106 protein-coding genes and 1 pseudogene (1 of these 107 only partly in view) are annotated in these 115,343 nt (G+C 47.1%); 30 read left to right on the top strand and 77 right to left on the bottom strand.

What is annotated here, in order from left to right; all coding sequences use genetic code 11:
- The 36 genes from PTQ21_RS11455 to PTQ21_RS11285 all read right to left on the bottom strand — a co-directional run.
- A protein-coding gene (locus PTQ21_RS11455; RefSeq protein WP_274569939.1) for a deoxyguanosinetriphosphate triphosphohydrolase family protein crosses the window boundary here: on the bottom strand, positions 1-1,120 show its 5' portion. The gene continues 296 nt to the left of window position 1, outside the view; the window shows 1,120 of its 1,416 coding nt (coding positions 1-1,120); the start codon lies at positions 1,118-1,120; its stop codon lies off the left edge, out of view.
- Between the two features lie 636 nt (positions 1,121-1,756).
- On the bottom strand, positions 1,757-3,637 hold the full coding sequence (htpG, locus tag PTQ21_RS11450) for a molecular chaperone HtpG (protein WP_274569938.1): 1,881 nt from the start codon (positions 3,635-3,637) through the stop codon (positions 1,757-1,759).
- An 840-nt stretch (positions 3,638-4,477) separates the two neighbouring features.
- Positions 4,478-5,377 carry a nickel transporter permease gene (gene nikC, locus PTQ21_RS11445; RefSeq protein WP_090953105.1) on the bottom strand — a complete coding sequence of 300 codons (900 nt, stop codon included), beginning with the start codon at positions 5,375-5,377 and terminating at the stop codon, positions 4,478-4,480.
- A gap of 24 nt (positions 5,378-5,401) precedes the next feature.
- A complete protein-coding gene (locus PTQ21_RS11440) occupies positions 5,402-6,406 on the bottom strand; it encodes an ABC transporter permease (protein ID WP_024632912.1) in 1,005 nt (334 codons plus the stop codon).
- A 152-nt stretch (positions 6,407-6,558) separates the two neighbouring features.
- Positions 6,559-8,211 carry an ABC transporter substrate-binding protein gene (locus PTQ21_RS11435; protein ID WP_274569936.1) on the bottom strand — a complete coding sequence of 551 codons (1,653 nt, stop codon included), beginning with the start codon at positions 8,209-8,211 and terminating at the stop codon, positions 6,559-6,561.
- Positions 8,212-9,029: 818 nt separating this feature from the next.
- Positions 9,030-9,968 (bottom strand): glycoside hydrolase family 25 protein, encoded by a 939-nt coding sequence (locus PTQ21_RS11430; protein WP_274569935.1) that lies wholly within the window; start codon positions 9,966-9,968, stop codon positions 9,030-9,032.
- Between the two features lie 123 nt (positions 9,969-10,091).
- Complete coding sequence (locus PTQ21_RS11425) at positions 10,092-10,586, bottom strand: phage holin family protein (protein WP_274569934.1); 495 nt, start codon at positions 10,584-10,586, stop codon at positions 10,092-10,094.
- 134 nt (positions 10,587-10,720) lie between these two features.
- Complete coding sequence (locus PTQ21_RS31480; RefSeq protein WP_420800361.1) at positions 10,721-10,825, bottom strand: CD1375 family protein; 105 nt, start codon at positions 10,823-10,825, stop codon at positions 10,721-10,723.
- Positions 10,822-11,169: a hypothetical protein gene (locus tag PTQ21_RS11420; protein ID WP_274569933.1), complete on the bottom strand. Its 348-nt coding sequence runs from the start codon at positions 11,167-11,169 to the stop codon at positions 10,822-10,824. The genes PTQ21_RS31480 and PTQ21_RS11420 overlap by 4 nt, the downstream gene beginning before the upstream one ends.
- Positions 11,170-11,181: 12 nt before the next feature.
- Positions 11,182-12,903: a phage tail protein gene (locus PTQ21_RS11415; RefSeq protein ID WP_274569932.1), complete on the bottom strand. Its 1,722-nt coding sequence runs from the start codon at positions 12,901-12,903 to the stop codon at positions 11,182-11,184.
- Positions 12,904-13,449, bottom strand: coding sequence for a putative phage tail protein (locus tag PTQ21_RS11410; RefSeq protein ID WP_274569931.1), 546 nt, complete (start codon positions 13,447-13,449; stop codon positions 12,904-12,906).
- Positions 13,446-14,504, bottom strand: a complete 1,059-nt coding sequence (locus tag PTQ21_RS11405) for a baseplate J/gp47 family protein (protein WP_274569930.1) — start codon at positions 14,502-14,504, stop codon at positions 13,446-13,448. The genes PTQ21_RS11410 and PTQ21_RS11405 overlap by 4 nt, the downstream gene beginning before the upstream one ends.
- Positions 14,497-14,910 carry a DUF2634 domain-containing protein gene (locus PTQ21_RS11400; protein ID WP_274569929.1) on the bottom strand — a complete coding sequence of 138 codons (414 nt, stop codon included), beginning with the start codon at positions 14,908-14,910 and terminating at the stop codon, positions 14,497-14,499. Before PTQ21_RS11400 ends, PTQ21_RS11405 begins: the two co-directional genes overlap by 8 nt.
- Positions 14,907-15,164, bottom strand: a complete 258-nt coding sequence (locus PTQ21_RS11395; RefSeq protein ID WP_274569928.1) for a DUF2577 family protein — start codon at positions 15,162-15,164, stop codon at positions 14,907-14,909. The genes PTQ21_RS11400 and PTQ21_RS11395 overlap by 4 nt, the downstream gene beginning before the upstream one ends.
- Positions 15,165-15,170: 6 nt before the next feature.
- Positions 15,171-16,181: an XkdQ/YqbQ family protein gene (locus tag PTQ21_RS11390; RefSeq protein WP_274569927.1), complete on the bottom strand. Its 1,011-nt coding sequence runs from the start codon at positions 16,179-16,181 to the stop codon at positions 15,171-15,173.
- 13 nt (positions 16,182-16,194) lie between these two features.
- Positions 16,195-16,890, bottom strand: coding sequence for a LysM peptidoglycan-binding domain-containing protein (locus PTQ21_RS11385; RefSeq protein ID WP_274569926.1), 696 nt, complete (start codon positions 16,888-16,890; stop codon positions 16,195-16,197).
- The gene (locus PTQ21_RS11380; protein ID WP_274569925.1) at positions 16,891-18,870 is read right to left on the bottom strand and encodes a phage tail family protein; all 1,980 of its coding nucleotides are present in this window, start codon (positions 18,868-18,870) and stop codon (positions 16,891-16,893) included.
- 210 nt (positions 18,871-19,080) lie between these two features.
- A complete protein-coding gene (locus tag PTQ21_RS11375; RefSeq protein WP_036611390.1) occupies positions 19,081-19,503 on the bottom strand; it encodes a phage tail assembly chaperone in 423 nt (140 codons plus the stop codon).
- Between the two features lie 181 nt (positions 19,504-19,684).
- Entirely contained in the window at positions 19,685-20,143 is a 459-nt protein-coding gene (locus tag PTQ21_RS11370; RefSeq protein WP_017690162.1) for a phage tail tube protein, read from the bottom strand.
- A 1-nt stretch (position 20,144) separates the two neighbouring features.
- Positions 20,145-21,461, bottom strand: coding sequence for a phage tail sheath family protein (locus PTQ21_RS11365; protein ID WP_274569920.1), 1,317 nt, complete (start codon positions 21,459-21,461; stop codon positions 20,145-20,147).
- Positions 21,461-21,697, bottom strand: a complete 237-nt coding sequence (locus tag PTQ21_RS11360; protein WP_274569919.1) for a YqzN/YkzM domain-containing protein — start codon at positions 21,695-21,697, stop codon at positions 21,461-21,463. The genes PTQ21_RS11365 and PTQ21_RS11360 overlap by 1 nt, the downstream gene beginning before the upstream one ends.
- 21 nt (positions 21,698-21,718) lie before the next feature.
- Positions 21,719-22,150: a phage tail terminator family protein gene (locus PTQ21_RS31390; RefSeq protein WP_338020315.1), complete on the bottom strand. Its 432-nt coding sequence runs from the start codon at positions 22,148-22,150 to the stop codon at positions 21,719-21,721.
- Between the two features lie 47 nt (positions 22,151-22,197).
- Positions 22,198-23,343, bottom strand: a complete 1,146-nt coding sequence (locus PTQ21_RS11350) for a phage tail protein (RefSeq protein ID WP_274569917.1) — start codon at positions 23,341-23,343, stop codon at positions 22,198-22,200.
- Positions 23,343-23,933, bottom strand: a complete 591-nt coding sequence (locus PTQ21_RS11345) for a YmfQ family protein (protein WP_274569916.1) — start codon at positions 23,931-23,933, stop codon at positions 23,343-23,345. The genes PTQ21_RS11350 and PTQ21_RS11345 overlap by 1 nt, the downstream gene beginning before the upstream one ends.
- Before the next feature lie 134 nt (positions 23,934-24,067).
- The gene (locus PTQ21_RS11340; protein ID WP_274569915.1) at positions 24,068-25,207 is read right to left on the bottom strand and encodes a baseplate J/gp47 family protein; all 1,140 of its coding nucleotides are present in this window, start codon (positions 25,205-25,207) and stop codon (positions 24,068-24,070) included.
- Positions 25,208-25,211: 4 nt separating this feature from the next.
- Positions 25,212-25,667, bottom strand: coding sequence for a DUF2634 domain-containing protein (locus tag PTQ21_RS11335; protein WP_274569914.1), 456 nt, complete (start codon positions 25,665-25,667; stop codon positions 25,212-25,214).
- The gene (locus PTQ21_RS11330) at positions 25,660-26,070 is read right to left on the bottom strand and encodes a hypothetical protein (protein ID WP_274569913.1); all 411 of its coding nucleotides are present in this window, start codon (positions 26,068-26,070) and stop codon (positions 25,660-25,662) included. Before PTQ21_RS11330 ends, PTQ21_RS11335 begins: the two co-directional genes overlap by 8 nt.
- Complete coding sequence (locus tag PTQ21_RS11325) at positions 26,063-27,049, bottom strand: XkdQ/YqbQ family protein (protein ID WP_274569912.1); 987 nt, start codon at positions 27,047-27,049, stop codon at positions 26,063-26,065. The genes PTQ21_RS11330 and PTQ21_RS11325 overlap by 8 nt, the downstream gene beginning before the upstream one ends.
- Entirely contained in the window at positions 27,046-27,675 is a 630-nt protein-coding gene (locus tag PTQ21_RS11320; protein ID WP_274570481.1) for a LysM peptidoglycan-binding domain-containing protein, read from the bottom strand. The genes PTQ21_RS11325 and PTQ21_RS11320 overlap by 4 nt, the downstream gene beginning before the upstream one ends.
- A 54-nt stretch (positions 27,676-27,729) precedes the next feature.
- On the bottom strand, positions 27,730-29,541 hold the full coding sequence (locus PTQ21_RS11315; RefSeq protein ID WP_269053600.1) for a hypothetical protein: 1,812 nt from the start codon (positions 29,539-29,541) through the stop codon (positions 27,730-27,732).
- Positions 29,542-29,724: 183 nt separating this feature from the next.
- Positions 29,725-30,159, bottom strand: coding sequence for a phage tail assembly chaperone (locus PTQ21_RS11310; protein WP_053783415.1), 435 nt, complete (start codon positions 30,157-30,159; stop codon positions 29,725-29,727).
- A gap of 179 nt (positions 30,160-30,338) precedes the next feature.
- Positions 30,339-30,746, bottom strand: a complete 408-nt coding sequence (locus PTQ21_RS11305) for a phage tail tube protein (RefSeq protein WP_163756289.1) — start codon at positions 30,744-30,746, stop codon at positions 30,339-30,341.
- Between the two features lie 93 nt (positions 30,747-30,839).
- The gene (locus PTQ21_RS11300) at positions 30,840-32,303 is read right to left on the bottom strand and encodes a phage tail sheath family protein (protein ID WP_274569908.1); all 1,464 of its coding nucleotides are present in this window, start codon (positions 32,301-32,303) and stop codon (positions 30,840-30,842) included.
- Entirely contained in the window at positions 32,303-32,503 is a 201-nt protein-coding gene (locus tag PTQ21_RS11295) for a YqzN/YkzM domain-containing protein (protein WP_274569906.1), read from the bottom strand. The genes PTQ21_RS11300 and PTQ21_RS11295 overlap by 1 nt, the downstream gene beginning before the upstream one ends.
- Before the next feature lie 188 nt (positions 32,504-32,691).
- Positions 32,692-33,642 carry a hypothetical protein gene (locus tag PTQ21_RS11290; RefSeq protein WP_274569904.1) on the bottom strand — a complete coding sequence of 317 codons (951 nt, stop codon included), beginning with the start codon at positions 33,640-33,642 and terminating at the stop codon, positions 32,692-32,694.
- A gap of 290 nt (positions 33,643-33,932) precedes the next feature.
- The gene (locus PTQ21_RS11285) at positions 33,933-35,753 is read right to left on the bottom strand and encodes a DUF4127 family protein (RefSeq protein WP_274569903.1); all 1,821 of its coding nucleotides are present in this window, start codon (positions 35,751-35,753) and stop codon (positions 33,933-33,935) included.
- Positions 35,754-36,144: 391 nt separating this feature from the next.
- Between PTQ21_RS11285 and PTQ21_RS11280 the strand changes: the two genes are divergently transcribed.
- Together PTQ21_RS11280 and PTQ21_RS11275 are read left to right on the top strand one after the other, a co-directional pair.
- Positions 36,145-36,285: a hypothetical protein gene (locus PTQ21_RS11280; protein ID WP_274569900.1), complete on the top strand. Its 141-nt coding sequence runs from the start codon at positions 36,145-36,147 to the stop codon at positions 36,283-36,285.
- A 49-nt stretch (positions 36,286-36,334) separates the two neighbouring features.
- Positions 36,335-36,817: a hypothetical protein gene (locus PTQ21_RS11275; RefSeq protein WP_274569899.1), complete on the top strand. Its 483-nt coding sequence runs from the start codon at positions 36,335-36,337 to the stop codon at positions 36,815-36,817.
- 55 nt (positions 36,818-36,872) lie between these two features.
- On the opposite strand, the gene PTQ21_RS11270 is transcribed toward PTQ21_RS11275, so the two are convergent.
- The 7 genes from PTQ21_RS11270 to PTQ21_RS11240 form a co-directional block, all read right to left on the bottom strand.
- The gene (locus tag PTQ21_RS11270; protein WP_274569898.1) at positions 36,873-37,841 is read right to left on the bottom strand and encodes a hypothetical protein; all 969 of its coding nucleotides are present in this window, start codon (positions 37,839-37,841) and stop codon (positions 36,873-36,875) included.
- 129 nt (positions 37,842-37,970) lie between these two features.
- The gene (locus PTQ21_RS11265) at positions 37,971-38,606 is read right to left on the bottom strand and encodes a VOC family protein (RefSeq protein ID WP_090807994.1); all 636 of its coding nucleotides are present in this window, start codon (positions 38,604-38,606) and stop codon (positions 37,971-37,973) included.
- Positions 38,603-39,073, bottom strand: coding sequence for a VOC family protein (locus PTQ21_RS11260; RefSeq protein WP_090807991.1), 471 nt, complete (start codon positions 39,071-39,073; stop codon positions 38,603-38,605). Before PTQ21_RS11260 ends, PTQ21_RS11265 begins: the two co-directional genes overlap by 4 nt.
- A gap of 18 nt (positions 39,074-39,091) precedes the next feature.
- Positions 39,092-39,667, bottom strand: coding sequence for an NADPH-dependent FMN reductase (locus PTQ21_RS11255; RefSeq protein ID WP_274569897.1), 576 nt, complete (start codon positions 39,665-39,667; stop codon positions 39,092-39,094).
- Between the two features lie 182 nt (positions 39,668-39,849).
- Entirely contained in the window at positions 39,850-40,572 is a 723-nt protein-coding gene (locus PTQ21_RS11250) for a response regulator (RefSeq protein WP_274569895.1), read from the bottom strand.
- Positions 40,573-40,590: 18 nt separating this feature from the next.
- Complete coding sequence (locus tag PTQ21_RS11245; protein WP_269053591.1) at positions 40,591-42,261, bottom strand: GAF domain-containing sensor histidine kinase; 1,671 nt, start codon at positions 42,259-42,261, stop codon at positions 40,591-40,593.
- A 95-nt stretch (positions 42,262-42,356) separates the two neighbouring features.
- Complete coding sequence (locus PTQ21_RS11240; RefSeq protein WP_053783401.1) at positions 42,357-42,839, bottom strand: ArpU family phage packaging/lysis transcriptional regulator; 483 nt, start codon at positions 42,837-42,839, stop codon at positions 42,357-42,359.
- A 792-nt stretch (positions 42,840-43,631) separates the two neighbouring features.
- On the opposite strand from PTQ21_RS11240, the gene PTQ21_RS11235 reads away from it, so the two are divergent.
- The 3 genes from PTQ21_RS11235 (at position 43,632) to PTQ21_RS11225 (ending at position 46,519) form a co-directional block, all read left to right on the top strand.
- Complete coding sequence (locus tag PTQ21_RS11235) at positions 43,632-44,078, top strand: helix-turn-helix domain-containing protein (RefSeq protein ID WP_274569893.1); 447 nt, start codon at positions 43,632-43,634, stop codon at positions 44,076-44,078.
- A 42-nt stretch (positions 44,079-44,120) separates the two neighbouring features.
- Positions 44,121-44,528, top strand: a complete 408-nt coding sequence (locus PTQ21_RS11230) for an ImmA/IrrE family metallo-endopeptidase (protein WP_062323893.1) — start codon at positions 44,121-44,123, stop codon at positions 44,526-44,528.
- Between the two features lie 191 nt (positions 44,529-44,719).
- Positions 44,720-46,519 carry a 5'-nucleotidase C-terminal domain-containing protein gene (locus PTQ21_RS11225; RefSeq protein WP_274569892.1) on the top strand — a complete coding sequence of 600 codons (1,800 nt, stop codon included), beginning with the start codon at positions 44,720-44,722 and terminating at the stop codon, positions 46,517-46,519.
- Between the two features lie 584 nt (positions 46,520-47,103).
- Here the strand turns inward: PTQ21_RS11225 and PTQ21_RS11220 are convergent.
- Complete coding sequence (locus PTQ21_RS11220) at positions 47,104-48,873, bottom strand: proline--tRNA ligase (RefSeq protein ID WP_072734398.1); 1,770 nt, start codon at positions 48,871-48,873, stop codon at positions 47,104-47,106.
- A 530-nt stretch (positions 48,874-49,403) separates the two neighbouring features.
- On the opposite strand from PTQ21_RS11220, the gene PTQ21_RS11215 reads away from it, so the two are divergent.
- Entirely contained in the window at positions 49,404-50,075 is a 672-nt protein-coding gene (locus PTQ21_RS11215) for a 3'-5' exonuclease (RefSeq protein ID WP_063564564.1), read from the top strand.
- A 54-nt stretch (positions 50,076-50,129) separates the two neighbouring features.
- Here PTQ21_RS11215 and PTQ21_RS11210 read toward each other — a convergent pair whose 3' ends face one another.
- The 3 genes from PTQ21_RS11210 to PTQ21_RS11200 form a co-directional block, all read right to left on the bottom strand.
- Positions 50,130-51,095, bottom strand: coding sequence for a helix-turn-helix transcriptional regulator (locus PTQ21_RS11210; RefSeq protein ID WP_090807978.1), 966 nt, complete (start codon positions 51,093-51,095; stop codon positions 50,130-50,132).
- Positions 51,096-51,257: 162 nt separating this feature from the next.
- The gene (locus PTQ21_RS11205) at positions 51,258-51,962 is read right to left on the bottom strand and encodes a hypothetical protein (protein ID WP_139295681.1); all 705 of its coding nucleotides are present in this window, start codon (positions 51,960-51,962) and stop codon (positions 51,258-51,260) included.
- Between the two features lie 207 nt (positions 51,963-52,169).
- A complete protein-coding gene (locus tag PTQ21_RS11200; RefSeq protein ID WP_170867871.1) occupies positions 52,170-52,337 on the bottom strand; it encodes a hypothetical protein in 168 nt (55 codons plus the stop codon).
- A 340-nt stretch (positions 52,338-52,677) separates the two neighbouring features.
- On the opposite strand from PTQ21_RS11200, the gene PTQ21_RS11195 reads away from it, so the two are divergent.
- From PTQ21_RS11195 to queF, 6 genes are all read left to right on the top strand, one after another.
- Complete coding sequence (locus PTQ21_RS11195; RefSeq protein ID WP_024632428.1) at positions 52,678-53,133, top strand: hypothetical protein; 456 nt, start codon at positions 52,678-52,680, stop codon at positions 53,131-53,133.
- Between the two features lie 18 nt (positions 53,134-53,151).
- Positions 53,152-53,856, top strand: a complete 705-nt coding sequence (locus PTQ21_RS11190) for an AIM24 family protein (RefSeq protein ID WP_063564567.1) — start codon at positions 53,152-53,154, stop codon at positions 53,854-53,856.
- A 360-nt stretch (positions 53,857-54,216) separates the two neighbouring features.
- Positions 54,217-54,906, top strand: a complete 690-nt coding sequence (gene queC / locus PTQ21_RS11185) for a 7-cyano-7-deazaguanine synthase QueC (RefSeq protein WP_072734460.1) — start codon at positions 54,217-54,219, stop codon at positions 54,904-54,906.
- Positions 54,903-55,394, top strand: a complete 492-nt coding sequence (queD, locus tag PTQ21_RS11180; RefSeq protein ID WP_064640203.1) for a 6-carboxytetrahydropterin synthase QueD — start codon at positions 54,903-54,905, stop codon at positions 55,392-55,394. The genes queC and queD overlap by 4 nt, the downstream gene beginning before the upstream one ends.
- Positions 55,387-56,139, top strand: a complete 753-nt coding sequence (gene queE / locus PTQ21_RS11175; RefSeq protein ID WP_274569890.1) for a 7-carboxy-7-deazaguanine synthase QueE — start codon at positions 55,387-55,389, stop codon at positions 56,137-56,139. The genes queD and queE overlap by 8 nt, the downstream gene beginning before the upstream one ends.
- Positions 56,140-56,265: 126 nt before the next feature.
- Entirely contained in the window at positions 56,266-56,757 is a 492-nt protein-coding gene (queF, locus tag PTQ21_RS11170) for a preQ(1) synthase (RefSeq protein ID WP_063564570.1), read from the top strand.
- A gap of 151 nt (positions 56,758-56,908) precedes the next feature.
- Here the strand turns inward: queF and PTQ21_RS11165 are convergent, their stop codons facing one another.
- Complete coding sequence (locus PTQ21_RS11165) at positions 56,909-57,121, bottom strand: hypothetical protein (RefSeq protein WP_090807974.1); 213 nt, start codon at positions 57,119-57,121, stop codon at positions 56,909-56,911.
- Between the two features lie 217 nt (positions 57,122-57,338).
- Here PTQ21_RS11165 and PTQ21_RS11160 point away from each other — a divergent pair, with 217 nt between their 5' ends.
- Positions 57,339-58,607 carry an MFS transporter gene (locus PTQ21_RS11160; RefSeq protein WP_072734461.1) on the top strand — a complete coding sequence of 423 codons (1,269 nt, stop codon included), beginning with the start codon at positions 57,339-57,341 and terminating at the stop codon, positions 58,605-58,607.
- 322 nt (positions 58,608-58,929) lie between these two features.
- On the opposite strand, the gene PTQ21_RS11155 is transcribed toward PTQ21_RS11160, so the two are convergent.
- From PTQ21_RS11155 to PTQ21_RS11125, 7 genes are all read right to left on the bottom strand, one after another.
- Positions 58,930-59,775 (bottom strand): EcsC family protein, encoded by an 846-nt coding sequence (locus tag PTQ21_RS11155; RefSeq protein ID WP_269053583.1) that lies wholly within the window; start codon positions 59,773-59,775, stop codon positions 58,930-58,932.
- A 193-nt stretch (positions 59,776-59,968) separates the two neighbouring features.
- Positions 59,969-60,949, bottom strand: a complete 981-nt coding sequence (locus PTQ21_RS11150; RefSeq protein WP_274569888.1) for a glycoside hydrolase family 43 protein — start codon at positions 60,947-60,949, stop codon at positions 59,969-59,971.
- A 703-nt stretch (positions 60,950-61,652) separates the two neighbouring features.
- Positions 61,653-63,074, bottom strand: a complete 1,422-nt coding sequence (locus PTQ21_RS11145; RefSeq protein ID WP_274570480.1) for an arabinan endo-1,5-alpha-L-arabinosidase — start codon at positions 63,072-63,074, stop codon at positions 61,653-61,655.
- 56 nt (positions 63,075-63,130) lie between these two features.
- The gene (locus PTQ21_RS11140) at positions 63,131-63,973 is read right to left on the bottom strand and encodes a carbohydrate ABC transporter permease (RefSeq protein ID WP_063564576.1); all 843 of its coding nucleotides are present in this window, start codon (positions 63,971-63,973) and stop codon (positions 63,131-63,133) included.
- 26 nt (positions 63,974-63,999) lie between these two features.
- Positions 64,000-64,890 (bottom strand): carbohydrate ABC transporter permease, encoded by an 891-nt coding sequence (locus PTQ21_RS11135; protein WP_062324023.1) that lies wholly within the window; start codon positions 64,888-64,890, stop codon positions 64,000-64,002.
- Between the two features lie 243 nt (positions 64,891-65,133).
- Entirely contained in the window at positions 65,134-66,474 is a 1,341-nt protein-coding gene (locus tag PTQ21_RS11130) for an ABC transporter substrate-binding protein (protein WP_063564577.1), read from the bottom strand.
- Positions 66,475-66,606: 132 nt separating this feature from the next.
- Positions 66,607-67,566 carry an arabinan endo-1,5-alpha-L-arabinosidase AbnA gene (locus PTQ21_RS11125; protein ID WP_269053724.1) on the bottom strand — a complete coding sequence of 320 codons (960 nt, stop codon included), beginning with the start codon at positions 67,564-67,566 and terminating at the stop codon, positions 66,607-66,609.
- A 351-nt stretch (positions 67,567-67,917) separates the two neighbouring features.
- Between PTQ21_RS11125 and PTQ21_RS11120 the strand changes: the two genes are divergently transcribed.
- Together PTQ21_RS11120 and PTQ21_RS11115 are read left to right on the top strand one after the other, a co-directional pair.
- Complete coding sequence (locus PTQ21_RS11120; protein ID WP_063564578.1) at positions 67,918-68,835, top strand: ArsR/SmtB family transcription factor; 918 nt, start codon at positions 67,918-67,920, stop codon at positions 68,833-68,835.
- Between the two features lie 222 nt (positions 68,836-69,057).
- Positions 69,058-69,585, top strand: a complete 528-nt coding sequence (locus PTQ21_RS11115) for an NAD(P)H-dependent oxidoreductase (protein WP_274569885.1) — start codon at positions 69,058-69,060, stop codon at positions 69,583-69,585.
- Positions 69,586-69,672: 87 nt separating this feature from the next.
- On the opposite strand, the gene PTQ21_RS11110 is transcribed toward PTQ21_RS11115, so the two are convergent.
- Together PTQ21_RS11110 and PTQ21_RS11105 are read right to left on the bottom strand one after the other, a co-directional pair.
- Positions 69,673-70,032, bottom strand: a complete 360-nt coding sequence (locus PTQ21_RS11110) for a winged helix-turn-helix transcriptional regulator (RefSeq protein ID WP_063564580.1) — start codon at positions 70,030-70,032, stop codon at positions 69,673-69,675.
- 42 nt (positions 70,033-70,074) lie between these two features.
- Positions 70,075-70,179, bottom strand: a pseudogene (locus PTQ21_RS11105) (helix-turn-helix domain-containing protein); the annotation flags it as partial.
- A gap of 390 nt (positions 70,180-70,569) precedes the next feature.
- Here PTQ21_RS11105 and PTQ21_RS11100 point away from each other — a divergent pair.
- Complete coding sequence (locus PTQ21_RS11100) at positions 70,570-72,870, top strand: helix-turn-helix domain-containing protein (protein WP_274569884.1); 2,301 nt, start codon at positions 70,570-70,572, stop codon at positions 72,868-72,870.
- A 134-nt stretch (positions 72,871-73,004) separates the two neighbouring features.
- On the opposite strand, the gene PTQ21_RS11095 is transcribed toward PTQ21_RS11100, so the two are convergent.
- From PTQ21_RS11095 to PTQ21_RS11060, 8 genes are all read right to left on the bottom strand, one after another.
- Positions 73,005-74,030, bottom strand: a complete 1,026-nt coding sequence (locus PTQ21_RS11095) for a glycoside hydrolase family 18 protein (RefSeq protein WP_274569883.1) — start codon at positions 74,028-74,030, stop codon at positions 73,005-73,007.
- Between the two features lie 5 nt (positions 74,031-74,035).
- Positions 74,036-76,669, bottom strand: coding sequence for a transglutaminase domain-containing protein (locus PTQ21_RS11090; RefSeq protein WP_274569882.1), 2,634 nt, complete (start codon positions 76,667-76,669; stop codon positions 74,036-74,038).
- Positions 76,670-76,676: 7 nt separating this feature from the next.
- Positions 76,677-77,699, bottom strand: a complete 1,023-nt coding sequence (locus PTQ21_RS11085; protein WP_072735207.1) for a carbohydrate-binding family 9-like protein — start codon at positions 77,697-77,699, stop codon at positions 76,677-76,679.
- Between the two features lie 63 nt (positions 77,700-77,762).
- Complete coding sequence (locus tag PTQ21_RS11080; RefSeq protein ID WP_274569881.1) at positions 77,763-79,049, bottom strand: alpha-L-fucosidase; 1,287 nt, start codon at positions 79,047-79,049, stop codon at positions 77,763-77,765.
- A gap of 33 nt (positions 79,050-79,082) precedes the next feature.
- Positions 79,083-80,678, bottom strand: a complete 1,596-nt coding sequence (locus PTQ21_RS11075; protein ID WP_064640230.1) for an extracellular solute-binding protein — start codon at positions 80,676-80,678, stop codon at positions 79,083-79,085.
- Positions 80,679-80,720: 42 nt separating this feature from the next.
- Positions 80,721-81,629: a carbohydrate ABC transporter permease gene (locus PTQ21_RS11070; RefSeq protein ID WP_063564587.1), complete on the bottom strand. Its 909-nt coding sequence runs from the start codon at positions 81,627-81,629 to the stop codon at positions 80,721-80,723.
- 16 nt (positions 81,630-81,645) lie between these two features.
- Entirely contained in the window at positions 81,646-82,617 is a 972-nt protein-coding gene (locus tag PTQ21_RS11065) for an ABC transporter permease (protein WP_063564588.1), read from the bottom strand.
- Between the two features lie 1,195 nt (positions 82,618-83,812).
- Positions 83,813-84,736 carry an S-layer homology domain-containing protein gene (locus tag PTQ21_RS11060; RefSeq protein ID WP_063564589.1) on the bottom strand — a complete coding sequence of 308 codons (924 nt, stop codon included), beginning with the start codon at positions 84,734-84,736 and terminating at the stop codon, positions 83,813-83,815.
- Positions 84,737-85,095: 359 nt separating this feature from the next.
- Here PTQ21_RS11060 and PTQ21_RS11055 point away from each other — a divergent pair, with 359 nt between their 5' ends.
- The 3 genes from PTQ21_RS11055 to PTQ21_RS11045 all read left to right on the top strand — a co-directional run bounded on the left by PTQ21_RS11055 (position 85,096) and on the right by PTQ21_RS11045 (position 89,314).
- Positions 85,096-86,838: an ABC transporter ATP-binding protein gene (locus tag PTQ21_RS11055; protein ID WP_274569879.1), complete on the top strand. Its 1,743-nt coding sequence runs from the start codon at positions 85,096-85,098 to the stop codon at positions 86,836-86,838.
- Positions 86,831-88,693: an ABC transporter ATP-binding protein gene (locus PTQ21_RS11050; RefSeq protein ID WP_420800360.1), complete on the top strand. Its 1,863-nt coding sequence runs from the start codon at positions 86,831-86,833 to the stop codon at positions 88,691-88,693. Before PTQ21_RS11055 ends, PTQ21_RS11050 begins: the two co-directional genes overlap by 8 nt.
- Before the next feature lie 105 nt (positions 88,694-88,798).
- Positions 88,799-89,314 (top strand): DUF5381 family protein, encoded by a 516-nt coding sequence (locus tag PTQ21_RS11045; RefSeq protein ID WP_274569878.1) that lies wholly within the window; start codon positions 88,799-88,801, stop codon positions 89,312-89,314.
- Positions 89,315-89,326: 12 nt separating this feature from the next.
- Here the strand turns inward: PTQ21_RS11045 and PTQ21_RS11040 are convergent, their stop codons facing one another.
- Positions 89,327-89,497: an Lrp/AsnC ligand binding domain-containing protein gene (locus PTQ21_RS11040; RefSeq protein WP_083584843.1), complete on the bottom strand. Its 171-nt coding sequence runs from the start codon at positions 89,495-89,497 to the stop codon at positions 89,327-89,329.
- Positions 89,498-89,716: 219 nt separating this feature from the next.
- On the opposite strand from PTQ21_RS11040, the gene PTQ21_RS11035 reads away from it, so the two are divergent.
- Positions 89,717-90,490: an MBL fold metallo-hydrolase gene (locus tag PTQ21_RS11035; RefSeq protein ID WP_274569875.1), complete on the top strand. Its 774-nt coding sequence runs from the start codon at positions 89,717-89,719 to the stop codon at positions 90,488-90,490.
- Positions 90,491-90,703: 213 nt separating this feature from the next.
- Here the strand turns inward: PTQ21_RS11035 and arfA are convergent, their stop codons facing one another.
- Positions 90,704-92,209 (bottom strand): arabinosylfuranosidase ArfA, encoded by a 1,506-nt coding sequence (arfA, locus tag PTQ21_RS11030; RefSeq protein WP_090807959.1) that lies wholly within the window; start codon positions 92,207-92,209, stop codon positions 90,704-90,706.
- A gap of 179 nt (positions 92,210-92,388) precedes the next feature.
- Between arfA and PTQ21_RS11025 the strand changes: the two genes are divergently transcribed.
- The gene (locus PTQ21_RS11025; RefSeq protein WP_082935196.1) at positions 92,389-93,297 is read left to right on the top strand and encodes an ArsR/SmtB family transcription factor; all 909 of its coding nucleotides are present in this window, start codon (positions 92,389-92,391) and stop codon (positions 93,295-93,297) included.
- An 88-nt stretch (positions 93,298-93,385) separates the two neighbouring features.
- On the opposite strand, the gene PTQ21_RS11020 is transcribed toward PTQ21_RS11025, so the two are convergent.
- The 5 genes from PTQ21_RS11020 to PTQ21_RS11000 all read right to left on the bottom strand — a co-directional run bounded on the left by PTQ21_RS11020 (position 93,386) and on the right by PTQ21_RS11000 (position 103,777).
- Complete coding sequence (locus PTQ21_RS11020) at positions 93,386-94,186, bottom strand: C40 family peptidase (protein WP_063564594.1); 801 nt, start codon at positions 94,184-94,186, stop codon at positions 93,386-93,388.
- Between the two features lie 426 nt (positions 94,187-94,612).
- Positions 94,613-97,888 carry a glycoside hydrolase family 48 protein gene (locus PTQ21_RS11015; protein ID WP_274569873.1) on the bottom strand — a complete coding sequence of 1,092 codons (3,276 nt, stop codon included), beginning with the start codon at positions 97,886-97,888 and terminating at the stop codon, positions 94,613-94,615.
- 77 nt (positions 97,889-97,965) lie between these two features.
- Positions 97,966-100,959: a glycoside hydrolase family 9 protein gene (locus tag PTQ21_RS11010; protein ID WP_274570478.1), complete on the bottom strand. Its 2,994-nt coding sequence runs from the start codon at positions 100,957-100,959 to the stop codon at positions 97,966-97,968.
- Between the two features lie 329 nt (positions 100,960-101,288).
- A complete protein-coding gene (locus PTQ21_RS11005; protein ID WP_256336519.1) occupies positions 101,289-103,025 on the bottom strand; it encodes a methyl-accepting chemotaxis protein in 1,737 nt (578 codons plus the stop codon).
- Positions 103,026-103,225: 200 nt separating this feature from the next.
- The gene (locus PTQ21_RS11000; protein ID WP_269053570.1) at positions 103,226-103,777 is read right to left on the bottom strand and encodes an undecaprenyl-diphosphatase; all 552 of its coding nucleotides are present in this window, start codon (positions 103,775-103,777) and stop codon (positions 103,226-103,228) included.
- Positions 103,778-103,961: 184 nt separating this feature from the next.
- On the opposite strand from PTQ21_RS11000, the gene PTQ21_RS10995 reads away from it, so the two are divergent.
- A complete protein-coding gene (locus tag PTQ21_RS10995; protein ID WP_269053569.1) occupies positions 103,962-104,951 on the top strand; it encodes an LCP family protein in 990 nt (329 codons plus the stop codon).
- 163 nt (positions 104,952-105,114) lie between these two features.
- Positions 105,115-106,365: an acyltransferase gene (locus tag PTQ21_RS10990; RefSeq protein ID WP_274569871.1), complete on the top strand. Its 1,251-nt coding sequence runs from the start codon at positions 105,115-105,117 to the stop codon at positions 106,363-106,365.
- A gap of 50 nt (positions 106,366-106,415) precedes the next feature.
- On the opposite strand, the gene PTQ21_RS10985 is transcribed toward PTQ21_RS10990, so the two are convergent.
- Positions 106,416-107,150 (bottom strand): hypothetical protein, encoded by a 735-nt coding sequence (locus PTQ21_RS10985; protein WP_090807953.1) that lies wholly within the window; start codon positions 107,148-107,150, stop codon positions 106,416-106,418.
- A gap of 219 nt (positions 107,151-107,369) precedes the next feature.
- Between PTQ21_RS10985 and PTQ21_RS10980 the strand changes: the two genes are divergently transcribed.
- The gene (locus PTQ21_RS10980; protein ID WP_063564600.1) at positions 107,370-108,317 is read left to right on the top strand and encodes a hypothetical protein; all 948 of its coding nucleotides are present in this window, start codon (positions 107,370-107,372) and stop codon (positions 108,315-108,317) included.
- A 36-nt stretch (positions 108,318-108,353) separates the two neighbouring features.
- On the top strand, positions 108,354-108,614 hold the full coding sequence (locus PTQ21_RS10975) for an NHLP leader peptide family RiPP precursor (RefSeq protein WP_231952686.1): 261 nt from the start codon (positions 108,354-108,356) through the stop codon (positions 108,612-108,614).
- A 77-nt stretch (positions 108,615-108,691) separates the two neighbouring features.
- Here PTQ21_RS10975 and PTQ21_RS10970 read toward each other — a convergent pair whose 3' ends face one another.
- Together PTQ21_RS10970 and PTQ21_RS10965 are read right to left on the bottom strand one after the other, a co-directional pair.
- Positions 108,692-110,593, bottom strand: coding sequence for a sensor histidine kinase (locus tag PTQ21_RS10970; protein WP_274569868.1), 1,902 nt, complete (start codon positions 110,591-110,593; stop codon positions 108,692-108,694).
- Positions 110,594-110,756: 163 nt separating this feature from the next.
- Positions 110,757-111,038, bottom strand: a complete 282-nt coding sequence (locus tag PTQ21_RS10965; RefSeq protein WP_274569867.1) for a hypothetical protein — start codon at positions 111,036-111,038, stop codon at positions 110,757-110,759.
- A 144-nt stretch (positions 111,039-111,182) separates the two neighbouring features.
- Here PTQ21_RS10965 and PTQ21_RS10960 point away from each other — a divergent pair, with 144 nt between their 5' ends.
- The 3 genes from PTQ21_RS10960 to PTQ21_RS10950 all read left to right on the top strand — a co-directional run bounded on the left by PTQ21_RS10960 (position 111,183) and on the right by PTQ21_RS10950 (position 112,166).
- Complete coding sequence (locus tag PTQ21_RS10960) at positions 111,183-111,344, top strand: hypothetical protein (RefSeq protein ID WP_017690239.1); 162 nt, start codon at positions 111,183-111,185, stop codon at positions 111,342-111,344.
- Positions 111,345-111,549: 205 nt separating this feature from the next.
- Positions 111,550-111,918 carry a hypothetical protein gene (locus PTQ21_RS10955; RefSeq protein WP_063564603.1) on the top strand — a complete coding sequence of 123 codons (369 nt, stop codon included), beginning with the start codon at positions 111,550-111,552 and terminating at the stop codon, positions 111,916-111,918.
- A gap of 38 nt (positions 111,919-111,956) precedes the next feature.
- Positions 111,957-112,166 carry a hypothetical protein gene (locus PTQ21_RS10950; protein ID WP_274569862.1) on the top strand — a complete coding sequence of 70 codons (210 nt, stop codon included), beginning with the start codon at positions 111,957-111,959 and terminating at the stop codon, positions 112,164-112,166.
- 177 nt (positions 112,167-112,343) lie between these two features.
- On the opposite strand, the gene PTQ21_RS10945 is transcribed toward PTQ21_RS10950, so the two are convergent.
- The gene (locus PTQ21_RS10945) at positions 112,344-113,555 is read right to left on the bottom strand and encodes an MFS transporter (protein ID WP_063564605.1); all 1,212 of its coding nucleotides are present in this window, start codon (positions 113,553-113,555) and stop codon (positions 112,344-112,346) included.
- A gap of 257 nt (positions 113,556-113,812) precedes the next feature.
- Here PTQ21_RS10945 and PTQ21_RS10940 point away from each other — a divergent pair, with 257 nt between their 5' ends.
- Positions 113,813-114,460 carry a peptidylprolyl isomerase gene (locus PTQ21_RS10940; RefSeq protein WP_063564606.1) on the top strand — a complete coding sequence of 216 codons (648 nt, stop codon included), beginning with the start codon at positions 113,813-113,815 and terminating at the stop codon, positions 114,458-114,460.
- A 187-nt stretch (positions 114,461-114,647) separates the two neighbouring features.
- Here the strand turns inward: PTQ21_RS10940 and PTQ21_RS10935 are convergent, their stop codons facing one another.
- A complete protein-coding gene (locus tag PTQ21_RS10935; protein ID WP_024632483.1) occupies positions 114,648-114,830 on the bottom strand; it encodes a hypothetical protein in 183 nt (60 codons plus the stop codon).
- A gap of 128 nt (positions 114,831-114,958) precedes the next feature.
- Between PTQ21_RS10935 and PTQ21_RS10930 the strand changes: the two genes are divergently transcribed.
- Positions 114,959-115,216, top strand: a complete 258-nt coding sequence (locus PTQ21_RS10930; RefSeq protein WP_274569861.1) for a YqkE family protein — start codon at positions 114,959-114,961, stop codon at positions 115,214-115,216.
- The last annotated feature ends 127 nt before the right edge of the window (positions 115,217-115,343 follow it).

Genomic DNA, 115,343 nt, shown 5'->3' with positions numbered 1-115,343 from the left:
TAAGCACACTTACCGTACGCAGCATATCGAGATCCTCGGCGCCTTCACGGACAAACGTCACCTTTTTCCAGTCTCCGTTATCAATAACCCCCAGGCTAGCGACAAAAAGGCTGACCCAGTAAGCCTTGACCTCACGGCGGGTACGTGAGTAATCATGCTCGCAGAACGGCATCTTTTCATTCCAGATGCGCAGGAACGAAGCGAGGACTTCTTCAACTTTTTTGCCAATCGCTTCCTTTGTCCATCCGTTCCAGAACAGATCCTCCAGTGTCGTAATCTTATCCACAATCAGTCGATTGATATGCGGATCTTGCAGGAAATGCTCGTGTACTTCAATTTTACCTGCTTTGATGCCATCTTCCAGATCATGTGCGGAATACGCAATATCGTCGCAGAGGTCCATAAGCTGCGCTTCAAGCGTCTTTTTTCCAGCAGGAATGTTCCAACGATCGCGAATCTCGCGGATATACTGCCATTCATGATGATACATACCTTTCTTGCTCTCCGTGCCAGGATACGGGTACTTATTGATGCCCAGCAGCACCGCATCCGACAGGTTCAGCCCATCGATATCTTCCCGTTTTTCCAAATACATAATGAGACGGAAGTTATGCGCGTTGCCTTCAAAGTGCTCATACTTCCGCTTGAGCTCTGCACGAATTTCCGGTTCCGGTTGAGGTGATTTGGCCCCGCGATTTTTCTTCATGATTTTCTTGGCCTCTGTGTTAATGAGATCATCGAGGATGCCATCCAGCACTTCTTCCCCTTTATGCCCAAAAGGCGGGTGGCCGAAGTCATGCGCAATCGCAGCACACTCCACCACTTCCGAATCAATAATCAGTCCGGGGCTGTCTGCCTGATTCAACTCCACCTCCGGGTAGCGACGCAGTAAGCTTCTTGCCGCTTCTCGTGCAATCTGCGCCACCTCCAGGGAGTGGGTCAATCGTGTGCGATAATAATCGCCCGTTCCTGCGCCAAACACCTGCGATTTGCCTTGCAGCCGACGAAAGGTCGGTGAATGTATCAGTCTGGAATAGTCGCGCTCATAGGCTGCACGAGCCCCATCCAGTTTGGTTAGTTCAGGGTATTGTCTATGTTCTCTCAGATCGTTCCATTGCATGTTGATCACTCCTAGCCGACTGTCTCTATTTTGAGTGATTATACACATATTCTGCAGTTTCGAAAAGCAAAACCTGTCTGCGATTGTCATCTCTTCTCACATCAACTTGTGATGCACAGTCGTCTACTCTTATTATACCCTGCCAGGCTATCATCCGTGCACCTAAATGATAATGATATAAAATGAACTCTTTGATTCACATAAGCTCGCTTCGATGGCAGAAACAATAAGTACTCGCTGTGCCTTGTAGCCGTTCCGGTTACGGATCGTTCTTTCGATCGCTGTTGTCTCCAGGTTTTCTGAATTCCCTTTTCAAAGGGGAAAACCCGGGAATAGATTATGCTTCCGATGCAGCTCTCTTACAGAAAGCTTTCAGGCGAACGCTCCGCTTCTTCAGAATCGATTCCGTCCCCTTCACTACTTTCGCTGTTTGATTCACACCCAATCTAAAATGACATTACATCCCCTATAAAGGGGGACTTCAAACAAGACTTTGAGAGGCTAAAGAATACCATTAAATTGTTCATTCATTACTTCAATGATAGTCTGTCTCCCCCGTCCCCTCCGCTGTATGGGTGAGGAGGTAAAATTAAAAAAACCGACAGGGCAAATGCCCTGTCGGGTGAAGAAGGTAGTTTACACCATAACCTTGCAGATATCGTTGGTGAACTCTACCGGGTCTTGAATTGGTAGTCCTTCGATCAGCAATGCTTGATGATACAGCAAGCTTGTGTAAAGGCTTAGTTTTTCTTTATCCTGTGCGAATGCGTCTTTGAGGGATTTGAAGACATCGTGATTTACGTTGATCTCCAGCACTTTATCTGCCTGTACATTTTCGCTGTTCGGCATGGCTTTCAGGATTTTCTCCATCTCAATCGTCAGCTCACCTTCAGTGGACAAACATACCGGGTGGCTTCTCAGGCGTTTGGAAGCTTTAACAGCTTTTACTTTGCCGCCAAGCTGCGCCTGCATCGCTTCGAACAACTCTTTGTTGTCGTTGTCCTGTGCGTCTGTTTCTTCTTTGTCTGCACTGTCCTCGATGCCCAGGTCACCGCTGGAGATGGATTTGAATTCTTTCTCTTTATAATTCGTGATCATCTTGATTGCAAACTCATCAATGTCGTCGGTGAAGTACAATACTTCAAAACCTTTGTCGAGTACACCCTCGATCTGTGGCAGCTTCTCAATCCGTTCAATGGATTCACCGGATGCGTAGTAGATGTACTTCTGATCTTCCGGCATTCTGGAAACGTACTCGTCCAGACTAACCAATTTCTTCTCTTTGGAAGAAGAGAACAAAAGCAGATCCTGCAGGGTATCCTTATTCACGCCATAGTCGCTATATACGCCATACTTCAGCTGACGGCCAAACGCTTGATAGAATTTCTCGTAATTCTCACGCTCGTCCTTGAGCAAGCTTTGCAGTTGGCTCTTGATCTTGTTCTTGATGTTCTTCGCAATCAGGCTGAGTTGACGGTCATGTTGCAGCATTTCACGGGAGATGTTCAGAGACAGATCCTCGGAATCAACCATACCTTTTACAAATCCGAAGTAATCTGGCAGCAAATCACCGCATTTATCCATGATCAATACACCGTTAGAGTACAGTTCAAGCCCTTTTTCATACTCTTTTGTATAATAATCAAACGGTGTGTTCTCCGGAATAAACAGGATCGCATTATATACCACTGCGCCATCAGCGCTGATGTGCAAGTGTTTGAGCGGTTTGTCAAAACCGTAGCGTTTTTCCATATAGAAGTTGTTGTAGTCTTCTTCGGTCAGTTCGCTTTTATTTTTACGCCAGATCGGCACCATGCTGTTCACGGTTTGCTCTTCTTTGTACTCCTCGAACTCGTTCTCCGTACCCTCTTTTGGACGCTGACCTGTCACATCCATCTTGATCGGGTAGCGAATGAAATCGGAGTATTTCTTGACGATGGATCTCAGGCGGTACTCTTCCAAAAATTCGTCATACGAATCTTCTTCGGTATTTTGTTTGATCGTCAGGACGATTTCCGTACCCACGGAATCTTTCTCGGCTGGAGAGATCGTGTATCCGTCCGCACCTTCGGATTCCCATTTCCATGCTTCGTCGCTGCCCAGCGTTTTACTCGTTACCGTCAGCTTGTCCGCCACCATAAATGCGGAGTAGAAACCAACCCCGAATTGTCCGATGATGTTGTGGCCGTCTTTGGCTTCATTCTCTTTCTTGAACGCCAGCGAGCCACTCTTCGCGATAACCCCCAGATTGTTCTCCAGCTCTTCCTGGGTCATACCGATTCCTGTATCGGTCAGCGTAAGTGTGCGGTTCTCTTTGTCGATGGTGAGCTTGATGTAGTAGTCCTCTTTGTTGAAGACGAGTGTATCGTCAGTCAGTGCTTTGTAATATATTTTGTCAATGGCGTCACTGGAGTTGGAGATCAGTTCTCTCAAAAAGATTTCTCTTTGGGTGTAAATGGAGTTGATCATCATATCTAGCAAGCGTTTGGATTCAGCCTGGAATTCTTTTTTAGCCATGAATGGGTGTCTCCTTTCAAATTGGGGATAGAATGATTGGGTTGAATATAGAAAGTAAACCTTTGAATACTCCCATGCAGAATATTACGTTACTAGAAAAACCTTTAATCGCTTTGATCACTAGATTATTTTGATTCAATCAATCGTTCATTTAAAATAAGTGCATGATTTTCTGCGGTCTAGCCGTTCCGGTTACGAATCGTTCTTCCGATCGCTGTTACCCTCTAATTTCCTTGATTCCCTTCTAAAAAGGGTGAAATTAGGGGATAAAGGCGAACGCATCGCTTCTACAGAATCGATTTCGTTCCCTTCACTATTGCCGCACCATTCACCAACTGATTTTAAACATTGAGATTTTTAATCAATTGAAAATCTATTGATCAATCTTTCGCTGCCAGGCCTTTTCCAGCCCATTCCACTCGCATGTCCTATTCAGATTTAATATCCATATTCAATAACACAATCATTCCATATGTAGTCGTGTAGTAAAAATATCATTTATTAGCACTCTGATGATTGGAGTGCTAAACCCTTCCTTTTATATAACATATGGGAAAATTGGGTGTCAATACGATGGCGGTTATTTTAACAAAATCATCGAGTAACACTTTAAGTTTTGCACATCTCTAACCATTTTAGCGCAATACATCATGCAACACAAAAGCCGCCTCGAACCAAAGTTCGAACCGGCTTGGATACAAATTGTAATGAGTACGGGCAGCATTGGCAAGAAATCGCAGAATAAGGCATCCTAGGTTCGTTAGATTGGAACAGAGTTGTAGACTTAGTTAGAGATGCAACTAGAGCTGAAACTAGAAAAGCAACCAGAGATGCAATCTTCTACTTTTTGGCCATCCTTGGATCAAGGGTGTCGCGCAAGCCGTCCCCGAGCAAGTTGAAACCGAGCACGGTGAACATGATGGAAAGTCCGGGGAAAATCAGCGTCCACGGTGCTTTTTGCAGAAACTGGCGGGAATCCGACAGCATTTTTCCCCACTCCGGGTCAGGTGGTTGCGCCCCCATGCCGAGGAACCCAAGCGCAGCTGCTTCAATAATCGCTGTTCCAATTCCAAGTGTGCCTTGTACGATGAGCGGGGTGAGGCTATTGGGCAAGATGTGCCGGAACAGAATTCGCATATTGCTAGCCCCAAGCGTACGAGCAGACGTAATGAATTCCTCCTGCCTCAAGCTAAGTACCCTTGATCGCACCAGTCGTCCGTAGGTCGGGATGTTCACGATCGCTATCGCGAGCAGTGCATTTTGCAAAGACGGACCGAGAATCGCCACAATGGCAATTGCCAACAGGATAGCGGGGAAAGCAAGCAAGATATCGAACAAACGCGAGATGAGCATGTCTGCCCATTTTCCATAATATCCAGCAATCAGACCGAGCAATGCGCCCGCAATAATAGAGCCAATAACAGAAAAGAAACCAACCCACAATGAAATGCGCGCTCCATGCAGCACTCTGGAAAATACGTCACGTCCGAGATCATCGGTACCAAACCAATGCTCTGCCGAAGGGGCTTGCAGACGATCTGCGAGCACCTGCTCTTTGTAGTCATACGGGGCAATATACGGGGCAGCAAAGGCCAACAGGATGAAAAAAACGATAATGATCAAACCTGCCAGCGCAAGTCGATTTTTCCGAAACGTTCTCCAGGCTTCCCGCCATGGACCTGATGCAGGTGCCGACGCGGCGTCAATAGGTGCTCCGGTATTGGTCGATAATTTGGCCATGCGGCGTCTCCCTTCTGTTCATACTCACTTATAACTAATACGCGGATCGAATACGGCGTACAGCAAGTCCACAATCAAGTTGATCACTACGAAAAAGAATGCGACGATCAGAATGCCGCTCTGGATTACCGGATAGTCCCGCGAACTAATTGCTTCATATATATAGCGACCTACACCGGGCCAGGCAAAGATCGTTTCGGTCAGTACAGCTCCACCCAGCAAAGATCCGGTCTGTATGCCGATGACGGTGAGCACGGGTATAAACGCATTTTTCAACGCATGTCCATATACAACAAAAAACGGGCCGAGTCCCTTCGCCTTCGCAGTACGGATATAATCCGAACTCATTACTTCGAGCATGCTGGAACGCGTCATCCGAGCAATAACGGCCATCGGAATTGTACCGAGCGCGATACTTGGCAGCAGCAAATGTTTCGTTACCGTCCACAACTGATCCCAGCGTCCGGCAATCATCGTATCCAGCACATACAAGCCCGTAATGGCTTCAATGGGATCACGCGCATTCATTCTGCCGATGGATGGCAGCCAGTGCAGTTTGTTCGCAAATAACCACTGCTCCATCAACCCAAGCCAGAAGATCGGCATCGATACACCCACCAATGCAATGACCATGCAGCAGTAATCGAACCACGAGTTATGTTTCCACGCACTGACGATCCCTGCATTCACGCCAATAATGATCGCAAACAGCATACTCGCCATCGTTAATTCAAGGGTCGCTGTCAGATAGGGCACAATTTCCTGGGCAATGGGAACCTTGGTGCGGATGGATGTGCCCAGATCTCCCTTAAACAGGTCGCCCAGATAAGCGAAATATTGTTGAAACCATGGTTTGTCCAGTCCGAGCTGGTCACGCAAAGCTTGCTTGGATTGTTCGGTTGCCTTTTGCCCGAGTATGGTCTCGGCCGGATCACCCGGAATGGCGTGGATAATGGAAAAGACGATCAGGGTCATGCCCAGCAGCACGGGCAGTAACACGAGTACACGTTTGACGATGTAACTGTTCACTCCTCATTCACCTGCCTTTAACGTATAAAAAGCGCTGGCAGACATGCATGCTTTAGATCGTTACATCCTGATGTGGGTTCTGCCAAGCATTGCGTGTACGCCAGCGCTTTGAACTAATGAATCATGATAGTACTAACTCAGCTCGTATATAGTTATTCGAAGTAGGCATTAGCATAAGATTCCGTGCCCAATGGGGACGGTACGAAATCCTTCAGGTTCGCTTTACCTGCCAGAATAGGAGTGGTGTGCACAAGTGGAATCCATGGAGCATCTTCCTTAATAATCACTTGCGCTTGCTTGTACAGTTCCGCACGTTTGTCCTGATCCGTTTCTTTCTGCGCACTCGTCAGCAACGTATGCAATTCTTCGTTTACGTAGAAGCTGCGGTTGTTGCCCGGGATTGCATCCTTATCCAGCAGCGTGTACAGGAAGTTATCCGGGTCACCGTTATCACCAGTCCAGCCGAGCATGTAAATGTCGTCTTTCTCTCCAGCTTTGGCATCATCCAAGTACGTCGCCCACTCCGGTGATTCGATGTTGACGGTCACTCCGATTTTCTCAAAATCGGCCTGGATCGCTTCGGCAACCTTCTTGCCGTCAGGCATATACGGCCGGGATACTGGCATTGCATAGAATGTTACCGGGTCAGGCAATCCGTCAGGGTAGCCGGCTTCGGCAAGTAATGCTTTTGCTTTTTCCAGATCGTAAGCATAGTCCGCAATACTATCGTTATACCCCCACAGTGTTGGCGGCATCGGGTTCACCGCTGGCTGCGCTTGTCCCGCAAAGAAAGCATCAATAATGCCCTGTTTGTTTACCGCGTGGTTGAGCGCTTGTCTTACTTTCACGTTATCAAACGGTTTTTTCTTAAAGTTGAAACCAATGTATGAAACGTTAAATGGTGGACGCTCAATTTTTTGCAGCTCACTATTTCCCTCAAGGATGGACAGATCGTCCGGGTTCAGATCCTCCATGATATCAATCTCGCCGTTTTGCAGCGCATTGAAGCGAGCCGTGTTATCCGGAATGGAACGTACAATCACTTTGTTCAGCTTCGGCAATCCCTCTTTCCAATAAGTCGGATTCTTCTCCAGGGTGATGGAGTCGTTCCGCTTCCACTCTTTGAATACAAATGGGCCTGTGCCTACTGGCTCGCTCTTGAAATTTTCCTTTTTCTCCTGAATCGCGGTTGGACTTGCAATGCCAAATGGTGTCATCGCAATGTTTTGCAGGAAAGGCGCTTGTGGCTGGTTCAGGGTGAACTCAACCGTTGTCTCGTCAATCGCCTTTACCTCCTTGATCACGCGTCCGTCTTCTGGACCAAACATAGAGTCATAATAGTCGAAGGAATCTCCCTCAAATTTATATTCACTGGCCGGATCACTCCAACGGTTGAAGTTAAACACCACAGCCTCTGCGTTGAAGTCAGTACCATCGTGGAATTTCACACCGGACTTCAGCTTGAAGTCATACTTGAGTCCATCCGCCGAAATCTCCCAGCTCTCAGCCAGTCCCGGAACAACCTCGGTTCCACCTTCCTTGTAGTCCAGCAATGAGTCGAATACCTGATGTCCAATCTTCAGCGACTCCCCATCTGTTACGATTGCCGGGTCCAGCGCCACCGAATCTCCGCCGCGTCCCATTATCATCGTATCTTGTGCTGCCACTTCTGCCGGAGGCTCGCTACCTTCCGCCGGAGCGGGTGAATTGCCTGTACCCTCATTACTGGCGCTGGAGCAGCCCGATAGAATCAACACTGTACTCATGGCCATTGCCATGACCCCGGATAACCACTTTTTTCTCATTCGCATACGTACAACACCCTTCCCTGTCTCATAATGTGTGTGATACTGGCGTGAAAAAACTCCAATGTTTACAATCGATCGGTTTGGTGCTTTGTATCATATGAAAGGCTTTAGGTGCCTTTGATACCTGGGATGGATGTTTAGATAAGTTGAGGAGTATATATGAAATGTAAAAACGGATGTAACCGTACACATTTTGTAAGTTTTTTCGGATGATGTGACGAGTTGTAAATGCCTGTGGTTGTTGCGTAATAATTGAACTTAGGTCAATAAGCAACAGTAGAAGGGTACGGACTTGGTGGCGGCCAACAAGGCTGATTTAGAGAGAATGGTGGCGTTGTTTGGTATGGAGTTTGGCTTAATGTTTGACTTAGAGTTAAACGTCAAGGCTAAAATGTAATGGCTTAAAATCCAATGGTGGCAATTAGCTGTAACAGAAAGTTGGTAAACAGAACATTTTAGTGGTTTCTCAAGCAGGTTGGATTGGATTGTTTCAAAACGTTGTGAAATTGATCTAGAGATGTTGGATTTTACAACAGGGAGACATTACAATAACTTTTGATGTTAAAGTCTTGTCATGATGAGGAGGATTGTGTAAATAAACAGTGGTGAAAATCGATTTCGTGTAACTAACTTTACATCACATTCATCAAATAGACAAGAGATTTACGGACATAAGTCTTCAACTTTATTATATATGTTAATATCATTTACATAAAACACAAAAAAGGAACACTATTCGACAAAAAGCGTCGTGTGTCCCTTGTTGTGCTCCCTCTTTAAAACCAGGAACAACTTATATTTTAAGTTAGGTCGTCTTATTTTTTGAATAAACCTCTGCGGTACATGACCGTGATAAAACGGTAAAAATCATAACTCGCCCCACTATCGATGCTGAACAACGGATTTTTGGTGTCGTATGCCAGTGCTGCGTCAACGGCAGCTTTTGCCCAGACTGGAACTTCCATCTGTTGGCGCGCCTGCAGTTTATCGACCTGGGATTTGAGCGTATCAAACGCTGCTTTCTCTTCGGCTGTCATCGGTTCGCCCCCTTTCGGTGGTTCGGTTGGATTGGTGGGATTGGTCGGTTCGGATGGCTCTGGCGGCTTTGGTGTTGCTGTTGCATATCTTGCTTTCAATTCCACTGCAGATCCTTGGAACTCGTTCATATCCACATTGCCGCTGATTCCGTTCACCTTGCCCGAGTCCGTATACTGCCAGAACGTCCAACGTTTCCATGCCGGCTGGTCATCCGGTACACGTGTGTTGCTGTAACGCGCAATCCATAGATCGTATGAGCTCATTGAAGTATCAAAATTGTCGGCAAATGAATTTCCTGTGTATATGATCGGTTTCACACCAGTAAGACGTTGCAATTCGGTTAAAAAAGCCTTAGCTACCGTGTTGATCTGAGCTTTGCTCAGGTTACCTGGATTGTTCTCGTAGTCCATGACAGGAGGTAATTGCAGCGCCTTGGCGCCTCCTACTTTTTGCAGTGTCGTGGCATAATGCGCTGCTTCGGCCTTGGCTGCTTCAGTGGACGTCGCGCGGAAGAAATGATACGTCCCTACCAGCATACCCGCTGCCAGTGCGCCAGTTACGTTTTTTTGGAAATTTGGGTCGGTGTACGTCTGCCCTTCTGTAGCCTTAATGAACACAAAAGTCATGCCGCTTGCCTTCACTTTGGCCCAATCGATTGTTCCCTGATACCGGGAGACGTCAATGCCCTGCGTATTGCCCGAGCTTCTCGTTTGCATGTTTCTCACACCCTTTATGCGGCAAATTGCCGTTTGTATATAGTTAATGCGGTTGGATAAGGGGTTGCTTGTGTGCGTGTCCTGATTGTTGGTAAAAGGTAAGTTCGGATGGCTATGGTGGAGCTACTTAGTGCCATCTCTTGTTTGTGAATCTGTATCATCTGAATCTGCCTGTGAAAAAGAGTCTTTGGCACTTGGGGAGAAGTTACCGGGGAGTTCCCCGGTTCCTCCCTTGCCCTTGAGCACTTCAATAGCCTGCCGGATCACAGGCGGGATCGGCGCTCCCAATTTGCCCCCATTTTCAATTATAGACAATAACTCATTTGCGATATAAAAAAAGGCGACCGCATCCCTGAACAAATGTCCGTCTCCCAGAACACCGTCCACCAGATGAGCCACCGATACCATTGCAAATATAAATACCTTTCGTGCAATGCCGAACATGCCAACATTACTTTCTAACTTGCCACTCATACCCGCCGCTGCGATGCCCGTTAGGTAATCGAGTATGACGAACACGAGTAGTACGCCGAGTACGCCTGACCAACCTCCGAAGAAGTAGGTTACTGAGCTGGTTATTAGGGCGAGGAGCCATTTCCATAGGGTTTCCTGTTCCATGGTTTCACCTCCATGCATAAAAATAAATAATATTTTATTTCAATAATATATTTTGAAGCATATAACTATTTTCATTACTCCATATTGTAATGAAACGTGTCTCTCAAGTTATAGAACTCCTAAATGTACCTAAATTACAAATTTACGAGCTCTTCTTGCACATCTTTTCTCAATTCTTCTGGGACATCTTCAATGCTAATCAAACTCTTTTGAATCAATCTAATATAAAGAGATTTCATACGTTTCTCCCTCCTTTTAACTCTAAAATAATGCTGTGTAACTCTATAAGGGCAAGTTGATTAATCTCAATTTCGTTTCTAAGGGTATTGTTTTCTTGCTGCAAGGCCTTAATTTCTTTAACTGGATCAACGATAGCTGGAGTATTTTCATATTCATAGTAAATTTCTTTATCGTCCTTCTTTATAAACATAATCGGTTCTTTTCCAACAATCTCTTCAGGACTGGGCAATGTATCCAATTTAAAGTACTGCCTTTTATCCAATGGGTCAAATAGACTATCGTCAAAAAGGATCGTGGTAACCCTTCCAGTATCTTTACTAATATCTTCATAAAAAACGTACATATGCATATCCCCCTAGCCTAGTATTTCTGCATTAATATTGTACACATTTATCCGACTCGAAAAAATAAATAGTATTTTATCAGGTCTGCTTCCATCACCGCTTGCAAATATTCCTTTTACATTAATGAATGCATACAACGAATCAGAAAAGTCCAATGATCTCTTGTATTTTCCACCTTCAGAATATATACCAAGAGCCAACTTACAATAATTCGAACCTGAGCTTTCTTCTTCAGCACCATACAAAATACCCATACCATTATCATCAGCCAAGATGCTATCGCTATACATAATGATTGATCGAGGATTAAAACTACGTGGTAATACATTAGTGATTTGTAGATTTTTTTCCCCTGTTTTAGCATTAATTAGAGTGACATTTGATGAACCAGTTGTCCGAACATGTAACATAGTCACCCCGTTTTGCATCCCAATTGCAAATCCTCCAAAGAAAGTAACAGGACAATACCATAAATATGTTCCATTATTTGAAAATTTGTGAACACCCGTTTTACCGTTGAAATTAGCATGAAAATATATTTCACCATTCTTTCTATCCACACATACAGCTTCTTTTCCTGAATAATAATATGAAATAGTTGTGCGTATTCCACCAGAAGCGTCATAAACATTAACTCTATAGCTTTCCTTAACATAAACTAATCCATCATCATCAAGCTCCAAACTACTATAACCAAGAGGTTCAATCTGAAAACTCCTTAGCTGAACTCCATTCCTACAATCAAAAATGTAAACCTGAGATTCAGTAACATTATTTACGCTTCGACTAAATATAGTAGCTATTTCCAGTCTAATACTATTAACTGTTAGAGCGGATAAAGTCCATCCATTATTCATAGATGTGGTCCATCTTTCTACTCCAGCAGGATTAATGTTGGTTAGCTTATATAAATTTGTTCCTGATATGATACTACCAAAAGTTATGTTTCCTTCGATATCCACTCCGTATTTTATATCAGGTTGGGTATTCGAAAAAGTGGCAGCCAATGTTATTTGCATATCTTTCACTTTCTCAATTGGGACTTTCTTGTTCGGGCCATATATCTTCCCTACACGAAGTTTATGTTCTAGTTGTTCCCAATCATCACTCGTAGACGCTGATTCACCTAAGACGTTAAGCGAGTCTACGATACGTTGCTTAGCCTTAACGCCAGATTGCTTTAAATCAGCAATAGATGTAGTGCCCGTGCGATCACGAAATACTATATCACCGTCTAAAAATTCATTTGTCAAAGTAAGGCTACGACTGTATTTATCACCAAAACCAAACCATGCTTTCCTTCCAGCCTCTATACCTTCGGGATATAATTGAGCGTACAGTCCATCAAGTTCAGGGGTTTCATTTACAATTGATAGTATTCCACCACTCCCAGTGAGAGTACCTCCATTCCTTGAAAGACTAGCATTTTTGGCACTAGTTTCAGCAGCTTTACGTGCATCACTAACTGCCCTCTCAGTCGCCGCCATCGTCTCAGATATCCCATCCACCTTATTCGATAACTGGACCTTCCCCTTCTGCGTCAAAGACGCATCGGGAACATCTATCTCCCCTACTGCTTCACGAAGCTCCTCTAAATCCTGCTTAGTTGCTACACCCTCATCAACCTTCTCCCAGTTCTGATCCAAATACTTATCCAGATCAAAATAGGTTGTCGAGGGTGAGGAACGATCAATTTTATTCAATCCAAGATTCGGTGTCTTTGGTTCATTCATTTATGCTCCACCTCCTGCAAATTTATCCTGCCGGGTCTGTTCAATCTCTTCCAGCGTCATGCTCTCCACTTCGGCAATCGTCAAGTACCGCAGACGATATTCCACGGTCATATGTGCGGGTTTAATATCCTCAATCGCTGCCTTCAGATCGTCCAGATTGGGCGGCAGACCGTACGTGTCCACAAAACGGATCATAATCCGGTATTCGCTTGGCTCAACTGCTACCTCAATGCCGCCACTCTCATACGCCTGTGCCACATTTTTGAGCATCGAACCGGAAACCTTACCACTTCCACGCATTTTGGAGATAATCACGGATCTCCGCTGGTCGTCCGGCTTGGCTTGATTCGTAGTAATTTGCAGATCCCGCTCATACCGATCCAACGCCCAAGTCGCAGACTCCGGGTAGAATTGATCCAGCACACTTTCCAAACCCACCATAAGCCGGTCCAGCTCAACACCTTCGGTCTCCGTAAGAAGCTGCATCTCCAGCACATTCTCATACAACGGTGGCAAAAGAGTCATTAATACCTCTACTTTACTCATGTCACCTTCACCGTCCCAAGAACGGCTACTGCGCCGGGGGCGATCTCCAGATTGGACATCCCACCATTCACCAGCAGATCGCTATAATCGATCACAGGCGGGATATCCAGAATGACATTCGCAATCCGTGTCCAACGAACCAACGGATCGGCAAAAGCCAGTTCTTTCAGATATGCCGTAACTCCCGTTTCAATCAGTGTCTTCACGCCCTCGTACGTTGAGCCGGAAGCAAGCGTGACCTGTACCTCAACATCAATAGGAACCTCTTCCGCTCCCACTACTCTGACCACGGGTCCGATTGGTGCTGCACCTTCGCCCATTCCATCCTGGGTTGGATCGATATATTCTTGCACCGCCTTAATGACCGCCTCAGCAGGTGTTTGCATTTCGTTATTCAGCAACGCCACCTTGACTGTACCTGGCCCGTCCCATAGTGGAAAAGCCTTCGCTTTGCCAACCCCGGAGTTTTCCCGTGCCCATAATTCATACTGATATTTGTTGGCACTCGTGACCGGACGGGATACTTTGTCCTGATATCGGTCATACAAGGCCTGATCGGTTTCCTCGTCTTCGCCAGGAACCAGCAACTGTGTCAATTCAGCCGTCGTCAGGCCGGCAATATAATCGATGGGCAGCAGTGCCCCTGTATACTCATTACCTTCCGCTCCCGCGACTTCACATTCCAACGCATATTGCCCTGCCGCGATGCGCTCCACAACAACATACACCCGATCTCCCGTGGAAAAACGACTCTCCAAAGGAACCTCAACAGGCTTACCTTCGTTATCTCGGAAAGTTCCAATCCAACGCGCCTTCGTAGCCGCCTTCCGATGAATGCCCGACCAAGCCACCGCGCGATCCAGATACTCTCCAGAGGCTGTATCCGCAAACTTCAGGTTGGCGTTCACATCCAACTCAATATACATCTGAGCCATTTCCACAGCCGCTGGCGCAAGCGCATCATAGATAATGCTGCCTTCACGTTTATCCACCCCATCCGGCACTCTGTCCAGCATTCGGTTTAAAATGACTTCAAACGTCTGCTCTTTATACATCCATGTTCACCTCCGTCTCTTGCCTAAAGCTGCCAAAATCCGTTTCCGCGGTAAAAGAAACCTTTACACTGTCCGCCTCGTGGACAAAATCGAACTCCGTTACATCCGAAATACGATCATCCGGAAGCAACGCTTCGCGAATCCAGCGTTCCAGTTCCGATTCAACCATGGATCTCCCGGCCATTCCTTCCCAGGACCATTCCATGCCGTAATCCGAAGAATAGATTAGATGTTCGTAGCGGCGTGTGGACAACGCTTTATACACCGCCTGTTTTACCGCATCTTTTCCATTCAGTTGCAATCTTCCAATTCGCTGTCCTGAGGCTTGAAGTACATACGTCAGACTTGGAAACACGGCAGCTTCTTCCTGATCTTCTGCACTAATCTGCGCACCCTGTGGAATCATGGCTTCACCAGCCGATCCAGCACGACAAAGCTGTCTCCACCTTGAACACGTAACAACAGAACATGGTCACCCACGGTCCAAGTTTTTTGCATTACGGATTCCGGCAGTACCAGAAAAGGCTCAGCCAATGCCAGCCGTTGTTCAACGGTGATCTCCAGAGGCTGGGTGTTTGTCACGCTTCCGTACATTATCTGAACGGGAGACTTGGCATCTACAGCGGCCACTGCCGCCTTTTTAATCACGTCCAGCATCATTTATCGTTACACCACCTTCAAATCCAGCGACATCGTATGCACGCCGCTTTGTACCTTATGCGTACATTCGTCTACCAGAAAATATTGATTGATCTTCAGTTCATCGATCTGAATGTTGACAAAACTACCCGCCCTCACCTTGAAATCGCCAAGCGCATCCACTTTCAACGTTTGCATCTCGCGGTTACGGAGGGTCATCAGGGTCTTCAGCATGGCATCGATCTGACCTTCATTCAGGCCATCATCCGCTTTTTGGTACAAAAAAAGCAGCCCCCATTGACGGATGCTGCCTGAATCCTGATGTACAAACGTTTCTCTTTTTCCCGTATCCTTGTTATCCCGGTACAGCTTGATCTTGTTATACGTCTGGTCGTCAATAGACCTTGTATAGCTGTAATCCGTGAGCAGACTGTTATCCCCAATGACAAAGCCGTAAGGCATCTCTTCCACATCCCGAAGCACAAGCTTGCCGAAATCATCGTAGAAGATGTAGTTTTTGCCGCCATAGATCAACGTTCGGTCGAGCGCCTCACAGATCATATCGATCAGCTTTTTGTTATCAAATAACATACGCGGAATAACATATTTCGGCTGGATCAGCTCGCCTACCTTTAACTGAAAGTCGGTAGCAATTCGTTTGATCACATCCGTAGCCGTTGCGTTAACGAATTTGTACGTCTGATTCGCGGTCAGATAACGTGTCTGGTCATAGGCTTTGATTTTGACACTTTCGTCCTTGCCGCTATCCACCGAAAAGATATATCCGTAAAATATGCCTAACTCGTTGCTGATATATTTCACGACATAACCATTCTCATATGTGAATTTCTTATTTTGGTACAGACTGCCCTTGATCAACGTGAATTCCAGAGAGGAAGGCTTGCCGATGCGGGAGGTTTTGTACGTAATGTCGCCGGCAATCTCGCTAATGTCCCAGATGTTGCCCTGTTTGTCATCCAGTAATAACCGTTCCTTCATGTTTGCCAGCTTATCATCCAGCCTGATCTGCTCTTGCATATTCCCTCTCCTTTCACGGAAGCTTGATCACAAGTCCAATCGTCAGCTTCTTCAGTTGTGCATCTTTGATGCTATTCAGCTTCTGCAGCTCTTTCCAGCGAGATCCATCTCCCAGATGGGCTTTAGCTACAGACCACAAGGAGTCTCCGGCTATGAGCGTCACGGTCTTGGCCTGGATTTTTTCATTGGGCCGGGAGGCTTTGGTTTTTGTTTTTGAAGTAGCCGTATCCTTGCTGTCCTTGAGTGGCACTACTTTTTTGGCAGAATAAAAAATGAACTGCTTCAGCTTAATATCATACTGGATATCGCCCACCGTACCCGCTGTCTCCTTCCAGTCAAAGCTCTCAATGGAAACAGCCATATTAATGGTGTACCTTGCGCTGGAAAAGAACAGCCTGACGGGTCTGCCCGTCTGCATCCAACGAATAATCTTTTTCACATATTCATACGGATCACGGTAAAATTGCTTCTGAACTGCTGGATGGATTGCATCGTAATTCAGATGATACGGACTGTAGTCCGCCGGAAAAATCCCGCTGAAACTGACTTCACGCAGCTTGGGCGATTTGATCACGTTAATTTCACCCAAAGCGCTCACGTTAAACGTACTGCCGTCTCCCGAATCCGAAAACTCAATGCTCTCTGGTGTCACCGGGAAAAACATGTATTCGGAGCGGTTATTGAAGCTTAGTTGAATATAATATTCCACTTATCCATACACCCCCTGGGCACTGGAAACGATCTGACTGTTCAGTCCATCGGTGATTTTGCTGATGATGCTGTCCACATCATGTCCGCTGTTGATATCCCCGGTCGTGACCTGAACAGTTGGTGTCAGACTGACAAATCGCTGAATCGCCTGCATCTCAGCAAGCTCACGCATCAGTTTTAGATCTTCACTGGTGACATCCACTGTACCATCCACATCACCGATCTTGTCCACCTGTCCGATATTGTTGATTTTGTTGATGTTACTCATGTTGTTGTTGGGAACGACCGTGGGAGCAGGTGCAGTTGGTATGGAAGGCATAGGAGGTGTTTTGGGTATTTCGGGTGTGAAGTCTTTGCCAAAATTACCGCCTGGTAGACCTTTATCCTTGGAATCCGCATTCGAGGTTGAAGAGAAACCAGAAATTAAATCCTCCGCAACCTGCTGACCATCTTCAAAAGCTTTAGGATTGTATTCTCCGTCCATTTTGAAAAATGTCTTCACATCTTTGTCACTCGTAGGCTCCCAGGATTCCAGGCCTTTCTTCCACTCCTTTATTTGCTTGCCACCTAAATTAATATCTGACTCTTGAAACAAACCAATATTAAAGCCAAAAGTTTTGTTAACCAGTTTGATCAGACTGTTAAGCCCACCATTAATTCGTTCCATGGCATCTTCAATTACAGTTACGACATTATAGAATATATCAAGTATGAAAATCCCCATGTCTTTAAATAACTTCTGTATGGCATATACTGGGTCTATGAAAAAGTTAACAATAGCCTCCCCCAGCGAAGCAAACAGGTTCCACACTGTAGCCACAACTACGCGTACGATTTCTCCAAGCATCATAAATGAACCAATAATAACTCCCAGGATCTGTGTACCTGACATCCCCATCATGTTCAGGATTCCAATAACTGCCGCAATCGCAGCAATTGCCAAAAGAATCGGCCAATTCAACAATAACCACGCAGCAACTAGACTATAGACTTGTGCGATGACCAATGCCAGTACAACAATTGCCAATGCCATCAGGATAGGCTGAATGATATCCCAGTTCTGCTGAATCACGGCTGCAAGGTATAAAATACCGTTTACCAGCATCGTCAACGCGTTTGCCGCAACAGTAAATGCATTACTAATCCACTCAATAATGACCGTGAACTCCCCATTTGCAAAGGCTTCATTTAATCGATCAAGTAAAGGCGTCAACGCAACAAGAGCTGCCTGTCCAATCTGGCCGAGAACCCCATTAAACTGATTAACTAATGCATTCCACTTCTGCAACGGTGAATCCAACATGGTGTCGAAAGCCTGTTGAGTATAGCCTTGTTTTTGTAGAATGACATCAAGCTTTGTGATAAACCCATCCAGATTGGATGAATCAATGGTTTGTTGCAGACCCGCTCCGCTAAGAGCTTCTGCAGGAATGTTAAAAGAATTGGCAAGTTCACCGTTGTCTCCGTTCATGGCAGCGACCAAGGCACTGGATGCATCTGACATACTTTTTCCATCTGGAGAAAGCATACTCAACCGTTTAGTCATATCTCTCAGTTGGTCAACCTGATCCGTATTCTGTGCATATGGGATGAGCGATAGCGCACCTTTCAAAGCATCAGTAACATTCTGTCCGCTCTTGAACGCTTCCGAACGGTACCGATTAAAGATCGTCTCCCCTTGAGCATCATCACCCGTAGTAGCCATATAGCGATGCTTCAGATCCTCTTCCTGCGCCGCTGGTACAAGAACCGCTTGTCCTGCTGATTTCATCATGCTGATCCAGGATCGCACGCGCTGGGCTCCTTCTGCAAAAGCTGCGTTTACCTTAGCCTGTTCTTCTGACACACCTTGGAGTAAGTTGCCTGCCAACTGAATTCGGCTCAGATTTCCAGGGTTGAATACCGAATTGATTACGGTAGGCAGATTTTGAAATTGCTGAACCATATTGTTTGACATGATATACAGTCTTGCAAACATGGCATACATTCATTTCTCCCTCCTTTCCCTTTTATTTTTTCCGGGCGCGATTCTTGGACCGTTCTTTCTTCTCTTCCTCCACCCGGATGGATATCATTGCATAGATGGCCGCTCGTTCTCGCATGGAGAAGGCCATTAGCTCATGAGGCAAAATGTTCAATTCATGGAGAGCGTAATAAGCCAGGTTGGCTTCGGAATCGCCCTCTTTAATTAGTTTTTTACGTCATCCACCAGTTCGTTCATGTCCTGATTGAAGCCGTTCAGCTTCTGAACCTGTTCGCCGAGCGAAGCAAATTCCCCAGGCAACAGCATTTTCCGCAAAAGCGACTCTGCCCCCATTACGCCATATGAACGCTGGAGTTCTGCATTTTTCAAATCTGGATACACGACACTGGCACTCATCAGGCGAGCCATGTAATCATTCGCATCGATGTCGGGTGTGTAGACACCGTTCTTGCCCTTGATTTTGCGGGTAGCCGCCTTGCGGCATTCCTGGTTCTCGTCCTCGGTCATGCTTCGCAGTTTCCAGGCAACCGGCTCGCCTTTCTCATCTTTGAAACGGGGAGATACGATAAACTCCTCCGTTGTATCAGTTGCTGCATTTTGGGCAAAAAACATACTCAATCCACTCATGTATTGTTCCTCCTCTAAAGTTAGGTCCCCCGCCGCACGAAGCGGCGAAGAACAGTATTTTGACACGCCAAATAGCCCGTAACACAGGCAAGTTGAACAGGTTTCTTTTATTTTATTTTACAAACCCACTCTAAAGTCAAACTCGTTATTCATTTATGGTTCATATGTCGCAACTTCTATATTACTTCGGCAGATTAAACGATACAGGCATATCCACATCTTCAAAAGTAAAGCTCACTTCTTCCTCCAACGCCTCGGCCTCGGTATCCAGGGATGCCATGATCACACTGTCAAGATTGACGCCTTTGAGGGTCACGGTCTGTTTGCCAATGGTAGACGAAGGATCTTCGTTGGTCACTTCAATGTCGAAGTAAGTGTCGACACCATTTTGCATGTACTGAAGCATCAGCTCGCGGAAACGGGAAGTGGTATAAAAGATCGTCATAGAACCTGAGCCAGACCAACCAGTTGCTTTGTGCTGTACACCGCGTCGTCCGAGGGTTTTGACCTCTGCTTTTTGCTTTTCCACGGTTGCTTCAAGTGTCTTCACATAGAACATTTCTTCCGTCTGTCCGTTAATCGTTGCGTATGCGCGGCCTTCCTGGCCGGAGATTGTATCGCTTGCTTTCAAAAATGCCATCTTAAACCACCTTCACTTTCATGTATACTTTTTCAACGGAATCTACAGGTTGGACCTGAATCTCGATCAAAATGCTGTCGGTTTCATTGCCAGGAGCAACAGTGATATCAGTTTTCGAATCAAAATTCTGAATCGCCCCAATATCCTGAAGCTGCTTGAGGTAAGTAACACATTGGGAACGGAACAGGCTGCGCCCATCTTCGTTGTTGTTCACTTTGCCGATGTAATAGGACTCGAAAATCCGTTTCATATCGTTAGCGATACCATCGAGAACACGGACAACACGGTTTTTGGCAAAATGACGTGCCTTATCCGGTGTCACCGAACGGAATGTATTCACATCCTGCTCTACCACCGCACGGTTGCTACTCGCCGTAAACACAAACTCGCCATTACGCAATGCTGCTTCTGTCTCGGTATGTGTCAATCTGCCATTCACATCCACGGCATCGTCATAGGCGCGGAAGGTCAGAGATTCATTCAGGTTAGCTCCCGCTGTTGCACCGGCAGTCCATGCTACGGTTTGTTTTGACGTAAGAACGGTACCGTCTGCGAGCACAACACCATTTTTAACGCTAATCACGCCTTCATGATCCGCAGCGGGGTAATCCGACAGCACCAGTTGTACCTTTTTGCCTTCGGTGTTGCGCAAACGCTTGATGTAGGCCGTGTAGACTGACTTGAGTGTAGCATCATCTGAGATCAGACCAACCGTGTTAAAATCCAGCACCTCTAGCTTGGTCAGGAAATCGGCATGCTCCTGGTTGGTTGCAGTGCCATCCAATCCACCTGTTAGTGGAAGTGAAGCTGTAGCTGTGAGTGCACCTTCGCCAGTGAAAGCAATGTATGCGTTGGATTCAAGCGCTTGGATGGTGGACACGGTTTGTTTGTCCACTTCCTTACCCGCAAGCAGGGTGGAGACGTCCAATTGATCTGGATCATTGATATTCGCTGAGATTATAACTGCCAGATCATTGCCACGCACACCGTCGTGTTGGGCTGTCACTGTCAGTTTGTCTAAGGTTGCCTTGGCTTTGGTCCCTGCATTTAATCTGTAAAGAAGTAGTGTCTGTGCCCGTTTCAATGCCTCGCGGATGAGCAGCAATTGCGGTGCTGTCCAGTCATAGCCGAGTTTGGCTTGTACATCTTCCCCTGTTTGCACGGTCAGGATGGTGCCAGCTTGGCCCCATGACAATGGAAGAGCCAAAGCCACTGTTCCCCGCTCCCCTACCGTACCCGGCAATGAGCCCTCTGATGCAAAATTCATATATACTCCCGGGCGTACCTTGTTTTGAGTCGTCCATGTTCCTCCAGCCATTATTGTGCCTCCCCATTCATAAATTGTTGGATATGTCCCTGTGCTTCTTCCATTGTGTACGTTTCTTGTTCCAGCAGCACGGCTACCAAAATGTCTTTCTCTATCCGGCTGAGCTGCCAGGATTCAGAGAACTGTGCTTTGCTATATTTCTGGTTGTTTTTCTGTTGAGCTTCCTGCTTTTTAGGGTCCGGTTCCTTTTTCGTAAACATCGCGAGTACGCCTCCCATTCCTTTCATGGATATCCCCTCATTTGGTTGTTATTCGTTAACAGCTTTAAGTGCGGTGGGTCGCTGATCCAGATGTTGCATGGTCGTAGCCGACTCTGACACTTTGGTGGTTCGCATGGTATAGTACACCAGCATTCGAGGCGTATTGTTCTCCGTCTCCCAGCGCAGTTCCGTTGCTCGATAGGTTACGCCTTCTACGTCGATGGTTTCCAATGCTTCGAACAACTCGTCCGGTAGGGTGGCTGGGATATCGTTTGGATCGAGCCACCGGATTTCAAAGGCGTGAGATTGCACGAAGCGATCGCTTCGTTCCCGGGTGAGTTGGGCAGAAAGCAAGCTGTAGGTGATGCCTATAGTTTCCGGGACGGGGCTGGTGATGCTATTAGTAGGATGGATCGGGATGTTAGGGAAATGTTGCGTGAGTGTAGTTGCGATGGCTCTGGTTAGTTGGTTTGTGGTCATAATTCACCTCCCTCTTTTTAGAAAAAAAATCGTATTCAAACAAAATTTCACCCAAAATATAGACGTCCAATTAAGGAAACTGAGATACTACGATTGACATAATATGATCCTCCTGCAGCATTTCTAAAATAGAACGCGGCATATATAATTAGGGGTGATTTATTATTTAAACTGTTATCCATACGTGAAGTAGAAGTATACTGACTGTCATCCTCTGTTTGTATAGTAATTTCACGATTCACAAAATCAATATCAAGAAGTCTTAGAGGATATGAGCTGGATCCAGAAACTGAGTATAAAAAAGAATTTCCAGAAGTATAAGGATTTGCAGGAGCATCTATATTTCTTATAGCTATGATTCCTTGCAATAAAGTGTCAGAATCAGAAGAATAAGACACAGAAATTTTAGATGTGTTTTTTTGTCTACTTATAAAACTAACTCTCTCAACCCCTGATGGTATCGTAATAATATTATCTGTAACAAAAAAGCCATTAGTCCCCTGTACAGTTCCTGTTTGAGTTTTCCCGTATGATAAATTATTAAATATAACACCTGTCCTTATTTTAGAAATGTTATTAGACAATGTAGAAAATGTTTCACTGCCTGATGTTTCTACTCCCTTGCCAGTAATGGCGGCAGCAATACTTGCTTTTCCGTCACTGACAGATGACTTTAAATCTGAAAGGCTTGTAGCCCCACTCTTATCCCTAAAAATCAATTCTCCCCCATATTCGTTTGCGATTGTGAAGTCCTTCCCACCAGGAGTGCCAAATCCAAGGTAACCCTTTCTACCTTCGTTGGTCCCAGCAGGTAAAAAGCCTTGGTATACATGAGTTGACCCGACAAGGTGTAATACTCCAGCATCGCCTATTAGAGAGCCTCCTGTACGCGGCAAACTCACATTCTTCGCATTCGTCTCAGCCGCCACCCTCGCATCACTTACCGCCTTCTCCGTCGCCGCCACCGTCTCAGATGTGCCATCCGTCTTACTCGACAACTGCACCTTCCCTTTCTGCGTCAACGACGCATCGGGAATATCCATCTTGCTCACCGCTTCACGAAGCGTATCCAAATCCGCCTTTGTCGCAACACCAGCATCAATCTTTTCAAAAATCCCGTTAATACTCTCCCGGGTTACATTTTCGTTCCCCAAGGGAAGAGGTAACTTCAATCGATCGGTTTCTTGTGGCATTACGCCCACACCTCCAGTTCATTCCACGTCAAAGACGCAGCGTCCAGTTCGTCCCAAGTTTTTTGTTTCTTATCCAAATCGTCCCACACCAGATAGCGATACTCATATTCCACGGCCATATGGGCCGGTTTCAATTCTTCGATGGCACGTTTGAGATCATCGATATTGGGCGGGATGCCCATCGTATCCACAAACCTCACTGTAAAACTCCACGCTTCGGGCTGAAAAGTTACATCCACCTTGCCCCCGGCATACGCCTCAGCCACATTCGCAACCAGCCTGCCAGAGAACTTCCCGGCACCACGCAGCTTTGACTCCACCACGGCACGCCGCTGTTCCACGGGCTTGAGACGATCCGTCTCAATACCAAGCTCCTGCTCCCAAAAGTCCAGCCCCCACGTCGCCGTGCGGACAAAAAACTGCTCCAGCGTCTCATCCAACGCCTGATACAGCAGATCCATCTCGGTACCTTTGGTCTGCATATCCGCCTGCATGACGCGCGAAGTCTCGTAATACCGTGGCAAATACGAGAACAACTCCCGCCCTTTCTCACTCGTCAGTCCAACATCTACAATAGAAGGAGCACTCATGCCCTGTCCCCTCCCTTCCTTGCACATCATCATGGAGCGTCTCGCTCACCAACTTCAATCCGGATCGGCGTTCTCCCAATCTTCCTTGGTCTCCGCACTCCCCAATTACTTCCTCATCCACCATCTGCCCAACACTACTCATGCACATCCACCGTCCCCAGCACCGCCACCTGACTCACTTTCATCTCAATATTCTGGTCACTCACACCGTTCACGGTCAGCTCCGAATAGTCGATAATCGGCGGAATGTCCAGCAGGATCGCTGCAATACGGGTATAACGCACAAGCGGATCGTCAAAAGCCAACTGCTTCAAATACGCGGTCACCCCGCGTTCGATCAACGCCCGTACATCTGCCAACGTTGCATCACTTGCCAGCGTCAGCTTCACCTGAATGTTCAACGGTACTTCCTTGGCTGGTATCACGGACACCACTGGCCCAGCCGGTGCAACGCCTTCACCCTGACCATCCTGCGTCGGATCCACGTATTTCTGCACAGCCGCCACCAGATCGCTCCCCGCGGCACGTTTGTCCGTATCCAGCAAATACAATGCCACCGTGCCCGGCCCTTGCCATAACGGAATAACCCGCGTTGCACCAACACCTGGTACCTCACTGGCCCATTGCACATATTGCGACTTGTTGCCGCTAGTTCCTTGGTTGCGGACTTTGGCATAAAAGCGTTCCAACAACGCCGTGTCTGCCTCAATATCTGCACCGCCTTTGATCAACTCAACGTTGGTTACAGAGGTAACGCCACTTACAGGTGTAGACAGCACAGTTACCGTGCCCGCAGGCATATTGCTCTCTTTTCCGGCAATAAGCGCTCGCACGCCTACCACCCCGGAGCCCTCTGCATCCAGTTCCACACGACCAACGGTTTCATATTCGAGGGAAGCCTCGCCGGAGATTTCATCGGCCAACGTAGCCACAACCGTCCCCACAGGAATCACCTTGCCCGGCGTACCCACGAATCTAACCGTACCTTGTGCCGCCACCGCAGCCCGCCGCGTAAGGCCATGCTCTCCCGCCCGCAGATCCAGCTCTTCCGAACGAAAATTCGGATCACTGCTCGCCGCAGTACTCGCAAAGCCACGCCGCAGTAATTCCTGCGCCCACAATGCAGCCTCAGACAGCATAAACGCTACCGGAGCCTCCGCATCCCACAAAAATGAACCCTCCGACTTGTCCAGATCCGCGGGCAGACGATCCAGCATACGCTGCATAATCTGTTCCTCCGTCTGGTCCTCCAAATAACGCGGAATCTCAGCCATCCCGTCAGATCACCTCACTTTCCAAAATAAACATCTCTTCCTGCACACTCGCCACACGACACGAGAACATGCACTGCTCCCGATTCCAATCGAACGTAAACTGGTCCACCACATCCGTGCGAGGATCAGCCAGCAGCGTCTCCGTAACCATCCGGGTTATCTCACTTTCCATCACACCCCGGCTGTCCCCCTGACCAACCAACTCATCCAGCTCCGAGCCATAGTTTCGGGAGTAGATCACATGTCTGTACCGCGGCGTCTTCACTGCTTTGATACACCACTGTACCCAGGCTTCATGCGCACCCGCCGCAGCGACTTTGCCACTTGGGGTCAGCACAAAATCCCCCGCATCGTAATCGAATCGCCAGCTCCGTCCAAACCTCACCTCTTCCGAAGCCGCCCCCGACAGATCTTCCTCATCTCCCCATACCACACCCGTTTCCGGGAACAAACTAGGCATTCGCACTCACCACCTTACACAGCACCACAATGTCGTTACCGCCATTCACCCGCATCGCCAGCACACGGTCTCCAGCTTTCAATCCTTTACCAAGAGACCACACCGCTTCTTCCACTTCCCCTTTTTGCAAAAGAAACCGTCCCGTTCCCGTCGTTCCGCCGTTTGCCACGTCAGGTATACCGGAAATCGAGCCAGCAGCCTCGCGCTCCGGCAGTCCAAGCGTGCCCGGCAGCTCGGCCACGAGATAGTCCTGCACTTCGTGCTTGAAATCATCCAGCTTTACGCCGGATGAAGTCATCGTACCTAGCACCGCTCCCATGCCGCTCACAGCCTGACGGGTTTGTGTGCTCATCGCACCCCGCATGACCTCGGCAAAATGCCCGTACGGATCTTCTTTATTCAAGATAAACCCTCCTTTTCACCAGCTCGGCTGTCCCCAGTTCCAATGTCATTGTTCCAGGTCCGGCAGACAGATCACGGCTGACCGACATGACGATCAGCTTCAGCCCTTTGAGCAGCACCGCGTCTCCGGCACGAATTGTATTCACATCTGGTGCAGATACGGTAAAGGTCTCCTGAATACCCGTCAGACGGCTTTTCGCCAGCTTCTTGGCCGCAGTCGCTGTTTTGACCTGATCGTCTTCGATCAGCTTTTGCAGCGTGCCCAGCTCGGCTACACCAGCCTGCTCAATCGCTAGCACTTTGGAAGGAACCTCTTTGCCGCTGCTGGACTCTGAGGCCGCCATCACTTTAACTTTCGTAACCGCGCCTTCGAGCGTACGCATCTGAGTCAGATCGATCAGCCGATCCAGCTCGTGCACCTTCGCATTACTGCCTACCTTGAACAACTGCAACCCGCCGGGCGTCATTCGTGGATGAAACATATCCCCACCAGACTTCACCGTTTCCTTCAGATCGGCAAACATCATCGAAAAAATCGTCTGCGGCCGATAAACCGCTTTGCTCAGCTTTGTTTTGGTATCCGGCAGCGCGGCGTATGGAATTTTCCATTCCTTGGCGTACGTTTTGAGTCGCTGCGTGGCCGTCTGATCCTTTGGCAATAGGAACTCGTCCTCTGATTTTTCCAGATAAATCATCCGGTCGTAGACAGTCAGGGACAGTCGCTTGGTACCGCTGTTGGAGCTTTCCACTTCCCAGATGACCGCAGGATGCAGCAAGTGGACCATTGATTTTTCGCCAAAAGGAATCCCGCTGATCCTCACCGCCATACCCGGTGAAATCGCAGGCAGACCCGAAGAAGCAGACACCGTCAACCGGATGTTGGCCTGATACGCAATCTGGTCGAGCGAGTCCTTCAGCGTAATCGTCTCCACCAATTTGGTGATGTCATATTTGTCGTCCACAATGACCTTGTAGGTCATGGCATCACCAGCTTTTGTCCTGGCTTGATCCGGTTTGGATCACTGCCGATGGTCTTTACATTGTGCTTATAAATCTCGTTCCATTTGGAACTGCTGCCCAGCTCAAGCTTTGCAATTTTGGACAGAGAGTCGCCAGATTTGACGGTGTAGGTTTTGCTGCTCGTTTTCAGATCCGTACGGGAACCCGATTTGCTTGCGGATGGTGCGCCTCCAACCTTCTCCACTTTGGAATCCCGCCACGTTCGCAGCGTAATGTCAAAGTAAATATCCCCGCTCTCACCGCCTCGAAAGGTCGTATTGTGTGAGATCAGATACACGGGCACGTTCACCCCTGTGTTGGTAATGATGAAGCGCAGCGGTTTTTTCGATACCAGAAACGTATTCAGCATATTCATCGCTACACGCGGATCAGGCAAAGGCTCGTACATGCAATAGGACGCATCATATTCTTTTGGAAAAAAAGAAGAGAAGGTGATCTCCTTCACCTTCTCTCCCTGAGCAAAATCAAACTCGCCATATTCCAGCATATTAATCGTTTCGTATCCCTTGGATCGGGAGATCGTCAGTTCTTCCGGTTTCACCGGGAATTGAAACTTCGTTTTCCCATCGATCAGGGTAAATTCCATTTTGACACCTTCCACGTTATCTTTAAAAACAGTCATGACAGGCCTCCTTTCTGCTTAGGCCATAATGGTTTTGCGATTCTCCATCGCACGGCGCACTTCGCCTGCAAATCTCATTCCAACCTGATGTGAGATGGCATCGTAGTCGATAGCATTCTCCCGGACAGTCACCTGCACAGCTCCTTGTGGTACGTTTACGGAGATCTGGTTGGTCGTCTCAGTTTTGAAATCCTTCAGGTAACCGGACAGACTACTCATCTGGTCTTCGGATATTTGTACCGTCATCGTGGATGATTTGCCATTGGCATTTCCAGCAGTTTGCGCTCCGTTACCTAGACCCATGGCTTGGGACTGCATCACGCTTGTTCCCAAGAGAGCGGCTGTCGTAGATTGACCACCATTGCTGTTCGCATAAGCCATAGGACCAGTTGTTGTGAGCACAGATGGAATATAGGCAGGTGGCATTGACGGACCAGAGGGTACTGGTGTAGGATTAGCAACCGCCGTTGTTGCTGAGACGGTTTTTTCTTCTTTTTTGGAACCAAAGCTGAAGAAATTGGATATGCCACTTGCAATGTTCTTCGTTTTTTCAGAAACAAAATCGGCTGCAGTCGACAACGCTTTGCCTGCACCTTCCGTGGCATTGGACATGAAGTTTCCAATATCTTTCGCTTTGTCCCCAATCCAGCCTCCCGCCGAACTGCCAGCCCATCCACCTAAAGCTCCACCAATATACGTGCCGATTCCAGGTAAAATAAAACTGCCAATAGCACTACCAATCGCGGTACCAGCAGTCCCACCGATCATGGATCCAACAGCTCTCCCACGCTGCTCGGGAGAAGCAGTGGCAACATTCGCTACATCAGCAAGCATACTAATCGGTCCAAGCAGTTTACCCGCTCCCTTCGCAAGTCCCCCACTCAGTTTGCCGAACATACCATTACCCGAAAACATATTGGACATTGGCGAACCAGGCAAATTTGCGCTAAAGCCATGTCGATTCGGATTCAATTTTTGATCAAAGTCCATTTTCAGCTTTTTCTCTTCTGCATGAGGCATGTTGGTAATGATTTTTTTCGCACGATCGGAAGCAGACGTTTTTACAGTTCCAGGTGCACGTTCCTGGTAGGACCTAGAACCGCTCTTGTAAGGACCTTTTTTTCCGCCCTCTGTTGCGGCTACAGTTTTAGCATTGCCACCACCTGCATTTTTGGTTTTTCCACCTTTAGCCCGGCCTTTTGAAATCCTCCCTACAAGGCTTCCACCAGAGCAGCAGCAACATTGGGAAGTATTGCTTGAACTTGATTTCCCTTTGATTTTTTCATAGAAGAACTTAACACCACTCCCAAGCTTTCCGAGCAAGTCCGTTGCATTATTTAATGGATCAAGAAAATCATTACTTTTTTGTGCCATTTCCCGTATCCAACTTATTTCTTCTTCCTTTGGTGCGTTCTTTACCGTATTATTGTTGCTCCCAATGTTAAGTGACAGCGAAGGCCCGCTCGCAGGACTCATCTTCCCCATCGCCACTTCGACCTTCTGCTTCACCTCCACAGACACCGTCCCCGAAGCCTTCACCATCTGATTTCGGAAACTATTCAGTTTTACCAAAGCGCGATCCAATGCTGGACTGAGCTTATCAATCAACCCAATCGTCGGTGTAATTCGCAGCCTGCTGATTCGCACAGCCGTACTATAAATGCTCTCCAGCCTGCGCCCGGTTGTCCTCAGCTCATTGTTCACCTTGATTAGACTCTGATAGCGAACTCTGCCCAGTCGTTCCGTAGAACGCTGTATCTGATCCAGATATTGGATGGTCGTTCGCATTTCCGCGTTTGATTTGGACAAGCCCACAATCATTTCTGCCATTTCTTTCACCCCCTGTCCAATCTAGTTATCGATTCATTTGCTAGGTGATCGCTGCCATTTCCTCTTCGGAGAAAGCAATCAACAGCGAGCGCTCCCCGCGTGGCAAAGACCAGAATTCTCCGGGCCGTAGATGATGACGAACCCACATGTGGTACAGAAACGTGGTCATCCCGCCGGAGTGAATCAGTTTTTTAGGTCTTCAATCTCCACACCGAAGCCGGACAGCTCAAGTACCTTATCGCCTACGGCATCCAGTTCACCCGCGAGCAGCATGCGGCGAACCGCTTGTTCCCCACCGGACAGTTTCATGCGTCCAGTAATACGGTTATCTCCCCAACCGGACAATTCAAGGCCGCGAACATTCATTTTCACCGTTGCTTCAGAGATCAGCAGCGCGTTAAACGTTTCGGTATCCACCTTTTCCTCGGTGCGGCCTTTGACCGTTTTGCGAATCGTACAGCGTTCTCGGATCTGATCCACTTTGGAGGATGTCAATCCACGCAAGGTTAACAACAGATCCAAACGTTGAATGCGTACATTCTCTTCCGGCAAACGTTCTGCTGCTTCAAACAACTGATCCAAAATTTGTTCTTCGGACATATTTTCATTCATACTCATGGGGTGCGATCTCCTTCTCATTTCACAATTGGTTAAAATATCTCCATATTCAGGGACAACAAAGAGACCGAGAATTTCTCGGCCTGCCTGTGTATCCCACTTCTGTTAAGTCTCGTTGCCCGGCGCCTGATTAGACAAGTAGCTTACGAGGCCTTTCCGAAGTTTGAAGTCATTCCATTTTAATTCGCTACAATCGGGTTCAACAATTCAAATCCTTCAAATGTAAAACTTGTTTCCTCCGGCACTTCCTCGCCCGCTGTCCAATTGGCAAGCTGGATTTTGTCCACCATGCAACCCTTCAATAAGACACTTTCATGTCCGTAAGACTCTGGATCGTTCAGCTTGGAGATAATTTGGAACTTGGTAAAACCGCGCTGGATCATGTCCGAAGTGACTTTATAGCCTGTCATGGTACCTGTTCCTTTTTTCGCACCATTTTTGTGTACTTTCCAATCGTTGCCGACCAGATTCAGCTCACGCTTCTCAATTTCAACGCTGGCCTCCAGCTTATTAATATTCGTCTGCCACACACCATCGATATGCAGCTGACCATGGGTACCGAGAATGACTCTTGACGCATCCAACATGACAATTCCTCCTTGAAATTAGAAAATATCGTATATACCATCCGTTCAACGAACAGTAGTTTCTTTTAAAACCCATTCTCTTCTACACAAACCTTATTGCACGTAAAACGTTCCAAACAACTGCTCCATTACATCCGTCAGCTTCACATTCCATTGCAGGAATACCTGATCCGCCTCCGGCTTGAGAATGGGTGCAGCACCATAATACGCCGGGTCAAGAACGACATCGTATCCCTCAGCTTCAATGACATTGCTCTGTGCGAGCAGCGCCAGATAGGCTTTCATCGCACCGATCAGCGCCTGACGTCCTTCTTCCGTATTGTTTACTTTACCGATATACGTATCTTCAGCAGAGCGCTGCAAATCCGTATTAATTGCATCCATCACACGAATGGAACGGATTTTTTTCCAGGCATTATTCTGTCCTGCAGCAGGGGTCACGAGTGTATTCACTCCGCGAAGCGCCTTCACCTGACGTCCATCATGGAAGAAAATAAATACGCCATTCTGTACCGCCTGCTCCTGTTCTGCACGAGTCCAGCGACGCGTCACGTCATCGAACGGAGAAGGTGCGTATGTGGTGGATTCATTCAGACGTTGTCCTGCGATCAGACCCGCGACATAAGCAGACGTTTCCGCCGAGCTGTAGAATGCATCTCCCAAGCGCACACCCGTACCAACATTGATTACACCCTCATGATTCAATGTGAGTGAACGTGCCGCCGCCTTCTGTGCTGCAGTCGCAGAGGTATCGTCTGCCGTAGTACCACCGAATACAGCCATCACGGGTTTACCCTCATTGCGCACACGTTTCACCCAAGCTGCAAAGCTCGCCAGCAAAGGTGCATCCGCCGCATGATCCAGTGCCAAAACGTCAAATTGCTCACCTTCCAGCGCGCCCTGCACGGCGATATACTCCGCATTGGTCAGTCCATCGTTGCCACTTGCACCACCTTTGAACGCCGCTCCCGCAACGGTTGCAACAACACCTGTACCCTCGCCAATCGCCTGCGCGTTAATCCAAATGTTGCTTTCATCCGCGTTGATCTCTTTCGCCAGCGACGCTGCCGAAATATCCGCAGTCAGCAGTGCATACAGCATACGGTTGCCTTCAAACAAGCGCACTTCATGCTTCGTATTATCAATTACACCCGGTTGAATGGTGACATAGAACCCGTTACCTCGGTCACCCGGATACTTGGCGTCCAGTTGCAGAACGGCTGCATCACTGCTGTCTTTCAGCGTAAGCGTAGCTGCTTTCGCCGATTCTCCGGCTACCCGATAAGCGAGCAGCTTTTTCGGTCCTCCTAGCAGAGCGAGCTTCAAGGATGTATAGGCCGTCCCGTTATCCAGGGCATGCGCCGAGAAAACACGCTCAATTGCAGTTTCACTGCCGACTTCTACAAAAGTGCCCACCGGACCCCAGTTGGCCTTGATCGGCACAACAACCGTTCCGCGATTACCAGCCTGAATGGCCGAAGACGCCGCCGCCTGAAAATTCATATATAAGCCCGGAAGTACCGGACGATTCGTTTGCTCCCAAGTTCCGCCTGCCATTATCCCTTCACCTTCGCTTTCATAAATTGGTTGATGCGTTCCTTCGCTTCCTCAATGGAAAACGTCTCTTGCGCTGCTTCGTACAGCGCACCATACAGCACCTCTACCTTAACGGCAAAGAGGGCTTCGGCATGATTCATCAGCTCGGCCCGCGTGTATTGCGGGGCAGCCTGTTTATTTTTTTTCACTGAGCTTGCCATGACCATCTCACCTCATTGTTTGACTACTGAATTCGTTGAACCTGATTTTTGCACCATAATTTTGACCTATGAATTTTTGTCCCTATGAACCTACGAACATTGTCCCTATGATCCTATGAATTTGAAGCTAAAGTATGATATCGACTTTCTCATCTGGAACCCCATCAACAGTTCCTCTCGATTAACGCTTACTCTATCCCTTTGTTATGGTGAATCTCACGGATCAATGGCGCTTCTGTACCCGGACGGCGAATACGCTGCTGCAACGTTAGACGAATCTGTCCGTTCAAGTAAGCATCTGCCTGCAAGTCGGCTGAAACTTCGTCCACCGTCACATATCGCGTACCGTCTGTATCCGTCAAAGCAATCCGGGTCTGCACAGCCAGTTGTTCGACAAGATGTGTGACCGTTTGACGGACATCTGCTACATTTGCAGCCAGCACATGCCCGATCCATTGCTTACGAACCTCCAGCGCAGAAGTCCCTGCGGTGGTTGTACTGCATCCCGTCAATCGCCACAGTACGGACTTGGCCTTATAACCTCCAGGCCACACATCCCCATATACGGACCATTCCTGTCCGAGCTGAGTTCGTGTCCAACCACGAAGTGCATCCATCCACGAATCTGTGGTTTCAGCCTGAGCGTATTCCACCGTTTCCGGAACATACACCCCAAACCGTAGGCTGCGCGTAACCAGTCCAGAACTGGCGTCCACACGATCACCATCCGAAGAACCCAGATAAATACAGGTAAATGCCCCACCTTCTTTATCCTCCAGCCTGACCTGGTGTAGTCCTTCCATCAGCGCTGCTGACCAAGTCTCTACTTGTTCAGCACCTCCATCTTCGGGGGGGGCGTACGAAGAGATTTTGATAATCCTCCTATACCCCGCCCAAGCAGACTTCGGTACTTCTTCTGCAAAAGCAATCACGGCACAGGGTCCGGCTAACACCTCTCCCGGTGCAGGGATGTCCTTTACTCGGCCATTCCATGCCGGAACAAGAGCCTCCAGCTTCTGCTTCAGCGTATGCCTGATGACATTGCTCACTTGCCCTGTGTTGGCCGTGTTGTTTAACCCACTACTCATAGACACATTCATTTCGCCCCCTTCAGCTGCAAGTGTGCGATCTGCCCACATTGTGCAGCGACAATGCTGCAGCAGCGAATTCCCCCTTTAGTTCAACCTCTGCGTATCTACCGGCGCCAAAGCTGGACACCATTCACCGCAACAAAAAAGACCGGCCCCTTGTGGCCGATCTGTACATTAGCGTATGTGCTTTCGGTGTGTATCCTTGCTATTGATCCGATAATACAATCTTACACCCTTTCATCCCTAGCGCGGATGGTGATTCGTACGACTTAGGTGCGAATAAGGGTGCATCTGGGGTGGAAAAAAGACGACTCAGCGTGGCTCATGCCATTAACACCCTATTTCAGCGTAACTTTCGGATTCAACGTGATCTCAAACGCACGTCCCCAGATGAAATCGGGGTTCGCATAATCCAGCAGTGCACTGCAATACTCCGCATAAGCTGCTTCCCCATTACAGATTTGCTTTATCGCTACGTACCCTTGAGCAAATGCTGTTTTGTTCGCCAGTGCCGTGGTGTGGGTCTGCATCAGATCCCTGAGTAAAGTCTGCAAATGAGCATAATCTTCTTCTGAGTTAAACAACACCATATTCTGATCCGCTAGAGTTGCCACATTGGTATAGAGCGCATGTGCTCTGGAATACGTACGGATATCTGCAATTGCTACTGCTTTGTAGTAGTAATCTTTCAGGAAACGTTTGAACAACAATGACCCCTGTGCATTCATGGCATCTCGCAACGCATGGGTATGGGTTTCTGTTGTAATCAGAGCATAACGGGATTGTCCCATACCCACAGCCATACCGATTTTGTTCCCCGGCGTATTCCATGCACTGTAACCCAGAACCCGACCCGTATACGGACTGTTCAGGAGTGCTTCGGCTACATCGACGTTGGCTGGACCTTTTCCTACAAAATCAATCAGGACCGAAGGCAGCCCCTTCTCACTATTACTCGTCAATTGCGCCACAGCCGCCTGCACCTGATCCAGCGCCGTAATGGCAACAATCTCAATGTTCACCGGTTTTTTACCCGGTTTGCCTGGATGACGGTTCGTCATGCGATCCAACTCAGACGCCATATCAAACGAAGAAGCTTCATTCACAGATGTAGCATTCGTTAATTCATTTCCATTTTCCACATCGGGAGTTGTATCCGTTACAACCACACCACCAACAATATCCACATGACGCACCACATTCTCGTGCACATTCATATATTCATAGGCATTGATAATCGTGGAACCATGCGGGCCAAAATATTTCACTTCATAACGCGTCTTCTTCCCACCACGAAGCAGTTGGTTAGCCATACGTGCCACCAGCGCGTGACCCAGGCCATCCGCATCTGGAAGGATAATCGCCCGTTCGGGATTTTGTCCATCCGTCCCACCGAGCCATTCATTGATTCGTGCTTCCACATAATTGATCTCATTAATCTGAACGCCTTGCGTATTCGCATCGTCGACGCCTACGGCGAGGAAGTCGATATATCCTTTGCGAGCAAGCTTATCCAGAATGTACAGATTCGTTTTGAATTTATGTTGTCTGGCGTTGTAGTACTGTTCTTTATTAAAATACGTCGTTTCCCCATATTCCGTAGACTCTGGAGAAAGGTTGTACCCGTTCACAATATCCTCGAATGCCGTAAAGGACCGGCGTGGCTGCTGCATCAGTGCACGTGACTCGTTGTAGGCATCCAATGCGAGACCATCTGCAAATGAGGTGGTGGCGAGTCGCATAATGGTATCCATCACAAACACCGGTTTACATGGATATTTCTCTTTAATGGTTTTGATCACATCGAGCAAACGGGTGGTGTCCTGATCGTAATCAGGATATGTTCCGCCTCCATCTTCACGAAGCTGACGACTGCCGATCAGACCACCATAAGCCAGCATATCCGAAGAGATGATGAAGCCATCCACTTTAGCCGCATTTTTCAAAATGAAATTATGAATATTGGACGGTTTCCCATACGTAGGTGTAGACGTTCCAAGCAATGTGGTGCCTTCTACCGTTTTCTCGGAATCCAGACGATTTTGAATGTCACCCAGGTGCGGTGTAATGATATGGATACCGGCTGCTTTTCCTTGTACAACGACGTCATCCAGATTCGCTGGACGATCATCCAGTGGAACATACAATACTGTTTTCATATCCTAAAACCTCCTGTTAGATAAGTTGAACTAGAGATGTTACACCTTGTCACTGCGATTGCAGTACCATCTTCCGATCGCTCTTATCCCCAGATTTTCTTGATCCCTTAGTTCAAGGGTAAAATCCGGGGATAAAGGCCAGAGTATGCTTACGAAGTAGCTTTCTTGCAGAAAGCTTTTAACTTCGCTTCTTCAGATTGGTTCTGCACTCTCCGTTTTGGTGTAAAAATTAAATTCAACTTATAATGATATATTCAGTCTTTCTTTAGTACCCGATCAGAGCAAGTGTGCAATCACCGCATCAAAAAACCGGCCCCTGGCCGGCATGTACATTAGCGTATGTGCTTATCGGGATATGTCATTTGCTACTGATCCGATAATATAATCTTACATGTTTAAATCGGTCGCGCTGACGGTTGTCCGTATGGATTACGTCTATTTGTTGTCGCAATCATGGCGGTTAAACGTCGGTTTCTTGCAGAGACTTTTGCCGGATAACCCAACAAATCCATTCCTGATGCTGTTTATATGATAATAAGTAGCCTTTCAAACCTTATTTACGATAAAGGATGGATACGACCATGAAAAAAAAGCTCTGGTTCTATCTGTGGATCGCTATTACCAGTTATATGGCTGGCCCCGTTATGTACGCTTTGACAATGTACACCTTTTATCAGGAAACAGATGTTCTAACTACTTCACTCATTGGATGGACCGCTGCAACATTCTCATCCGTTGGTATCCTGTTTATCCTGGTCACAGTCATTCTGCTTCGAGTGCTGCACATCTATTATTTCTGGCTGCAAACCCTGCTATTTGAGTTACTTTTCCTTCTGCTCGTCTATATGACCATTGTTCTTCTTGGGGCTGGCAATACAGGTCTGCCCTCGCTGTCCTTTCCATTTACGCCTGAAGGCATTCCCTTATGGATGTTCTGGGTAAGTATTGCACTTATGAGTTCCTGGGGAATATGGACAGCGCGTCAGCCCATACGAAAATCACCATACATGCTGGCATCCAGAGTCATTTTGATCGTGTTTATCCTTGAAATATGGCTCCGTTAAAAAGATATAAAATAGCACAGCCATCTCAGGCTGTGCTCTCTTAAACGTATTTTGCTCACGCGATAATATAGCGGAAGTTTTCCCAGCTTTCCGGAACTGAATTTCCGTTTCTGGCATGATGGTAGAAGCTGAATGGAAATTTGAACAGATGACCTCCATGCCAATCGCGGGAACGTCTGTCGGTGAGCCAGTACTCCAGTTCATGTGGAAGTGCAACAGAGCGTTCTGCACGGATCAATGGCAGACGATCAACTGGAGATTGCAGTGTTGGCATCTCCTGGTCGGCATCCACATCCCGGCTCAATCGCAGCGCCTTGACCATCCTGAGAAAAGGTGGAACGCCTTTATGGAACAAAGCAGGGTAATCCAGTTCAAATAATATATTAAGCGCGTGCCCGTAGGTTAGCATGTGGCCGATCAGATCATGATGTGCTTCTGCCTGATAGATGGTACGAAATGCACCAAGCTCATCCAGAATCAGCCGGGACAATTGTTCCGGGCGTTCTATATCAGGGAATCCGTCTGCCTCACTTAACTTCAAGCTGCGAATTTCTTTCACCGTTGTGTTTACCCAGGATCTACCTGGAATGGTTCGTTCAAAAGAATCAATAAGTTCAACCATCTGATCCATGTCATGCTCCGTGCCCCAACCATCCAGTTCACGAATGGCTTTTAGACTTAGGGCACCATAGATGGCCTGATGACCCACCCAGTGTAGCTCTCCGATGGTTCGATCCAGCGCTGCTGTAATACGCGCTTCGGCCTCTTCCCTTGGCAAAACCTCTCCCTTCCGGGAGTTCAAGCCATCATTCAACCCGTGCTGGCGAAGCATGGCTTTCGCTTCAGCCGTAACACTGCCCGCCGCAAGGGCAGTGAGGCGATTTTCCCGCAACCAAAAATAAGCCGCAATAGCTCCCGCCCCATAATGGGCATGCCACAAATCTCCTGTACGCTCCCGACTGGACACAATAACAGCCAGCCCTTCTTCCAACAAACGTCGATCCAACATGCCACCACCCTTCATCGATGCGAATCCTGATATACACACGACCAGCAACAGTTTTTTAGCAAAACACTCTTTTTAAAGCGTTTACTTCTATAAGATGATTCAAATGGTGCACATATGACCGTTTTGCCTGCTGTTCCGCGCATTTTAGCCGATTCGAAGTCTCCCAACATCACGTATGGACACTTCCAGCGGATAGATGTTTGCTTTTTGCTCCGAAAAGAACCAGGTTCGCTCCTTCTTCACCACAATGAACAGACCGTTCACATCCCCTATAGGGGCAAAGGTATCACTTATCGCTCTCCATCGTTTCAATCCCATCTGCTCAAGTTCATCTACCGCAGAAAGCACATCTTCCGTGACAAGTCCCACCTCACACACCTGCAGTAGATCTTTCTCCGAAAAGGCGTGATCACTCTCGTTATGAACGGTATGATGAGCAATCAGCTCCAGAATGTTACCGACAGGATCTTCGAAATAGAGCGAATTCGAGTTCCAATTCGTTGAATAGGTCTCATCATCACCTTCATGCCTACTTAGACGGACACGTGCCGCTGCCCATGCCTTGGCCTCCTGAAAACGATTGGTTGGAATCATCCAGGCCAGGTGGTAAAACGGATTCTGGTCTGTTTCACTTCGCATGAATATCATTTTCGTTAAACCAATCTGTAGCGTGAAGGCATGCTCGGACTCTTCAGCCATGTTCAAACCCAGTGTGTTGATATAAAAGTGCTTAATGTCTTCCAATCGTGCTGTATATAATTTGACCTCTTCAAAAATCATGCTGTGTCCTCCTTCACCCGACCGTTCATCTTCTCCCACTCACTCCAAGGCACCATGCCAAGTTCCGGCTTCGCTTCATCCGGGAGCATCGATATGAATTCCAGAGAATGACCATCCGGATCGGTAAAATACACGGACACAGCCGGCATCCATCCAAATACATATAACTCGCCAATATCATCATCCTGAAAGTTATGCGTCTTGATCCCTTCATCCTCTAGGTAAGTGACAGCTTGCTTCATGTCCTCCAACGATACCTGAAAAGCAAAATGCTGTCGCTGCACCTCGGAAGGGTCCTTTTGCCACAGTCCGAGCATCGCGTTGCCTACACCGCCAATCCAGTAAAAGGAGTTTCCACGTTCCTTCTGCCCATAAGCATGCTGCAATCCAACAATCTGTTCATAAAAATGATGGGATCTCTCCAGATCCGTTACGTTCAGATGAGTCTCAAATATGCCTTTAATCATGATGAAAACCTCTTTCTCTTAACTCACGGACGGCTTCCGTACTGCAGTTAACGTCTCGGCAAGGTGTAAAAATGAACCAATCACGCGTTTGATCCGATCCTCAATGTCCTGACTGCCTTCAAATTCTTCGTATCCGTCAAACGTTGCTTCAAATCTTCTGCGCTGTGCACCACCAATGGAAATCCACTCCTGCGCGTTAATACCGTGCAAATTGCGAATAATCACCTGCAGCTGCAAAAGCGAGCTTACGCCTACCGCACCTCCTGCTGAGCTGATGGACAATACCGGTTTACCACTGAAATGAGCCTGACTCAGGTGATCCAATGCATTTTTGAGTACACCGCTGATGCTGCCATGATACTCTGGCGTAGACAGAATAATGGCATCTGCGGCGAGCATACGTGTGTTCAGGTCAGACAGATTCTGATCTTCATTCTGTTTTTCATCCGGTGCGTAGAATGGGAGCGGTGTCTGATATAAATCGAACAAGCTGGCTTCATGCCCCTGACCGCTGATTACCTCCACTGCATATTCCCCTAAACGTGTACTGGTTGCATTTTTCCGATTACTGCCTGCCAAAATGATAATATTCATCTATGTCACTCTCCTTCGATTTTATAAAAACATTCTTTCTCTTCGATTCAACTTTCTCTACTCTCATCTTACCTTGCTTCTACCTCGGAATCGTCGGCAGATAGACTTAACTTGCAGCACAAAAAAACTCAACCTTTGGGTTGAGTTTCTACAACTTTAGTCTGAGAATATGGGAAGATGGATCAGACGACCCAACCATTTCTTACGGCATGAAGCGCTGCTTGTGTCCGGTCTGCCAGTCCCAATTTGTCTAAAAGATGACTGACGTGGGTTTTCACTGTTTTCTCGGTAATGATTAACTTTATGGCGATCTCTTTATTACTCAATCCTTGTGCAATCAGCCCCAGAACCTCTCGTTCCCGGCGAGTAAGCATGTCCGGTCTATGAGAAGTTTCTTTTCCCAGCCCTATCCGCTCTTGCTCTGGAAGCCGAGTAGACGAATGGGGATTTGCACGCTCATGCGCTTCATTCATCGACAGTTCAGACGATGCCATCACATGCATTAATTGTCCTGCTGCTGCAGGATGAAGCTCTACCTGACCTGCATGCACATTACGAATGGCAACGGCAAGATCCTCTGGCTCAATATCTTTTAGCAGATATCCCTTCACTCCTGCGCGTACGGCCGGTACGACATGATCCTGATCGGAAAAGGACGTAAGTACGATGATACGGATTCCAGGCAAGATCGCACGAAGCCTTCTCGCCGTCTCGATCCCGTCAAGCACGGGCATATGCAGATCCATTAATACCACATCCGGATGCAGTTGTTCTGCTTGTTCCAGTGCTTCCTGTCCATTCGAGGCTTCTCCGACGACTTCCATATCTGGCTGAGTGGACAAAAAAACGTGTAACCCACGCCTCACCATTGCATGATCGTCCGCGAGTAAAATCGTAATCGGCATGTCTTCTTCCCCCTGATTTTATACAGATTCGGACGGAAGTGGAATGACGACCGTTACCGATGTTCCCTTACGGGATGAACTCACAAGTTCAAGTCTGCCGCCCAGTGACTGGGCCCGTTCCCTCATGATGGACAGACCAAGTGAACTGGCAGGCAAAGCCTCACGCTTTTTAGCCCCCCCTTTTCCTCGATCTGTAACGATTAATATCGCTTCCTGATCGCTTAGCTGGAGGGATATCTCAGCGGAAGGGACTCCCGCATGTTTACGCACATTATTGAGTGCTTCCTGTCCAATACGCCATAAGCCTTCCTCAATACTTTGAGGCAAGGAGCGCATACCCGTCCGATGTACAACGACCTGCAATCCCTGTCCTGTACCATATTCCTGCAATGCACTGAGCAGACCAGACTCCAAACCCGCCGGACGAAGCTGCATAATCAAGGCACGCATTTCCTTCAATGCTTCCTGCGACAAGGAACGTATATCCTTCATCGCATCCGCAGCCGGATGCAGCTGTAGTGATCCGGCTAACATGCTCTCTGCCCCTTTGGCTGTGAGAGACAGGGAGAACAAAATTTGGTTCACCGAATCATGCAAATCACGAGCCAAACGGTTTCGTTCCTCCAGTCGGGTCAATTCCCGCCGTTTGTATACCAGTCTCAGACTCTCCCACGAGGCTGTAATATGTTCAGCGAGTGCATCGAAAACCTCACGATCTGCCTGAAGGAAGCCATTGGCCGAGCCCAATCCAACCACCAGTACTGCCGTTTCGCCAGGAGAACTTAATGGGATGGGAGCAGCCAAGCCCGAAGCCAAAACAGACTTAGGGAGCCCGGTATTGCAGATGGCAGAAACATCTTGGATTTCCGTTGCCGACAATACCATAGCCCGATGAGAATCAATCACACGATGCATGCGAGTCTGCAACTCTGGAGAGAGTCCAGATATTGTCATCATTTCGGACCTGCCATGAGCATAAGCCGCCTGTACCATAAAACTTCCGTTTTTCTGGGATAACAGTGCGGCAAAAGGCCAATCGTAATGATGCCCAAGCAGCTTTACAACCATCTTGGCCATATCGTCTCCACTGCTGCAATCGTTGACCGTCACGCCCAGCGATCGGCTGAACTCCCCCAGCCTGACATACAGATCCGCTCGCCTTTGCTCTGCGCTATATAATCGCATCCGCTCCATTGCACTACCTATCTGATAAGCTACAGCCTGCAAAAGCGCCAGCTCACTATCACTGAAATGCTCTTTCCCGGGTGCAGCAACATTCAGCAGTCCCAGCATCTTTTCCCCCGAGCGGAGCGGAACCGTTGCATGATGGGTGATGTCATGGGTATCTCCCCATTGATGATCGACGGCATCCTCCAGGCGTTTGCAATTAATAATATTGACGGCATTATCCAATCTCCCGTCCCGGAAGCGATTCACGCACCAGCAAGACCCACAGCGCATCGGCTCCTTGTCATGATGCAGCAGAGCAGGAGGCAAACTGTAATCAGCAATACAGGAGTACTCTCCCTGATTATTGATCAGGAATACCCAGCCCGTAGTCAATCCCGTCAGTTCCAACAGTTTGCCGAGTACCGTATCCAGCATCAGATTCAGGTCGTTGGATGTGTTGAGCGTTTCCGCGATCGTCTTCAGTGTGTACATCTCCTGCATTCCGGCTTGTTCCGTCATGCGGATTCCTCTCCTTTGACTGATCCTTAATATTGTTTTCAATTATTGTATACAATCAGCGAAGGATATAAAAGGATGAACTTCTTGCTTCACCTCTAGCCCAGCTTCTGTCGCTCTTTGCGAGATGCAGATAAAGGCTCCATATTAATCAGACCCCGATCCGACAGAGCCAGCGCCATTTTATAGAAAGCACGTGTCCGAATCTTCGTATACGTATCCTTGCTGACAGGCGGGTCAAACACATGGTTATACACTTTATAGTCAAATACATCGTCATCCTTCAGATAACGTTCGCTGACAAGTACACGTTCCTTCTCGCTCAGTCGAGATACCACAAAATCAATCGTATCGCAGTACGCCTGACGTGCGCGCTGTACATCCACATTATAGATTGCCGTTCTGGCAGTGGAATCCCCGGTCACATTCGTTGCACCATGGAAACGCTCAGCGTAACTCGCCGTCACCATCACCTCTCGTTCTTCAAAAGCAATCGTTTTATAAATCCGGTATTTTTCCAGCGCGGCTTCAACAGCAGTCTGTGTTTTGCGTCGGTCCAATTCGGGCAGCATCAGTTCCATATTCATTCTCCTCCTTAAAGGGTCAGTTAAACTCGCATTCATCTCATCTTTGGTATTTTGTATTATTCGGTTCCAGTCGCTTACGGGTACAATAGTTAGACGAATAGAAGCTTTTCTATCTACCTATTGCTAATTTGAATCGCTTTTGGGATTAATACAAAATACTCCTTTTATTAGAGTTATCCAGTTCTCTCAAATAGTAACGGCATTTTTCTAAGTTTTTTCTGTTGCCTTTTGGAATCAGTTAAAGTCAGGTATGAAGCAGGAATAATTCATTTTCCTCATCATCCAACTTGTCTCAACTTTACATTTTGTTCGTATTTTGTTCGTATTTCTATTTGAGGATACCACTTTCTGGGGATCGGCGTAAACCTTCATTTTGGGTCGTTTTAACTATAAAATAAAACCCGCGCTCTCGTTTTCTTTACCTTTTGGCATAATTGTTTCATATCCCTTTACCTAATGGTATATATACGATATAGTACAGATAATTAAAGATCCTCGTATAAGTCATTTGACTTTTATAAAGAAGCTACTCCGTTTTGGACGATGGGCTAGAAGTATGGTCACGCGCATACGCAGTGAAGGAGACGGAATCGATTCTGAAGAAGCGAAGCGTTCGCCTTTATCCCCGGATTTCTCCCTTTAGAAAGTGAAATAGGAAATCCGGGGATAACAGCGATCAAAAGAACGATCCGAATCCGGAACGGGCATAGAACGCACATCTATCTCCCTCATCCAACTAGCTTCTTTATAATTCAAGCACTTGTACGAATCAAAGGAGTGGAATGAATGGTGGAGCACGCTTTTGGTCCTTATCTGAAACAACTGCGCGAGCAACAGGGATACAGTATCAATCAGCTCGCCGAAGCAGCAGGAATCAGCAACTCGCAAATTTCACGCATTGAGAATGGGGTTCGCGGAGTTCCCAAGCCTGCTACCATCCGCAAAATCTCGGACGCACTCTCGGTTCCCTACGCGGATATGATGAAACAGGCCGACTATCTGGAAACCGGAAATACAGCAAGTGAGCTCCATGACGCTCCAGAATGGGCAACTTATAAGGACCGTCGGGACTTTAAAAAGATGCTCGAGGACGAGGATGATCTGATGTTTGACGGCATCCCGCTGGATGATGAGGATAAGAAACGAATTAAGGATGTCCTGACAGGTCTGTTCTGGGAAGCCAAACAGATGAACAAACGAAAAAAAACGAACGATCCGGACAAGCGCCCATGAAGCATTTCAAGCTGAACAAACTAAAGCAGCAGGTGAGATGATATGGATGACATTGTAACAAAGCTGATTCGAAAACACCGGACAAACTGCCCTTTCAGCATTGCCAGAGCCATTGGAATACAGATCCGGTTCACCAATCTGGGCAAGTCCACCAAAGGACTGTATTTCCGAAAGCTCCGTCGCAGATTTATCGTCATTCACAATGATTTACCGCCGGAATGGCAGCGTTTTGTGTGTGCCCATGAACTTGGACATGACCGATTGCACAAAGGCATAAACCGGTTCTTTCTGGAGGAACACTCCTATTTTGCCCCAGGCAAGCTGGAAAGACAGGCCAATCGTTTTGCCATACAGCTTCTAACTTCAGGGGTGATGCCAGAGCCGGATGAATCACTGGAGAAATTTTGTTTGCGTACTGGACTGCCACGTGAAGTGCAGCATTTTTTTTAGCCTTTTTAAGAACATACGTTCCTCACAAGTGAAGTTCTCTCTTAATCTTCCACTATGAAAATCAGATGTCACTTTCAGGTTACCTATTTTTACACAAATCACGAGATTTCCTAATAGTAGTCTGGTAAAATACAACATGAGTTGTGCAAACGCTCAGGTAGATTATTATTTTGGGGAGGTTACTGATTCATATGAAAATCTGGAAGACTTATGTTTCACTTGTGCTAACGCTCTGTCTGCTGTTTGGCAGTGTGGGCATTGCCGCTGCTGCAACGGATACCACTCCGGGCACAGGTAAGCACATTACTATTCTACATACGAATGACACACACGCACGCGCAGTTGAGTCCTCACCTGCGATGGGTTTCGCCAAAGTTGCTGGAATTGCGGACAAATACCGTAGCGAAAACCCAAATACCCTTCTGCTGGATGCCGGAGATGCAGTGCATGGTACAACCTTTGCTACACTCGTTAACGGTGAGAGCATTGTCAAAGTAATGAATGAAATCGGTTATCAGGCGATTGTACCGGGTAACCACGAATTCAACTACGGTTCCGAGCGCCTCATCGAACTTGCGGATATGATGAACTTCCCCATGCTCAGTGCCAATGTGAAAAAGAAAGACGGAACTCGTCTCTTCGATCCTTACCTCATTAAAGAAGTAGACGGCGTGAAGATCGGTATCATTGCGCTGACTACACCGGAAACGATGTATAAAACGAATCCGATAAATGTGGAAGGTCTTGATATTACAGACCCAACTGCAGAAGCCAAAGTTCTCGTGAACGAAATTCGCAGCAAAGTAGATGTTGTTGTTGTATTGGGACACCTTGGACAAGACGCGTCCAGCACCGATACTAGCTTCAAAGTTGTAAAAGAAGTTCCTGGCATTGATGTATTCATCGACGGTCATAGCCATACGGTTCTGCAAGATGGACTTGTATCGGATAACGGAACACTGATCGCCAGCGCTGGAGAGTATACAAACTTTGTAGGCGTGATCGACCTGTGGGTTGACGGCGGCAAAGTAACGAAAAAACAAGCAACACTGATTGATGAAACGGAAGCAAAAGACATCAAACCGAATGAGAAAGTTGCCGCATTGGTGAACTCCATTCTGAAAGAACAAGAACCCATTTTGAAAGAAGAAGTAGCCAATACAGCGATTCTGCTGGACGGCAAACGTGAACAAGTACGCGCAGGTGAAACGAACCTGGGTGATCTGCTGGCAGATGCCATCCGTGACATCAGCAAAGCCGATATCGCACTCACAAACGGTGGCGGTATTCGTTCTTCCATTGAAAAAGGTATCGTAACTAAAGGGGATATCATTACTGTACTTCCTTTTGGTAATCAGGTTGTAACGCTTGAAGTAAAAGGCTCCGATGTACTCGCAGCCCTTGAAAACGGTGTAGGATCTTATCCAGAACCAAGTGGCGGATTCCCACAAGTATCCGGCATGACATTCAGCATTGATTCTTCCGCTGCAAAAGGCAGCCGTGTACACTCCGTCATGATCGGAGATAAAGCCCTTGATCCAAAAGCAACGTACACAATGGCTACGAATGATTTCACTGCTGTTGGTGGTGACGAGTACACGATGTTTGCGAAATACACAACGTCCGGCATGTACGGTGCTATGGATGAAGCGTTGATAGAATACATGCAAAAACTGGGCGCTGTAGAAATCAAAACAGACGGTCGAATCAAGGAAGCAAAGGCTCCTGCGGTTGAACCGGAAGCTCCAGTAACGGAAACACCAGCTCCAACTACACCGAAACCAGAGACACCAAAACCAGAAACACCGTCGAAACCGACGCCAAGTAAACCAGCTCCAGCCAAAGTGCATGTTGTAAAATCCGGAGATTCCCTGTATTCCATCTCCAAACAATACGGTACCACTTGGCAAGCTCTGCAAAAGCTGAATAAGATCAAAAATCCACACTGGATTTATCCAGGCCAACAATTGAAACTGCCTGCAGCCTCTTAAGTTCTGAGAAGAGCAGATAGTTGTACCAATTAAAATTCAAAGAAAGGGTGTCCCTCAAGCCATAACTGGCTGATGGACACCCTTTTTTATTTTACAAATTACATCACTCAGTAGTTAACCTACCGAGTTGCACACTCCATGTTTACATGAATATAGCTTTGCTGCAAAAATAAATCCCCAAAGCCACTTTAAGAAATCACTTCATCCCATGCCCTCTACCATGGACTATAGAAGATATCTCCAAAATTGCCACTCTCATGCGGTTATTTCACATTCAAACGATATATTTCTCGTTCCATGATTTGCGTATTTGCACATGCATAGATTCCTGACATGATTCGCCAGAAGCTCTTATGGACAAACCGACTGTATACAGAATACAATTTTTCAAATTCTAGTAATTTGGTATGACAATACGCAAATAGTGTTGCATACTTATATGACTATAGCCCTCTTTTTAACGCTTTAATCCGTTACATAACCACAAACATCTCTTACCGCATAATATCTGGACCTATTATACATCGCTCTATTATATAGAGACACGTAGCATGGTTTTCATAAGGATTTTTTTTAATTCTGGACTATAGTTGTTCCTTCACCTGACTTACAGCCTCTTGTGCCGTCATACTGATTCGTTTGGATTCGCCTTGTGCTGCAAGAACATGCGATCCAAATTCCACCTGTCCCTCTGCCGCACCTCGGCCAATAACAATCTGGACAGGCAATCCGATCAATTCCGAATCCTTGAACTTCACCCCTGGCCGTTCATCCCGATCATCGATCAGTACACTGTATCCGGCATCTACTAGTTGTTGTTCCAGTTCCAACGTGAGTTCGCGTTGCTGTTCGTCCTTCCAGCTCATTGGGATCAGATGTACATGATAAGGCGCAATGGCTGCTGGCCAACGGATACCATCTTCTCCGGCGTATTGTTCCGCAATAGCGGCCATCAGACGAGACACACCGATACCGTAACAACCCATTACAGGTGCGCACTGTCGTCCATTGCGATCCAGGAAGGATGCTCCCATGGCGTCACTGTACTTGGTTCCCAGTTTGAAGATATGCCCGACTTCTATTCCTTTTGTGAATACAAGCGATTCTCCACAGGTTGGGCAGCCGTCACCTTCAGCAGCAAAACGGATTCGATCTACTTTGTCCAAAGCAAAATCTTTACCCGGACGTACATTCGAATAGTGTACATCAACTTCATTCGCTCCTGTAATGGCATATTCCATTGCAGCTACATCCGCATCTACTACAATCGGCAGATCCAGTCCAATAGGACCCAGGAAACCTACAGTTAAATTCGGATGACTTGCAAGGGCAGTTTCATCAGCCAGAATTAGCTCTTCTGCACCCAATACCTGCTTCAGCGCGATATCATTCACTTCATGATCCCCACGAACAAGCGCAGCGACCAGTTGACCATCAGCCTGATAAAGCAATGTTTTGATCATATGCTGGGCATCCTTGCCCACAAAGGCGCTTAACTCATTGATCGTACGTACACCTGGCGTTTGGATACGAACCAACGTGTCACCCTCGGTATTCCCATCAGCTTTTTCAACCGTTTTCAGGTCAGCAGAAGCTTCCGCTTGTCCTGGATTCTTAGTAGAAGATTTAGAAGTCTGATACCCCGCCTTCTCCAGATTTGCGGCATATCCACAATGTTTGCAAGTTACGATCGTATCTTCTCCCACATCAGCAAGTGCCATGAATTCGTGGGTCTCCCCCTGACCACCAATAGTGCCTGCATCGGCTTCCACTCGAATATATTCCAGTCCACAACGCTCCAGAATACGCGAATACGCCGTATTCATGGCCTGATAGGTGCGATCCAGCTCTTCCCAATCGGAAGCAAAAGAGTACGCATCCTTCATGATGAACTCCCGTCCCCGCAGTAATCCAAACCTTGGGCGACGTTCATCTCTGAATTTGGTTCCAATCTGATAAAGTGTAAACGGCAGCTTCCGATAAGAATTAACCTCGTCACGAGCCAGTGCAGTCACAACCTCTTCATGGGTTGGACCCAAGGCGAATTCTCGTGCATGGCGATCCTTCAGACGCATCAGCTCAGGGCCATACTGAGTATATCTTCCGGATTCTTCCCATAACTCAGCAGGCTGCATGATTGGCAGCAATACTTCCTGACATCCTGCACGGTCCATTTCTTCCCGAACGATTCGTTCGACATTCAGCAAGATACGACGCCCCAAGGGCAGATAACTGTATATCCCTGCTGCGAGTTGGCGAATCATACCCGAGCGCAATAACCAGCGATGCCCTGCTGCATCTGCCTCTGCTGGTGCTTCACGTAATGTTGGAACAAGCATTTCACTTTGACGCATCTTGTCACACCCCTTATTCTTCTAATCGATATTGTAAATCTGGTTATAAACAGCAAAAAAACACATCCGTCAAGGGACGAATGTGTCGTGGTACCACCCTTATTTAACTGCACTTTGCCGGCTGACCTGACTTCAAATCATCAGGTCATTTGCCATAAACCGGTTCTACGTTTGCAACCGATGCAAAACGTGAACGCGCAGTCCTTCAAGGCATAACGGGCCCATCCGGCGAAGGTTACAGGCCGTTCGGGCCTTCTCCTCCGCAGCTCGCGAGGTAGGAATAACGAAACAGCAACAGAAACCTTGCACTAAGCGGTTTCCTCTCTGTAGAAGCTGGCTAACGTAATTATGTCCTCGTTGATCGCTGTTATCATTTTTGATCACCATAGTGTATTTACAAGAAGTTGTCAACCACACTGTTGCCAGCTTTACGTTAAAATGAATTGCTGGGCGATGGCTGACATGGCTGTGCGTTCCCTGTAATATAGAGAAATAGAAACCATGTATTAATTGATAAAGGAGTTTGTCCTATGCCATATATTATTTACGATCTTGAATTCACGGTAAGTCGCAATACACGTTACTCTTCTGAAATTATAGATATCGGTGCCGTCAAAGTAACGGAAGGTGAGAACGGCCTGTTCGTGTCGGATACGTTCCACACTTATGTTCGTCCATCCAATAAGTCGGTGCTATCCGCCGATACAATTCAGTTTACGGGTATTACGCAGAAAGACATCGACGCAGCCCCTCTTTTTCCCGAAGCACTGAATCAATTTATTGCATGGATGGGAAGTGAATCCTATTACATGTGCTCCTGGGGACCGGATGACCGCACCAAACTGATCTCTCATTGTCGCACTCATCAGCTCGATGTAGCCTGGATCACCAACCACAATGATCTTCAGCAGCAATGGTCGCGAACTGTGCGTAAGGAAGGAAAATTCCGTCAGCTTGGACTCGCTCAGGCTCTGGAACTTTGTGGTATTGAATTCGATGGCACTCAGCACCGCGCTTTGGATGATGCGATTAATACAGCCAAAGTATTCATGCATCAATTTGATCAATTCAAACTGGAAACCAATTGCGCCGCAGATGATGAGGGCATCACATCCAAAGTGGTCTATTCCAGCAGTGTAGAAGATGACGAGAAAGATTCCCCTTTTGGTAACCTTGCACACCTGTTCAAGACCAAAGAGTAATTGCATACAACGCATGTTGAACAAAGGCAGACCAGCCATGATCTGCACTGACGTTCAGTTGTAAATCTCTCTCCAACGTTCCAGACGTTCCTTCATCAAAAGACGGTAGCTCTGAGGCTCCAGAATTTCGGCATCGGGTCCATATTGAGACAACCAGGTTAGAAACCCTTGTTCATCACTCAGTATGGCCTCAAATAACAGCGTACCCTCCGGTTCGATCGTCAAGATGGGGCGTGCAAAAAACTGCTCCTGCATCACACGCTCCACGGCGTGCGGCGAGAATCTGATCTTGAATGCAGTCCACTCCGTACTGCCGCTAAGTTCCTGTGGCGTGCGGAAGTGAGATTGTAAAAGGTAATCATCTTTGCGGAACGTGCGTGGCAAAATCCGAACCCTGTGCAAACGATTCACTTGAAATATTCTCAGTCTTTCTGACAGGTGACAATATGCCAACAGATCAAATCGGTATTCACGAGGAATAAGACAGTAGGGATCCATTCGCGCAATCCCCTTTTTACCTTGAAACAGATATTCTCCTTCAATAGTGTTCTGGGAAATTCCGGCCTGAAGCAAGGTCACCAGGGAATGATTCAGAAGTTCGGTACTTTCATTTTGCCAAGCAGATGTACCCACTTTGAACAACCCGCTAATTTGCTCAGACCATTCCACTCGCTCTGTTTTGTTTTTCTGACTCGAAGCAACCACTTTCTCATACGCGCTCTCAAAAGCAGGCTTCAGCAACGGACGAATATTCTCCATGACTTCTGCCAGGTGCATAAAGGCTTGAGCTTCTTCATCAGACCAATTCAGCGGATACATGGCAAAATGGCTGATAAACATGTATCCTCTCCCGTGTCCCATATTGGCGATGGGGATATGCATTGCACTGAGGGCCTCCATGTCGCGGTATATCGTCCTTTCCGTTGTTTCGCACCGCTCGGCAAGCTCACGGGCCAGAATACCCGGTTTGGCCTGCACAAGAGTTATAATGCGCATTAATCGGATCAGTCGGTCTGTCATTTTGCCGGACCCTCCACGATGTTGTTTCAATAAATTCGATACAACTCCATCCATTTTTTTATTATTATGTTGTTTAGTACATTCGACTTATTCCTTGACTTCACCTTCAAAAAATTATGTAGAAACATTCCTTTCCGCCCCATCTTCCCTAGTTCTTTATCCCTATTCACCTAACATCGTTTTTCCGCGATTATGAACCATGGAATTAAAAGTAATCCCATAATGGTGCCGAAGTTTCTCCAATATTTCGGCTTCCTCATAATAATCTAGATCCTGTTTGCGAGCCGCTTCAATTAACAAAGCATCTGCATGACGACGCAGCATATCACTGCCCTCTTGTGTACGGCCTCTTTCATAAGCACGCAAAGCTTGTTTAATCAGAGGAACTGTTTCGTTTAATTTGATTGTCTTCTCTACCTTGGGATCTTCCGGCTGACGCAGCATGCCCAGATGACTTGTATACTGAATATACAACTGTTCTCTGCGCAGCAGTACTCTCTGGCTTTGTTTCAACTTTCGCGTACTCCAATAAGCTGAACATACGGCACTTTTTCCTGATACACGCGGTCCCATGGCGAATTCGAGTAAGATTTGTTTACTCTCTCCCTTGTATACATCACCAAGTCTTAAAACCCAACCGATATCCGTTTCTTTGGAACGACAGCCGTAGATGCCCTTGAGCTGAATTCCAAATTCCGGTTTGAGCAAAAGTTCCAAGTCTCGTGACACAATTTTGGGTGCTATTTTCCTGAGTCTTTTGGCAGGGGCTCCGTTACGCCACTCCACCATCATATATACGGGGTCGGCTCCCCCTGTCGGTATGGCCTCTCTATTCCACGAATAAGATACTTCAAAGACTGAGTTCACTGGTAGTCTCTCCCCCGATTTATATGTATTATCTTCTAAGTTATCAGGGTAAATGGACACTATATTGTCACGGAACATATGTTCGCAGGAAATTTTTCCATAATATTAGTTTCTCATCCCTAAATCCGCGTAATTACGACAATAAACGACGAAAAAGCTTGGCAGTATGCCAAGCTTTTAGACCACTTTTATATGACAAGTCCTATCTTAAATCGTAGATGGATCAATTCCCATTTTGTGTAAACTTTGTACAGAATCAGGTTCTGTGATTGGAGCATAAGTAATACTGTCGATAATCAATTCACGCCCGATCGGCTCACCATTTACAGTGATCATAATCGTTTTGGTTGTTGCAGCTTGTTTAGTTGTGTACATACGTTTCTACCCCTTCGTATTCACGATCTTCATAAAAATCGGATATATTGTTTTCTCTCATTAAATTACAAATTTCGTTATTATGAATAGCAGGCACCCAGAGCTGAAGTAAAAGAATCATGTCAAGGCCGTCCGGAGTGCTGCCCTGTCCTTCTATTACCCCGACGTTCTTAAAATTAAACACTTGTCCACATGTATTGATTTATTCTCATATAGGGTAATTAAAACTATATCATCTTGAACCCATTGTCCCGGTTTTGACGTATAATGTAAGAGCCGTATTTCAACAAATGACGACGAAATCGGCAAACGATTATGTAACCGAAAGAAGGTGCCATTCATGCCAAAACCCATTCAGGGTTATTTCATTCGGGTGTTATTCACCACATGTGTATTGTTTACTGTTTCTTTGACTTCTACAGTCAGTGCAGCAAATGCCAATATATTCTCCGATATCTATAGTGGATGGGAACGAGTCTCCGAGCTACCTGGAGAAGTGAACGCCTTGCAGGAAAGCTATAAACAGACGCTGGAGCAGTTGAATCAGACCTCTGCCCAATTGGGACAAGCCCAGGCAAATGTCGAAGCATTCAAGGCCCAGAACGAGTTGTTGCTGGCACAAAACGAAAAACTGACCGACATGGTGAGCAAGCTGCAAAATGATCAGGATGCCAAAACGGCAACTGCCAAACGCATTCAAACGATGATTATCACAGCCGTTTCACTCATATTGGGATACTTTATTCTGATTCGGGTGATGCGCTGGGGAATGCGTCGCCGTTCTGGCCGAGTATAAAAGAACAGGAGCAACCGAATGCACATACACCTGAATAATGCCGAAGCTGGCGGAGCCGGACAAGTGGTCACGTTCTCGTTGATCCAGGACGACCGCCTGCATATTCTCCATCCCCAGCAAATTGTCGCTTTTCGCGGCCCAAGCAGCAGTCGCAATGATAAATTCATGAACATTTCGGGTATCTATCGCAAAAAAAAGCTCATCAAATCCGAAATTACCGGTCCTTGTCAATTTGTGGCCGCCCTGCCTCCCGGATTCACCATGAAGGAAGTTGAACTGAGTGAGAACAGCGATCTGCTGTATGACTTCCGTCACCTTTTCTTCTACTCCGACGGCGTCACGATGCACACCAAAATTCAGAAAATCAAAAACATGCTCATCACTCGGGATGCCGTGAAAATGAAATTTTCGGGCAAAGGCAAGATTGGATTGCTGACACAAGGTCAGGTCTGCCAACAGGAACTGCACCCTACCGCACCACTATACGTGGATGCAGGCAGTATTATCGCCTATCCTGAGAACGCGCAGCTGGAACTTACCGTATACGGGAACAACCTTGCCAGCCAGCATATGAACTATCATTGGAAGATGACAGGACATGGCTCTGTACTCTTTCAGGCCGGTCGTGAAAATCATAGACTGGAACAGGATATGAACGATGAAGGCTTATTTAAGCGAATTCTGAAGGAAGTCATTCCTTTTGGAAATGTATTGATTAAATGAATCCAGATGACGTTAGGCTCAGTTATAAATGGATTCTCATGGAAAGCATGCTCACCGTATTGGAAATGTGATATACTGTACCGGACAATTGAAGAAGAAAATCCATGCCTATGGCATGGGAGAGGTTCGCGAACTCCCTCTATAAGACTCGACCTTCATTAAGGTCAATAAGTCTTGCGTACATTTTAGGTAACAACGTACGTAAAAAACTAAGAACACTAGATCGTCCTGCTTTTTTGAAGCAGCCTACGAGAAGGTGTGTTTTTTGATGGATGCCAGTTCATGAACTTCTCTGTTCTTCCGACACTCTGTGCCTATGTGCATGGATTGATCTTAAGAAGATGGAGAGGTTTTTTTATGTTGAACGAAGAAAAAGCAGTCGTTGTATTTAGCGGCGGTCAGGACAGTACAACTTGTTTGTTCTGGGCCAAACAGCAATTTGCCGAGGTTGAAGTGGTTACCTTCGATTACGGCCAGCGTCACAAGCTGGAGATTGAATGCGCCGCAGAGATCGCTCGCGATCTGAGTGTACAGCAAACGGTACTGGACATGAGTTTGTTAAACCAACTCGCGCCTAATGCACTCACCCGTACGGATATGGAGATTACGCATGAAGAAGGCGAACTGCCAAGTACGTTTGTCGATGGACGGAATCTGCTGTTCCTCAGTTTTGCAGCCATTATGGCGAAGCAAAAAGGGGCTCGTCACCTCGTCACAGGTGTATGCGAAACGGATTTCAGCGGATACCCGGATTGTCGGGATTCGTTTGTAAAGTCGATGAATGTTACGCTGAATCTATCGATGGACTACCCATTTGTCATTCACACCCCACTGATGTGGCTGGACAAAGCCCAGACGTGGAAAATGGCGGATGAGCTCGGTGCCTTCGATTATGTGCGGGAGCGCACACTGACCTGTTATAACGGAATTATCGGCGATGGCTGCGGAGAATGTCCTGCCTGCAAACTGCGCAAAGCCGGACTGGATCGCTATCTGGAGCAACGCACTGATTCTACTACTGTTGGAACTCCAGGAGCGGACGTACGATGAGAGAACCGGGAACATTTCGTATTGTGGAACGGTTGCAGCGGATTGGAGAAGATATCCTTCCTGCCCAGCTTCGCTATCATCGCAAACGTGTGCTTGTCAGCAAGGAGTTTACGTTTGACGCTGCGCATCATCTGCATTGTTATGAAGGCAAGTGCAAGAACTTGCACGGACATACGTATAAAGTTGTTTTTGGCATTAGCGGTTACCCGGGTGAGACCGGACTGACTGTTGATTTTGGACATATCAAGGATATATGGAAAACACAAATTGAAGGGTATCTGGATCATCAGTATTTGAACGAAACCCTTCCCCTCATGAACACAACTGCTGAAAATATGGTCGTCTGGTTGTTCGAGCAGATGGAGCATGCCTTGCAAACCGAACCGTATGCTGCACTTACCGAGGGTGGTCGAACAGAGTTTGTCCGCTTATACGAGACGCCGACCAGTTACGCTGAGGCCAGACGGGAGTGGATGATCGATGAGTAGTGTGGAACGTAGCATAGAGGCTCGTATTCCTGTGATGGAAATCTTCGGCCCGACGGTTCAAGGTGAAGGCATGGTTATCGGGCAGAAAACGATGTTCGTCCGCACCGCGGGCTGCGATTATCGCTGTTCCTGGTGTGACTCGGCCTTTACTTGGGACGGCAGTGGCAAGGACCTGATTCGGATGATTACTCCGGAGGATGTGTGGGAGGAATTGCGTCGTGTTGGCGGCTCACGCTTCTCTCATGTGACCATCTCAGGCGGCAACCCTGCCCTGCTCGCTTCGCTGGGCGGATTGGTTAAGCTGCTTCGGGAGAACGGCATCCGCACCGCGGTAGAAACGCAGGGCTCCCGTTGGCAGTCTTGGCTGGCGGACATTGACGAAGTCACCGTCTCGCCCAAGCCTCCCAGCTCAGGCATGAACACCGACTGGGCTGTGCTGGATGATCTGATCCATCGCCTGGCTGCTCGCCCGGTGGAACGAAGTCACAGTCTGAAGATCGTAATTTTCGATGAGACAGACTTGGACTATGCCCGCCGTGTGCATGCACGGTATCCGGGCACAGATTTATTTTTGCAAACCGGGAACCCGGATGTCACTTCTGCTGATACCCCAGATCTGGCGACTTCGCTGCTTGCCCGTTATGAGTGGCTGATTGATCAAGTCAGTGCATCCGATGATCTGAACGACGTTCGTGTGCTGCCACAGCTGCATACCCTTGTTTGGGGCAACAAACGCGGCGTCTGATGGGCTATTTGGATGGAATAATGGGCGGCATGATGTAATTTTGGGAACAACCAGAGGCTAAGATGGCCTATCATATATACCGGTAAGCTTCGTGCGTCGCCGGAAATAAGGAGCGTTTACGAATCCATGAGACAACCTGATGAAATGCAAGATCTAACGTTGCTGGGTAACCAGGGCGTAAAATATACGTTTGAATATGATCCAGGTATTCTGGAAAACTTCGATAACAAACACCCGTACCGGGATTATTTTGTCAAATTCAACTGCCCGGAGTTCACCAGCCTGTGCCCGATCACGGGTCAGCCGGACTTTGCAACGATCTATATCAGCTACATCCCTGATGTGAAAATGGTGGAGAGCAAGTCACTTAAGCTGTACCTGTTCAGCTTCCGCAACCATGGTGATTTCCACGAGGATTGTGTGAACATCATCATGAACGACCTGATTAAGCTGATGGACCCACGCTTCATTGAAGTATGGGGCAAATTCACGCCGCGCGGCGGCATTTCCATCGATCCGTACACCAACTACGGTAAACCGGGGACGAAGTATGAGCAAATGGCCGAGCACCGCATGATGAACCATGATATGTATCCAGAGACGATAGATAATCGTTAATTTGGTAGATACACCAATTATGCTTTGTACAAAATAAAATTATTGAACACACAAAAGCCGAACTCTTCGATCTGAAGAAGTTCGGCTTTTGTTTTTTTGTATGCTATGGAACGTGGGCGTTTGCAACCAATCGTATGGATTGGACTAGCATTCAAGGGTTACTGTCTTCCTTCAGTTCTTTCACTTTTTTGATGTAATGTCTCAGCATAAGTACACCTATAGACTGAACAACCACAAAAAATCCGATAGCAAAGTACAGAGACGTCGATGCAACATAGATAGCCAGAAAAGTCATGACTGCCATAAATAGAATGGTCATCGCCAAATTACGTTTGGCAAGAACATATGGTGATAGCGATTTCATATGGATCAGTCCTTTATCATTTCTGATTTAGTAGAAATTTAATAGTAGATTCTTTAAAGTATATCAATAGTTTACATTAAAATGAGAACGTTAATTTCCCCTGTTCCCCTTGTCGACCTTTCAAATCTGTCCTATTATGTAACAATATGCTTAGGCACATCACATCATCAGGCGCTGATCCCTCGTGACCGCGACCAAAGGAGAACTGTTCATGTCCATGCAAAATTCATTATCCAAAGACGCCGCTGCGCGTTCAAAAGCTCCACCCGGATTGGATGCTCAAGGTACCGTTTATCGGATCTTAATTGCCATCAGTCTGGTCCATTTGTTCAACGATTCAATCCAATCTGTCATTCCAGCTATTTTTCCAATTCTGAAAGACTCCATGCATCTCACGTATACACAGATCGGATGGATTTCGTTTGCTATTAACTTTACTGCGTCCATCATGCAGCCTGTTGTAGGCTATTTTGCTGATAAAAAACCGACACCCTCCATTCTGCCCATCGGCATGGGCTTTACGTTTACCGGTATGCTATTGCTTGCCTTCGCCGACAGTTATATGGCCGTCCTGATCTCCGTCATCTTTGTTGGTCTCGGTTCGGCGGCGTTCCATCCAGAGGGTTCACGGGTATCCCATATGGCCTCAGGGCCTCGTAGAGGTCTGGCTCAGTCGATCTTCCAGGTGGGTGGTAATGCCGGTCAGTCTCTCGCCCCATTGCTCACCAGATGGATTTTCATCCCGTTTGGGTTGTTTGGTGCCATCGGATTCACGGGCATTGCAGCTGCGGGAATTGCGGTTCAAATCTATATCGCTCGCTGGTATGGACGCATGCTGCAATCGGGAGGATATTTGCGCAGACAGGCGGCAGCTCGTCGTGCACCCAATCCAGCATTACGTAAAAAGATTGCTGCTGCCATAACCATTTTGATTCTGCTTGTCTTTGTCCGTTCGTGGTATGTCGCTTCGATCGGCAGCTTCTATGCGTTTAACCTGAAGGATACATTTAACTTGTCCACAGAGGACGCACAGATCTATATCTTCCTGTTCCTGGCGGCTGGGGCTCTTGGTACGTTCTTTGGTGGTCCACTGGCGGATCGCTTCGGTAAACGTAACATGATCTTCCTGTCGATGGCCGGGGCCGCTCCACTGGCGCTTCTGCTGCCTTACGCCAATTTGTTCTGGACAGCCGTGTTGCTGAGTATTATTGGGTTCATCATGTTGTCCAGTTTCTCGGTGACCGTTGTGTATGCGCAAATGCTGATTCCAGGCAAAATCGGAACCGTCTCCGGCCTGATTACTGGTCTGGCATTTGGTATGGGCGGTCTGGGAGCACTCGTGCTGGGGAACTGGATCGACGTGTTCGGCGTATCTCCAGTTATGCAGATGTGCAGCTTCCTGCCACTGATCGGTATCTTCACCTTCCTGCTTCCATCGGATAAGTTGCTGAACCGCTGGGCGGAAGAGAACGGTAGCGAAGAATAAGGAATATAGACATTCAGCCACTTGAAAAGGGGTTTTCGCCTCAATCTGGTTTAGTCATAACTCCTCAAGTTAGCAATAAAAAAAGATAAAAGCGGCGACCTTTTCCCGAATTCCATCGGGGAGAGGTCGCCGCTTTGTGTAGAAATAGACTTTTAACGATATGTTCTGTATGTGGAACATCATGAGAGAATATTTCCTCCATAGTGTATACTGCTGGATGTTCAAAGCTCTCGTAAACTATGTTGTTGCGGTTTAAAAGATCATAGAAACCTTGTTTGTTTAACATGTAAATTCATCTCTTCCAGTTAAGTTTTCTGTAACATTATTTCAAACGCTGAAGAATGAGCCGTTTTTTGTACAGCATTTTTCCGGCTTCCGCAACATCACGAATCGTATTTTTGTTGCTTACCGAACCGAATACCATGCCGGCAATCGGAATAAGCTGAAACAGCTTTTTCCAACCAAACGATTCACTGTAGGAATTAAAAACCTCCCGCCAGCCCTGCATTTGAGAGATAACCTCAACCTGCTTGTCCGGATTATCGTAATCGGCGAGTTCATCCATTATTGCTTTTTTGCCCACAATATCAGCAGAGGAGAATTGCAGACATTTGACGATAAATATGCGCTCTTGGGGTTCGTCGGGATCATATCCGTAGCATAGCGCCATCTCCTGCAGCACCTTCAGGGAAAGCCCCATCACCATCGGAATATCCGCCGCAATCGTTACAATGCCGCCGATACCTGTTGCGGCCCCTTGTGCAGCAGCAAACCTCGTTCGACTGTCCGTAATGTTATCAGCAGTGCGATCCAATACTTCAAGCGGTAAACCATCCACACTGTGGATTTTCGTCGTATCTCTTGCCTCTTCATCCTGTTCATCGTAAGAGGTATCGGCCTTCATGGAATAACCGGATTTGGTCGCTTCCTCTCGGAGCAGCTCAGCTACCTTCTTTTTCTGGACGAGAAATTTCCCGCCATTCTGCACATACTGACCAACTTCGTTCAGCGAGTCTCCAATCTTCTGTTTCAGCGCTTTGGGCATAACTTTATCCAGCATGGCAAACGGCAAACGACCAATTTTGTCCCAAATAAACAAGTCCTTCTGCCCTTTTTCCCATTTTAAAATCTGTTCCAGCTCCCGGTCCAATGTCTCGCGTGAATCCATATATGGCCTCCTAATATTATGTGTATAGTGAATTGTATACTCCTCATACGCATTGGTCACGGGATGGTTGCTAATATGCAGACCCTCGTATCCGTCTTCAAGTCTTCCTTCTCAATGTGTACATAAGTAAAAGCCCCTAATCAGCATGGCTCGCTGACTAAGGGCTTACTATATTAAAACTTTAGCAGTATTATTATTTAGCTTCAGCCGCAGCCTTCCCATCTGGAACAGGGACTCCAAAGTCAGGTGTGCCATCTTCGTTCCAGCGAATAACCTGCGCGCGGGCGTGACGGTTTGGATCATAGAGAGGATCTCCCTCGATGTCCTTGTAGTTTCGTGCGTGATAGATCAGAATATCTGTTTTGCCGTCCGGTGATACCGTAAAGCTGTTGTGACCCGGACCATATTGACCATTCGCTTCACACGTCTGGAATACCGGCTTAGGTGATTTCACCCAGCTCGCTGGATCAAGCAAGTCGGCATCTTCATCTGCGGTGAGCAAACCCATACAATAATTATAGTCGGTCGCACTCGCCGAGTAACCAATGAAGATCCGCCCATTGCGATGTAACACTGCTGCCCCTTCATTTACCTTGAAGCCGATGATCTCCCAATCATATTCCGGTGTAGAAATCATGACCTGCTCACCACGGAGAGTCCACGGATTTTCCATTTGGGCAATGTACAGGTTAGAGTTACCCGGAATGTCCGGGGCCTTTTGCGCCCATACCAAATAACGGGTACCTTTGTGTTCAAACGTCGTTGCATCCAAGGAAAACGTCTCCCAACGCGTCCGAATCTGTCCCTTCTCTACCCACGCGCCTTCGAGCGGGTTGGCCGAGTCATTTTCCAGCACATACATGCGGTGGTCGAAAAGGCCCTCATTGGTTTCGCTGGTATGGGCTGCAGCATAATGTATGTACCATTTTCCATCGATAAAATGAATTTCAGGTGCCCAAATGTTGGCACTCATCGGTCCTGTATCATGTTTGTGCCACGCCGTTACCGGCTCGGCATCTCTCAACTCTTCCAGGGTTTGTGCACGCCGAATCTCAATCCGGTCAAAGGCTGGCACCGAAGCTGAGAAATAATAGTACCCGTCTGTGTGACGGTACACCCACGGATCAGCTCGCTGCTCCAGGATGGGATTGGTAAATGTAATGGAATCAGTCATGGGAATGCTCCCCTTTCAAATGTGTGTGTATGGCTCGGAGTGAAGATTTGAAAACAGCTGATGCATAAAGTGCAAAAACTATTTTGCTGGTGCACCGCGGACGCTTCGGGGGTGGCAAGGCCTTGTCGCTCTCTTGTCCTCCGATTTCTTTTTCCCACCGCTCTTGGCGGTTGAAATCGGATGCCAAAGACGCTCCTTCGGCTCCTTCCTCCCCCTTCGCTGCTTGTGCACCTTAAAAGCAACAGCTTCGCTCTAACCGCGCTCGCTGGAATCAAATCTAACTCCGAGCCATCAGTGTGGCTCTGTATCTATGGGGTCGCCCGCTTCGCTCAGGCGACTCTCCCCACTAAATGCATGGCTGGCCTTTTTTCTCGGGCCAGCTCTTGGTGCACCGCGGACGCTTCGGGGGTGGCAGGGCCTTGTCGCTCTCTTGTCCTCCGATTTCAACCGCTCTTAGCGGTTGAAATCGGATGCCAAAGACGCTCCTTCGGCTCCTTCCTCCCCCTACGCTGCTTGTGCACCTTAAAAGCAACAGCTTCGCTCTAACCACGCTCGCTGAACCAAATCCAACTCCGAGCCATCGGTGTGGCTCTGTATCTATGGGGTCGCGCTTCGCTCGGGCGACTCTCCCCACTAAATGCATGGCTGGCCGTATTTTCTCGGCCAGCTCCAATTCCAAACTTCGAGCCATATCTGCGGCTCTCTATTTCTCCGCTGCGCTAATCTGCTTGCCCCAGACAGCAATGCCGCGGTCGCTCAGGCCAGTAACCACAAGTGCAGGCTGGCTTCGCTCCCAGTCCCAGGACGGGAGCAGCTTCAGCTCTTCTGTGGAAGCTCCGCCCCACGGGCTTTCTTTCCACTCCAGCGTCAGTGTTTGTTTGCCGTCAAACGTCCATTTGCCTGAACCGTTTTCGCTTTTCAATTTGCCGTTGGCTTGCAAAGTGTAAGGCACTGCCTGCACCTGTCCGTCTACCGATGGATCAACAGCCAGGCCTTCCCACTCCCCGGCGATCATCGACTTCGGAATGTCCTGTGCGTACTCACCTGCATAACGTTCTGCTGACACAACAGGCCAGCCGTCCTTGGTCCACAGCATTTTACGTACATGCAGATACGGCCAGTTTTTATCCGTCTCGCCTCTCGCATGATGCACGATATAATAATCGTCGCCATCCTTAAGGACCGAGTTATGTCCTGGTGCAACCCAACCCTCACCTTCGGTGAAGCGATAGCCACCCAGAATTTTGGTTCCGACTTCGTATTGAGGCAGATGCTCTGTATCCAGCATGTTCATGCCATTTACATCCGTGTAGGGGCCTGTAATGGAATCAGCACGGGCTACACGCACGTTATAATCTTCGAATAAAGAATCATACGAGACGAATAAATAATACTTTTTGAACTCCGGGTTATACACAATATATGGCCCCTCCACCGCACCTTCTTCCGTAGCACGATCACGGGAGGCAATGCGTGTACCATACCCCTCTTCCTTGAACTTTCCGGTTTCCGGATCGAGAGGTGCAATATATATCCCGTCAAAAAAGGAACCGTAGACCATCCACGAATTGCCTTCGGCATCCAATACCGGATTGGCATCGATGGCATTTAACTTATCCTTTTCGTTCTCAGATGTTTTAACAACCAACCCTTCATCTGTCCAAGGACCCTCTGGGGACGAGGATGTCTGCAAACCAATAGCCGAACGCGTACTACCAAAAGACGAAGCCGAATAATACATCCGGTAGGTGTCACCAACCTGAATCACATCCGGTGCCCACAAATTTACTGCCCCAGTCCAATCGAGGGCTTCCTTCGGAATACCCGGCAAAGCCTGACCTACCCATGACCAGTTGATCAGATCATCCGATTTGCGTACCATGACGCCGGGTTTCGCTTCTCCTGCTACACGAACATCGGTCGAATAAACGTAATATCCCTGATCTGTTTTGATAATGGCCGGATCATGCGCATTGTTCACCGTCCAACGGGATTCGTCGTCCAGAATGGAGGTGTCATACAATTGGGTATCTTGGGGAGCCTCAGGAAAGACCGGCGGGGACACCGCTTCCCCTGCTCCTTCTCCAGAACAGCCTGTAGCCCCAACCAACAACAGCAGCAACATCGAAGCAACAACTCCTTTTCCTGAATTCGTCCACCCGCGGAATGTTCTCCGCAGATTCATCCTTTCACTCCAGAGATTGCTACCGATTCAATAATCTGTTTCTGGAAGATCAGGAAGATGATCAATACCGGCAACAGCGCAACAATGGACGCTGCCATAATCAGCGGGTAATCCGTCTGGATCGCATACGTGGCATTGAAGTTTGCTATAACGAGCTGCAAGGTCTGTTTTTCAGGTGAATTCAGATAAATAATTGGTGCTAGATAATCGTTCCAGATGCCCATGAACCAGAGAATCAGCTGAGCTGCAATCGCCGGTTTAATGAGCGGAAACGTAATGCTCGAGTACAGTCGGAAATAGGAGCTGCCATCAATTTTCGCTGCTTCAATAATGGCATCAGGCACACTAAGCAGGTATTGACGAAGGAAGAAGATCATGACGACGTTACCAAATAATCCTGGAACAATAAGTGGCAGCAGTGTGTCCACCCAGCCCAGCTTCGAGAACATGATGAATTGCGGAATCATGACTGTCGGATACGGAATCATCATCGATGCGAGCAAAGCTAGAAACAGTTTGTTTTTATGCGGAAATCTCAATTTGGCAAAAGCAAAGGCAGCGATACTTGACGTAAACGTCCCGACAACGGTAACACTGACCGCCACGATCAAGCTGTTTTTGACCCCGCTGAGTAACGGACCTGCTTCCCAAATTTCCTTATACTTTCCGAATTGGAACACTTCAGGTATCCACACGGGCGGAAGCGCGAACACATCCTGCTTCTCCTTCACGGAAGTGGACAACATCCAGATCAGTGGTGCAATCATCGCAATAGCACCAAGCGCCAAAACGATAAAAATGATAGAGTTTGTTAATTTCCTCTTTTGACTGTAAGACATCTCCGGTTCACTCCTTTCCTAGACCATTAATCCCCATCATAGGCTGATTTTTCGTTCATTTTGAATTGCACCAAGGTAATGACAAAAATGAAAATACCAAGAATCATGGCCATCGCAGAGGCATAACCCATTTGCAGGTTGCTGAATGCTTTCTGCCAGATGTAGAAGACAATGGATGCGGATGAATATTCAGGACCACCCGTAGGGGTCATAATGTTCATTTCGGTGAAGATTTGGGAACCACCAATAATGTTTGTAACAACGAGGAAAAAGGTAACCGGCTTCACCATTGGCCAGGTGATGTTGCGGAAGATCTGGAACCCGTTTGCTCCATCCAACTCAGCCGCTTCGTAATATGTACGTGATACACTTTGCAGTGCAGCCAGATACAATAACATCGTATAACCTAGACCTTTCCACACCGTCATAATAATCAGGGCCGGTTTAACTGTATCTTTGTTTGCGAGCCAGTTAGGGCCTTCAATACCGAATAGATCAAGGAATTGGTTCACTAATCCGTAATCCCCGTTGTACGCCCAGTTCCACATGATGGACACCGCTGCGAGGGAAGAAATGACCGGAATATAATAGATTACACGGAACGTCGTTGTGCCGGGGATTTTACGATTCAGACCCATCGCCAGCAGTAATGCGAGTAACAAACCAATCGGGATACCCAGCATCAAATAAAAGGTGTTGAACATCGCTTTGTAAAACAAATCATCCGTGAGCAAATCCTTAAAATTGGCTAAACCAATAAAGTTCATCTGTCCCAAGCCATCCCAATCCGTAAACGAACCGTACAAGGAATAAAGGAAAGGGAACAGAACAAAGATCAGCAAACCAAGAACCGGAGGCAAAATAAACAAATATCCGTACAGCCTCTCTTTGCGATACAAACTAGATTTTGTAATCACTGCGCTCACCCCTGTTTCTAATATCAGCATGTTGCATGAATCGATGGATGCCTGCTTGATCAATTCATGCAACATGCCCGTATGGAATCCAAAAATGATGCCAGCAGCGTTAATAGCAGGCTGCTGGCACCGGCTTTTTTTGAAAACGGAATCTACTACTCATCCATTTGGCGTAGGCTGATTCTCTCTAGAACCTATGTTTCAATCTTTCCAGCCACATTTTTTCAGCATTTTATAAATTGCTTATTTCTGAGATTTCTTCTCTTGTTCTACTGCTTTGTCTAACAGCTTTTGCATTTTCGGCTGCTGCTGTTTCACATAATCTGCGGCTGTAATTTTGCCATCTAATACCGGCTGAATGTCGGTGAAGAACAGGTCATACCATTCCGCATTGTACGTGTAGTTCCCTGGAAGAGAACGGCCATAATCTTCTACGATATCAATGAATTCCTGTTTATTGGCTGGTTTCGTTGAAGTATCTTTGGCCCATTCGTCAGCCATGTCGAGAAGATTCGGAATTTGCACTTTGGCATCAACCAACTGCTGCATGCCTTCTTTGGAAGCTGTGAGATAATTCACCAACTCTGCGGCTTCTTCTGGATGTTTCGTTTTGGCCGATACACCGATACCCAGTGAACCGATCCACGTTGCGGATTTACCCGTAGAGCCCGCAGGGAAAGGCAGCAAATCATATTCGAAAGGCAGTTTCTCGAATGTACTCATATCCCACGGACCTACTGGGAAGAAAGCCATTTCTCCTTTCATCCAGCGTTGGTACGTATCCAATGTTTGCGCTTCCTCAATAGAAGGCGTGATTTTGTATTTATTTTGCATGTCCGCAAAGAATTGCAGTGCTTCCGCGAATTTCGGATCATCAATGGTTACCTTTGTTTTGCTATCATCCAACCAGTCTGCACCATTGCTCCATACGAAGGACTGAAGCGCCCATTGTACGTTGAAGCCTGTACCAAATACGTCCGGTTTACCGTCTCCATTCGTATCCTTAGTCGCTTGTTGGTTGACCTTGATGAATTCTTCCCATGTGTAAGGCTTGTCCTTATCAGGGAATGGGATGCCCTCTTTTTCAAATAATGTCTTGTTATAACCGAGTGCAAACGGACCCAGATCTTTCGGCATTCCGTAGATATCGCCCTGACCTGCCATTTTGCCATCATAGCGATACAAGTCCAAACCATATTTCCAGATGTTATTCAGATCTACATCCGCATTATTTTCAACGTAAGGTGTCAGATTCATCAACACATTGCTGTTCACATAGGCTTTAATATCGCCAGGGTTAAAATAGAACACGTCCGGCAAACTGTTGCCTGTAATGGCAGCTCTCAATTTGGTTGCGTATTGATCCGCAGCTGTAACGATAATTTTAACTTTGACACCTGGATGCTCTTCTTCGAATTTCTTAACAACGGCTTGATATGCCTTCTGTTCATCCGTGCCGCCCCGGAACATAAATGTCAATTCCTTGTCCCCGCTTGAACCGCTGCTTCCTCCGCAACCCGCAAACACGAGTGCACTTACCAGCATTAGAAGCATAAGTGTGACTAAACTCTTTTTCTTTACCATCTGAACCCCTCCTGATCTGGATTTGTAACCGTATTCAATTAGGTGAAATAAGATTTCTGTTGTTAAATTTATCAAATCCAAATCACTTTAGTCAATACTTTATTAAAACATTTTATATTTATTTAAAACAAATTAGTACGTTGGCCATCCGCTGGAATCCCACAGCAAGTCGTTGATTAGTAATTTCGGATTGCCGTTATCGTCAGCATCGTAAGCGTGGCGCGCAATCACATTACCGTTATACACATCCTGACCACCCGGTCCTTTCCACTTGGCATTCCCCGAATCCAATATGGTTCCGCCGCCATTCAACATGTTCACACCGTTTTTGTCCACATACGGACCTGTAATACTCGTTGAACGTCCATAGACCATTTTGTACGTGCTATTCACGCCCTGGCAGCAGGAATCAATCGAGGCAAACAAGTAATAATAACCATTACGGTATACAATACTTGGTGCTTCGATGGCCCCGCCATTATTCGGACGCGCCGCAATGGAGGAGATGCTTCCAGTCGGTTTCATCGTGGTTTTGTCGAGCTTCACAATCTTCAGACCGCTCCAGAAAGAACCGAAAGCGAGCCACGGGTTGCCTGAAGCATCGATGACCAGATTCGGATCAATAGCGTTATAATCGTTGGCGGTTGTGGTTTGAAGCACTAACCCCTCATCCTTCCACTGGCCTGCTCCAATGCTGGTTGCAGACGCAAGCCCGATCGCCGATCTGTTGGAGCCAAAGGTAGAGATAGAGTAATAAAGCCACACTTTTCCGTTATACTGCTCAACGTCAGGTGCCCATACATCCAGACCACTCTGTCCCGGAACGGCAGAGGCCCACCAGGATGGCTTGCTCAGAAAAATCTGCGGAACGCGGTACCATGAGGACCCGTTATCCGATTTCAGTACCTGAATGCCAGCACCGGTTGAAAAGGTATACCATGAGCTGCCTTCTTTGATGATGGATGGATCGTGGACGGCAATATCTCCGGTCAGATTCCAAAATGCCGCGAATGCCCTGGACTGGCCCGCCAATAGCAAAACAAGTACAAGCAGTGCAGGTAATGCCCAACGTTTCTTCCTGAATCCTGTCATTCCTTTGAACTTTTCCAATTCGAATTCCACCTCTCCTGATCAAATAGTTAATTTGGTTCATGAAGTATTAAATCAATTTAGGTATACTAGGATTATAAAAGCGGTTACATTACATTTCAATGGTATATTTCAAATATATATGAAATGATTTAAGTTATTTTTTAAAGTAAATATTCAACATTTTATGAATAATACGCTCATTCATGCTATGTATACAAGGGATTCGGCTTTCTTTTCTCGCCCTTCCCTTCCATCCGGTAATCATTTATAATTATCTAAAACAAACCATATAAATGTGCAGAAGCCTGGATCAGAAGGGCTTTGTTCAGAACGTGGAAAGGAAAACCACCTATGATTTATATTAAAGATCTGATGTCTGGCGTTAATATTTTCAAGGCACTCAGTTCGGAAATCCGAATCCAGATTATTGAATTGCTTGCCAAGAACCAGAGTCTTAACCTCAATGATCTCGCAACCAAACTGGGGCTCAGCAATGGCGCCATTACAATGCATATTAAGAAATTGGAAGAAAGCGGCCTGATTGAGATCAATACTGCGGTTGGCAAACATGGGATCCAGAAGATTTGTTATCTCAATGAGGAAAAACTAATGGTAGACCTGCGTTCACAGGAGATTTTTAACCGATACGAGGTTGAAATTCAGGTAGGTCATTATAGCGATTATCAGGCAGCTCCTACATGTGGTCTCGCCACCCGAGACAGCATCGTCGGTGAGTTCGATGATCCGCGTTACTTTGCTGATCCGCTCCGTATTGATGCGGAGATGATTTGGCTGGCCGAAGGTTATCTGGAATATCGCATTCCCAACTACCTTAAGCCTAACCAGACGTTCAGCGAAATCCAGTTGTCCATGGAATTGGGTTCAGAAGCACCAGGTTTTTGCGATAACTACCCTTCGGATATTTATTTCTACGTCAACGGCATCGAGATTGGCTGTTGGACGAGTCCAGGAGATTTTGGCAATACCCGAGGTACGTTCAATCCAGACTGGTGGCCACCACATCTGAATCAATACGGGATGCTGAAGCTGATCCGCATCACCCAAGAGGGCAGCTATATTGATGGATGCCGCATCTCCGATGTTACTCTGGACCAGATTGGCCTGGATTACAAAAGCGATATCCACTTTCGAATCGCTGTAACGGACGGACCAGTGAACAAACGGGGATTGACGATCTTCGGTAAAAATTTCGGCAATTACGGCCAGAACCTGCTTGCGCGTGTACTCTATAATGTGCAAGAGGAATAGATCAACGAATAGACATTGTCATCATAAAACAAAGCATTAAAACAGCCGTCAGTTGAGAAACTGACGGCTATATTCATTTCTTTCACCCAATCTCGCCAAGATGTTCTTCAGGAAGGGTGCTTACCTTGAGGTAAGTACATGTACTAAAAGTGCGTACTTACATCTCGGCAATACTCCCTTTATACTCAAGAAACATTATAGCTTAGGGAGGAAGAATTCATTTTGAAAACACTTGTCATCGTAGCACATCCCAACCTGGAAACGTCGGTCATTAACAAACGATGGATAGAAGAACTCCAACAATATCCGGAAAAATATACGATACATGAACTATATAAAGTTTACCCTGATGGACGTATTGATGTGCAGCAAGAACAGCAGCTTATTGAAGCTCATGACCATCTGGTCCTGCAATTTCCGTTCTATTGGTTCAGCAGCCCACCCCTTCTTAAACAATGGCTGGATGAAGTTTTTACTTATGGCTGGGCTTACGGCTCCAAGGGCGACAAATTGCAGCAACGCAAAGTCGCCTTGGCCGTATCTGCCGGAATTAAAGAGGCGGATTACACGGAAGAGGGCAAATATCGCTATACCCTTGAACAACTGCTAACTCCTTTTGAGACGACCTTCTATTACTGCGATGCCGATTATCGACCATTCTTTGCCTTCTATGGTGCAGAACACGAGCCTGCGGCAAATGAATTGGAACAAAGCGCACAAAACTATTTACGTTTCATGGATAACCTATAATACTCACTCCAAGCAGATCAAAAAAGCAGTATCTCCGATTCAGGAAGATACTGCTTTTTTTAATTTTTTAATCTCACAACCTGATCGTTAGCCTTGCATTAACCCCGGGGCAGACACCATATTGGCTTCTCCCCAATCACACATCATATCTAACAGTGGCATTATTGATTGTCCTCGTTCCGACAATGAATATTCAACTTTGGGTGGAATTTGGGGATATTCTTTGCGTAGAATCAGATCATGTTCCTCCAGCTCCTTAAGCATGACGCTCAATGTTTTGTGAGAAATGGTACCAATGCTTCGCTTCAATTCATTATGTCGCATCACCTTGTTTTCAGACAGCCAATACAGAATAACCATTTTATATTTACCGTTTACCAAGGACAGCGTATATCCAAAGCCGGTATCTTTTAGAGCTACGCCAGTTGGAACACAGGTTTCTCTCATACTCACCCCTCCTTCTTTCGTTCATCACACCACAGCGGATTATTATAGAGATTGCCTGTACGTTTTGGGAGACATGCCATACGCCTTTGTGAACTGCCGGGTAAAATAATTGCTATCGTTAAACCCGCATTCATTAGAAAATTGGCTTTAAACTAATTCAAATAGGCGTTACTCAACAATTCGCCCTCCATAGTTCATGTTGGGATGAATGTCTATATCATGCTACTCCATGGCCGAAAAATCAAGGTTTGCTGATCCTTGGATCGATATAATTCCTCATGTACAGAAGCAAATGAACCTCTCATAAAAAAAGCCCTTCCATAGCTTTACACCTGTTATTCTCACCGAGTTCCTCTTCTTTCATGTGACTTTCTTCCTGTTTGCTCTGAAACTTAGAAAAGATTCATTGATTTATTGGAGAAGTTCTCCTAATATTTTTAGTAGGAACACCCAGCGGCTCGGCATCATGGTAATACTTCACTGTCTTTATGAGAGCGCTATCGCTGCAGCTCTAAAGAAAAACGGGAGGTTGCAGATATGAAATGGAATCACTTCAAGTCCAAGCTTCTGCTTAAGTACACACTATCCTATATCTCCATTTTCCTTATACCTCTTGTTATTTTAACTATTATTATTTATCACAATGCTGTGGACACGCTCCGTTCAGAGATTGAACAGACCAATGTCAATCAGTTGACCCAAGCAAAAACGGTCATTGATGACCGCATGAAGGAATTACAGGACATCGCATTTCGTATCGCCTATGATGAGCAGCTAACCCGTTATTGGACTCACCATCCCTACTATAGCCGGGAATCAATTGCTGCCTTGGTCAAATACAAAGCCACCAGTTCCATTATCGATGAGCTATTCCTGTTCTTCCGCGGAGATGATAGCATCTACTCGTCTCAGGGCTCTGAGAACCTAGATGTATTCACGGGCCGCTACAAATTTAATACATGGAACAAAACGGACATGATCCGGGATTTGAATAACGTTCAGTTCCCCACGATACGACCAGCCGAACAAGTCGTTCAAGGAACCAAAGTACCCAATTCCATGCTGGCCTACCTTGTACCGATTGCACCTAACAATACGCCCGCCCACGGGACTGTCATGTACCTGATTCACGAGTCCAATCTGACGGGATTGATTGATTCCATTCTCAGCGACTACCATGGTATGACTTATATTTTCGATAATTATGGGCAGGTGTTGGCCGCCAATTATAAGGGGGAGACCATTACCGAACAGGAAGTCAAAGCTCTGTTTGAACTTGAGCCGGGAACACACAGCCTCTCCTTAAATCAAGAACCACATTCGGTTGTATCCGTCAAATCAGACGCGGGCTGGACTTATGTAACCGCTATGCCAAGCAATCAATTTTTTAGCCGAATTGTCCATATTCGTACCTTTGTTGTTCTTGTTTTCTCCTTCATGGTGGTGATGGGCACCTTCCTCGCCATTTTGTTGGCCCGAAGACAATACCATCCGATTTCAGACTTGATGGAGTTCATTCGTTTAAAAAATAATCCTGAACCTTCCACAACCAGCAACGAGTTGGAATGGATCAAGAAAACGCTGCATGATTACAGCCAGCGCGTGGACCTTCAGGAGCCCTACGCTCGTAATCATATTCTGCTTATGTTACTGAAGCATGGTCATACCGGAGAGCTCCCTTCTGAGTTTACGGATAATCTCGGCATACGCTTTAACCGATCCCATTATTTTGTTATGACCTTGGGATTGGAAATGCACGATCTTCCCCGCGGAGATTATCCCGAACAGCGTACTGTTATGCAGCTGATCAACGATATGGAACTGCCGGAGTTGTCTGCTTATGCTTACGGCGTGGAGCTTCCACAGCCAGACCAAGTGGCCCTCATCGTCGGATTTGATGCCGAGGTCGGGCATGAATCCAGCTTGAATGCTCGTATGGAGTCTATTGTTGAATCACTACAATTGATGGTGGCAGAACACGTCGGACTCGCTCCCGCGATCGGGATCGGTAACAGCTATAGTTCTCCATTGCAGCTGAACCAATCCTACATCGAGGCATCAACCGCGCTGGAAGCATCCATGCTGCACGGACAGGGCAGCACTACCTTCTTTAACGCCCTTTCCGGTTCCGGTGCACAGGATTCTTCCTTCTGGGTACCTAAGGATGTGCTGCTGAAGCTGGTTCAAAGCTTAAAACAGGGCAGTTACGATGTGGCAGTTCAGATGGTATCAACTGCGTTGAATACCCTGAAATCCGAAATGCCGTCTGTACCATTGCTGCGCTGCATCTGCTTCGATATTCTGAATACGATGCTCAAAACGGCCTCGGAACTTGGCATTCATCACGTGGTTAATCAACTTCCAAGGATCACTTCCTACGACTCGTTAGAGGATTTGGAGAAAAAATTGACAGGACTTGCCGCCGAAATCTGCGCTCATGTCGAGGCGAAGAGCGAGACGGAAGAAAGCTCCCTTATGGATGAAATCGTTGCTTATATTGATGCCAATTACTCCGATTATGACCTCAGCCTGGGTACGATTTCATCGAAATTCACGATCTCTTCATCGTATTTCAGCCGTTCCTTCAAAGAGAAGATCGGCATGAACTTTACCCAATATATCTGGCAGAAACGGATGGATGAGGTTATCCGACTGCTGCTGCATACGACCGACCCGTTAAAAGATATTATCACTCGCGTCGGTTATCTGGACACACCGAACTTCATCCGTAAATTCAAGAAAGAGACGGGTTATACCCCAGGGCAGTACCGCAAAATGCACCGTCCCAATGACTCCTCCGATTCCCCGGAAGATGACGACGAAGAATGTCTTGGATAATGGATGGATTCGTAAAATAAATAGAAACCTCCCAGAACCTTTTGGTTAGGGGAGGTTTTTGTATGTTTTTGGCTCATATAGGCAAGCCGATCCTTGCAACCAACTCTCTTCTTCTATTTCCCTACCGGAACATCTTAAAGCCCTTGATGTATTGCACCCAGCAGACGATGGGTCGGATCACAACCGTATTCCCAGAACATAATGCCGGCCAGGCCCTGATCCTTCACGTAATCGCATTTGCACTGAATCGATTCTTCATCATCATAAGATATTAGGCTCGACCCATTAAAGAGAAACGGTGCACAGGCTTCCTCATCCCAATAACGGACGTAACCATTCTTGTTGATGTACTTCGCTTCCAGTTCGGCAAATGCCGGACCATAGCCGCCTGTGCTACCAGCCATTTGGTGAAGACCGTGGTTTCGGTTAGGAACCTCAGTCCAGATCCGTGAGTAGAACGCAGCGCCGATAACGATCTTCTCCTTCGGAACGCCAGCACGGATGAACAGGTTCACGGAAGCATCAGTACTAATTCGGAACAGATCTCCGGTTGGCGTATACAGATTCGTATGATGTCCGGTCAGAACCTGAAAACCGCCGCGCATATCATAGGTCATCAACTGCACAAAGTCCAGGTACTGCTGCACCTCAGCCATCTCTGTACCGTCGACGTAGTATTGATCAGCCCCTGCCGCAATGGTGAGCAGATAATGACGGCCATCCTCGGAGCCCTTGGCATCCAGTGTTTCCCGGATCGTCTTGAGAAGTAAGGTGAAATTCCTTTTGTCATCACGACTGGATGCGATACCGGCTTCACCGTAAGAAGGATACTCCCAGTCCAAATCGATCCCGTCAAAAGGGTACTCCTCCAGCACCCTAACCGCTGATGCGGCCATGCTGTCCCTCCCCGCTTGGGTTGAGGCGGCTTCAGAGAAACCACCAGCGCTCCATCCGCCAACGGACAGCAGCACCGTTAGATTCGGATGCTTCCGCTTAATATTACGGATAACCTCTCCGTTTTTTAAATGCTCGGTGGTGATTTCATCATTCTTGACATGTCCAAAGGCTACATTCAGATGGGTCAACTTCAACAGATCCTCATCCGTCATGTCGGGAAGAACAGAATCGACGACATAACCAGCAGCAATATATTTCGTCATCCTCTTCACTCCGATCCATTCAATGATTGAAATATCGCAGCAGCAATCTGCAGAGCTTCCTTGCCTGTACCGATCTTGTACCCAGAGGCCGAGTATCGGATTTGATCCTGATTATCCAGCACGAACAGATGCGGATAGCCCGCTTCGTGAGCGGCAGGTTTCGAGATGAAACCGGACAAGGACGCATAGCTGGAATCCCGTACAAAAATCGTACGTATCGGCAGCTTCGGATAAGCCCCAGAGTCAAAGGAGGTGCTCCATTCTGTATCTCCGATCACCAGCACGATCGGCACGCCCAGTTTATCCAACGGCTCAGCCAGCTCACACAGCTCACGAATCAGATGTTTGGTCGGTTCCCGTTCTGGTTCAATCCAAGCAGCAATGGCCCCCTCAGCTCCCAAAAGATCCTTCAGTACCACCTCTGAACCATCCAGACGAGTCAACTCATTGCCGGTTGCCAGTTTGCCCAGCACAGGGATGTCTACCACTGTCTCGCGATAAGTCAGTACTACCTCTGTGGTGTCTCCGGCGCGAACGGTGCAGTAAATGAAGCGGACTCTTACCGTTCCATCTTTCAGACGAATACCGGTCGTTAAGCGATAAGCTCCCGGTTCAACCTCAAATGGATCACTATAGATATCGGTGTGACCATATGGATAAATCAGCGTTTTGTACACGCCATCCTCCAGACGGGCCAACGAGAAATTCTCCGCATAGGATGCTGACGGCACATCCTCTCGAGCCTCTGAATCCTTGAGAAGTTGCAGCATTCCCCAGCTTGAGCTCTCCTGATTTCGAGAAGAAGTTAGACTGAACACCGCATCCTCCCAGCCTTTGTCACTAAGATACTGCGGTTTCTGCTCGCTCGGATGCAATCGGGCCGGAATGCCCAAACTGCGACACACCGCGACAAACAGAAAATCGAGCGACTGTGGATCTCCTTTCATCAGGCTGTAAGTACCTACAGGGTTTCCCTTACCTTTCAGGTTAGGGAGATCCTCATAATACGAATAGCTCTGTTCCAGCTTGCATACAAGCTTCGAAGGATCTTCCCTGAACGCCGCTGCTTCTTCCTCGGAATAAGCATTCTGGAATACGGATCGATAAGGCACCATCATTTCATAGGAGACTCTTGGGCACAGGATGTACTTCACAAACGTCTCTTCTGCCCATTGTCCACGCTGCGAGAGTGAACCTATAAGATGATCGTCCAGTGTCGGCCGAAAAGTGTCGATCAAATCTTTTTCGTTCATCGACTCCAGCAACTGTAGTGGCCACTCGCCAAATTCACCGGAACGCCCCTCTAGGAAAGCAGCGATTTCGCGGCTGTTGCCCCGTGCCTTCTGTAGAATATCCCGTACGCGCTCCGGAGGCAGTCCAGTTGTATGAGCCAATGCAAATGCATCTTCCTCACTCAGGAATGTATCCTCATATCCACTCCGAATCTTCGTACCTTCTTCCAGGCGGCGGTTGTGATTCAGGATCTTCTCTTCTGGTAACGAAGCCACTACCTCTCCCTCCCCTTCCGGAGGAGGAACCATATCAAAATCCAAGATCCCTGATGGCTGCTCTAACGAATTCAACACGAGCTCAACATGAGCGACTTCCTGAGCTTTGAATAGAATTTCACCCCACTTGCCACCACTAACCGCACGAATCACTAGGTCGCCATGACCTGTCTTAAAGGAAGCTTCTCCTTGTGCGTCCGTCTTGATTTCGGCGATCGGATAAAATTCAGCACTATTGTATACCTCAAAGCGGACACTCGCTTCAAACACGGGCGCACCCTGCTCATTTATCACCTTCACGCAGATGGTATGCGCTGGCGCATAGTTCTCCAGTAAATTGATCTCCGTATATCCCTTCTCGGAGAGTGTTATATCCTCCGGTCCCGGATAGTCGGCAAATATTCTCGTATTAATCAGCATGGCCCTGCGGGCTGGTGGACTGAACCATCCTTGATTCAATCCGGCTTCCGGTTCGCATGCCCCAATGTAATACCATTGGCCGTCCGCCCAGGCTTCTACCCAAGCATGATTGCTGTCACAGTGAGCCCAGCGTGGTGTGTAGACCTGACGGGCAGGTATGCCGATGCTACGAAGAGCGGCTACCGCCAGCGTGGATTCTTCTCCACAGCGGCCGCGGGCATTTCGAATCATCGTCAGTGGCGATATCGTTCGCAGATCACTGCCAATATAAGTCGCTTTTTCATGACACCAGTAATTGGTCTCCAAAATGGCATCCGCCATGGATAACTTCGCTGTCCGGTCGGCCAACTCGTCAAAGATAATGCCACGGAAATCTTCAATATTCTCTGTATTGATTCGATAGGGAAGCACAAAATGCAGAAACAGATGATCTGGTACGCGCTCCCCCCAAGGCACACGCTTGCGAATGTCCAGTGCCCGACGCACATGACTGAGGAACAGTTCCCCATCATAATCAGCCAGGTCGTTCACTGGCATGTAGGCATACACATATTTCAAAGCCCATGCCTCTTCTTCAGTTAATGGCTGCTGAAACACATGAAACAGTTTATCTTTGCAGGTATCTGCAAAGTTTAACTTCTCCTGGAACTTCTGCTCGATCCGCTCCAAGGACTGTGCATCCATTGAGAACACCAAGGTTTGGCTGGTCATCGCTAGCTCACTCCTTCCACAGCTTTCCGTCTTCCCGAATACAGATTAAGGTAGTGCCATCCGAGGAAGGCGTACTAATCTGGAATAGGCTACGGGTCGTTTCAATTACAGGCTGGCAAATCAACGATTCCTCACCCATAAGTAACTTCACATCTTGTGTAAATTCACCATGGGCTTCAAAATAATTGCGTTCACGGTAATAGAGTCTGCGAAGCTCCCATTTAATTCGTTCATCTTCTGGCAGCTCAAAGGGCTGATGCGTTCCGTCATCCGAAAATACGACATATCCCCATAGCTCCGGATAATGCATGTTGATAATACCCATGGGCGACCAGACCCAGTTGTCCTCCGGATAAGGTTTGCCTGTATCCGGATTCAGCACTTTGCGGTACTCACCATCCTGCACCTCAGTCTGCCATTCCACCCGTGAGAAGTTGACACGCCAGAACTCACCCGGTGCTGGCGGACGGTTACCTTCGGCACATTCCTTTAGGCTGGTCCAGGGAATCGCGACCTCGACGCTCCATTTTCGGTTATCGGCGCCAGGTGTGTTCAGCTCCCCATCGATATGTACGGCTGTCTTAAGACCGCTGATATCCCAACCGTTGACCGGAGGTCCACCATCCCGATATGGCTTCACCAATAACAGGTCCCATACTGTATTCAGCGCATTGATCTCGAACTCATAATATTGATGGGTATCCCCGTCGGGATCGATAAAAATCTCAAAATCATTGTCATAGAAAATAACAGAATCCCGCTCGGTCAACGTAGCCCATATCTGATCTTCAATAAGTTCGGCAGCAAAGTAGAAATAGTCGTCATCCCACAGCATTTTTACCCGAGTCTGTTTTCCGGGTTTCGGACGAAGATCCCCTTCGATATCAACGAAATCCTCCGTCCAATCGGCCGCACCCCAGAACGCCTTATCTACGCAGCCGTCCAGCATCAGCGGTTCCTGCGCACGCTTGCATATATAATGTTTGGGAGCATACTCAATCTTCGGCTCAGGTACTCCACTTTGGTTCATATCGCTCTCTCTCCGCTTCATGAGGGAAGGCATGCATCTATAGGTGCATGCCCTCCCGTAATGTTAGTTATGAGTAACAACTGCCCCTGAACCGCCGTACATTTCCAGTTCCTCGTCGAATTCGAGCTTAAGAACCGTCACCTGCTCATGTGTATCCTCCGGAGTCATTTTGATCCACGTTGTCCCCGGGATATTGAACCAAGGCACGCCCCCATGAATCTCATGGTTAAGTTCTTTGCCCGAATGCAGCACAGTAATCTTCTTGATCTTATTGCATAATCCCTTGATGCATACATTCTCTTTTGGATCGTCATAAACAAACAGGTACAATGTCTTTCTGTCCTCGGATACGGTGCTTCCCCCCATATAATAGCGAGGCATAATACCTTCACCCGTTCCGAAGACGGCCTCTTCATGGGTTCGGATCCATTCTCCCAGCCCAAGCAGAATATCCTCCTGCCTCTTATCAATGGTGCCATCCTCGCGCGGACCGATATCCAGCAGCATATTGCCCCCCATTGAAATACAATCACAGAACATCCGAATGATCTGATTTAACGATTTGTATTTATGGTCTGTTGGCACATAGCCCCATGATGTGTTGATCGTGGTGCAGAACTCCCATGGTCCCTCTGGTCTTGTAATCGGAATACCTTGCTCTGGCGTTTTATAATCCCCATATCCTTGAAGGCGGGAGTTGATGATGACATCCGGGTTAAAAGATTGCAGGTAATGCTTGAACTCCGGCAGATTCCACTGCTCGGCGCTTCGCTCCCAGTCCCCATCGAACCACAGCAGATCCACCTTTCCGTAATTCGTCATGATCTCTTGCAGCTGTTGGTTATTGAACTCAAGGAATTTCTCCCATTTCTCCTGATCCTGAACACCATCTACAGGACTTGAATGCCGATTGACATTGCTGAGATCCTCTGGTACCTTTCCACCTTCAAACACGCTAGGATAATCCGGGTGCGACCAATCAATCAGCGAAAAGTACATCCCTAGATGTATGCCTTTCTCCCGAATTGCTTCCGCATATTCCCTCACGAGATCCCGATTCGCTGGTGTCTGCTTAACGACATTGAGGTCACTATACTGCGTATCCCACAGAGCAACACCATCATGATGCTTCGTTGTCAGCACGGCGTATCGGGCTCCGGATTTCTCAATCAAGTCTGCCCACTTCTCCGCATTAAACTTCGATGCCGTAAAGCCGTCCAGCTGCTTCATGTACTCTTCGTAAGAGATCCTTCCATTATAGAAGGACCACGATTCCGAAACCCCGTCCACAGCATAGATGCCATAGTGGATGAATATTCCCAGCTTGGCCTCTTCAAACCATTTCTGCATCCTTGTTCACACCTCTTTCTGGAGTCCTTGTTCTTATTGGCCTGTGTTCCAGCGATCGTAGGCCCCTTGATACAGTTCAACGATACGGTCGCTGCCCATTTTTTTGATCTGCGCAATATACTTATCCCAGTTCTCAAGCGGCTCTTGGCCTGTTACGAACTTCGCTTCCATCTGCTTGACGTACGTATCCAGATCAGATAATAAAGCGGTCGCTTCGCTTTGCTCTTCATTTGTTAAATAAACGTTAGGGAATGGTGATTTTCCGATAGGCACCAACTTCTCTTGATTCTGCTGGTCAAGCCATTCATCAAATTCGGTGCGAAGACCTTTCGCTATATCCGGATCATTAATACCCGGTGTCAAAATGCCATAGTTCGGCGTGATTTTACCGCGATATTCCTCACGATCCCCGCCGCCAGGAACAGGCAGCCACTCTTTTACGAGATTTTCCTTGTCTTTGAATTTCCACAGCAGACCTTCAGGACCTTGATTGAACAGGGTCGCCCCATCATAGCTGTACATATAATCGATCCAACGCATAGTTGCCTCAGGGGACGGGTTGCTGCTAGTAATAGCAAAGGTACCACGTGCCGATATGCCTGGGTGTTTACCGTATACAGGTGAGTCTGCGATCTCACTCTTCACCGGTGTCATCAGCGGATGTTTTGTGCTAGGCTCGCCGCCGAGTGTGAAGTATGGATGGTAGTCATTGAACAGCGCAAGCTTGTTGCTTTCGCCTTTTGCTTTTTTCTGATCGCCGGTTTGGGAGAAGGTCTCATGATCCAGCAAATCTTCTTTCCACAAGCGGTTCATGAACGTCAGATAACCTTTGTAGCCTTCTTCTTGGTAAGGATAGTGAACTTTTCCGTCCTTATCCGCATAGATTCCTTCGTTGTACATTCCCCAGAATCCGAAGAAGTACATACGGAGATCATCCAGTTTTACAGAAGTAAGCGGAATTTCATCTTGTTGTCCGTTGCCGTTAGGGTCTTCTTCCTTAACACGCTTCAGGTACGTATATAATTCTTCCGTAGTCTTAGGTTCCTCTACATTAAGTGCTTTTAGGAATTCCCCGTTATACCACATCGGGCCTCTGTACCATACGGCAGCCGTATCAATAAATGGCAGTGCATACATATGTCCGTCAGGCGTTGTAAATGATTTGCGAACATCCGGGTTTTCGTCGAGAATCTTCTTAATATTGGGGGCGTAGCCCTCATCAATGTATTTTTCCAGTGGGATCAGAATGCCTTGAGTTCCATAAGTAACCTGCTCAGCTGGCTTGAGATCCGCAGCATAGAACATATCCGGTAAATCGCCGCTTGCGAATACCAGGTTCTTCTTTGTTTCAAAGCTGTCGATCGGCGAAAGCTGGTACTCCAGCTTGATGCCTGACAATTTCTCCATCTCTTGCAGGACTGGCATCGTGTTCCAGTCGGCAACGCCCGCATCCTGGGACATGACCTTTAACGTAAGTGGTTTGTCCACAATCGGGAATCCTTCTTTTTTGACCCCTTCGACATTTGAAGTCGCAGAACCTCCATCTTCATTGGAACCACAAGCTGCAAGCAATGCTGCGGATAGGGTAAGGCAGAGTACAATGGATGAAGCCTTGCGAAGCTTTTTCATGACGACAACTCCCCTTTTTTTAGTGTGGATTATGGTTTAAGATCATCCCTTGACGGAACCGATCATAACACCCTGTACAAAGTAACGCTGAAGGAATGGATAAATCGCAATCACAGGTAAGGTTGAAACAATAATGACGGCATATTTGACCAACGCAGCAATTTCCGCTTTGGAATTCATCGCCGTTGCTGAAGAGGTATCGATAGCTCCACCGCCCTGTGCTGCCATCTCCTGAAGTACCAGGATTTGGCGAAGAAAGAGCTGCAGCGGATACTTCGAGGAATCATTTAAATAGATCATGGCACTGAAATAGCTGTTCCAGTGTCCGACTCCGTAGAAGAGCGCCATCACGGCAATGATCGGCATGGAGAGCGGAAGCACAATTCGGATGAACAACCGGGTGTTGGTACACCCGTCGATATGGGCCGCCTCCTGCAGCTCCTTGGGAATGGTCGATTGGAAAAACGTACGGCATACGATAATATTCCAGATAGATGCAGCTCCTGGCAGAATAAGAGCCCACATGCTGTTCACCATACCAAGATCCTTAATCAGCAGGTAGCTCGGGACAAGCCCTCCGCTGAAAAACATCGTTACCATAAACATCGCCATGAAGAATCCGCGTCCCACAAAATCAGAGCGACTGAGCGCGTAGGCTGCCGGAAGAGTGACCATCAGGTTGACGAGTGTACCTACGACGGTATAGATGATCGTATTTTTGTACCCAATCCAGATGTTGGTGTTCTCAAATACGCGAGCATACCCTTCAAACGTAATTCCTTTGGGTAGCAGCCACATCTCACCGGAGCTTACAAATTTGGGATCGCTGATTGAGGCGCTAATGATGTATAACAGCGGGTAAAGCACAATGACGAGCGCTATCGTCAGATAGATGTAGTTGCACCATAAGAACACTTTATCGCTTCTGCTTTCCTTAACCGCGGTTGACATGTGTTTTCCCCTCCTTTTACCACAAACTGTTTTCACTGGTGCGACGTGCAATTTGGTTCACCGTAATCAGCAGAATCGCATTAACTACCGAGTTGAACAATCCTACAGCTGTGGAGAAACTGTACTGTGCATCGACCAGACCGGACCGATAGACAAATGTCGAGATGACATCGGACGAACCCATGTTCAACGGATTTTGCAGCAGTAAAATTTTCTCGAATCCGACGCCCAAAATACTGCCCATATTCAGAATTAACAAAATGGTGATCGTAGGGATGATCGCTGGAATGTTAATATGCAGAATCCGCTTAAACCGACTCGCACCATCCACCACGGCAGCTTCATGCAGTTGAGGGTCCACACCCGAGAGAGCTGCGAGGTATATAATGGTACCCCAGCCTGCACTCTGCCAGACACCTGAGAGTACGTACACCGTCTTGAACCACGCAGGGTCCGTCAGAAATTGAGGGGCCTGAAATCCAAGAGCCTCCACCAAATTGACAATCATGCCTGACGAAGGTGACAAGAAGGTAATGATCATACCCGACATGACTACGACCGAAATAAAATGTGGTGCATACGTGACCGTCTGTACGGTACGTTTGAAGAAGGAGTCCTTTACTTCATTGAAGGCTAACGCCAGAATGATCGGCAGTGGAAAACCTATAGCCAGCTCATACAAGCTGATACTGAGGGTATTCCATAACAAATCCCAGAAATAATACGAATTAAAGAAGCGGATAAAATGATCGAAACCAACCCACGGGCTTCCTGTAACACCAAGCGTCGGGATAAAGTTTTTGAATGCGATTTGTATGCCGTACATCGGCCCGTAATGAAAAATCAGAAAGTATAGAAATGCTGGCGCGATAAACAGATACAACTCCCAGTTTCGAATCATCCTTCTCCATAATTTATTTTTCTTGCGGTTCGGAATCGTGTACACCGATAGGTTTTGCGACAAGGCGGACTTCCCTTCTGGCTGCATCAGTTGTTTCCTCCTTTTCTAAATGAAAATCCGTCCGTTTTGTAAGAAGAGCGAAACACTCCTGTTCAAATGTAAGGAATGAGTCCCGGACCACATTTCTATCATGCGAGGCCCTTGTTTCCCTCGCGAATTGGTAACGCTTACATACTGAGTTTATGGATCATTTCCGAATTCGTAAATATGCTATTTCGATCTTCACTCTTAAAAACACGGAAAGTACTGTTAAAACAGGGGTTTACGCTTTTGGTTCCAGCTTGTCATTGTCATTTTGGAGACATAAAACATGTGGAATTTGACCCATTTCCCTCTTGAAGTTGTCGTTTGGAGTAGCTTCGCATGAACTTGAGAGATGTCCGATCTGAATGAAAGTTGAGAAACAGACCTTAAAGTCAAAACCCACATATGTTTAGGAAAGAGCCATTCCATGTGTAGGTCGCATTCTGGATTCACATCGGTCATACAGGTCGCAAGATCTTAGTATCCATAGCGCATTACCATCTTGAATGTAATAGAAGTTCCTCTTCATTGCTACTGCGTTTCGACCTCCTCCTCATGTATTTGACCTTCTAATGTCTTTCGGTCTGCTCTTGTAATGGGTGAGGCGCACCTTTTCTCTCTTGCTGCTTAGGAAAAGTAATAAGGATAGATTTAATTCAACCATATAAATGTAATATTTTCTATCATATATTTACCACCTGCATCAAGCTCCCTTATGGCTTGGCTTTATTCTATGAGTTTCTTCCCGTCTCCGTAAATATGTCGTTTTCACCCTTGGCTACAAGGCACATAAACGCAGATAAACACTGGGTATATCCAGTCATATATGTTGAATTTGCACATGACATGGAGATATTGAATGAATGATAATTTCCGGATCAGGCCAGAAAAAAAGCCGCTCCGTTAACACGAAGCGGCTTCATCACCTCAATAGATATTGATTTACATCTTATAAACGACAATCTTAATGTTATTTAACATAACATTAATTACCTTAATTTCACTTTTTGAATTACTTACGAGTTACAAAATGTAACATATATAAATAGAATCAATACTTTTCAGTCGGACTAATCAAGATTCGGACTGAAAGACAGCCGCTCTCCCTACGCAAGCTTTTTCATATCGATCGTCGGTTTCAAAAAAATCAAAAAAAACGTGCTTCGATCTGAGATCGAAGCACGCTGGCAAGGCTTGATTATTTTCCAGAAGGCTGTGCTTCTGCAGTGTATCCTGTTGGTATGTCTGTCTCTGCGGTTACATCGGTAATAACCATCGGATACATCATGTCCGGGTCAGGTTGGATAATCGTATACAGCACGATGGCACGTCCATCCTTCTCCAGTTTCACATCTTCAATCTTCAACCCATAACCAGGATGAGGCATTTGCGCGGTCAGTTTGACTTTTACCGTCTTGTCATCCACTTTGGTTGATGTCACGGTAGGCACAATCCCCTGTTGGCCTTCGCCTGGATTCGTTGGAGTCGGTTCTGTCGATCCGCCATTGCCGTGCTTATCTACAAATTCAAGTGCATTGAAGATCATGCTTGCAGCCTCCATACGGGTAAGCGACTGATCTGGACGGAAGTTTCCGTCCTTATCCAGTTCAATGATGTCCATGTTCAGCAGGTTCTGGACCGCAGATTTGGCGTCCTTACCGATTTTATTTTCGTCCTTAATATCATTATACAGCATGATCACCGGATATTCTCCAGTTGTGTTAATCCCTTCAAGGAGCAAAATGGCAAACTGCTCACGCGTCATTTTGGCCTGTGGATTCAACTCCACCGGAATGGACAAACCATTCTGTGTTGCAGCCTGAACCGCATCGGCGTACCAAGTCGTTGGACTAATTTTATTTTGTGCCGAAGCGGCAGCGTATTCATTTTTCAGACCAAAAGCGTTCACAATCAGTTGAACACCCTGTGGCTCGGACAATGCAAGATCCGGACGAAATAGATCCGCCGTTACTCCATTAACAACACCCTTGGAATGTAACGAGTCCACAATCGTTTTTTGTCCTTCATCTTTTACATCCGAAAATGCAAGTACCGATGCACCTCCTGCCGTCAAAGACACGCAGAGCGCAAGCGTTGCAGCCAATCCTTTTTTATGTTTCATTTCTTGGCACCTCCATATTTAGTAAACCCAATTTTTGACCTCTTCAATCCTACAGACGGCAGCCCCCCCTGAAATGTTTCAGTAAAATCGACATCTGGTGAATAAATGATGGAAATACTGCATATATCCCTTCCCCTACGGGCGCCGATCTGCTTTCTTTCCATTATGCTTGCTTGCTTCGTTGACATCCTTACCGTTTAGCGCAAAAATAAGAATAGAGAATTCTAGCGAATAACGGATAAACTGCAAACCGGATCGCATAAAGTAAGAGGGCACGACGCGCTATTATCAGGTGTCGGCCCTTTTCTTGACTCCGATTCCAAACCGACTTTCACCCTGAACAAAGGAGAACAAATCTTATGTCCAAGAAAGGATTACTACGAGGCTATGTCATTGCCAACTGGCCCGTATATCTGTTCGCTGTACTACTGATTATTGCCTCCAATGTGGGTCAGGCGTCCTTACCCCGAATTCTGGGCAGTTTCACGGATCAACTCATGCAGAACACACTTCAGATGAATACGGTCATCCGGTACAGTCTTTCGCTTTTGGCTATAGCCATCGCTTATAATCTGTTATTCGGTACCGGACAATTCATGATCATGAAGCTTGGACGCCGCTTCGAATTCATGACACGCGAGCGCATTTTCGGCAAGTTTTCCGAACTTAGCGAGTACTATTTTTCCAAACAGGGAAATGGGAAACTGCTCAGTTACGTCATGAATGATGTTACCTCTGTACGTGAAGCCATCTCCAACGGCGTCACCATGATGACCAATGCAACATTTCTATTATTATCCTGCATCGTGATGATGCTGCTCAGCGGGATTCCGATGAAACTTATTCTGATCAGTATTGTGCCTTTGCTGGCCATTCCCTTTCTGGTCGTTTTTTTCGGTCCGCGAATTCGCAAGCGCTCTCGTGATGTGCAGGATGCTCTTGCAACGATGACGGAATCCGCAGAGGAACAGCTCGGTGGTATTCGTGTAACCAAAACATTTGCCATTGAAGACAGCGCCCGTGAACGATTTGGGTTCACAGTAGATGCAATCAAAAGTAAACAGCTGCGGCTTGTTCGTCTGTCCTCTCTATTTCAGGCCTTGCTACCGCTGCTGGGTGCCATTTCATTGGTAGTCTCCCTGCTTGTCGGCGGAATTTTGACGATGCAGAATTCCATTACACTCGGAAGTTTTGTCGCATTGACGTTATATTTGCGGATCATCATGGGACCGCTTCAACAAATCGGTAATGTGATCAATACTATGCAGCGTTCTGGAGCATCACTGGAGCGGGTAAATGATCTGTTGACGGAAGTGCCTGACGTGCGCGAGCTTCCCAATGCGACAAGTCTCCAAGCCGTGAACGACATTACGATTGAGAATCTGTCTTTCTCCTATCCCGGCAGTTCATCCGCTGCGCTCAAAAATATCAGTCTGAATATCCAGGCAGGACGAACCGTGGGTATTGTGGGTAAAACAGGTTCTGGTAAAAGTACCTTTGTGAAGCTATTACTGCGTACATATGAGCCGCCTGAAGGCACAATCCGCATTAACGGCACCGACATTCGGCAGCTGTCGCTGGAAAGTCTGCGATCCCGTATTGCCTATGTACCGCAGGATGGATTCCTGTTCAGTACAACCATTCGGGACAACATCGCTTTTAGTGACCGCGAGGTTCCGCTGGACACCGTAGAGCACAGCGCACGACAAGCGATGATATACGAGAACATTATCCGGTTCCCTGATCGGTTCGATACCCTGCTGGGCGAACGTGGACTCACGTTGTCTGGCGGTCAGCGTCAGCGCACCAGTCTGGCGAGGGGGTTGATCAAAAAAGCGCAGGTGCTCATTCTAGATGACAGTATGAGTGCTGTGGATGCCATCACCGAAAGTGGCATTCTGCGCAGCCTGCGTGAGATCGGTAAAGGCAAAACAACGCTGATTATCTCCCACCGGATCAGTGCAGTCCGTCATGCCGACGAAATTATCGTTCTGGATGAAGGTCGAATCGCTGAACAGGGAACGCATGCAGGGCTGATGGCCGCAAAAGGGTTATATGCTGCAACCTATCGTTTGCAGGAGGAGGGATTACATCATGACTGACCGTAACGCTGAAGTTCGTTCAGATGCGGGAGCCCAAGCACAACCGTCAGGCCATGGGTCCGGTTCCGACGCAGGCGCAGACCAGAATAAGCGGACTTCCTTCAAAGCGATGATGTCCTACGCCCACCCCCATAAATGGGCCTTTGCAGGTATCTTTTTCTGTTCGCTGCTGGGTATTTCCGCCGATCTGCTTCAGCCTTATCTGGTGAAGATCGCGATCGATGATCATCTGGCAATTGGTCAGACTAGTGTAGGCTTTCTTGTCCAGTTGGCAGCTATCTTTTTGGGGCTGGCTGTAATCAGCTTTATTTTTACCTATGTACAAAACAACCTGCTGCAACATGTCGGTCAGAACATCGTCTCTCGCATTCGTAAGGACCTGTTCAAGCATATCTCCAAAATGTCGATGTCTTTCTTCGATCGCTTCCATATCGGCAGTCTGGTGACGAATGTATCCAGTGATACGGAAACGATCAGCAGTTTCTTCACTCAAGTACTGCTAAGTCTCATCCGGGATGGCATGATGCTGGTGCTGATTATCGTCTTTATGTTCCAGCTCGATCCGGTACTCGCAGGGTACTCTCTCATCGTGCTGCCTGTGATCGCCATCGTTGCTGTATTATTTCGGAGCCAACTGCGCGGGGCTTATCAGAATGCCCGAACTCGTCTCTCCCGTTTGATTGCATTCACGGCAGAGAACCTGTCCGGCATGTTTTTGATCCAGGCGTTCCATCAGGAAGAAGAGCAGAAGAAAAGATTCACGGAACAGAACCAACTTCACCTGAAGGCCAATATCACACAAGCCCGTTCGAATGTCATATTCAACCGGACGTTTGATATCCTTGGCAATGCGGCGCTCGTTATGATGGTCTGGCTTGGAGGACGTGCCGTGCTGGGTGAATCATTGCAGGTGGGTGTGCTCTATGCGTTTATCAGTTACATCCGTCAGTTCTTCCAGCCGATTAACCAGATCACCATGCAGTGGAACACATTCCAGTCGACCACCGTATCCATGGATCGGATCTGGAACATTCTGAGTACCCGTCCGGAAGTCGCTGACCCCAAACCCGGGACTGCCTCCACACTTGAACCACGGAACGTGATGGGACAGATTGATTTTAATGATGTTTCGTTCGGTTATCGGGCAGATCATCCCCTGATTCAGCATATGAATCTGCATCTCTATCCAGGTGAAATGGTGGGCATTGTAGGCACTACAGGAGCTGGCAAAAGTACGTTGATCTCCCTGCTCAATCGCTTTTACGATGTGAATCAGGGCAGCATTGAAATTGATGGCATAGACATTCGCCATTTCCCGCAGGCCAATCTTCATCGGATCGTTGGTCTGATCCAGCAGGAACCATTCCTTTTCTCGGGCTCCATCATTGACAATGTACGAATGTTCCGCGAGGATATTACTAGAGAGCAGGCTATTCAGGCCTGCCGATTCGTCGGAGCACATGCCATGATTTCACGTTTGCCGCAAGGGTATGATACACGTCTTTCCGAACGCGGAAGCGGTCTGTCCGCCGGAGAACGTCAACTGATATCGTTTGCCCGAATCGTGGTCTTTCAGCCCCGAGTGCTTATCCTGGATGAAGCAACCGCGAATCTGGATTCGCATACCGAACAATTGGTACAACAGGCGCTGGAATCCGTCTCTCAGGGAAGAACAACAATTGTTATTGCGCATCGTCTCTCTACGGTCATGCATGCAGATCGGATTCTCGTTATGGAGAATGGTGAAATTGTCGAAGAAGGCTCACATCAGAAGTTGATTGATGCTGAAGGGGTATATGCTGATCTTTACACCCATGCTCGTGAAGCCGGTAATGATTCAGCTATTTCTGGATAGCTCATCGAACCAAATGGGGTTAAATAAACGTTGAACGTGCCGCTCTGCGATGCAGGCGGCATGTTTGATATATTTTCTGGGAAATGATGTTAAGGAGGCGTATTTATGAAACCTGAATTATATAAATCATCAGAGTCGAAGCTGGAGCATCGACAGATTGGCTATCGCCGTTTCACGGCTGTATGGAAAGGAGCAATATGTCTTCTGTTCTTGCTATTATGTGTCACCCTGTTATGGATCATCTATGAAGATCACGCTGAACAACTGGAGACATTATATTATTCCATCGCAGCCATTCTTGGCATGTGGTTTATCGGGCCCGTATTTTTTATGTTTCTGTCCCTGGCAATCGCAAGTTCCCCTGTGTTATTATCCTGGAATGATGAAGGGCTTCGTATCCTTAAACGGACCATTCCCTGGAATGAGATTCGTAAAATTGAGATTGGCTCTCCCGCCTTCAGCAAATGGATATTGTCTGCTTCCCCCATGATTGCCCTGTATTTGAAAGACGGCACCCGGCGTCATATCCAGACCGATCATTTGCTAACCAAAAAAGAGCTCAGTCGAGCAGTTGGTCTTCTGCAGGAGACGCTGCGTGAGAAACAGCAACAGGACATCTGAATTCAGCTCACATCATTCCGACTTTTCGATACCAACAGACAGGTTCATTCTATAATTTCCATACGGCAAAATGGCTTCCAGCAAACTGCCAAGCTGCTCCATTGTTCCTGTGCGTACGATCATCAGATAGCAGCCCTCTCCGCTGACACGGTGAACCTCCACGATGTCTTCACGTGCAGCCATAAATTCACGGAAGGCGGCATGTCGGTCGCCGGAATTCAGAAAAATAGGCTTTTCAGTATGCGTATATCTGTATCATCAATCGTCTCATTCATCTATTTTGCAATCCTTTCAACTTGAAATTAAAGTGGCCTGTTTTCTTTCAGTGTGTTATTTACGCCCATAAACGGGTTGTATAACATATAGGATAATAACATTAATTCCCGAAGGAGTGCAGGTTCAATGAAAATTCAATTGATTCGTAATGCTACATTATGGTTGGAATATGGGGGTCTGAATATACTGGTTGATCCCATGTTGATGGATAAAGAAGTGATGCCCGCTTTCCTGAACACGCCCAATGAATTACGCAATCCTAGAGTCTCTTTACCCGAGACAGAAACGGATTATGTGAATCCCGATCTGGTGATCGTTACGCATACCCACCCTGATCACTGGGATGAAGCAGCAGCGAAGCAGCTCCGCAAGGATGTACCTCTGCTATGCCAACCAGGAGATGAGGCCGTGTTCACTGGAGCCGGATTTACCAACGTTACCGCCGTGGATGAGAAACATGAGTATCATTCTGTACGTTTTGTCCGCACCTCAGGACAACACGGAACTGGAGAAATCGGCGAACGTATGGGCAAAGTGTCTGGTTTTGTATTGGAAGCTGACGAAGAACCTGTCTCCTATATCGCCGGGGATACCATCTGGTGTGAAGAACCCGCCGAAGCCATTCGTCAATATCGACCTGAGGTAATTGTGGTGAATGCTGGCGGTGCCCGCTTCCTGCAAGGAGATCCGATAACGATGGACGGGCCTGACGTAGCTGCCGTGAAACACCATGCGCCGGATGCTCATGTCATCGCTGTGCATATGGATGCCATTAACCATTGCATGATGTCCCGCGTGGACCTCGCAAGTTATCTGGCATCCGAACAATTGGATGGACAGGTGCTCATTCCACGCGACGGCGAGAGCTTTGTATTCGGACCGGATACTGAGTTGAAATAAAGTTCATTGATACGGTGAGTGACTTTTAACAAACGGAGTATACTCTAGTAATTCTCTCCATGGAACACGAAAAAAGCTGGATGCGATTCGTTCGCATCCAGCTTTTATTTGCGTTTATAGTTGAGGAAAACAGCGATCCGAAGATAGTTGTGCCATCGGAGTGCTCTGTATCTCTGTGAAAGCCAGAATGATTCCCTCGTCTCATTTCACCTATTATTGAACTTTCAATCGAATTACGTTCCACGAAGCTTTGGCCAGGCTTGCCGTGATCAGTGTATCTGACACTTCTGCATCACCACGATTATGCGGAGCAACGCGATTCGGCTGTGCTGCGGTATTGGCTGCTTTTAGATCATCACTTTCCAGCACAATATGCTCAATCAAGCGGCACTTCCCAAAGCTGCGCAGATCCACTTCAAGCGGCAGTGATTCTTCCAGATGACGGTTCACGGCGAACACAGTCACTTCACCCTGCTCTTCGTTATGCACCGCAATGCCCTCCAGATAAGGAACATCCGTAATTTGTTTGGTGTCATACTTCGGAGACTGGATCAACGGTACAAGTGCAGTTCCACGTCCAAACACGGAAGCATGCATGAACGGATAGAAGATCGTCTGTCTCCATGCAGCACCACCATTATCCGTCATGATTGGAGCGATAACGTTGACGAGCTGCGCCAGACATGCCATTTTAACTCGGTCCGCATGTTTCAGCATGCTGATCAGCATACATCCCACAAGCAGTGCATCTTCATGGTTGTATACGTCCTCCAACTGTGGCGGAGCAATCTGCCACGGGTCCAGCTTCTTGTCACTTTCATTGGAGTGGTACCAGACATTCCATTCATCAAAGGACAGGAACATCGTCTTCTTGCTGCGCTTCTTCGCTTTGATATAATCACAGGTCGCTTTTACCGTCTCAATAAAACGATCCATCTCAAGGGAACGCGCAAGGAATGTTGGCGTATCCTGTTCAGCATTACCGTAATACTGGTGGAGCGACAGATATTCAACATGATCATACGTATGATCCAGCACCGTTGCTTCCCATTCCGGAAAGGATGGCATACCCAGGGATGAACTTCCGCAAGCGACCAGCTCAATCGTTGGATCTGTCCACTTCATCACTTTTGCCGCTTCAAGTGCAATCCGTCCATACTCTTCTGCTGTTTTGTGACCAATCTGCCACGGACCGTCCATTTCATTGCCAAGACACCAGGTTTTGATGGCATGAGGCTCTTTGTATCCATGTTTAATACGCAAATCACTATAGTAGGAACCTTCAGGATGATTGCTGTACTCCACGATGTTGCGGGCTGCGTCTACACCCCTTGTTCCCAAGTTGACGGCCATCATCACTTCCGAATTCGCCTGTTTGGACCAATCCACAAATTCGTTGAACCCGAATTCATTGGTCTCGATAGTTCTCCAGGCTAGTTCAAGTCTGCGTTTGCGTTCAGACACAGGCCCAACCGAATCCTCCCAATTGTAACCGGATACAAAATTACCGCCAGGATACCGCACAATCGGAACCTGTAGCTCCTTAACCATCTCGAGCACATCTCCACGGAATCCCGCTTCATTCGCTGTAGAATGACCCGGCTCATATATTCCACCGTATACGGCACGTCCCAGATGTTCAATAAATGAACCGTATAAACGTTTATCAACTACGCCAATTGTGAAATCCTTGTCTACCGTCATTTTTGCTTTTTCCATCGTGAAGTTCAGCTCCCTAAGATTAATATAAAAATTAATTGATAATCTATGGATCAACGTTCATATTTATATTAAAATCTATTATGGCACCAATTTCAACCTGAATTTTGCAAAATGTTATTCTTTTGACTGGATTTATGTTTAACTTAATTCTATAAATCAAAAATGGAGGAACAGATGTGATCAGAGCAAATACCGATGCAGAATGGCTGCCCCTATACGAGGCACTCGCGAGTGAAGTCCGTCTGCAGATTATCAGGCTTGTCGCGGAGACCCCAATGAACGTGAAGGACATTGCCGCATCCCTCGGCCTGAGCAGCGCAATTGTAACCATGCATGTTCGCAAGCTACAGGATGTGGGCATTATTCAGTCCAAAATGATTCGCAAGGATGGCGGCACGCACAAAATGAACAGCCTGGCAGTCGACTGGATTGGCATCTCTATGCCACAGGAAACGGGCACCATCCGCAAGCTTCATGAAGTGGCAATCCCTGTCGGGCATTACACCCATTTTGATGTGTATCCAACTTGTGGTCTGGCTACATCCAATCAGGTCATTGGACAGTATGATGATCCACGCTATTTTCTAGATCCCGAACGCATGCATGCCCATATTCTCTGGTTTGGACGCGGATTCGTGGAATACAAAATTCCAAACTATATCTTGTCAGGTCAACAGATCAGTGCCATTGAATTGTCACTTGAGATAGGTTCAGAAGCTCCTTCGGTCAACCCAAACTGGCCTTCGGATATTACCTTCATGCTCAACGGAATTCGACTCGGTGAATGGACAAGTCCTGGAGATTCCGGAAATGGACGAGGCATGTTCACCCCGGAATGGTGGAGCGACAGTGTCAATCAATACGGCATGCTCAAGGTGCTGCGGATCACCCATGAGGGCACATTTATTGATGGACAGCATATGTCCGAAATTACGCTTGCGGATATCCCCGTGGAACGCAATCAGTGGACATTGCGCCTCTCCGTGGAGGAAGATGCGCAGCATGTGGGTGGGCTAACGTTATATGGTCAAGGATTCGGCAACTACGATCAGGATATTCTGTTCCGTCTGTACTACCAGGACTAATAAACAACAAAAAGAACCTTCCATACCCCGTATAGAGCAGAGATGGAAGGTTCTATATATGGTCATTATTTAATAAGTATGCTGGAACTTAAAGTGCACTTCCACCAAACAAGAAACGGTACTCCCAATGTTTGCCGGAGATATCACTAATCGTTACACCGCCGCCAGCGTTGGAATAGGTGTGCAGTATTTTGCCGTCACCCAGATAAATTCCCGTGTGGGTAATCGTAGCAGTAGATTTGTTCACACTAGAATACGATGAAGCCGAGCTGCCTTTGTAGGACATAAAGTACATCAGGTCACCACGCTTCAGATTTTTCCAATTCGTCTGAACGGTACCATTGGCTTTCACATAAGCACCTTGTTTACGCGAATCGGATGGAAGCTTGATTCCGAGCGCATCAATAAATGCCTGGCGGACAAAGCTTGAACAATCGAACGTAGCCGTACTGTTACGACTTGCGCCAAACTCATAAGGCGTCCCCCAATATTTCATACCGGCAGCAATCACTTTCTCCACCGAAGCACTGCCTGTAACTGAACCAGAGCCACTAGTACTGCCACTTCCTGTTGTCGTGTTGCCTTTCACAGCTTGTGTATATTTTGAAGAAGAAGATATGTATCCTGTCCGATTACCAGAGTCCGTAACTTTATACCAGCCTGATCCGGATTTTTGCACTACCGTGACAGTCTCTCCTTTTGGCACCAAACGAACAATGCTTGCGGAAGAAGATGGCGATGTACGCAAATTAACTCCCCAGATGACTTTAACTTTTGAATTATCAACTGCCGCTGCTGATGCAGGTGTCGTTAATGCTCCTGTTGTCAGACTTCCCATCAGCATCGTTGCTGTTACACTTGCAGTAATGATCTTGCTTTTCCAGTTCATGATGTCGTGTTCCCCCTGATGTTACAGAATTTTAACCTGGCCTCATTCGCCGGGCTTGCCCCATTGTAAAACGGGCTGTCCATAACGATCATCAGTCCAAAGTCCTGTATTCGATCAGGCAGGCTTGAGCACTAAGAATCAGGGAAACCTCTCACACCAGTTGGCTAAAACTGCCGCAAATCTCTTCTTTTTCAAAGGTTAAATTATTGTAACTATTTGCTACGCTTCGTTTTACGCAGAAAAGAGGCCTAAACCGCGCATCACTTAGGACATGCGTCATATGACCTATATTTTAATATTTAAATTCTATATTTGGTAAACATTACTATGGTTCATTTCCCGATTATGAGCACCTGTAATCCTAAAATCATCTTACAAAAAGCCGGAGATCTCTCCCCGGCTGTACTCTGTCTCAATATGAATCGACTATGGCTCAATACCCCAAGCGTTGACTCCACTAATATAAGCGGTCACTTTGTTCCAGGCGCTAAAGGCCGTTTTGGAAGCATCAAAAGAATAGTCGTTGGTCTGATCAAAATTCGTCCAGTTGTTCTTCGAGAAGCGCCCCTGGATAATTCCCGTCTCTGCTCCGGCAGCCAGACTGCCTGCCCCGGATTTAAATCCAATCTCCAGATACGTATCCGCTGTCCCTTTAGCCGGATCTACCGTCACAAAGTGAGCTTCAACGTTGGCGCTGCCAATCTGAGCGTAATCACACCAGAAACTCAGATCGGATGCACTATCCTTCGTAAAGTAATACCGCACCTTCACCTGGCTCAGATCCACTGCTGTCGTGCCTGTGTTCTTGATATTGAACTGCGGGGTCACCGCATTGCCTGACGTCCCTGAACCACCATTGCGGTATTGTACTTCAAGTGCACCTGTTGTTACAGGAGGCGCTGTTGGTGTCACCGTCACTACGTTGGACAAGGTCTGCCCGCTTGCATTTACTGCCACCACTCGGTAATTGTATGCGGTACCGTTCACTGCCGTGGCATCCGTGTAAGTCAGCGCCGTCAGACCTGTAGCCAGATCGGCGTAGGTTCCACCTGCAACCGAGCGTTGTACCTTGTAACTTGCAGCTCCGGTCGATGCGGTCCATGTCAGCACAGCCTGATTATTGCCTGCCGTTCCCGTAAGGGTTAACACTCCCGGTATAGAGGTTCCCGCTTGCGGTGTTGCAGAGGCCTGAGCAGAAGGTGCAGATTCACCCGCCGTATTCACTGCGGTCACCACATAATAGTACGTTTTTCCATTGGTCAGTGCTGTATCTGTGAAGGTCGAACCGGTAACACCCGTTGCTACGGAAGTATACGGGCCACCGCTCACCTCTGCACGTTTTACCGTGTAAGAAGCGGCACCAGTGGATGCGGTCCAGTTCAGAGCAACCTGCTCACTGCCTGCTGCAGCTGTCAGACCCGCCGGAGCTGCTGGCACTTGGACCACTGGGCCTCCTGTGTTACCAAGGAGACGATCATATTCGCCATACGCGGTAGCCATATCCACCTGTGACCAGAAACGGTGATACGTAAAGGTTGGTGCGCCATTTTCCCATTTTTTCGTTGTTGGATTATAAGACGTTTTGTACAGATTATCCAGATAAGCCCATGCCGGATCTTGCTTGATGGCTGGACGCAGGTCAGAGTAACCAATGTATACGCCATTACCACCTTTGGCCGGGTCAGAAGGTACGCCGGCTGTACCCGGTATCGTGTTCCCCTGCCCGAAGGTTCCCGTCCAGTTTGCCGGAATGTAGATCTCTTTGGCGAAGAAGCGGAAGTAGTCTTTACGGACTTCTTCGGTGACAATTCCCACACCATCATTGTAATCCCAGGCTGTATTCAGCAGTTTCTCGGCCATATCTTTGGCTTCCTGTCCTTTGATACTGAGTACGCCGCCTTCGGCTTGAGTCCCTGCAGCAAAGAACGTCAGGGCTTTGATATAACTCCCCAGTACGCCTGTGTCCTGAGCAGGATCTTTGGTTACCACATGGAAATTAGGATTGTTCGTAAAGGAACTGAACCCATTCCATTTATCCGGTTGCCCCTGCCATTCCTGGCTGCCTGGTATCCAAAATTCGCCTGGTGCAGGTGAAGTTGCAACCTGTGCATTGGTACCACCAAGAATACGCTGACCTGCCGCATTCAAATAATATCCTTCAGCATCTGTAACTGGACGTTCATCCACAAACACATAATCCTTGGACCAGTCAATCCACTTGGTAATGACTTTTTTGGCCATCTGGAAGTTCTCAGAGCTGAGGTCCCCGCTCTCGGCAAGAATGTAATACATCTCAGCTACACGCTCCAGCGACCAAGCCTGGAAACCAAACCACGTATTGGAGTCGGGGTCCCGATATACAGGAGCTTCCTGATAAGCCATGTCATAGAACGTACTGGTTCCAGCAGGATAAGCTTTGTAAGAGCCATCAAAACTGTTCGTCGCTCCACCGCCAATTGCCCCTTCGTGAGACTGTAACCAGGTGTAGAACTCCAATTGGCGCTTCAGCGATGCATTCCAATCTGCCTTGGCAGTTGTCGATTTTGGAATCAGGCCACCTGCCGGATCAGACAAGGCATACGCTGCCACCGGATTCTGGTAAGCCTGGTGCGTATGACTGGCTCCAATCCGCCAAGCCCAGTTCCCACCCTCGCCAAGGCCGCCGCCCCATGAGGTATACCATGCCATCAGATACATATTAGAGTCTTTTCCTGTACCGGCAGTAGGTGTACCGTTCTTGGCACTTCCGATCTTCTGGAAGTACTTGTCGTGCATCCCATAGCGCAGATAGTCACCCATCTTCTTCGCTTTGTCCAGATACGCTGTATTGGTATAGCCCATCTCCTTCGCCCAATACAATACCTGCACCGCACGTGCATCAGCATCCGTTGCGTTGGTATAACGCCACTGGGCTGCCGGCACCTGGGTCTCCTTGGTGAACAGGCTCATGAAACCTTCGCCCGTTTTGCCAAACGTTTTATTGTCCTGGGATGGATGAGGGATGGCCTCCCACACAGACTCCTGCTCCCCACGCTGGAATGTATTCACGTAAGCTGCCGTATGATTCGGATTCAGCAGGTTACCATAGCCGTACCAATTATCCACATCCAGCAGCCAATGCATCAGGTATGTCTGATTGTTGCCGTAGGAAGCTTTCAACTCGGCATCAAGTGGGTCTTTTCCGGCAGCATATTGACCATTAATGGCAGAAGGATATTGATCCGGATAAGGTTTTTCCGCTGCATAGGTGGCCGGGCTGTTCGGATTGTAATAACTCATCGTAGGCTGCTCTTCCTTGCCGTCACCTTCATTGACTGGGATGATGTATTTCTCCATGCTGTCCCAAGCGGCTTCCAGTTTGGACCAATCACCCGTATAGTGACCGTACATTGTTTCCAGCCAGAGCCAGTAACTGTATGCCTCGGATGTCGTCATGTGCCCATAATCCGGTGCCTCGCTCATCAGCGTTTCAATGGAATGATAGGGAATGCCCTCTGGAGAAAAATAACCGTTCGCCGGATCTTTCAGCTGATCATACAATTGCAAAAATCGAGCTTCATTTATTCCGTCCGCCTGAGCATCAATGTTCTGCTCTTCGGCATAAACCGTTTGGGGACCTGCCCACAAACCGGTGTACCCGGTCAGCATAACGGTCCCTGCTAGCATGGCAGACAAACTTTTTTTCGCAGCTGATTTCAACATGTATATACCTCCCTGGAATGGTGAAATTCAATTAGAATTACCGTGGGTCTGCCCATGCTGTTGAACTCCCTGTTAGGTTACGGCTCAATGCCCCAGACTTTCGTACCTCCCTGAAACCCAGTTACTTGATTCCATGCGGTAAAAGCAGTCTTGGTTGCATCATAGGAATAGTCGTTGCTCTGATCGAAATTGCTCCAATTGTTCTTGGAAAAGCGCCCCTGAATCACACCCGTCTCCGCTCCAGCAGCCAGACTGCCAGCCCCGGATTTGAAGCTGATCTCCAGATACGTATCCGCTGTGCCCGTTGTCGGAGTCAGCGTGACAAATTTGCCTTCAATATTAGCCGTGCCGATCTGAGCATAATCACACCAGAAGGTCAGATCCCCTGCACCGTCCTTGGTAAAATAATACCGGAGCTTCACGGTACTCAGATCAATCGCCTGAGTGCCTGTGTTTTTTAGATTAAACTGCGGAGTCACCGCATTGCCGGAAGCACCTGACCCTCCATTACGATACTGCACCTCAAGCGTCCCCGTCGTTACCGGAGGCGCACTCGGTGTCACCGTCACGATATTGGACAACGTCTGTCCGCTCGCATTCACGGCGGCGATTCGATAACTGTACGTCGTTCCATTTACCGCTGTTGCATCGATGTAATTCAACACTGCCAATCCAGTTGCCACATCGGCATATGCGCCGCCCACAACGGAGCGCTGTACCTTATAAGTCACTGCTCCCGTTGCTGCCGTCCAGGTCAGAATCGACTGGGCGTTGCCAGCCGTACCGCTTAACGTCAGTTCGCCAGGCAACGATGTTCCAGCTTGCGGCGTGGCAGAGGCTTGTGCAGACCCGGGCGATTCTCCGGCTGAATTAACAGCCGTCACCACATAATAATAGGTCTTTCCGTTCGTAAGCCCCGTATTCGTGTATGTCAATCCATGTACATCTGTCGCTACAGAAGTATATGGACCCCCATTCACCTCGGCACGCTTCACGGTGTACGATTCTGCCCCAGGTGATGCTACCCAGTTCAGGATGACCTGAGCATTCCCTGATATAGCCTGCACGCCAGAAGGTGCAACAGGAGTGACAACCGGTGTAACACCAGGTTCCTGACCGTATATCCGTATTCCCGCATCGTAGACTGGTAGATATACGCTCTTCGCCACATTACCTGTGCCCAAGCCCTGGAATGAATGATCATTATTCGCATTCCAGGCGCCTTGCGGGCCGGTAATGCGGAACTGGACCTCTTTGCGATAATGTCCTTCCCCGCCTGGATATATCTTGGTTCCAGTAAAGTCCGCCGTAACAGCATAGATTCGTTTCGCTACATCAACCACAACCGGTTGGGATACGGTAGCACCCTCGGCGTATGCGGTTGTAACCTTGACATCAGATACGGTATATCCTGCAGCGTAAACTTCACTTAGATCCAGAAAATAGCGAAAAGATAACTTATCCCCCATCCGCGCAGGCCAGCCGGAACGATTATTTAGTTGAGCCTTGATTTCCGTGTAATTGGGACCGGATGCCTTCACGGCAGCTTCGACAAAGAACTCATCTGTCTTCACTTCCGGAGCCGGAAAATTCGCGATGGGCTGATCATTCTGGCCGAATAACAGATTCATCTTGGCTAACGCGCCTGTAAAGCCTGCATTGTAATCGGTTGCCACCTCATTGCTGACATAGTCGCCAATGGAATCGGTATAGGCATCCGTTGCATCCGGTCCACCAACCATCGCTCCGTACAACGTGTGACGGTGCTCTGAAGGTGTATTTTCATTGTTCGTCCATGAACTGTGAGAGGTCCGGTGATGAGGATGCTTAGGCGGATTCTGACCATAACCGACCACATAACTGCTCTGGCGAGGATTATCCCCCAGAATGTAGTTCATTTGAGAGACGGCAAAGTCCTGATACCTTGCTTTCTTCACCGGATCACTGACCCAGTCGGAGTATACAAAAGCAATAAAAGATGCATTTGCTGAATATCGGAGCGATCCCCATGTATCAAGCCAGGCAAGCCCGCCCGGTGTATACTTGATTCTTTGTCCATTCGTGCCTACAGACCAATAATCCAGATTGCGCTCTGTGGATTGAATGAACCGCGTCGCTTCTGGCATGTTCAGACTCGACGTAATGCGAGCCAGCAGAATCTGGGCTCCGTAGTGTTTGTCATCCCAGCCTTGGGTCCAAGTATAGGCCCAGTTCCCGTTCTGTCCATCTGCCTGCCACAGATTCGCTGTAGCAATCGCCTTGGACAAGTAAGCGCTATCATTTGTCGCCATATATAACCATGTTGCAGCCCAGGCGAGTTCATCATAGTAACCTGTCCATGAATTGTAGAACGATTGGGCATTTGTAATGCAATCCGAATATTTGCCTCGATACGTATCCGCGAAGCTGTACAGTTCCTTGGCATGTTGAAGTAGTTTGTTGGCATAAGCCGGGTCACTGTCCCGAAACACAATGGATGAAGAAGCGAGTGCCGCTGCAGTTTCTCCCGCAAGTTCACTTCCCGGACAGGATGCATCGATCTTATAAGCAGGACGGTTCATCTGCATCACTTCAGCAGGCCCCCACCAGGCATGGTCTGTATTGCCCGCTCCGACCTGTCCCCATAATTCATTTGGTTTCGTATGCGCTTTCACAAAATAGTCTGTGGCCCATCTCAAGTTATCCTTAATCTCCTCCAGTTGCCCTGCCTGCTCGTATCCCTCGCGGTATTCCACAACAGACCAAGCTAACATCGTAGCCGAATAAGCCATGGGCAGACCAAATTTCACATGATCTCCAGCATCGTACCACCCTCCGGTCAAATCAACCCCAACATCCGCTCCGTCATTTAATCCGGAATCACCACGCCATTCCACCCGATTGTCTTCGGGCAAATTCCCTGAACGCTGTGTTTCATAGAAATAAACCGCCTTTTGTAATGCCTCCGCATAGTTATGATTTCCGGCAGCCGCATCTGCCTTACCACTCCATGCCTGTATGGATGTACTTCCTGCCAGTAGCCCTACCGATAACGCGAGGATAGCGATTCGTCTCCACCAGCTTCCCTTCATCTTCAACCATTCATCTCCTTTTGCAATAGTCGTCTCGTAATTTTCCAATTACACTGATGTAATGACCCGCTCCTTTCTATGGTGTGACTCCATGTATTTCCACCATTAATTACCATTATATCCTTTTGCTCCAGTTGCAATATCAGCGCTGGTGACTTCTGAAATAACATTGTTGTGACATGTTTGGGTAGAGATATGACAAAAAAGACTGCCCCTCATATCGCTTGAACGCAATATGAGAAACAGTCCAGATGTCTCGGATAAGCCGTGTTACAGACTGAACTATGACCATGCCATTATCCAGTCTGAACACCCTACTTTTGGATCGTTTACACTCTGAATTTGTTGATTTGCTCCTGCAACTCTTCAGCCATTTTGGACAAAGAGCCTGCTGACGAAGCAATCTCTTCCATCGAAGCCAGCTGCTGCTGGGTTGCGGCAGATACATTATGTACCCCGCCTGCTGCTTCTCCCGCAATGTTAGAGATCTGATCCACATACCCTACAACTTCATTCGTACTTGCTGACATTTCCTCGGAACCTGCCGATACTTCCTGGATTTCACCAGCAACCTTGTTCACTACATTCGAAATTTGTTCAAATGCTTGTCCCGCGGCTGTTACAATCTCAATTCCGGCTTCCGTTTCATTGCTGTTCACTTTCACAGCCTGCACGGCATGATCTGTATCCTTCTGAATCAATTGGACAAGATCCGTAATCCGTTGTGCGGATGTAGAAGACTCCTCTGCGAGCTTCCGCACTTCTCCAGCTACGACTGCGAAACCACGTCCGTGCTCACCTGCGCGTGCCGCTTCAATCGCTGCATTTAATGCAAGAAGGTTGGTTTGACGGGCAATATTATTAATAACCTCGGTAATGGTACCAATCTCTGCGGAACGTTCTCCCAGCCCTGTAACCAGTTCTGTCAGTGATGCAATGGAATTGCGAACAGATCCCATCTGTTCAACAGCCTGCTGAATAATCATATTTCCTTCGGCAGACTGATTCGCTGCATCAACGGCAGATACGGATACACTTTGAGCAAGCTCAGCAATCTGTTCCGAACCAAGAGCCATTTCACTCATCGCCTGCGAAGAACGTTTCACCATATCTACTTGATCCGATGTACCGACGGCCAATTCCTCAACCGTTTCGGAAATCTGTTCCGATGCCCTTGTATTCTGCTCAGCACTCGCGAGAAGTTCTTCGGAGGAAGCGGCTACCTGTTCGGATGTCATCGACACGGATTGAATCATCTCCCGCAGGTTGCCTGTCATCACATTGAAGGAATCGGCCAGCGTTCCCAGCTCATCCTTGTTCTTGAGCACGATCTTCTCACTCGTCAGATCCCCACCTGCAATCAACATCGCTGCTGCATTCATCTTCTGAATTGGACGCGAGATGATGCTTGCAATGAAGAAGGCAATAAACATGGCCACCAGGAAAGCAACAATAGTGACTCCCAATATAATATTAAATGCTTGTTCAGCAGACTCAACCGATGTATTCGTTGCTGCATCCGACAGTGAGTTCCCCATCGTGATTAATTGGGCAATGGTATCATTCGCTGTATACCATAACGGATAGGCCTCTGAATGCAATCTGCTGGCTTCTTCGTAATTGTTAGCCATGCCCAATTTCATAAATTCCGGCATTTTCGCCAAATACGCCTCATAGTTCGTGCTAAATGTATTGTACATTGCCACTGCTTCGGTATTGTCTGAGATGAGTGAAACCAGTTCCTTGCGCTCAATCGCAATCTTGGCTTGGAGCTGTTCCAACACTTCATTCATCTTGGTGATTTCAGTTGGATTTGTTTCGACAATTACGGCAAGAGCAAGCCGCTCGACGTCCGAAATATCACCATTCATCATACCAAGCAGGCTCACACTGGGCATCCACATCTTATCGATTTCATCGGCCTTTTTGGACATATCATGAATTTGGGTTAACGCATAAATGCTTACAAAAGCCAGTAAAGCCACTACCATTAGAAATCCAGTTAGTAATTTCATTCGAATTGTTAATCTCAATTTCCCCTTCACGTTTCCCCGCGTATCTTTCATGTTCCCCACTCCTCAACTAGTACATATTTATAGTATATCGACACGTATCGTCATGAATTGTAGATATCGGAATTCAATTTTTGTAAATTTCAGTTAACTTCGAAATAAACACAAAAAAGCCTTAAGTCTTTGGCTCACCAAAAACTTAAGGCTCTCGTATCCGATACTTCTCTTCTGATCCCTATTATATTCAACTGTTTCTAACGGAAAATCCGCCGATGAATGTTAATGAAGAAATCGGGAATCGACTTGGTATAATTACGCGTAGCGATCAAGATCACACTGACCAGGCTACCTAGAATGAATCCGCCCAGAATATCTCCAGGATAATGTACACCTACATAGACACGCGACACTCCTGTCAGCACAGCAAGCAACAGCATCCACATACCGAAGCGACGCCCGATAAAAAACGAAGCTGCAGCGAGCGCGAATACAAAGGAAGCATGTTTACTTGGAAATGATGGATCTGGTACATGAGGAACCAGTTGATGCACCGTGCCTTCCATGAACGGCCTTGGATGACCTACCACAGGTGAAATTCCCCATTTTGTCAAAACAAGTGCTACAATCGAAGCTACACACGCATAAAACACAATTCGTTGCTTCGACGGATTGCCAAGAAACCACACAATCACAAGAAGCCCTATCATAACCCAAACCGCATATTCAGCTGATGTAATCATAAACCAGTCCAGAAACGGAATTCGGTCTGCAAACTGGTTGATCCAATTAAATACAGATTGATTCATAACAGTCGTTTAATACCTCCATTACACAAATCACGATTATTTTTTACATAATAAATATACACTAACTATTTGTCAAATATGTCGCCTGGTAACCGAACTTTCGAAATCAAAGAGGACATTTCTCTTACTTTTTGTTAAACTAGTTTGGGTTACATAATAGTTCATTCATAGAAAGGTGAAGATTATGCTTAAGAAATGGTTATGGGGGACATCCCTAACCCTGGCACTTGCCATAACCGGTGTCATTGTATATTACGGATACTCGATCGTTCATTTTGCCAATAGCATCTCAACCGCTTCCGAGACTTCCACTTCTGAAACAAACCAAAATACGGACAATCCAACCACCCCTATTCCTAAATGGGAAGGGAAGGAACGAGTTAACATTTTGCTGCTTGGAGGTGACACCAGGGGAGATGATGCTGGCCGTTCAGATTCGGTCATGGTCGCTTCCATTGATCCGGTATCCAAGAAAGCCCATCTCTTCTCTGTTCTGCGTGATACATATGTTGATATTCCGGGACACGGAAAGAGCAGACTCAACGCGGCCTTCTCCTACGGCGGAGCGGAATTAACCAAACAAACGGTCGGTGACTTGCTCGGCATCCCTATCCAGCACTACGTGTATACCGATTTTATCGGATTCATGGCGCTGGTTGATGCTGTCGACGGGATCGATATTGATGTGGAGAAAGACATGTATTATACCAGCAAAGCAGATAAACATATGTACGATATTGATCTCAAAAAAGGACTTCAGCACATGGACGGTAAGACCGCCCTCCAATATGTGCGATTCCGGCATGATGCCACATCAGACTTTACGCGTACCGAGCGGCAGCGGATTTTCATGACTGAGCTGGCTAAGAAGATGCAAAGCACTACGTCACTCTTCAAGATTCCTGAAATATTGGAAGCTGTCGCTCCATATATCGAGACAGACCTCAGTCCAACACAGATGTTAAAATTAGCTTCGCTCGGATTCGATATTAACGTAAATGAAATCGATAAACAGCAGATCCCTCCTAACAAGTTGCTTACCAATGAACTTGCAGGTTCTGCCCAAGTACTCGGTGTGAATAAACCGAAACTCCAAGCATACATTCAGAATTTGTTTGAGGAAGATGCGAAATCCTCAGAGGATGAATCAACAAAAGTACCAGACTTAAACTAAATGGAATGGAAACAAAATGAGGCAGGTATCGCAATGATGCTCCGATTAAAAAGATGGCTGCCGCCATCTTTTTTTTGTACCTATTTTCCCCATTTAATGCAGCCTTAATGTTCAACAGGTACCCTTAAATGATGAATTCCGGTTACACGAAGGAGGAATACACGTGAATAAACCGCGAATCGTGGAATGGACTCAACTGCGCGGCCTTGCATTTCTCGCCATTGTGATGCAGCATAACATCGCAGAATATATATATCGCGCCGATATTGAACAACCCGATTCCATCATGCTGACCATGATTTATCATCTGACTCGTTTTGGTACGCCGACATTTGTCTTTCTGTCCGGTGTAATGCTGTTCTATCATCATAGTCACACCAAACCGGATTACCCCCGTTTTATCCGTAAGCGGTTTGGAGATATCTATGTGCCCTTTGTGGTATGGACGTTCATCTATTGGTTATTTGTCCGGATATTCACCCCTGAGTTCTGGATTTCGGGTATGCCAGACTTCCGGAGTTTTGTTCGTGAACTATTCCTCCCCCAGACGGGATATCATCTGTGGTTTGTGATTATGGTGTTTCAGTTCTATATTCTGTTTCCCCTGTTTCTTGCGGGAGCCAAGTTCATTCAGAAACGTATTGAAAAAGGTACACGCTTCACCCCGATGCAATCCGTCATCACGCTGATTCTCATTGGGATGGCATTATACACTTTACTTATGAAATGGTCCTACTACGATATGGGCGGGTGGACAGCTTCCTTACCCCAACCCTGGTCGGGTTTGCTGCAATATCGCTCTTATTCATGGGTTATGTACTGGTTTTACTTTTTGCTGGGGGCAGTCTGTGCCTGGTCAGTGGATAGTTGGAGAAGTTGGACTGCAAAGGTATTGCCCTGGATGGTCTGTCTGTTTATCGGCATGTACATCTGGCTTGGATATGATGTGCTGCGGGGATCAAGCGATGTCGTTAATCTGAATATCTCAACCTATCTGAAGCCCACGACATTCATCATCATCATGGCTCAGATGTTCATGTTCTATGGGTTCCTTGTACTGCTGCGAGGCAAAGATACACCATTTCAGCGTCTCCTGACGTGGATTGGCCGATATTCCTTTGGTGGCTATCTGGTTCATGCACTGGTTATCTATTGCATTGCGTATATTACCCGGCCACTTACACTAACCGGATGGCATCTACCGATAACATTGCTTTCGTTTCTTGTTACCGTAGCAACGTCCCTTGCAATCAGTTGGGGACTTTCCCAACTTCCTGGTTCACGCTTCACCATAGGATTACAACGGAAGAAACGCCTAAGTCCCCGTTTGCATGATACTATTTCTGCGAGCAGAACAAGTTCACCGGAGCGCAATCCGTCAGCTAGCGCAAACCGCAGTCCGGAAACCAGCTAATTCTAGTCGAATATAGAAAAAGCGTCTCCCTTCGTGGAAGACGCTCTTTGTCACTTCACTTCTGTTGAAGCGGATCGACCGGGTACAGGTTCGTGAGGACCAGGAGCTTGATGTGCATTGCCCTTCTGATTAACGAACCTTTTCAGGTCACCCGTCAACTGCTCCTTCAGCTTGTCTACCAGTTGCGTTTCACTGATGCCTTTTGCCTGAGCAATCTCAGCCAGTGATTTCCCGCTTTGAAGCTGCTGATGGAGCTGCTCCGGGGTGATGCCGATAAAGCGTGCAATAGCCCCCTTGTCCATCATCGGACGTCTGTTGCCGTGGTGAGCGAACTCACGTCTTAATTCCCGCAGTGGTGTGTTAATTACCTTCTTCAGCTTGGTATCCATTCCTGCTTTGGCTGCTGCTGCCTGCTCTTTCGTGAGACAGCCTTCTTCGGCTGCTTTATCCAATCGCTGAGAGAGCGAGGGCTTCAGCTTCTCCAACAATTGATTTTCACTAAGTCCCTTGCGCTCCTTGGCAATCTGAGTCAACGTTTTGCCAAGCTCCATCTGTTCCTTTAAATCACGGAGCCCAATACCGAGCAGGTCCGCGGTTTCTCCAATCATAAACAGGCCATGACCTGCTTGCATGCATGGCTTGGTCTGGTTTGAGGAGGAAGATGGTGTCGCCACATGATCCTCAACAGATCCATTTGGATCAGCGGATGCCGTATAGCCGGTTGATGCTGTTATAAATACGGCTGCCAGTCCGGCTGCCATCCATTTTTTCCATCTGTATTTCATTTCTCTTCTTCCTTTCATATGTCAAAATCCTGTGCTCTCTTAGTTTGAGCCTAACTTCCGCTTTTTTATGCCATAAAAATACAAAATGTCATTGTTTTTTTCACAATTCATCACAAAACCTCCTATTTTTTTCAATTCATTTCCGGTATACTGGAAGTAACTTCATGATCTAGTCGAATAGTCCTTATTACTTTATTTTGGGAAGGGCGTAACCAAACGATGCGGAGAGAATGGTTTGATCCGTTTAGATCCGATGTGGAGGTGGTGTTCGCTGCAGCAGAGCAGCTGGTACAGAAATATCCTGAACCAATGTCAGAACATGCACTAGAACAACTTCATTTGGTCAATCCTTTGTTACGAGATTCGGGTCACAGTTACATTGGCTACATTATTCCATTGTGGATGCAACTCTCGGATGGTCTACCTCCAGAGAAGGCACACAAACTGAGTACTGCTTGTCTCCTGCATATGCTATATTTTCTGAATCAGGATGAAGTTATGGACGAACAGCCAGAAGATGTGACACTGAAATTATCACTGGGTAATCTTTACTACGTGGATGCGATCTGTGCCTATTCAGAGCTATTCAGCCTTTCTTCCCCGTTCTGGACGTATTTCAGACAGTATGTGGAGGATTGGGCCATGAGCGTCACCGGTGAGAACTCCATCGATTATTTCAAGAGAAGCCCGCTATTAATCGCCCAAAAAGCTGCCCCACTTCTGCTTGGAGCTGCTGGCTCACTGCTTCTTTTGGAACAGGAGCATCGTATCACTCCGGTATGTTCTGCCGTCAACATTGCACTGATGACTCTCCAGATGACAGATGACTTCACAGACACCAAACAAGATGCTGTGCATGGAAATTACAACAGCTTCCTCTCCCACATATCCGCAGCACTGGAACATAATTACCCGGCTCATCCTGTAAGCGAATGTGTACATGATAATGTATACAATACTCAATTGATGAACTCCTATGTAGACATTGCTCAGCAATATAACATCAGACTAACATCTTCTAACTCGGGAATTTCGCATCTCGAAGCGTTTAATTCTTACTTATGCGGCATTCTGGGACAAACTGTTCAGGACATTGAACAACACAAAAAAGTGCTTCTTCAAGGCGGGTTTCATTACTGGATCAGCGAGAAACAACATTTGTCCTAACCACAAAAGAAGAGCTGGTACAGTTGAATTTTAAATATGAAGGGAATGTTGACGATGATGGTATCAGAGAAAACGTTGCACGAGGATATTATTGAAAAGGCCTGGACCGATGAGCACTTCAGACAACAACTGCACTCCAACCCAAAGCAAGCGCTTCGCGAAGCATTTGGCATTGATATTCCTGAACACATTCAAGTCCGTACCGTTGAAGAACAACAGAACGACTACGTTCTCGTAATTCCTCCCAATCCAGCCAAAGTGGATTATGACGTAAATTGCGGACCGTGGAGAAGCTAAACGGATTAGATTGAATATGTAATTGAACGGCACAAGGGGTAGCGAACAAAAAAGCCATCGTACACTTCTACCGCTCGTCATTCGACGAACGCGGCAAAAGATACAACGGCTTCTGTTCCTACCCCTTTTGTGCTTGTAAAACTGATCTGCCCATGCATGGCTTCAACGATTCGGAAGGTCACCATCATGCCAAGGCCTGTCCCCTTAATTTTGTTCGAGAAATAAGGCTCCCCAAGCCGGACCAGCGCTTCCTCATCCATGCCCTCACCATTATCCCTAACATGTACCTTGATAACCCCATCCTGAGCATAGGCCCAAATATCAATCTGACCCTGTCCTTGCAGCGCTTCTATACTATTCTTAATAATATTAATAAAAGCCTGTTTGAACTTGGAAGAGTTCCCTCTAATCCATAGATCTGGCGGAATGTCAGTTGTTATTTTACCGCCTTCCAGATTAGCCATCGGTACAAGAATGCCTTCAATATGATTAAATTCATCCGCGATATTGAGAGAGACAATATGATCGAACTCCGGTTTGGCAAACGTTAGGAAGTCGGTAATAATGCCGGAAGCCCGATCAAGCTCCTCCAAAGCAATCCGCACATATCCCTTGTTTTTGTTGTCTTCCTGCTCTGTCATGAGCTGAAGGAATCCTCGTGTCACCTGCAACGGATTACGAACCTCATGAGCAACCGACGCCGCCAGTTCGCTAATGATTTCCATTTTCTCGGATCGTTGCAATTCATTATTGAACAATTCCAACTCTTTCGAGTATTCAAGCACTTTGGTATGTTTTTCAGCAAATCGGCTTCCCAGTATGGCAATAAGTGAGATAATAAAAGCAACCATGGACCATTTCCACCATATCAGATGATATGTTCCATTACGCTGGTAATACCACAGTAGTTCAGCAACACTGATTAAGGCAAATGTGCCGAATCCCGTAGCAAGCAAAAGAGCTTCCCGGCTCCGTTGAAGCGCTTTGGAGATGGTGCCGATCATTAAGATGCTCAACAGGATTACGAGAACGAATCCAATCACGTTCTGAACCAACAAACTATAGAGCATGTCCCATTGACCGCCTGAAATAAAATCAATCATCAGAGCAGCCACAGCAACTACAGAATAGATGAATTGGAATTTTCTTAGTTTGGTAAAGATGCCATAACGACCTGGTCCGATAATTTGTTCAAAAAAATAACAGAGTGCAGGCATGCCCATCAGCATAGCCAGGTCAAACAATACGGAATACAGATTACCGTAAACCTGGTAGAACGTATATAAAAACTGTGAATAGGTGATAATCATCGTTCCGATTGAACCCATCACGATACATAGCGAAATCCACAACCCTTTATGGAATTTGCCCAGGAAAAAAGTGCAACTCAGCATCGTTAGAGCCGTGAACACAAAGGTCGCTCCCAATATCACATCAAGCAGTCCATTGTGAATGTACTTTTCCTGTAATGTAGCATAAGGCCCAACCTGAACCGTTCCGTAGATGCCAAGTCTGCCTTTTTCATTCTCTGACCATACGTAAAGTTTTCCACCTGAATTCTCACTTGATAAGGGTAACAACACAGCGTTGTTATCATAATTGTAATGATAATTCTCATATACCCTACGATCGTCCAAGTAGATTACAATGTGGTTCCCTTTAATATTCTCAAAACGGATTGCTGAGCTATCTTCGTTTATTTTAGGAATGGTCACACGAGTCCACATGGAACCCGAAGGAGCTTCTACGCTGCTGTATTCCAGCTTTTCAGAACCTTGCTTCTCCCAGATCTCCTCCGTACCTTGAACCTCACTGATGAATCCCTGATCGTGTACGTTCCCCCATTTTACTTCCCATCCCGTAATGGATACAGGTTTGTCAACTTCTCCTGCAGTCGCTGAGACGAAATCATGCGGCAAGCAGAGAATATTCAACATACTTATCCATAAGATGATGATAGCTTTGGGCACATTTTTCATTCACAGCACCTCAAAGTTCTTATTTTCTCTATCCCCAAGTTCTCTCATTTATCATTCGCCACAGTTTGACGTGTCACCTTCTTGTAGGAAAATGAAAATTCACATTTTAGTAGATTTATAGTTTTATTTCCATTTATTTGATAGATTCCGAGTGTTTTCTCCATTATCCGCGCAGATCTTCGAACTGGTTCTCAATCATTTCGCGCTCTTTCTGTTCAATCTTCGTACGATATTCCAACCACTGCTCTGTTTCCTCATCGTCATAGATCGTCCATATATCCGAGAAAAGATAGTCCCGCAACTGGACAATCTGTCCTGACCATATCCCGCCTACCCAGAACAGCCCGTCCGGACGACGAATAACGGTACGGGAAAACCCGGGCGTAGACGCTTTTTGCCCGATTCGGATTAGAGTGATCATATTCCCCAGCGTAAACCAATCCAATTGGAATCCCTCCCTCATATATCCATGTTTCATCATATCATAGGCCAAAGATGAAAAGCTGTAAAACTGATCTCTGCGATTCAATCGTCCCTTCCGGGTGTAATGTTCCTCAAAGCAAACACTTACCAATGAGGAGTGATTCAAATGAATGAGCCACACAGAACGGTAGAGGTAGAACATAAGGATGTCCAACACAAATCGGATTCAAGTATGGTCGCTTCCACGTTTATCAAGTATGCGGCTTATATCATTATTTTCTTTGGATTTCTGTACTTTCTGGTCAAATATGTATTTCCTAAATTTTAAAGCATATACGTTGAATCTGTAATCCGTACATTATTCACTTTCAGCTTATATTTATATTTTGGGAACACAAGGGAATCATAATGGGTGCGAGATTACAACGTTAGCCCTTTGGGTAACTACGAAATAAGAACCTTTCTTTTCAAGATAACTGCACAATCAAAAAAAACAACCAATAAATATAATCCACTGAGAGGGAGTGCTACTTATGTCAGACAGACCGATTAGCAATGAAGAGAGTGAACGTTACTACGACCGTTATCAGAGGTCCCGTGATATTCCACTGGAAACCGAAGTCCCTGAAGGTGACATAGACACTTTTGATGAAGTTACGGGAAAACGTATCGATACTGATAATACAGTGTATCCGCCCCTTGTAGCGGCTACGGAAGAACCGGAATTGGAGTCACGGACAGCGGAGCCTGCACTCGAATCCGTACCTGATGCTGATCTTATTCAACCGAATAGTCCGGTTGATCCTGCGGCACCCGACCCCAACGCTCTTCACGGGACGGACCTGCTAAACGGCGCTGGGGCAGATGCGAAACCGGAGAACGATATTCCACCACGGCGCTAATCCTCTTGTCACAGCCTGAATTAGGAGGTGCAGACACGATGAAGGATAATCACAAGCGACAAGTACATGAGCCCGATAATCTGGTAACCGAGCGGGATATTGATCCGAATTTTGGATTGTTCACGGAAGATTCCTTTCCCGAAGCCCTAGCAAATGAGGATCAGCTTGATGCTGTTGAACATGCCGTTCCGAAGGAGAACGTTGAAGGCGTTGAAGGTCCACGAAAAGATTCATCCTTGGATGAATAGGAACGCATTACAGATTCATTAAGAATATAGGAAGCCTCTTGCCCAAAAGGTTTCTTTTTGTTTTAATTTCGTAATAACAATGACTTTATCCTGAAAAAGAGATGGCTACCGTCTTCGTACGGTGCCATCCCTCTCTCTGCTATCCAATTAGCCATTTCACGTTTTAACATTTTTTGATTACTTCGCCAAAGGTTTGCCCGCTCCCGGCAACTTCTCCTCCAGTCGGGACCATTTCGCCACAATGGCGGTAATCAGCAGCGCCACTCCATTGATGATAAAAATCCAACGAATCGGCAACCAGCCACCCAGAACACCACCGATTATCGGCCCCGCCATCGTACCGATCTGGGAAGCCGACTGATTCAGGCTGAATGCTCTTCCCCGGAAGCCAGGTTCTGTCACTTGCACAATCATTGCATTAATCGCCGGGAACACCGCAGCAAAGAACAATCCATACACAAAACGCAAGATGCCGAATCCAATATAACCTGTAGTGAAAAACTGCAGCAGGTTACCAATCGCCCCACCAACGAGGCCAATGATCAGAACTTTGCCATAACCGATTCGCGAACCGATCTTACCCCAGCGCGGTGCCATAATAACCGTAGCCACACCAACCGCAGAGAAAATAATGCCCGAGCTGAGAGAAGCACGATCGGGCTGAATGCCCATTTCCATCACGTATACCGTCAATAACGGCTCCAGAATCATCACGGAGAAGGTACATATGCCCATCATGCCAAGCACCGTAATAAATAATTTATTGGCCCTGGCTTCACGGATGTCATCCATCACATGAGAACGTGCCTTGTTCCGGTTGAAGTTCTCTTCTTTGACCCAGAAGGTTGCGATCAACGCCGAGACCAATACTACGATGCTGGAAAATAAAAATGCATTCCGGTTGCCATAATAGTGGCTTACCACCCCACCAATTAATGGGCCGATTATACCTCCTGTTGCTCCGGCTGTAGACATGATACCGAGAGCATACCCTGTCTTCTCTTCCGGTGTGTTGGTACCAACCAGTGCAATCGCCGCCGGAACAAACCCCGCGAGCAATCCCTGAAACAAACGAACCACGATTAATGAATACGGGTCCTGCACAAAATAATTGATCAAATACAAAACCGCAAGGCTGTATCCCGACCGGATCAGCATTGGCTTGCGCCCGTATTTGTCAGCCAGTGATCCCCAGAAGGGAGACACCAGCGCACTTGCCAGAAACGTGATGCCAAAGGCAAGCCCTGACCAGAACTCCAGGTGATCACGAACGCCCAGATCGCCACTCAGAAACAAAGGCAGAAATGGGATGGAGATCGAATAAGCGGTGCTGCAAAAAAACACACCAATCCACAAAATCACCAGATTACGCTTCCACGAGAAGTCCATATACCCGCACGCCCTTTCCGTTACTGACGCCGGGACTGCCGTGTATTGGAGCGGACGGAACAGACCCGTACGTCCCTGACTGCGGAAGCATTTTCCTTATTTTACACCTCTGTAAGCATTTACACCATCCCTTATCGCCCATAATATCCTGCCTTGCATTGCCATCTTGTCCGCAAAAACGGTATGATAGTTGAGGGATTATCCGAAAATAATTCTGACTAAATATATTATGCAGAGATGCAAGGGGGAACGTTCTCATGTCTTTTCGGTGGAAAAAAACAACAGCTGTGTCGCTGGTTCTAGCGATGTTGCTTATCGTCATTAGTGGTTGTGGGCGCCCTGCAAGCAGCGCGACGGAAACACCGGCTCCAGTGGAGCCTACTGGTCCCAATCCTGTAGCCACAATTGAAATGTCAGATGGTCAGAAAATCGTCATCGAGCTCTATCCGGAGATTGCACCAAATACGGTGAACAATTTTATCTCATTGGCGAATAAAGGTTTCTATGACGGTTTGAACTTTCACCGTGTTATCCCAGGCTTTATGATTCAAGGTGGTGATCCAAACGGCGATGGTTCGGGCGGCCCAGGTTATGCGATCAAAGGAGAATTTACATCCAATGGTCATAAAAACCACCTTAATCACACGCGTGGGGTTATCTCCATGGCGCGGACAAATGATTTGGACTCCGCAGGCTCCCAGTTTTTTATCATGTTAGCGGATGCTGATTATCTGGATAACGCTTATGCTACCTTTGGCAAAGTGACAGAAGGTATGGACGTCGTTGATGGAATAGCTGCTCAACAAATAGGCGAACAAGACAAACCGGTTACGGATCAGGTGATGAAAAAAGTCACTGTCGACACTCAAGGAGTAGAATATCCTGAACCGGTAAAAATGCCTTAACCTTACCTTTGGAACGGATTTTAGTTATCCATCTTAATTCACAACCTGTAAGACAAACAAAAGCTCTGTCCTGCGTATTCACGCAAGGCAGAGCTTTATTCAATGTTAGCGTTTACATAAATGACTTTATAAAAAATGCCCTCTTCCGGCACAACTCTATATGCAGCAGCTCTGCAACCCGCTGATCTCAATACATCCATCCCATCAAACGCAACCAACCGATGATCGCAATCCATAGCGGACAGCTGAAAGCAACACCCCATGCAAGCCCTTTCAGTAAACTACGGTTTACTTCCACGAACAACGACTCCTTTCTCCAGGGAATAGTCGCAGTATCGGTAATAATATATGAATTTATACCCGTTTTCATTCGTCACGTAACCCCCTATTTCCTGCTTTTGTCCCTCAGCTTCATGGAATGGGTTTGGTGAACCTGATATAATATATTTACTGAACGATAATGGAAGCTGATTCATGTTTTTGAGAGGAGATTATTCTATGGCAAAATCCAAAAAACACACCCCTGCTCCCAAAGCAGCACGGGATAAACCGACCACACTAAAGGATCTGCTGAGCAGTGATGTGTTAGAGAAACTGAAAGCTCAGGCGGATGAAGCCAAGGCTGCCGAGGCAGACCGCAAAGAGCAGGAACGCCTGCAGGCGGAAGAAGCTCGTAAAGCGGAACAGAAGCGAAAAGATAATGATTTTGAGTACCTGTTGAATAACAGTTCGCTGGACTGGAAGAAACACAAGTAATTTTTGCAGCAATCAGATCATCATGATATCTAAATGATAGAAACAGGGCCGTTGAACGGTCCTGTTTTTTTGTATCGTGCATATGATTCATCACTCTTTAGTCGGGTATGTAGAGATAGAGAGTTAC

The sequence above is a fragment of the Paenibacillus marchantiae genome (assembly GCF_028771845.1).
Classification (GTDB): domain Bacteria; phylum Bacillota; class Bacilli; order Paenibacillales; family Paenibacillaceae; genus Paenibacillus; species Paenibacillus marchantiae.
This window is presented reverse-complemented; position numbering and strand designations above follow the sequence as displayed.

Coding starts and splice junctions, on each gene's coding strand:
- htpG (WP_274569938.1), bottom strand. CDS start 3,637: ATGGCTAAAAAAGAATTCCAGGCTGAATCCAAACGCTTGCTAGATATG.
- nikC (WP_090953105.1), bottom strand. CDS start 5,377: ATGGCCAAATTATCGACCAATACCGGAGCACCTATTGACGCCGCGTCG.
- PTQ21_RS11435 (WP_274569936.1), bottom strand. CDS start 8,211: ATGAGAAAAAAGTGGTTATCCGGGGTCATGGCAATGGCCATGAGTACA.
- PTQ21_RS11430 (WP_274569935.1), bottom strand. CDS start 9,968: ATGCAAACGAGAAGCTCGGGCAATACGCAGGGCATTGACGTCTCCCGG.
- PTQ21_RS11425 (WP_274569934.1), bottom strand. CDS start 10,586: ATGGAACAGGAAACCCTATGGAAATGGCTCCTCGCCCTAATAACCAGC.
- PTQ21_RS31480 (WP_420800361.1), bottom strand. CDS start 10,825: ATGAAATCTCTTTATATTAGATTGATTCAAAAGAGTTTGATTAGCATT.
- PTQ21_RS11420 (WP_274569933.1), bottom strand. CDS start 11,169: ATGTACGTTTTTTATGAAGATATTAGTAAAGATACTGGAAGGGTTACC.
- PTQ21_RS11415 (WP_274569932.1), bottom strand. CDS start 12,903: ATGAATGAACCAAAGACACCGAATCTTGGATTGAATAAAATTGATCGT.
- PTQ21_RS11410 (WP_274569931.1), bottom strand. CDS start 13,449: ATGAGTAAAGTAGAGGTATTAATGACTCTTTTGCCACCGTTGTATGAG.
- PTQ21_RS11405 (WP_274569930.1), bottom strand. CDS start 14,504: ATGTATAAAGAGCAGACGTTTGAAGTCATTTTAAACCGAATGCTGGAC.
- PTQ21_RS11400 (WP_274569929.1), bottom strand. CDS start 14,910: ATGATTCCACAGGGTGCGCAGATTAGTGCAGAAGATCAGGAAGAAGCT.
- PTQ21_RS11395 (WP_274569928.1), bottom strand. CDS start 15,164: ATGATGCTGGACGTGATTAAAAAGGCGGCAGTGGCCGCTGTAGATGCC.
- PTQ21_RS11390 (WP_274569927.1), bottom strand. CDS start 16,181: ATGCAAGAGCAGATCAGGCTGGATGATAAGCTGGCAAACATGAAGGAA.
- PTQ21_RS11380 (WP_274569925.1), bottom strand. CDS start 18,870: ATGTTTGCAAGACTGTATATCATGTCAAACAATATGGTTCAGCAATTT.
- PTQ21_RS11375 (WP_036611390.1), bottom strand. CDS start 19,503: ATGAGTGGATTGAGTATGTTTTTTGCCCAAAATGCAGCAACTGATACA.
- PTQ21_RS11370 (WP_017690162.1), bottom strand. CDS start 20,143: ATGGCATTTTTGAAAGCAAGCGATACAATCTCCGGCCAGGAAGGCCGC.
- PTQ21_RS11365 (WP_274569920.1), bottom strand. CDS start 21,461: ATGGCTGGAGGAACATGGACGACTCAAAACAAGGTACGCCCGGGAGTA.
- PTQ21_RS11360 (WP_274569919.1), bottom strand. CDS start 21,697: ATGAAAGGAATGGGAGGCGTACTCGCGATGTTTACGAAAAAGGAACCG.
- PTQ21_RS31390 (WP_338020315.1), bottom strand. CDS start 22,150: ATGACCACAAACCAACTAACCAGAGCCATCGCAACTACACTCACGCAA.
- PTQ21_RS11350 (WP_274569917.1), bottom strand. CDS start 23,343: ATGCCACAAGAAACCGATCGATTGAAGTTACCTCTTCCCTTGGGGAAC.
- PTQ21_RS11345 (WP_274569916.1), bottom strand. CDS start 23,933: ATGAGTGCTCCTTCTATTGTAGATGTTGGACTGACGAGTGAGAAAGGG.
- PTQ21_RS11340 (WP_274569915.1), bottom strand. CDS start 25,207: ATGGCTGAGATTCCGCGTTATTTGGAGGACCAGACGGAGGAACAGATT.
- PTQ21_RS11335 (WP_274569914.1), bottom strand. CDS start 25,667: ATGCCTAGTTTGTTCCCGGAAACGGGTGTGGTATGGGGAGATGAGGAA.
- PTQ21_RS11325 (WP_274569912.1), bottom strand. CDS start 27,049: ATGACCTACAAGGTCATTGTGGACGACAAATATGACATCACCAAATTG.
- PTQ21_RS11320 (WP_274570481.1), bottom strand. CDS start 27,675: ATGGAATTTACCCTGATCGATGGGAAAACGAAGTTTCAATTCCCGGTG.
- PTQ21_RS11315 (WP_269053600.1), bottom strand. CDS start 29,541: ATGGCAGAAATGATTGTGGGCTTGTCCAAATCAAACGCGGAAATGCGA.
- PTQ21_RS11310 (WP_053783415.1), bottom strand. CDS start 30,159: ATGAGTATGAATGAAAATATGTCCGAAGAACAAATTTTGGATCAGTTG.
- PTQ21_RS11305 (WP_163756289.1), bottom strand. CDS start 30,746: ATGTTGGATGCGTCAAGAGTCATTCTCGGTACCCATGGTCAGCTGCAT.
- PTQ21_RS11300 (WP_274569908.1), bottom strand. CDS start 32,303: ATGGCAGGCGGAACTTGGGAGCAAACGAATCGTCCGGTACTTCCGGGC.
- PTQ21_RS11295 (WP_274569906.1), bottom strand. CDS start 32,503: ATGGCAAGCTCAGTGAAAAAAAATAAACAGGCTGCCCCGCAATACACG.
- PTQ21_RS11290 (WP_274569904.1), bottom strand. CDS start 33,642: ATGTGGGCAGATCGCACACTTGCAGCTGAAGGGGGCGAAATGAATGTG.
- PTQ21_RS11285 (WP_274569903.1), bottom strand. CDS start 35,753: ATGAAAACAGTATTGTATGTTCCACTGGATGATCGTCCAGCGAATCTG.
- PTQ21_RS11280 (WP_274569900.1), top strand. CDS start 36,145: ATGTTTAAATCGGTCGCGCTGACGGTTGTCCGTATGGATTACGTCTAT.
- PTQ21_RS11275 (WP_274569899.1), top strand. CDS start 36,335: ATGAAAAAAAAGCTCTGGTTCTATCTGTGGATCGCTATTACCAGTTAT.
- PTQ21_RS11270 (WP_274569898.1), bottom strand. CDS start 37,841: ATGAAGGGTGGTGGCATGTTGGATCGACGTTTGTTGGAAGAAGGGCTG.
- PTQ21_RS11265 (WP_090807994.1), bottom strand. CDS start 38,606: ATGATTTTTGAAGAGGTCAAATTATATACAGCACGATTGGAAGACATT.
- PTQ21_RS11260 (WP_090807991.1), bottom strand. CDS start 39,073: ATGATTAAAGGCATATTTGAGACTCATCTGAACGTAACGGATCTGGAG.
- PTQ21_RS11255 (WP_274569897.1), bottom strand. CDS start 39,667: ATGAATATTATCATTTTGGCAGGCAGTAATCGGAAAAATGCAACCAGT.
- PTQ21_RS11250 (WP_274569895.1), bottom strand. CDS start 40,572: ATGCCGATTACGATTTTACTCGCGGACGATCATGCAATGGTGAGGCGT.
- PTQ21_RS11245 (WP_269053591.1), bottom strand. CDS start 42,261: ATGACGGAACAAGCCGGAATGCAGGAGATGTACACACTGAAGACGATC.
- PTQ21_RS11240 (WP_053783401.1), bottom strand. CDS start 42,839: ATGGAACTGATGCTGCCCGAATTGGACCGACGCAAAACACAGACTGCT.
- PTQ21_RS11235 (WP_274569893.1), top strand. CDS start 43,632: ATGGTGGAGCACGCTTTTGGTCCTTATCTGAAACAACTGCGCGAGCAA.
- PTQ21_RS11230 (WP_062323893.1), top strand. CDS start 44,121: ATGGATGACATTGTAACAAAGCTGATTCGAAAACACCGGACAAACTGC.
- PTQ21_RS11225 (WP_274569892.1), top strand. CDS start 44,720: ATGAAAATCTGGAAGACTTATGTTTCACTTGTGCTAACGCTCTGTCTG.
- PTQ21_RS11220 (WP_072734398.1), bottom strand. CDS start 48,873: ATGCGTCAAAGTGAAATGCTTGTTCCAACATTACGTGAAGCACCAGCA.
- PTQ21_RS11215 (WP_063564564.1), top strand. CDS start 49,404: ATGCCATATATTATTTACGATCTTGAATTCACGGTAAGTCGCAATACA.
- PTQ21_RS11210 (WP_090807978.1), bottom strand. CDS start 51,095: ATGACAGACCGACTGATCCGATTAATGCGCATTATAACTCTTGTGCAG.
- PTQ21_RS11200 (WP_170867871.1), bottom strand. CDS start 52,337: ATGTACACAACTAAACAAGCTGCAACAACCAAAACGATTATGATCACT.
- PTQ21_RS11195 (WP_024632428.1), top strand. CDS start 52,678: ATGCCAAAACCCATTCAGGGTTATTTCATTCGGGTGTTATTCACCACA.
- PTQ21_RS11190 (WP_063564567.1), top strand. CDS start 53,152: ATGCACATACACCTGAATAATGCCGAAGCTGGCGGAGCCGGACAAGTG.
- queD (WP_064640203.1), top strand. CDS start 54,903: ATGAGAGAACCGGGAACATTTCGTATTGTGGAACGGTTGCAGCGGATT.
- queE (WP_274569890.1), top strand. CDS start 55,387: ATGAGTAGTGTGGAACGTAGCATAGAGGCTCGTATTCCTGTGATGGAA.
- queF (WP_063564570.1), top strand. CDS start 56,266: ATGAGACAACCTGATGAAATGCAAGATCTAACGTTGCTGGGTAACCAG.
- PTQ21_RS11165 (WP_090807974.1), bottom strand. CDS start 57,121: ATGAAATCGCTATCACCATATGTTCTTGCCAAACGTAATTTGGCGATG.
- PTQ21_RS11160 (WP_072734461.1), top strand. CDS start 57,339: ATGCAAAATTCATTATCCAAAGACGCCGCTGCGCGTTCAAAAGCTCCA.
- PTQ21_RS11155 (WP_269053583.1), bottom strand. CDS start 59,775: ATGGATTCACGCGAGACATTGGACCGGGAGCTGGAACAGATTTTAAAA.
- PTQ21_RS11150 (WP_274569888.1), bottom strand. CDS start 60,949: ATGACTGATTCCATTACATTTACCAATCCCATCCTGGAGCAGCGAGCT.
- PTQ21_RS11145 (WP_274570480.1), bottom strand. CDS start 63,074: ATGTTGCTGCTGTTGTTGGTTGGGGCTACAGGCTGTTCTGGAGAAGGA.
- PTQ21_RS11140 (WP_063564576.1), bottom strand. CDS start 63,973: ATGTCTTACAGTCAAAAGAGGAAATTAACAAACTCTATCATTTTTATC.
- PTQ21_RS11130 (WP_063564577.1), bottom strand. CDS start 66,474: ATGGTAAAGAAAAAGAGTTTAGTCACACTTATGCTTCTAATGCTGGTA.
- PTQ21_RS11125 (WP_269053724.1), bottom strand. CDS start 67,566: ATGACAGGATTCAGGAAGAAACGTTGGGCATTACCTGCACTGCTTGTA.
- PTQ21_RS11120 (WP_063564578.1), top strand. CDS start 67,918: ATGATTTATATTAAAGATCTGATGTCTGGCGTTAATATTTTCAAGGCA.
- PTQ21_RS11110 (WP_063564580.1), bottom strand. CDS start 70,032: ATGAGAGAAACCTGTGTTCCAACTGGCGTAGCTCTAAAAGATACCGGC.
- PTQ21_RS11100 (WP_274569884.1), top strand. CDS start 70,570: ATGAAATGGAATCACTTCAAGTCCAAGCTTCTGCTTAAGTACACACTA.
- PTQ21_RS11095 (WP_274569883.1), bottom strand. CDS start 74,030: ATGACGAAATATATTGCTGCTGGTTATGTCGTCGATTCTGTTCTTCCC.
- PTQ21_RS11090 (WP_274569882.1), bottom strand. CDS start 76,669: ATGACCAGCCAAACCTTGGTGTTCTCAATGGATGCACAGTCCTTGGAG.
- PTQ21_RS11085 (WP_072735207.1), bottom strand. CDS start 77,699: ATGAACCAAAGTGGAGTACCTGAGCCGAAGATTGAGTATGCTCCCAAA.
- PTQ21_RS11080 (WP_274569881.1), bottom strand. CDS start 79,049: ATGCAGAAATGGTTTGAAGAGGCCAAGCTGGGAATATTCATCCACTAT.
- PTQ21_RS11075 (WP_064640230.1), bottom strand. CDS start 80,678: ATGAAAAAGCTTCGCAAGGCTTCATCCATTGTACTCTGCCTTACCCTA.
- PTQ21_RS11070 (WP_063564587.1), bottom strand. CDS start 81,629: ATGTCAACCGCGGTTAAGGAAAGCAGAAGCGATAAAGTGTTCTTATGG.
- PTQ21_RS11065 (WP_063564588.1), bottom strand. CDS start 82,617: ATGCAGCCAGAAGGGAAGTCCGCCTTGTCGCAAAACCTATCGGTGTAC.
- PTQ21_RS11060 (WP_063564589.1), bottom strand. CDS start 84,736: ATGAAACATAAAAAAGGATTGGCTGCAACGCTTGCGCTCTGCGTGTCT.
- PTQ21_RS11055 (WP_274569879.1), top strand. CDS start 85,096: ATGTCCAAGAAAGGATTACTACGAGGCTATGTCATTGCCAACTGGCCC.
- PTQ21_RS11050 (WP_420800360.1), top strand. CDS start 86,831: ATGACTGACCGTAACGCTGAAGTTCGTTCAGATGCGGGAGCCCAAGCA.
- PTQ21_RS11045 (WP_274569878.1), top strand. CDS start 88,799: ATGAAACCTGAATTATATAAATCATCAGAGTCGAAGCTGGAGCATCGA.
- PTQ21_RS11040 (WP_083584843.1), bottom strand. CDS start 89,497: ATGGCTGCACGTGAAGACATCGTGGAGGTTCACCGTGTCAGCGGAGAG.
- PTQ21_RS11035 (WP_274569875.1), top strand. CDS start 89,717: ATGAAAATTCAATTGATTCGTAATGCTACATTATGGTTGGAATATGGG.
- arfA (WP_090807959.1), bottom strand. CDS start 92,209: ATGGAAAAAGCAAAAATGACGGTAGACAAGGATTTCACAATTGGCGTA.
- PTQ21_RS11020 (WP_063564594.1), bottom strand. CDS start 94,186: ATGAACTGGAAAAGCAAGATCATTACTGCAAGTGTAACAGCAACGATG.
- PTQ21_RS11015 (WP_274569873.1), bottom strand. CDS start 97,888: ATGTTGAAATCAGCTGCGAAAAAAAGTTTGTCTGCCATGCTAGCAGGG.
- PTQ21_RS11010 (WP_274570478.1), bottom strand. CDS start 100,959: ATGAAGGGAAGCTGGTGGAGACGAATCGCTATCCTCGCGTTATCGGTA.
- PTQ21_RS11005 (WP_256336519.1), bottom strand. CDS start 103,025: ATGAAAGATACGCGGGGAAACGTGAAGGGGAAATTGAGATTAACAATT.
- PTQ21_RS11000 (WP_269053570.1), bottom strand. CDS start 103,777: ATGAATCAATCTGTATTTAATTGGATCAACCAGTTTGCAGACCGAATT.
- PTQ21_RS10995 (WP_269053569.1), top strand. CDS start 103,962: ATGCTTAAGAAATGGTTATGGGGGACATCCCTAACCCTGGCACTTGCC.
- PTQ21_RS10985 (WP_090807953.1), bottom strand. CDS start 107,150: ATGAAATACAGATGGAAAAAATGGATGGCAGCCGGACTGGCAGCCGTA.
- PTQ21_RS10980 (WP_063564600.1), top strand. CDS start 107,370: ATGCGGAGAGAATGGTTTGATCCGTTTAGATCCGATGTGGAGGTGGTG.
- PTQ21_RS10975 (WP_231952686.1), top strand. CDS start 108,354: ATGAAGGGAATGTTGACGATGATGGTATCAGAGAAAACGTTGCACGAG.
- PTQ21_RS10970 (WP_274569868.1), bottom strand. CDS start 110,593: ATGAAAAATGTGCCCAAAGCTATCATCATCTTATGGATAAGTATGTTG.
- PTQ21_RS10960 (WP_017690239.1), top strand. CDS start 111,183: ATGAATGAGCCACACAGAACGGTAGAGGTAGAACATAAGGATGTCCAA.
- PTQ21_RS10955 (WP_063564603.1), top strand. CDS start 111,550: ATGTCAGACAGACCGATTAGCAATGAAGAGAGTGAACGTTACTACGAC.
- PTQ21_RS10950 (WP_274569862.1), top strand. CDS start 111,957: ATGAAGGATAATCACAAGCGACAAGTACATGAGCCCGATAATCTGGTA.
- PTQ21_RS10945 (WP_063564605.1), bottom strand. CDS start 113,555: ATGGACTTCTCGTGGAAGCGTAATCTGGTGATTTTGTGGATTGGTGTG.
- PTQ21_RS10940 (WP_063564606.1), top strand. CDS start 113,813: ATGTCTTTTCGGTGGAAAAAAACAACAGCTGTGTCGCTGGTTCTAGCG.
- PTQ21_RS10935 (WP_024632483.1), bottom strand. CDS start 114,830: ATGAAAACGGGTATAAATTCATATATTATTACCGATACTGCGACTATT.
- PTQ21_RS10930 (WP_274569861.1), top strand. CDS start 114,959: ATGGCAAAATCCAAAAAACACACCCCTGCTCCCAAAGCAGCACGGGAT.